The sequence below is a fragment of the Vibrio sp. 11-4(1) genome (assembly GCF_013048625.1).
In the GTDB taxonomy this organism is placed as follows: domain Bacteria; phylum Pseudomonadota; class Gammaproteobacteria; order Enterobacterales; family Vibrionaceae; genus Vibrio; species Vibrio diabolicus.
The window spans coordinates 343100-458442 of the sequence record NZ_VHSY01000003.1 but is presented as its reverse complement, the minus strand read 5'-3'; the positions used below and the strand labels follow the sequence as shown (position 1 = coordinate 458442).

The 115343-nt window shown below is 44.4% G+C and carries 110 protein-coding genes (2 of these 110 running past the window's edge); 65 read left to right on the top strand and 45 right to left on the bottom strand.

The window, feature by feature from the left end; translation table 11 throughout:
• Nucleotides 1-804: the 5' portion of a glutamate--ammonia ligase gene (glnA, locus tag FKN16_RS08515; RefSeq protein WP_145533315.1), read on the bottom strand. 606 nt of this gene lie to the left of the window's left edge; only the first 804 of its 1410 coding nucleotides appear in the window; its start codon is at nucleotides 802-804; its stop codon lies beyond the left edge, outside the window.
• 530 nt (nucleotides 805-1334) lie between these two features.
• Between glnA and typA the strand changes: the two genes are divergently transcribed.
• Nucleotides 1335-3164 carry a translational GTPase TypA gene (gene typA, locus FKN16_RS08510; RefSeq protein WP_046874152.1) on the top strand — a complete coding sequence of 610 codons (1830 nt, stop codon included), beginning with the start codon at nucleotides 1335-1337 and terminating at the stop codon, nucleotides 3162-3164.
• An 80-nt stretch (nucleotides 3165-3244) separates the two neighbouring features.
• Complete coding sequence (locus tag FKN16_RS08505; protein WP_170902476.1) at nucleotides 3245-3787, top strand: AAA family ATPase; 543 nt, start codon at nucleotides 3245-3247, stop codon at nucleotides 3785-3787.
• 31 nt (nucleotides 3788-3818) lie between these two features.
• Here FKN16_RS08505 and FKN16_RS08500 read toward each other — a convergent pair whose 3' ends face one another.
• Nucleotides 3819-4460: a DUF2959 domain-containing protein gene (locus tag FKN16_RS08500; RefSeq protein ID WP_170902475.1), complete on the bottom strand. Its 642-nt coding sequence runs from the start codon at nucleotides 4458-4460 to the stop codon at nucleotides 3819-3821.
• 302 nt (nucleotides 4461-4762) lie between these two features.
• On the opposite strand from FKN16_RS08500, the gene FKN16_RS08495 reads away from it, so the two are divergent.
• The 3 genes from FKN16_RS08495 to FKN16_RS08485 all read left to right on the top strand — a co-directional run bounded on the left by FKN16_RS08495 (nucleotide 4763) and on the right by FKN16_RS08485 (nucleotide 7137).
• A complete protein-coding gene (locus tag FKN16_RS08495; RefSeq protein WP_170902474.1) occupies nucleotides 4763-5707 on the top strand; it encodes a virulence factor BrkB family protein in 945 nt (314 codons plus the stop codon).
• Nucleotides 5679-6113 (top strand): D-aminoacyl-tRNA deacylase, encoded by a 435-nt coding sequence (dtd, locus tag FKN16_RS08490; RefSeq protein ID WP_170902473.1) that lies wholly within the window; start codon nucleotides 5679-5681, stop codon nucleotides 6111-6113. Before FKN16_RS08495 ends, dtd begins: the two co-directional genes overlap by 29 nt.
• Before the next feature lie 106 nt (nucleotides 6114-6219).
• Nucleotides 6220-7137: a bifunctional GNAT family N-acetyltransferase/hotdog fold thioesterase gene (locus FKN16_RS08485; RefSeq protein WP_005395003.1), complete on the top strand. Its 918-nt coding sequence runs from the start codon at nucleotides 6220-6222 to the stop codon at nucleotides 7135-7137.
• A gap of 13 nt (nucleotides 7138-7150) precedes the next feature.
• Here the strand turns inward: FKN16_RS08485 and FKN16_RS08480 are convergent, their stop codons facing one another.
• The 4 genes from FKN16_RS08480 to hslR form a co-directional block, all read right to left on the bottom strand.
• Nucleotides 7151-9244, bottom strand: a complete 2094-nt coding sequence (locus FKN16_RS08480) for an AsmA family protein (protein WP_170902472.1) — start codon at nucleotides 9242-9244, stop codon at nucleotides 7151-7153.
• Between the two features lie 192 nt (nucleotides 9245-9436).
• Nucleotides 9437-11065: a phosphoenolpyruvate carboxykinase (ATP) gene (pckA, locus tag FKN16_RS08475; RefSeq protein WP_170902471.1), complete on the bottom strand. Its 1629-nt coding sequence runs from the start codon at nucleotides 11063-11065 to the stop codon at nucleotides 9437-9439.
• 337 nt (nucleotides 11066-11402) lie between these two features.
• Nucleotides 11403-12278, bottom strand: a complete 876-nt coding sequence (gene hslO, locus FKN16_RS08470; protein WP_170902470.1) for an Hsp33 family molecular chaperone HslO — start codon at nucleotides 12276-12278, stop codon at nucleotides 11403-11405.
• Between the two features lie 31 nt (nucleotides 12279-12309).
• Entirely contained in the window at nucleotides 12310-12696 is a 387-nt protein-coding gene (gene hslR / locus FKN16_RS08465; RefSeq protein WP_031780440.1) for a ribosome-associated heat shock protein Hsp15, read from the bottom strand.
• 253 nt (nucleotides 12697-12949) lie between these two features.
• Here hslR and gspC point away from each other — a divergent pair, with 253 nt between their 5' ends.
• The 12 genes from gspC to FKN16_RS08405 are packed head-to-tail and all read left to right on the top strand — an operon-like array spanning nucleotide 12950 to nucleotide 24259.
• A complete protein-coding gene (gene gspC / locus FKN16_RS08460; protein ID WP_170902469.1) occupies nucleotides 12950-13873 on the top strand; it encodes a type II secretion system protein GspC in 924 nt (307 codons plus the stop codon).
• Nucleotides 13874-13909: 36 nt separating this feature from the next.
• On the top strand, nucleotides 13910-15928 hold the full coding sequence (gene gspD, locus FKN16_RS08455) for a type II secretion system secretin GspD (protein ID WP_005394995.1): 2019 nt from the start codon (nucleotides 13910-13912) through the stop codon (nucleotides 15926-15928).
• Nucleotides 15928-17430: a type II secretion system ATPase GspE gene (gene gspE / locus FKN16_RS08450; RefSeq protein WP_005394994.1), complete on the top strand. Its 1503-nt coding sequence runs from the start codon at nucleotides 15928-15930 to the stop codon at nucleotides 17428-17430. Before gspD ends, gspE begins: the two co-directional genes overlap by 1 nt.
• A complete protein-coding gene (gene gspF / locus FKN16_RS08445; protein WP_005394987.1) occupies nucleotides 17430-18647 on the top strand; it encodes a type II secretion system inner membrane protein GspF in 1218 nt (405 codons plus the stop codon). The genes gspE and gspF overlap by 1 nt, the downstream gene beginning before the upstream one ends.
• Before the next feature lie 59 nt (nucleotides 18648-18706).
• Nucleotides 18707-19150 carry a type II secretion system major pseudopilin GspG gene (gene gspG / locus FKN16_RS08440; protein WP_005394985.1) on the top strand — a complete coding sequence of 148 codons (444 nt, stop codon included), beginning with the start codon at nucleotides 18707-18709 and terminating at the stop codon, nucleotides 19148-19150.
• Between the two features lie 30 nt (nucleotides 19151-19180).
• The gene (gene gspH / locus FKN16_RS08435) at nucleotides 19181-19783 is read left to right on the top strand and encodes a type II secretion system minor pseudopilin GspH (protein ID WP_124007329.1); all 603 of its coding nucleotides are present in this window, start codon (nucleotides 19181-19183) and stop codon (nucleotides 19781-19783) included.
• Complete coding sequence (gene gspI / locus FKN16_RS08430; protein WP_170902468.1) at nucleotides 19770-20159, top strand: type II secretion system minor pseudopilin GspI; 390 nt, start codon at nucleotides 19770-19772, stop codon at nucleotides 20157-20159. The genes gspH and gspI overlap by 14 nt, the downstream gene beginning before the upstream one ends.
• Nucleotides 20146-20823, top strand: a complete 678-nt coding sequence (gene gspJ, locus FKN16_RS08425; protein WP_170902467.1) for a type II secretion system minor pseudopilin GspJ — start codon at nucleotides 20146-20148, stop codon at nucleotides 20821-20823. The genes gspI and gspJ overlap by 14 nt, the downstream gene beginning before the upstream one ends.
• Nucleotides 20816-21826, top strand: coding sequence for a type II secretion system minor pseudopilin GspK (gene gspK / locus FKN16_RS08420; protein WP_139060255.1), 1011 nt, complete (start codon nucleotides 20816-20818; stop codon nucleotides 21824-21826). The genes gspJ and gspK overlap by 8 nt, the downstream gene beginning before the upstream one ends.
• A complete protein-coding gene (gspL, locus tag FKN16_RS08415; RefSeq protein WP_170902466.1) occupies nucleotides 21795-22997 on the top strand; it encodes a type II secretion system protein GspL in 1203 nt (400 codons plus the stop codon). The genes gspK and gspL overlap by 32 nt, the downstream gene beginning before the upstream one ends.
• 7 nt (nucleotides 22998-23004) lie before the next feature.
• A complete protein-coding gene (locus FKN16_RS08410) occupies nucleotides 23005-23496 on the top strand; it encodes a type II secretion system protein M (protein ID WP_085343383.1) in 492 nt (163 codons plus the stop codon).
• A 1-nt stretch (nucleotide 23497) separates the two neighbouring features.
• Nucleotides 23498-24259: a type II secretion system protein N gene (locus FKN16_RS08405; protein ID WP_054867791.1), complete on the top strand. Its 762-nt coding sequence runs from the start codon at nucleotides 23498-23500 to the stop codon at nucleotides 24257-24259.
• A gap of 300 nt (nucleotides 24260-24559) precedes the next feature.
• Here FKN16_RS08405 and cysQ read toward each other — a convergent pair whose 3' ends face one another.
• The 4 genes from cysQ to FKN16_RS08385 form a co-directional block, all read right to left on the bottom strand.
• Nucleotides 24560-25387, bottom strand: a complete 828-nt coding sequence (cysQ, locus tag FKN16_RS08400) for a 3'(2'),5'-bisphosphate nucleotidase CysQ (protein ID WP_005394972.1) — start codon at nucleotides 25385-25387, stop codon at nucleotides 24560-24562.
• A 44-nt stretch (nucleotides 25388-25431) separates the two neighbouring features.
• Nucleotides 25432-26001 carry an ADP compounds hydrolase NudE gene (gene nudE / locus FKN16_RS08395; RefSeq protein WP_005394971.1) on the bottom strand — a complete coding sequence of 190 codons (570 nt, stop codon included), beginning with the start codon at nucleotides 25999-26001 and terminating at the stop codon, nucleotides 25432-25434.
• 176 nt (nucleotides 26002-26177) lie between these two features.
• On the bottom strand, nucleotides 26178-26762 hold the full coding sequence (nfuA, locus tag FKN16_RS08390) for a Fe-S biogenesis protein NfuA (protein WP_005394968.1): 585 nt from the start codon (nucleotides 26760-26762) through the stop codon (nucleotides 26178-26180).
• A 97-nt stretch (nucleotides 26763-26859) separates the two neighbouring features.
• Nucleotides 26860-27585, bottom strand: coding sequence for a phosphoribosyltransferase family protein (locus FKN16_RS08385; RefSeq protein WP_170902465.1), 726 nt, complete (start codon nucleotides 27583-27585; stop codon nucleotides 26860-26862).
• An 84-nt stretch (nucleotides 27586-27669) separates the two neighbouring features.
• On the opposite strand from FKN16_RS08385, the gene bioH reads away from it, so the two are divergent.
• Nucleotides 27670-28437 carry a pimeloyl-ACP methyl ester esterase BioH gene (gene bioH / locus FKN16_RS08380; protein WP_085343415.1) on the top strand — a complete coding sequence of 256 codons (768 nt, stop codon included), beginning with the start codon at nucleotides 27670-27672 and terminating at the stop codon, nucleotides 28435-28437.
• Between the two features lie 124 nt (nucleotides 28438-28561).
• Complete coding sequence (locus FKN16_RS08375) at nucleotides 28562-29026, top strand: hypothetical protein (protein WP_005379316.1); 465 nt, start codon at nucleotides 28562-28564, stop codon at nucleotides 29024-29026.
• An 88-nt stretch (nucleotides 29027-29114) separates the two neighbouring features.
• On the opposite strand, the gene FKN16_RS08370 is transcribed toward FKN16_RS08375, so the two are convergent.
• Nucleotides 29115-31436, bottom strand: a complete 2322-nt coding sequence (locus FKN16_RS08370; protein ID WP_170902464.1) for a Tex family protein — start codon at nucleotides 31434-31436, stop codon at nucleotides 29115-29117.
• Nucleotides 31437-31665: 229 nt separating this feature from the next.
• Here FKN16_RS08370 and FKN16_RS08365 point away from each other — a divergent pair, with 229 nt between their 5' ends.
• The 5 genes from FKN16_RS08365 (at nucleotide 31666) to envZ (ending at nucleotide 36900) form a co-directional block, all read left to right on the top strand.
• A complete protein-coding gene (locus FKN16_RS08365) occupies nucleotides 31666-33546 on the top strand; it encodes a RimK/LysX family protein (protein ID WP_124007334.1) in 1881 nt (626 codons plus the stop codon).
• A 117-nt stretch (nucleotides 33547-33663) separates the two neighbouring features.
• Nucleotides 33664-34155, top strand: coding sequence for a transcription elongation factor GreB (greB, locus tag FKN16_RS08360; RefSeq protein WP_104974605.1), 492 nt, complete (start codon nucleotides 33664-33666; stop codon nucleotides 34153-34155).
• A gap of 105 nt (nucleotides 34156-34260) precedes the next feature.
• Nucleotides 34261-34656, top strand: a complete 396-nt coding sequence (locus tag FKN16_RS08355) for a DUF1090 domain-containing protein (RefSeq protein WP_104968953.1) — start codon at nucleotides 34261-34263, stop codon at nucleotides 34654-34656.
• Nucleotides 34657-34785: 129 nt separating this feature from the next.
• The gene (ompR, locus tag FKN16_RS08350; protein WP_005394960.1) at nucleotides 34786-35505 is read left to right on the top strand and encodes a two-component system response regulator OmpR; all 720 of its coding nucleotides are present in this window, start codon (nucleotides 34786-34788) and stop codon (nucleotides 35503-35505) included.
• Nucleotides 35506-35607: 102 nt separating this feature from the next.
• Complete coding sequence (envZ, locus tag FKN16_RS08345) at nucleotides 35608-36900, top strand: two-component system sensor histidine kinase EnvZ (RefSeq protein WP_047009400.1); 1293 nt, start codon at nucleotides 35608-35610, stop codon at nucleotides 36898-36900.
• Nucleotides 36901-36973: 73 nt separating this feature from the next.
• Here the strand turns inward: envZ and FKN16_RS08340 are convergent, their stop codons facing one another.
• From FKN16_RS08340 to FKN16_RS08280, 13 genes are all read right to left on the bottom strand, one after another.
• Nucleotides 36974-38362, bottom strand: coding sequence for a nucleobase:cation symporter-2 family protein (locus FKN16_RS08340; protein ID WP_170902463.1), 1389 nt, complete (start codon nucleotides 38360-38362; stop codon nucleotides 36974-36976).
• A 233-nt stretch (nucleotides 38363-38595) separates the two neighbouring features.
• A complete protein-coding gene (gene recG / locus FKN16_RS08335) occupies nucleotides 38596-40677 on the bottom strand; it encodes an ATP-dependent DNA helicase RecG (protein ID WP_170902462.1) in 2082 nt (693 codons plus the stop codon).
• 252 nt (nucleotides 40678-40929) lie between these two features.
• Nucleotides 40930-41613, bottom strand: coding sequence for a tRNA (guanosine(18)-2'-O)-methyltransferase TrmH (trmH, locus tag FKN16_RS08330; protein ID WP_170902461.1), 684 nt, complete (start codon nucleotides 41611-41613; stop codon nucleotides 40930-40932).
• Nucleotides 41614-41665: 52 nt separating this feature from the next.
• Nucleotides 41666-43786: a bifunctional GTP diphosphokinase/guanosine-3',5'-bis pyrophosphate 3'-pyrophosphohydrolase gene (gene spoT / locus FKN16_RS08325; protein ID WP_005379340.1), complete on the bottom strand. Its 2121-nt coding sequence runs from the start codon at nucleotides 43784-43786 to the stop codon at nucleotides 41666-41668.
• Nucleotides 43787-43825: 39 nt separating this feature from the next.
• On the bottom strand, nucleotides 43826-44098 hold the full coding sequence (gene rpoZ, locus FKN16_RS08320; RefSeq protein ID WP_005379346.1) for a DNA-directed RNA polymerase subunit omega: 273 nt from the start codon (nucleotides 44096-44098) through the stop codon (nucleotides 43826-43828).
• A gap of 181 nt (nucleotides 44099-44279) precedes the next feature.
• Nucleotides 44280-44903 (bottom strand): guanylate kinase, encoded by a 624-nt coding sequence (gene gmk / locus FKN16_RS08315; protein ID WP_005394946.1) that lies wholly within the window; start codon nucleotides 44901-44903, stop codon nucleotides 44280-44282.
• A 285-nt stretch (nucleotides 44904-45188) separates the two neighbouring features.
• Nucleotides 45189-46412, bottom strand: coding sequence for a hypothetical protein (locus FKN16_RS08310; RefSeq protein WP_170892257.1), 1224 nt, complete (start codon nucleotides 46410-46412; stop codon nucleotides 45189-45191).
• Nucleotides 46413-46421: 9 nt separating this feature from the next.
• On the bottom strand, nucleotides 46422-47054 hold the full coding sequence (locus tag FKN16_RS08305; RefSeq protein ID WP_170902460.1) for an energy transducer TonB: 633 nt from the start codon (nucleotides 47052-47054) through the stop codon (nucleotides 46422-46424).
• A 4-nt stretch (nucleotides 47055-47058) separates the two neighbouring features.
• Entirely contained in the window at nucleotides 47059-47466 is a 408-nt protein-coding gene (locus FKN16_RS08300; RefSeq protein WP_005379359.1) for a biopolymer transporter ExbD, read from the bottom strand.
• A 25-nt stretch (nucleotides 47467-47491) separates the two neighbouring features.
• Nucleotides 47492-48019, bottom strand: coding sequence for a MotA/TolQ/ExbB proton channel family protein (locus FKN16_RS08295; RefSeq protein WP_005379363.1), 528 nt, complete (start codon nucleotides 48017-48019; stop codon nucleotides 47492-47494).
• A 9-nt stretch (nucleotides 48020-48028) separates the two neighbouring features.
• The gene (locus FKN16_RS08290; RefSeq protein WP_005394940.1) at nucleotides 48029-49390 is read right to left on the bottom strand and encodes a MotA/TolQ/ExbB proton channel family protein; all 1362 of its coding nucleotides are present in this window, start codon (nucleotides 49388-49390) and stop codon (nucleotides 48029-48031) included.
• Nucleotides 49391-49393: 3 nt separating this feature from the next.
• A complete protein-coding gene (locus FKN16_RS08285; protein WP_104971145.1) occupies nucleotides 49394-50158 on the bottom strand; it encodes a DUF3450 domain-containing protein in 765 nt (254 codons plus the stop codon).
• 65 nt (nucleotides 50159-50223) lie between these two features.
• Nucleotides 50224-52824 (bottom strand): TonB-dependent receptor, encoded by a 2601-nt coding sequence (locus FKN16_RS08280; RefSeq protein ID WP_048624621.1) that lies wholly within the window; start codon nucleotides 52822-52824, stop codon nucleotides 50224-50226.
• An 820-nt stretch (nucleotides 52825-53644) separates the two neighbouring features.
• On the opposite strand from FKN16_RS08280, the gene FKN16_RS08275 reads away from it, so the two are divergent.
• The 6 genes from FKN16_RS08275 (at nucleotide 53645) to FKN16_RS08250 (ending at nucleotide 59914) form a co-directional block, all read left to right on the top strand.
• Nucleotides 53645-54670, top strand: coding sequence for an ABC transporter permease subunit (locus FKN16_RS08275; protein WP_065646536.1), 1026 nt, complete (start codon nucleotides 53645-53647; stop codon nucleotides 54668-54670).
• Nucleotide 54671: 1 nt separating this feature from the next.
• Entirely contained in the window at nucleotides 54672-55715 is a 1044-nt protein-coding gene (locus FKN16_RS08270) for an ABC transporter permease subunit (RefSeq protein ID WP_006741815.1), read from the top strand.
• Nucleotides 55716-55753: 38 nt separating this feature from the next.
• Complete coding sequence (locus FKN16_RS08265) at nucleotides 55754-57580, top strand: extracellular solute-binding protein (protein ID WP_053808672.1); 1827 nt, start codon at nucleotides 55754-55756, stop codon at nucleotides 57578-57580.
• A gap of 9 nt (nucleotides 57581-57589) precedes the next feature.
• A complete protein-coding gene (locus FKN16_RS08260) occupies nucleotides 57590-58447 on the top strand; it encodes an ABC transporter ATP-binding protein (RefSeq protein ID WP_005394932.1) in 858 nt (285 codons plus the stop codon).
• A 35-nt stretch (nucleotides 58448-58482) separates the two neighbouring features.
• Nucleotides 58483-59322, top strand: a complete 840-nt coding sequence (locus tag FKN16_RS08255) for an ABC transporter ATP-binding protein (RefSeq protein ID WP_005394930.1) — start codon at nucleotides 58483-58485, stop codon at nucleotides 59320-59322.
• Nucleotides 59323-59488: 166 nt separating this feature from the next.
• A complete protein-coding gene (locus tag FKN16_RS08250; protein ID WP_012841209.1) occupies nucleotides 59489-59914 on the top strand; it encodes a phosphate-starvation-inducible PsiE family protein in 426 nt (141 codons plus the stop codon).
• A gap of 55 nt (nucleotides 59915-59969) precedes the next feature.
• On the opposite strand, the gene FKN16_RS08245 is transcribed toward FKN16_RS08250, so the two are convergent.
• Entirely contained in the window at nucleotides 59970-60836 is an 867-nt protein-coding gene (locus FKN16_RS08245) for a YicC/YloC family endoribonuclease (RefSeq protein ID WP_005395766.1), read from the bottom strand.
• 185 nt (nucleotides 60837-61021) lie between these two features.
• Here FKN16_RS08245 and rph point away from each other — a divergent pair, with 185 nt between their 5' ends.
• A complete protein-coding gene (rph, locus tag FKN16_RS08240) occupies nucleotides 61022-61738 on the top strand; it encodes a ribonuclease PH (RefSeq protein ID WP_005395768.1) in 717 nt (238 codons plus the stop codon).
• Between the two features lie 100 nt (nucleotides 61739-61838).
• On the top strand, nucleotides 61839-62480 hold the full coding sequence (gene pyrE, locus FKN16_RS08235) for an orotate phosphoribosyltransferase (RefSeq protein ID WP_124007343.1): 642 nt from the start codon (nucleotides 61839-61841) through the stop codon (nucleotides 62478-62480).
• Nucleotides 62481-62565: 85 nt separating this feature from the next.
• Here pyrE and FKN16_RS08230 read toward each other — a convergent pair whose 3' ends face one another.
• The 3 genes from FKN16_RS08230 to coaBC form a co-directional block, all read right to left on the bottom strand.
• A complete protein-coding gene (locus FKN16_RS08230) occupies nucleotides 62566-63516 on the bottom strand; it encodes a Kdo(2)-lipid IV(A) acyltransferase (protein WP_012841196.1) in 951 nt (316 codons plus the stop codon).
• Nucleotides 63517-63522: 6 nt separating this feature from the next.
• On the bottom strand, nucleotides 63523-64113 hold the full coding sequence (slmA, locus tag FKN16_RS08225; protein ID WP_005395778.1) for a nucleoid occlusion factor SlmA: 591 nt from the start codon (nucleotides 64111-64113) through the stop codon (nucleotides 63523-63525).
• A 171-nt stretch (nucleotides 64114-64284) separates the two neighbouring features.
• Entirely contained in the window at nucleotides 64285-65484 is a 1200-nt protein-coding gene (coaBC, locus tag FKN16_RS08220; RefSeq protein ID WP_164666575.1) for a bifunctional phosphopantothenoylcysteine decarboxylase/phosphopantothenate--cysteine ligase CoaBC, read from the bottom strand.
• 193 nt (nucleotides 65485-65677) lie between these two features.
• Here coaBC and FKN16_RS08215 point away from each other — a divergent pair, with 193 nt between their 5' ends.
• From FKN16_RS08215 to FKN16_RS08180, 8 genes are all read left to right on the top strand, one after another.
• Entirely contained in the window at nucleotides 65678-67351 is a 1674-nt protein-coding gene (locus tag FKN16_RS08215) for a methyl-accepting chemotaxis protein (protein ID WP_012841194.1), read from the top strand.
• A gap of 114 nt (nucleotides 67352-67465) precedes the next feature.
• Nucleotides 67466-68140 (top strand): DNA repair protein RadC, encoded by a 675-nt coding sequence (gene radC, locus FKN16_RS08210; protein ID WP_170902459.1) that lies wholly within the window; start codon nucleotides 67466-67468, stop codon nucleotides 68138-68140.
• A gap of 302 nt (nucleotides 68141-68442) precedes the next feature.
• The gene (rpmB, locus tag FKN16_RS08205; RefSeq protein ID WP_005384783.1) at nucleotides 68443-68679 is read left to right on the top strand and encodes a 50S ribosomal protein L28; all 237 of its coding nucleotides are present in this window, start codon (nucleotides 68443-68445) and stop codon (nucleotides 68677-68679) included.
• 13 nt (nucleotides 68680-68692) lie between these two features.
• Complete coding sequence (gene rpmG, locus FKN16_RS08200; protein ID WP_004410866.1) at nucleotides 68693-68863, top strand: 50S ribosomal protein L33; 171 nt, start codon at nucleotides 68693-68695, stop codon at nucleotides 68861-68863.
• Between the two features lie 279 nt (nucleotides 68864-69142).
• Complete coding sequence (locus tag FKN16_RS08195) at nucleotides 69143-69619, top strand: hypothetical protein (RefSeq protein ID WP_170902458.1); 477 nt, start codon at nucleotides 69143-69145, stop codon at nucleotides 69617-69619.
• Nucleotides 69620-69714: 95 nt separating this feature from the next.
• Nucleotides 69715-70524 carry a bifunctional DNA-formamidopyrimidine glycosylase/DNA-(apurinic or apyrimidinic site) lyase gene (mutM, locus tag FKN16_RS08190; protein WP_170902457.1) on the top strand — a complete coding sequence of 270 codons (810 nt, stop codon included), beginning with the start codon at nucleotides 69715-69717 and terminating at the stop codon, nucleotides 70522-70524.
• 86 nt (nucleotides 70525-70610) lie between these two features.
• Nucleotides 70611-71093: a pantetheine-phosphate adenylyltransferase gene (coaD, locus tag FKN16_RS08185; RefSeq protein ID WP_005395788.1), complete on the top strand. Its 483-nt coding sequence runs from the start codon at nucleotides 70611-70613 to the stop codon at nucleotides 71091-71093.
• On the top strand, nucleotides 71080-72015 hold the full coding sequence (locus tag FKN16_RS08180; RefSeq protein ID WP_170902456.1) for a glycosyl transferase family 90: 936 nt from the start codon (nucleotides 71080-71082) through the stop codon (nucleotides 72013-72015). The genes coaD and FKN16_RS08180 overlap by 14 nt, the downstream gene beginning before the upstream one ends.
• A 31-nt stretch (nucleotides 72016-72046) precedes the next feature.
• On the opposite strand, the gene FKN16_RS08175 is transcribed toward FKN16_RS08180, so the two are convergent.
• The 3 genes from FKN16_RS08175 to FKN16_RS08165 are packed head-to-tail and all read right to left on the bottom strand — an operon-like array spanning nucleotide 72047 to nucleotide 74690.
• On the bottom strand, nucleotides 72047-72835 hold the full coding sequence (locus tag FKN16_RS08175; protein ID WP_170902455.1) for a glycosyltransferase family 2 protein: 789 nt from the start codon (nucleotides 72833-72835) through the stop codon (nucleotides 72047-72049).
• Nucleotides 72832-73599, bottom strand: a complete 768-nt coding sequence (locus tag FKN16_RS08170; RefSeq protein ID WP_005395793.1) for a glycosyltransferase family 2 protein — start codon at nucleotides 73597-73599, stop codon at nucleotides 72832-72834. Before FKN16_RS08170 ends, FKN16_RS08175 begins: the two co-directional genes overlap by 4 nt.
• A gap of 35 nt (nucleotides 73600-73634) precedes the next feature.
• Entirely contained in the window at nucleotides 73635-74690 is a 1056-nt protein-coding gene (locus tag FKN16_RS08165; protein WP_130544845.1) for a glycosyltransferase family 9 protein, read from the bottom strand.
• Nucleotides 74691-74797: 107 nt separating this feature from the next.
• Here FKN16_RS08165 and FKN16_RS08160 point away from each other — a divergent pair, with 107 nt between their 5' ends.
• From FKN16_RS08160 to FKN16_RS08120, 9 genes are all read left to right on the top strand, one after another.
• Nucleotides 74798-75205 (top strand): diacylglycerol kinase, encoded by a 408-nt coding sequence (locus FKN16_RS08160; protein ID WP_164666568.1) that lies wholly within the window; start codon nucleotides 74798-74800, stop codon nucleotides 75203-75205.
• Nucleotides 75206-75216: 11 nt separating this feature from the next.
• Nucleotides 75217-75927, top strand: coding sequence for a 3-deoxy-D-manno-octulosonic acid kinase (locus FKN16_RS08155; protein ID WP_170902454.1), 711 nt, complete (start codon nucleotides 75217-75219; stop codon nucleotides 75925-75927).
• A 142-nt stretch (nucleotides 75928-76069) separates the two neighbouring features.
• Nucleotides 76070-77137 carry a dTDP-glucose 4,6-dehydratase gene (rfbB, locus tag FKN16_RS08150; RefSeq protein WP_170902453.1) on the top strand — a complete coding sequence of 356 codons (1068 nt, stop codon included), beginning with the start codon at nucleotides 76070-76072 and terminating at the stop codon, nucleotides 77135-77137.
• Nucleotides 77137-78003, top strand: a complete 867-nt coding sequence (gene rfbA / locus FKN16_RS08145) for a glucose-1-phosphate thymidylyltransferase RfbA (protein ID WP_170902452.1) — start codon at nucleotides 77137-77139, stop codon at nucleotides 78001-78003. The genes rfbB (FKN16_RS08150) and rfbA (FKN16_RS08145) overlap by 1 nt, the downstream gene beginning before the upstream one ends.
• The gene (locus FKN16_RS08140; RefSeq protein ID WP_064368912.1) at nucleotides 78004-78423 is read left to right on the top strand and encodes an FdtA/QdtA family cupin domain-containing protein; all 420 of its coding nucleotides are present in this window, start codon (nucleotides 78004-78006) and stop codon (nucleotides 78421-78423) included.
• A complete protein-coding gene (locus tag FKN16_RS08135) occupies nucleotides 78401-78871 on the top strand; it encodes an acyltransferase (protein ID WP_064368913.1) in 471 nt (156 codons plus the stop codon). Before FKN16_RS08140 ends, FKN16_RS08135 begins: the two co-directional genes overlap by 23 nt.
• Nucleotides 78864-79973, top strand: coding sequence for a DegT/DnrJ/EryC1/StrS family aminotransferase (locus FKN16_RS08130; protein ID WP_164666565.1), 1110 nt, complete (start codon nucleotides 78864-78866; stop codon nucleotides 79971-79973). Before FKN16_RS08135 ends, FKN16_RS08130 begins: the two co-directional genes overlap by 8 nt.
• A complete protein-coding gene (locus tag FKN16_RS08125) occupies nucleotides 79970-80902 on the top strand; it encodes a glycosyltransferase family 2 protein (RefSeq protein ID WP_170902451.1) in 933 nt (310 codons plus the stop codon). The genes FKN16_RS08130 and FKN16_RS08125 overlap by 4 nt, the downstream gene beginning before the upstream one ends.
• Nucleotides 80899-81762 (top strand): hypothetical protein, encoded by an 864-nt coding sequence (locus FKN16_RS08120; protein ID WP_086046452.1) that lies wholly within the window; start codon nucleotides 80899-80901, stop codon nucleotides 81760-81762. The genes FKN16_RS08125 and FKN16_RS08120 overlap by 4 nt, the downstream gene beginning before the upstream one ends.
• Nucleotides 81763-81814: 52 nt before the next feature.
• On the opposite strand, the gene FKN16_RS08115 is transcribed toward FKN16_RS08120, so the two are convergent.
• The 12 genes from FKN16_RS08115 to FKN16_RS08060 form a co-directional block, all read right to left on the bottom strand.
• A complete protein-coding gene (locus FKN16_RS08115) occupies nucleotides 81815-82495 on the bottom strand; it encodes an acylneuraminate cytidylyltransferase (protein WP_048626031.1) in 681 nt (226 codons plus the stop codon).
• 2 nt (nucleotides 82496-82497) lie between these two features.
• Nucleotides 82498-83133, bottom strand: a complete 636-nt coding sequence (locus tag FKN16_RS08110) for an HAD hydrolase-like protein (protein WP_170902450.1) — start codon at nucleotides 83131-83133, stop codon at nucleotides 82498-82500.
• A complete protein-coding gene (locus FKN16_RS08105) occupies nucleotides 83117-84727 on the bottom strand; it encodes an aldolase catalytic domain-containing protein (RefSeq protein WP_145473335.1) in 1611 nt (536 codons plus the stop codon). The genes FKN16_RS08110 and FKN16_RS08105 overlap by 17 nt, the downstream gene beginning before the upstream one ends.
• Before the next feature lie 103 nt (nucleotides 84728-84830).
• Entirely contained in the window at nucleotides 84831-86105 is a 1275-nt protein-coding gene (waaA, locus tag FKN16_RS08100) for a lipid IV(A) 3-deoxy-D-manno-octulosonic acid transferase (protein WP_145473334.1), read from the bottom strand.
• On the bottom strand, nucleotides 86099-87154 hold the full coding sequence (gene waaF / locus FKN16_RS08095; RefSeq protein WP_170902449.1) for a lipopolysaccharide heptosyltransferase II: 1056 nt from the start codon (nucleotides 87152-87154) through the stop codon (nucleotides 86099-86101). Before waaF ends, waaA begins: the two co-directional genes overlap by 7 nt.
• Nucleotides 87151-87873 (bottom strand): glycosyltransferase family 25 protein, encoded by a 723-nt coding sequence (locus FKN16_RS08090; RefSeq protein WP_170902448.1) that lies wholly within the window; start codon nucleotides 87871-87873, stop codon nucleotides 87151-87153. The genes waaF and FKN16_RS08090 overlap by 4 nt, the downstream gene beginning before the upstream one ends.
• Nucleotides 87870-88856: a lauroyl-Kdo(2)-lipid IV(A) myristoyltransferase gene (lpxM, locus tag FKN16_RS08085; RefSeq protein WP_170902447.1), complete on the bottom strand. Its 987-nt coding sequence runs from the start codon at nucleotides 88854-88856 to the stop codon at nucleotides 87870-87872. The genes FKN16_RS08090 and lpxM overlap by 4 nt, the downstream gene beginning before the upstream one ends.
• A 127-nt stretch (nucleotides 88857-88983) precedes the next feature.
• The gene (rfaD, locus tag FKN16_RS08080; protein ID WP_048626024.1) at nucleotides 88984-89925 is read right to left on the bottom strand and encodes an ADP-glyceromanno-heptose 6-epimerase; all 942 of its coding nucleotides are present in this window, start codon (nucleotides 89923-89925) and stop codon (nucleotides 88984-88986) included.
• 147 nt (nucleotides 89926-90072) lie between these two features.
• The gene (locus FKN16_RS08075) at nucleotides 90073-92265 is read right to left on the bottom strand and encodes a YjbH domain-containing protein (protein WP_170902446.1); all 2193 of its coding nucleotides are present in this window, start codon (nucleotides 92263-92265) and stop codon (nucleotides 90073-90075) included.
• Nucleotides 92262-93020 carry a capsule biosynthesis GfcC family protein gene (locus FKN16_RS08070; RefSeq protein ID WP_145473329.1) on the bottom strand — a complete coding sequence of 253 codons (759 nt, stop codon included), beginning with the start codon at nucleotides 93018-93020 and terminating at the stop codon, nucleotides 92262-92264. The genes FKN16_RS08075 and FKN16_RS08070 overlap by 4 nt, the downstream gene beginning before the upstream one ends.
• Nucleotides 93017-93697, bottom strand: coding sequence for a YjbF family lipoprotein (locus tag FKN16_RS08065; RefSeq protein ID WP_170902445.1), 681 nt, complete (start codon nucleotides 93695-93697; stop codon nucleotides 93017-93019). The genes FKN16_RS08070 and FKN16_RS08065 overlap by 4 nt, the downstream gene beginning before the upstream one ends.
• 69 nt (nucleotides 93698-93766) lie before the next feature.
• Nucleotides 93767-93985: a hypothetical protein gene (locus FKN16_RS08060; protein WP_005379468.1), complete on the bottom strand. Its 219-nt coding sequence runs from the start codon at nucleotides 93983-93985 to the stop codon at nucleotides 93767-93769.
• 403 nt (nucleotides 93986-94388) lie between these two features.
• Between FKN16_RS08060 and FKN16_RS08055 the strand changes: the two genes are divergently transcribed.
• From FKN16_RS08055 to FKN16_RS07985, 15 genes are all read left to right on the top strand, one after another.
• Nucleotides 94389-94907, top strand: coding sequence for an outer membrane beta-barrel protein (locus FKN16_RS08055; RefSeq protein ID WP_029823601.1), 519 nt, complete (start codon nucleotides 94389-94391; stop codon nucleotides 94905-94907).
• Between the two features lie 64 nt (nucleotides 94908-94971).
• Nucleotides 94972-97674 carry an SLBB domain-containing protein gene (locus FKN16_RS08050; protein WP_170902444.1) on the top strand — a complete coding sequence of 901 codons (2703 nt, stop codon included), beginning with the start codon at nucleotides 94972-94974 and terminating at the stop codon, nucleotides 97672-97674.
• 98 nt (nucleotides 97675-97772) lie between these two features.
• Entirely contained in the window at nucleotides 97773-98708 is a 936-nt protein-coding gene (locus tag FKN16_RS08045; RefSeq protein WP_212756479.1) for a Wzz/FepE/Etk N-terminal domain-containing protein, read from the top strand.
• 42 nt (nucleotides 98709-98750) lie between these two features.
• Complete coding sequence (gene rfbB, locus FKN16_RS08040; protein WP_170902443.1) at nucleotides 98751-99815, top strand: dTDP-glucose 4,6-dehydratase; 1065 nt, start codon at nucleotides 98751-98753, stop codon at nucleotides 99813-99815.
• The gene (rfbA, locus tag FKN16_RS08035) at nucleotides 99815-100681 is read left to right on the top strand and encodes a glucose-1-phosphate thymidylyltransferase RfbA (protein ID WP_170902442.1); all 867 of its coding nucleotides are present in this window, start codon (nucleotides 99815-99817) and stop codon (nucleotides 100679-100681) included. Before rfbB (FKN16_RS08040) ends, rfbA (FKN16_RS08035) begins: the two co-directional genes overlap by 1 nt.
• On the top strand, nucleotides 100682-101101 hold the full coding sequence (locus FKN16_RS08030) for an FdtA/QdtA family cupin domain-containing protein (RefSeq protein ID WP_047009429.1): 420 nt from the start codon (nucleotides 100682-100684) through the stop codon (nucleotides 101099-101101).
• The gene (locus tag FKN16_RS08025) at nucleotides 101079-101549 is read left to right on the top strand and encodes an acyltransferase (protein WP_047009430.1); all 471 of its coding nucleotides are present in this window, start codon (nucleotides 101079-101081) and stop codon (nucleotides 101547-101549) included. The genes FKN16_RS08030 and FKN16_RS08025 overlap by 23 nt, the downstream gene beginning before the upstream one ends.
• Complete coding sequence (locus FKN16_RS08020; protein ID WP_145473322.1) at nucleotides 101542-102645, top strand: DegT/DnrJ/EryC1/StrS family aminotransferase; 1104 nt, start codon at nucleotides 101542-101544, stop codon at nucleotides 102643-102645. The genes FKN16_RS08025 and FKN16_RS08020 overlap by 8 nt, the downstream gene beginning before the upstream one ends.
• A gap of 68 nt (nucleotides 102646-102713) precedes the next feature.
• Nucleotides 102714-103970, top strand: a complete 1257-nt coding sequence (locus FKN16_RS08015; protein WP_170902441.1) for an O-antigen translocase — start codon at nucleotides 102714-102716, stop codon at nucleotides 103968-103970.
• A gap of 21 nt (nucleotides 103971-103991) precedes the next feature.
• Nucleotides 103992-105050 carry a hypothetical protein gene (locus tag FKN16_RS08010; protein WP_145473320.1) on the top strand — a complete coding sequence of 353 codons (1059 nt, stop codon included), beginning with the start codon at nucleotides 103992-103994 and terminating at the stop codon, nucleotides 105048-105050.
• A complete protein-coding gene (locus tag FKN16_RS08005; RefSeq protein WP_170902440.1) occupies nucleotides 105037-105996 on the top strand; it encodes a glycosyltransferase family 2 protein in 960 nt (319 codons plus the stop codon). The genes FKN16_RS08010 and FKN16_RS08005 overlap by 14 nt, the downstream gene beginning before the upstream one ends.
• Nucleotides 105996-107279 carry a hypothetical protein gene (locus FKN16_RS08000; protein WP_064368930.1) on the top strand — a complete coding sequence of 428 codons (1284 nt, stop codon included), beginning with the start codon at nucleotides 105996-105998 and terminating at the stop codon, nucleotides 107277-107279. Before FKN16_RS08005 ends, FKN16_RS08000 begins: the two co-directional genes overlap by 1 nt.
• 5 nt (nucleotides 107280-107284) lie before the next feature.
• Nucleotides 107285-108370, top strand: coding sequence for a glycosyltransferase family 4 protein (locus FKN16_RS07995; RefSeq protein WP_145473318.1), 1086 nt, complete (start codon nucleotides 107285-107287; stop codon nucleotides 108368-108370).
• The gene (locus FKN16_RS07990; RefSeq protein WP_170902439.1) at nucleotides 108367-110148 is read left to right on the top strand and encodes an acyltransferase family protein; all 1782 of its coding nucleotides are present in this window, start codon (nucleotides 108367-108369) and stop codon (nucleotides 110146-110148) included. Before FKN16_RS07995 ends, FKN16_RS07990 begins: the two co-directional genes overlap by 4 nt.
• 67 nt (nucleotides 110149-110215) lie before the next feature.
• Nucleotides 110216-110971, top strand: a complete 756-nt coding sequence (locus FKN16_RS07985; protein WP_170902438.1) for a glycosyltransferase family 2 protein — start codon at nucleotides 110216-110218, stop codon at nucleotides 110969-110971.
• A gap of 116 nt (nucleotides 110972-111087) precedes the next feature.
• On the opposite strand, the gene FKN16_RS24785 is transcribed toward FKN16_RS07985, so the two are convergent.
• Nucleotides 111088-112095 carry a sugar transferase gene (locus FKN16_RS24785; protein WP_170902437.1) on the bottom strand — a complete coding sequence of 336 codons (1008 nt, stop codon included), beginning with the start codon at nucleotides 112093-112095 and terminating at the stop codon, nucleotides 111088-111090.
• Between the two features lie 239 nt (nucleotides 112096-112334).
• On the bottom strand, nucleotides 112335-113651 hold the full coding sequence (locus tag FKN16_RS07975) for an MBL fold metallo-hydrolase (protein WP_170902436.1): 1317 nt from the start codon (nucleotides 113649-113651) through the stop codon (nucleotides 112335-112337).
• A gap of 1147 nt (nucleotides 113652-114798) precedes the next feature.
• On the opposite strand from FKN16_RS07975, the gene wecA reads away from it, so the two are divergent.
• On the top strand, nucleotides 114799-115343 hold the 5' portion of the coding sequence (gene wecA, locus FKN16_RS07970; protein ID WP_170902435.1) for a UDP-N-acetylglucosamine--undecaprenyl-phosphate N-acetylglucosaminephosphotransferase. The gene runs 535 nt beyond the window's last position; only the first 545 of its 1080 coding nucleotides appear in the window; its start codon is at nucleotides 114799-114801; its stop codon lies off the right edge, out of view.

Sequence of the window (115343 nt, the reverse complement as noted above, 5' to 3'; positions counted from 1 at the left end):
ACCGCTACCGTTGTCACCAACAAGTGGTTTAGGCATGAATGTTGCCGTTTTACCAAACGCGTGAGCAACGTTGTGTACAACGTACTTGTAGATTTGGATTTCGTCAGCTTTGGTTGTTAGCGTGTTGAAACGAGTTGCGATTTCGTTTTGACCCGCTGTTGCCACTTCGTGGTGGTGAGCTTCAACAACAAGACCCATCTCTTCCATTACTAGACACATAGCAGAACGGATATCTTGAGATGAATCCACTGGAGCTACAGGGAAGTAACCACCTTTAACGCCTGGACGGTGACCTTTGTTACCTTCTTCGTAATCAGAACCCGTGTTCCATGCTGCTTCTACGTCATCAATTTTGAAGAAAGATCCTGACATGTCCGTCGAGAACTTCACGTCATCAAAAAGGAAGAATTCTGGCTCAGGACCGATAAGTACAGTATCTGCAACGCCAGTAGAGCGCATGAAGTCTTCAGCGCGTTTTGCGATAGAACGTGGGTCACGGTCGTAGCCTTGCATTGTTGCCGGCTCTAAGATGTCACAACGGATGTTTAGTGTTGCGTCTTCCGTGAATGGGTCAAGCACAGCAGAAGATGCGTCAGGCATCATTACCATGTCTGATTCGTTGATACCTTTCCAGCCAGCAACTGATGAACCATCGAACATTTTACCTTCTTCGAAGAAGTCTGCGTCGATTTGGTGAGCAGGGATCGAAATGTGCTGCTCTTTACCTTTTGTATCAGTGAAGCGTAGGTCAACAAACTTAACTTCGTTTTCTTGGATCAGCGATAGAACGTTTTCTACTGACATCTTGGATAACCTCCAGTGTTAATAAGCGGTAAAAGCTCGATTTATGAATTATTCATGAAACCTGGCATTGATTAATCAATTTGACTTTTCATTAATCGATGCTGTTTTAACTAAAGCCAAAACCGTGCCAAAAAAAATATTCCATTAATTTCAAGCAATTGTGTTTTTTGGCGCTAGCTTGGTGCAGATGATTGCACCAAAATGATCTTTACTTGCACTATTGTGGTGCGGAAAATAATTATTGCACCATAATGTGACAGGCGCATTGCTTATTCAGCCCAGTTTTTGAGCAAGAGTCAATTTGAATTATGCATCGATTGGAATAAAGTTGCGTTTAATCAATTCGTTCTGAGGAAGAAAATGGGCATTAAGCGTAAAAATCGCAGAAATGCTCGGGAGTAGATCACATATTTCTAGGCTTTTTGCTAAAATCTGGTACATTATGGCCGTTTTTTTAATCAGCAAATGTCGCCAGAGAGCACCCGTTCTCAGCGTGGGGGCATTTCATCTATCTAAGTGAATCAATATCCATGGCTACTCCACAGATTGATAAATTAAGAAATATCGCGATCATCGCGCACGTTGACCACGGTAAAACCACGTTGGTTGACAAGCTGCTACAACAATCAGGCACGCTTGAGTCTCGCGGTGAAGCTGAAGAGCGAGTCATGGACTCGAACGACATCGAGAAAGAGCGCGGTATTACCATTCTTGCTAAAAACACAGCAATCGACTGGAACGATTACCGTATCAACATCGTAGATACTCCGGGACACGCGGACTTCGGTGGCGAAGTTGAACGTATCATGTCGATGGTAGACTCTGTACTACTTATCGTTGACGCGGTTGATGGTCCAATGCCTCAAACGCGTTTCGTAACACAAAAAGCGTTTGCTCATGGTCTAAAACCAATCGTTGTTATCAACAAGATTGACCGCCCTGGTGCACGTCCTGATTGGGTTATGGACCAAGTGTTCGACCTATTCGACAACCTAGGTGCTTCTGACGAACAGTTAGACTTTAAAGTGGTTTACGCTTCTGCTCTTAACGGTTGGGCTTCTCTAGAAGAAGGCGAAACTGGCGAGAACATGGAACCGCTATTCGAAACTATCGTTGGCGAAGTAGCTGCACCAGAAGTTGACCTAGATGGTCCACTACAGATGCAAATCTCTCAGTTGGATTACAGCTCTTACGTTGGCGTTATCGGCGTTGGCCGTGTAACTCGTGGTAGCGTTAAGCCAAACCAGCAAGTAACGGTTGTTGGTGCAGACGGCAAAACTCGCAACGGTAAAGTGGGCACAGTAATGGGCTACCTAGGCCTAGAGCGTCACGAAGTTGAGCAAGCTAACGCGGGTGATATCATTGCAATCACTGGTCTTGGCGAGCTTAAAATCTCTGACACTATCTGTGCACAAAACGCAGTAGAAGCACTACCAGCACTGTCTGTTGATGAACCAACAGTAACCATGACGTTCCAAGTAAACACGTCTCCATTCGCTGGTAAAGAAGGTAAGTTCGTCACTTCACGTAACATCCTTGAGCGTCTAGAGAAGGAACTGGTACACAACGTTGCACTGCGCGTTGAACAAACAGACGATCCAGACAAATTCCGCGTATCAGGCCGTGGTGAGCTTCACCTGTCTATCCTGATCGAAAACATGCGTCGTGAAGGCTTCGAGCTTGCCGTATCTCGTCCAGAAGTAATCATCAAAGAAGAAGATGGTCAGCTAATGGAACCGTTTGAAACGGTAACTATCGACGTAATGGAAGAGCACCAAGGCGGTATCATGGAGAATATCGGCCTACGTAAAGGTGAGCTGAAAGATATGGCTCCAGACGGTAAAGGCCGTGTACGTATGGACTTCATCATGCCATCTCGTGGTCTGATCGGCTTCCAAACGGAATTCATGACACTGACTTCTGGTTCTGGTCTTCTATACCATACGTTTGACCACTACGGCCCACACAAAGGCGGTAACATCGGTCAGCGTATCAACGGTGTTCTGATTGCTAACGCTGCGGGTAAAGCGCTAACTAACGCACTGTTCAACCTTCAAGAACGTGGTCGTCTATTTATCGGTCACGGTGTGGAAGTTTACGAAGGCATGGTTATCGGTATTCACAGCCGCGACAACGACCTAACAGTAAACGCACTGAAAGGTAAGCAGCTAACCAACGTTCGTGCATCTGGTACAGATGACGCACAGGTTCTAACTCCGCCAATCATCATGACACTAGAGCAAGCGCTTGAGTTCATCGATGACGACGAGCTAGTAGAAGTAACACCTGAAAGCATCCGTATCCGTAAGAAATTCCTAACGGAAAGCGATCGTAAACGTGCTTCTCGTGGCGCGAAATAATTTTCGTTAAGCGATTCAATTAAGAAGAAGCCCTGAGTTATGCTCAGGGTTTTTTGTATCTAGAGAATGAACATATCAGCATGAAGCCAATTGTGATTACTGGTAGCCCAGGTGCGGGGAAAACCACCCTACTGAATGCATTAGAGCGGCAAGGGTATGCGACGTTTGCAGAGAGCTCTCGTACGCTAATTGAACAGCAAAACCAGTTAGACGACGGTATCTTGCCGTGGACGAACCTGCCTGAGTTTGCTCAATTGTGTCTCGACTTGATGAGCAAGCAAAAGAGTGATGCGCGTTGTCATGACGTTGCGTTTGTTGATCGCGCCATCCCTGACATCATTGCATACCTACAAGTGGGCGGCTGTAAGGTTGACCAAGCTTTCTTAACCGAAAGTGCTGGGTACCATAGTCAGGTGTTTACTTGTCGACCTGAAGCATCCATTTACGTGCAAGATGAAGTGCGTCCACACAGCTTTGAAGAAGCATTGGAGATTCATCAATCCTTAGTGGATATCTATGCTGAGTTGGGTTACGAAGTGGTCGAAGTGCCATGGGGCACTGTGCTAGAACGAGTAGGCTTTGTTCGAAGAGTCATCGGTTTAGTTGGTGAGGTCACAGACTAAAACCTCCTCGCTAGGAGGAGGTTTGAATCATTTACTTTTGATTGAGCTTTTGCAGGAATTTATCAGACTCTGCAATCGCTTCGTTCATCTGTTTGATGGCAAACTGAATGTCTTTCTCTAGACTAGAAAATTCACCTTGTAGAGAGCCAATCGCACTCGCGTTAAGGTTGTGTTTCAAGTACAACGTGTTGTCGCGCAGTGTATTTAGTACAGGAGTCATCTTTTTCTCCGCACGCTTCATTGCGCTAAGCATGGTTTTGTACGAAGCTTTGGTTTCACGTAGCTTTTTTTCGCTTGAACGGCGCAATTTCGCGCTCGAGTACAACTCTAGTTCGTCTTGCCATTCATTAAATAGTGCGCCGGAAACGTCTTCAATCGCAGCAATGCGGTCACGAACGTCTTGCGCCGCTTTTTCGCTGTCTTCGTACTTGTCATTGATTTTGTTGTAGACACTTTCTAGCTCACCACCATCAAAATTAGTGATCGCAGATAAGGCTTCGAGCGCACTGGTGAATTCTTCTTGTGCATCTTGTTGAGATTCTTTGGCATCTTTAACGCGGTCGACCATAATATCTCGTTTATGGTACCCAACTTGCTCCATCGCTGAGTAATAAGCAGATTGACACCCTGTTAAAGTGAAAATTGATAGTACAATTGCTAATAAATAAGGCATTCTTATGTCCTCGACAATAGGGTCTGCCGACCTTTTGTGGTTGTTTTTTTGTTCGATATAAAAGCGTTTTAATCGCGGCGAGAGGGTTGTAGCATAGTCATTCTAAGCAAAACGCCTCTCAACAAAGAGTAAAACGCTTCTAGACGAACCCTTCGGGCAGCGCTTGTGGTTTCTTTCTACTGCGTTATCGGCTTCTCTGGTAGGTTAACTACAATTCAAAGCCTCTGCCTTGTATAAAGAACCCACAAACTGCTGCAAAAATCAGCTCAAAAGGTCAACAGACCCTTATTATGGGATGAACTATGAACCAGTTATCAGAGAGTTACAAGGTAAGATTAATCAATCTACTGCCAAGTTGCGTCGCGTTTTTTAAGTATCTTCTTAAGCGATTAACGCATGATCGCGTCAATGTGAACGCGGGCTATCTTGCCTACATTACCTTGTTATCCATCGTGCCAATGCTGACGGTATTGTTATCAATATTGTCGAAATTTCCCGTTTTTGCGAACGTCGGTGAGGTGTTGCAAGGCTACATTATTGAGAATTTTGTTCCGGCATCTGGGGAAGCTGTACATACGGCATTGCAGGAATTTGTGGCGAATACGGGCAAAATGAGCGCGGTTGGCGGTGGGTTTTTATTCATTGCTGCAGTCATGCTGATTTCGAACATTGATAAGAACTTAAACTACATTTGGCGAGTTAAAGATAAGCGCCGTTTAGTCTTTTCATTCTCTATGTATTGGATGGTACTCACGTTAGGGCCGATCATGGTCGGTGCGAGTATCGCGGCGACATCGTACGTGACCTCACTGCAAATTTTAGAGAACGAGACATTATCTGGTGCGTTTAATCTGTTTTTACGTTGGTTACCGCTGTTGTTGTCTTTTTTCGCTTTCCTTGGCTTATATATTCTGGTGCCGAATAAAAAAGTGCACCTGGCTCATGGCGCGATGGGGGCAGCAGTCGCTGCGATACTGTTCGAATTAAGTAAAAAGGGCTTTGCACTCTACATCACGCAGTTCCCATCTTATCAGCTCATTTACGGCGCGTTAGCCGCGATTCCTATCTTGTTTGTTTGGGTGTATTTATGCTGGATGATCGTGTTATTGGGTGCGGAAGTCACAGCTGCGCTTGGTGAGCGAGAGCACTGGAGTGAAGATTTAGACATGATACACTCGACCGCTGAATCTCAGTTAACAGATGAAGGAAGCGAGAGTAGTGATAGCGCTAATTCAACGAGTCAGTGAAGCTGCCGTCCGTGTGGATGGTGAAGTCGTAGGGGAAATTGATCGTGGTCTGCTGGTCTTATTAGGAGTAGAGAAAGACGACGATGAGGCCAAAGCAAAACGCTTGATGGAGCGTGTTACGACCTACCGCGTGTTCGAAGATGATGAAGGTAAGATGAACCTGAACGTCAAACAGGTAGAAGGCAAAGTGCTGGTGGTTTCTCAATTTACGTTACCTGCGGATACAAAAAAAGGCACTCGTGCTGGCTTTTCTCGCGGCGCGCATCCTGATGATGCTGAGCGCTTGTATGATTACTTTTCTGATTTGTGTGAACAAGTTTTGCCCACACAGCGTGGCCGCTTCGCTGCCGATATGAAAGTGTCCTTGGTGAATGACGGTCCGGTGACGTTTTGGTTGCAGGTCTAGTCTGGTAACACCGGTGCCATAGTCTAAGCTTTAACTCCAAGCTCATGGAATTGGCTTGGAGTGATTTTTCCGACATTTATTAGTGTTGTGCTTTCAAAGGATTGATATGTTCAAACTCATTACTCCCAAAACCGATAATCAGATAAACAAGTATTATCAGTTTCGCTGGCAACTGCTTCGTGAGCCATGGCGTATGCCAATTGGCTCTGAACGCGATGAATACGATGAAATGAGCCATCACCGTATGATTGTTGATGGTCGAGGGCGTCCTATGGCGATCGGTCGTTTATACATTACGCCGGATAATGATGGCCAAATCCGCTATATGGCGGTTAAAAATAATCGCCGTAGTAAGGGGATGGGCTCGCTGGTTCTGGTCGCGCTAGAGTCGTTAGCACGCCAAGAAGGGGCGAAGCGCTTGGTGTGTAATGCCCGTGAAGATGCCATCGCATTTTACGAGAAAAATGGCTTTGAGCGTCGTGGTGAACTGACCGACGAGCGCGGCCCTGTGCGTCACCAGCAAATGGTGAAACCATTGGATCCGATGGCGAATGTGTTGCGTCGCCCAGAATGGTGCACTGAACTTCAGCAGCGCTGGGAGCAACAGATCCCAATTAGCGACAAAATGGGGATAAAAATTAACCAGTACACGGGTTACCAGTTTGAATGCTGCGCGCAACTTAATCCAAACCTTAATCCGCATAACACCATGTTTGCGGGGTCGGCTTTTACTTTAGCTACATTGACGGGGTGGGGTATGACGTGGCTGCTGCTTAAAGAGCGCGGTTTGCATGGTGATATTGTGTTGGCCGACAGCTCGATTCGTTATCGTCAACCAGTCGAACAAAACCCTGTGGCAAGTACTTCGTTGGATGGGATCAGTGGTGACCTAGATCGATTGGAGTCAGGGCGCAAAGCACGCATCGTCATTCACGTGGTGATTTATAGTGGCGACACGCCAGCCGTAGATTTTGTTGGTACCTATATGCTGATACCGAACTATTCGCAATTACTCAGTTGTTAATTGAGAGGGCGCCTTACTGATCTGTAGGGCGCTTATCTGTTTCTTTTTCTCGCTCTGTCGGTGGGAGGATTTGTTCCTCTGTGGTGGGATCAGTGACAGATGCTTCGTCTTCTTCGACAATTTCTTCGGAAAGCTCTTCCTCTTGAATCTCCACATTGACGTTATCGATCACAGTTGGCTGCTCAATGGATGATTCATGTGTTTGTGGAGTACTTTCAACATCAGCCGGTTCTTTTGGAGCTGGTGCTTTTAAACACTCATTATGATGGATTTCGCCACTGAGTAGATCGCCTTCAACGCTCCCGCACGAGTCCTTCCATTGATAAACAATGCCATTTAGCGGGTTGTTGGCCATATCAAACTCGCCCCAAACCCTACCACTCATAGCTTTCCCTGAAATGGTGACTGGTTCTATGGCGACTTTCCCTCGTTGCGCGCTTAAACGCAGCGGACTTAAGGTAATGGCTTTGAGCGAATGATTCGCTTGGGATTTAAAACGGGTATCTCGTAGGTTGGCTTCCACTTCACCCGATAAGCTGTAGGCCAGCATGTTGCGATCACCTGATAATCCTTGTAGAGCGAGGCTGAGATCGGAAAAACCATCAATAGCCAGTGTGTCGGGTAAATAATCGTGGAAGAGTGATAAGGGAATGCCATCGGCATTGAGGTTGAGTGCCCAAGGCTGGCTCGGAGTTCTTAGGTCTATCTGTCCGATGCCTTCTACGTAGCCTTGCTCGAGTGGTGCAAAAAGGCGTGTCAGTTTCCAAAAGCCATTCTCACTTTGCATGGCAAGTGCAGCATGAGACGTGAGCACTTGGTTATAACTGGCGTTGACAACGCTAGCTTCCAGATCGCCATGCCAAAGGCCCCAACGTTGATTGACCTGTTTAAGATCAAGCTGCTTCCCTTCGATGTTTAAACCGGAGAACTGCCAATAAGGTTCGTGAGATAGCTGAATGATTTGGCTGCGCTCGATGTCGAGTCGTTGGATTGTGACATGATCTAACTTACTGATGGCGGCGTGCCACCAGTTTTGGTTATCTTCAGGTTGTATTGCCCACTTGAGGCCTTGAATGGAGGCTTCTTCGAGTTGCCATTGCGTTCGAGTGAACACCCCAGAGACCTGCACTCGACCTTGCTGCCAATCTAAGCTGAGCTCGTTGAGTTGGATTTTTTCAGGCTTGATAACAGCACTTAAACGTGGCTCTATTGCGGTTTGCTGTTGGAATCGGACGCTATCCGCCTGCAATGAAACTTGAGCCGTTGTCTCCCAGAGAGACAGTGGCAGTGTGGCGTTTTCTACGGAGAGCTCTAAGTTTTGCCAGTGCCAATCGCCCCATTCAATATCGGCGTTCAGTAAGTCTAAGCTATTAATGTGATTAATCTTGAATGGTATTGCTTGCCAAGGCTTAGCAAGCAGTGATTGGAGCTGGGTATCATTGAGTTGCAACTTATTGATGGTCACATTCACTAAAGACCAGCCTTGTGGATACTGCTCGCCTTGCCCTGAAATTTGACTGTTACGCCAGTTAAATGAGGTGCCATAGAGCGTACTGTCTTGCGGTTTGTAGTCCATGTCGACCAAGACCTGATTAAAGGCTTCGCCATTCCAATAGATCTGGTCGGCTGCAAGTTGAACCTCGCCATATGGTATTAACTGGTCATTCCATTGTGGTGATTGAATTTGAAGGTCAATGCCATTACCAGAAAACTGCTCGTCGGCGTAATCAATATTTTTGAGCGCGATTTGATGGAATAAAACGTTATCTAAAGGCGGGAGCTTTGGCGCGCCATACTGCAAATTAAGTCCATCAATCAATAAGCTATCAACGATCCATTTACCATCGCGATAAACATCGGGATTCATCCATAAATCGACTTGCTCGATATAAGAAGCGTCGTCTACGTTTGTGTTCACACCCTGTAAAGTTAGGTGGTAGGGAAAATCGTAACGCACGCTTTCTGCTTGAAAGGGCAAGGAAATGCTGTTTGATAGCAGACGCCAAGTTGCATCGGCGTAAGATGTTGTTAACAGCGCAATCATAGTGGCCGGAATGGCAACTAAGATAACCAGTAACAGAATTAGAACTCGACGCGCTGTTTTCATCCCTGCTAGAACCTACGTTTGCAATTAAATAAAACTAGATAGGCTTTAGCTTGTATCAATATTCTGCGGTATTCAATAAAAAGCCCTTCAAAAGAGGGGCTTGAAGCGGTTTTTTGTAACTTGGTCTACGTAAAAGTGATAAGTGGCTGCCCACTTATCACTGTGGTTTACGCGACGTCGTTGTTACTCGACTTAATCAATCTGAGGGCCAGCGGCAACCAGAGATTTACCTTCCGCATTGTCCGTGTATTTATCAAAGTTATTGATAAAGCGTTCAGCCAAGTCTTTCGCTTTGCTTTCCCACTGAAGTGGATCAACGTACGTGTCACGAGGGTCTAGAATGCTTGGATCCACACCTGGTAGTGAAGTCGGTACTTCAAGATTGAAGATAGGAATGTGCTTAGTTGGTGCATCTTCAATCGAACCATCAAGAATCGCATCAATAATTCCGCGCGTATCTTGAATCGAGATACGTTTGCCAGTGCCGTTCCAACCTGTGTTCACTAGGTAAGCCTCAGCGCCTGCTGCTTCCATACGTTTAACCAGTACTTCTGCGTATTTAGTTGGGTGAAGCGTTAGGAACGCCGCGCCAAAACATGCAGAGAAGGTTGGCGTTGGCTCAGTAATACCACGCTCTGTTCCTGCCAGTTTTGCAGTAAAGCCAGATAGGAAGTGGTACTTCGTTTGCTCAGGTGTCAATTTAGACACTGGAGGTAGCACACCAAATGCGTCCGCCGATAGGAAGATCACTTTATTCGCGTGATCGCCTTTTGATACTGGCTTAACGATGTTGTCGATATGGTAGATAGGGTAAGAAACACGTGTGTTTTCTGTTTTCGAACCATCATCAAAGTCGATAGAACCATCGCTACGTACCGTTACGTTTTCTAGCAGTGCATCACGGCGAATTGCGTTGTAGATGTCTGGCTCCGCTTCTTTCGATAGCTTGATGGTTTTCGCGTAACAACCACCTTCGAAGTTGAAGACGCCGTCATCATCCCAACCGTGCTCATCATCACCAATTAGCGCACGTTTAGGGTCAGTTGATAGTGTGGTTTTACCGGTACCAGAGAGACCAAAGAATACCGCTACGTCGCCATCTTTGCCCATGTTAGCGCTACAGTGCATTGATGCGATGTCTTTTAGAGGAAGGAAGTAGTTCATCATCGCGAACATGCCTTTCTTCATCTCACCGCCGTACCAAGTACCACCGATAAGTTGCATGCGCTCGGTTAGGTTAAATACGGTGAAGTTTTCTGAGTTCAGACCTTGCTCTTCCCATTTTGGGTTAGTGCATTTTGCGCCATTCATTACCACGAAGTCTGGTTCAAATGTTGCCAATTCTTCTTCCGTTGGGCGGATAAACATGTTTTTAACGAAGTGCGCTTGCCATGCGACTTCCGTGATAACACGAATGCTCAAACGCGTATCTGGGTTTGCACCACAGTAACCGTCAACAACAAACAAACGTTTGTTAGAAAGCTGGTTTGTGACCAGTTCTTTCAGCTCGTCCCACACTTCTGGAGTGATTGGTTTGTTGTCATTTTTTACTTGATCAGACGTCCACCACATATGCTCTTCTGTCGTAGCGTCTTTGACGATGTATTTATCTTTTGGTGAGCGACCAGTAAAGATGCCAGTGTCAACGGCAACCGCACCTAGTTCAGTAACCACGCCACGCTCATAACCAGTTAGGTCTTCACGCGTTTCTTCCTCAAACAACATTTCGTAGCTAGGGTTGCGAATAACCTCTTTAACGTTATGCAGTCCGTGCTTGGTTAGATCAAGTGTTGCAGCCTTAGTATGTTCCATAACGGTCATAGGTGCTCCTTATAAGGATTTTTGTAGGGATTTTGTAAGAATGTTTTAATTTTAATCTGCTCACCATGCTAGCAACGGGGCGGGGAGAAAACAGGGAGATAGCTCAAAATTTATCCATGATTTCAATAAGGTTTTAGGTAACCCGTCACATATTGGTGGGAATAGTTTATCGTGCACGCAATCCTTTGCGCTAGGGCAAAATCATTATTAATTGTTTAAAATTAAGCAGTTGTTTTATTACGCTTGAAGCGAGGCATTACGAGGGGTAGATCACAAAAATGCCAGCATTAAGCTGGCATTTTGTAGGGTAAATTACGTGCTTGATAAGCTATGTAAATTAATGAAGGGTTTTCTTGTCCGCAGAAGCTTGTGCATATAGCTCGGTGACTTCTGCTTCGTCGAACGTATAGGTCGTGCCACAGTAATCACAATGTAAAGAAACGGATCCTACTTCAGCCAAAATGTCATAAATTTCAGCTTTCTCAACGGTGATGATAGCGGCACCACTACGATCACGAGAACAGCCACAATGGAATTCGACAGGTTGCGGTTCGTAAAGGCGCACTTTGTCTTGGTTATATAGGCGGTATAGTAGTTCGTTAGCTTCTAGACCAAATAGCTCTTCATCTTTTACCGTGTCAGTCAGTTGCTCTAGATGCTCGAAATCATCTGGTGAACCAGTGCCATCAGGGATTACTTGAATCAACATACCTGCTGCGTGGGCTTTACCTTCATGCTCGCCCGTGCGGATCCATAGGCGCGTTTTTAGCTGCTCTGAGTTTGCGAAGTAGCCTTCTAGTACGTCGGCTAGAGTATCACCTTCTAATCCAACAACACCTTGGTAACGCTCACCGTTTTTCGGTTCGATAGTGATAACGAGGTAACCTTTACCCATGAGATCGTGGAGGCTTGCATCATCGGCAATATCGCCTTCCCAGCGAGCCACGCCACGAACGCGTTGCTTGTGGTCACCGTTGATAACGGCAAGAGATACAGGGCCGTCGCCTTGTAGCTGAATGGTGATTGAGCCTTCGAACTTAAGAGTGGCAGTTAAAAGAGTGGTTGAAGCGAGTAGCTCACCCAGCAGTTTCTCTATTGCTGCCGGATATTCCTTGCTGGAGATAACACGTTGGTACGCTTCATCCAATTGTACCAACTCGCCACGTACTGAAAGATCTTCGAATAGGTAGCGGTTTAAAACATTATTTGCCATGGAGTGCTTTCCTCGTTGGTAATTCCGGCTTTTATTGGTGTTTGAACTTAATGATGTCTCTGCGCTGCTTTTTATCTGGGCGGCGTTCTGGACTTGGGTTGTGGGCATTAAGCTTACGTTGAGTCGCGTGTTCCTCACGTTTCGCTATACTTTCATTAGTTTCGCGATACAAGGTCTGTGCGATGGGAGCGCCTCGGCGTTGATCAGAAATTTTTTCGATGATCACCGTTTTTTCTTCGTTGCCTTGACGAAGTCTTACTTCGGCGCCCACTTCAACGATTTTACTCGGTTTGCTTCGTTGGCCATTATAGTGGACTTTACCACCATCGACCATGTTACGAGCGATAGAGCGGGTTTTATAAAATCTTGCGGCCCATAGCCATTTATCTAGCCTAACGGCTTCATTTAGGGAACTCATAGAACACTACGCTATCTAATCACTGCCCGAATATGGCAATGAGTGATGGATTATTCACCTACAGATGGAGTCAAGGCGTATTTTTTTCAAGGGAGTTGGCAAAAACTGCATAAGAAAAAGGTATGAAAGACAACTTGTGATATAGTTCACTGCTCTTTGTTGAGTAATAATTTTATTGCAAATTTAGCAATTTAAAGTCGATAGCTATTGTTATAGCTTACATGACGAACGTTAGAATAAAGGAATCCATTCAGTGAAACGTTTAGAGCTAAGTGCAGGATTATCAAGCAGACCGCTACTGGCTCAGATCAAGTCCAATAATTATACAATTCAAGCCAAACTTAGCTTGTTGCTCACCTGTCTGTTTATTGCGATAACCGGATGGGTACTTGGCAAAATTGTATGGTTAGCCATACCTCAATCGTCGGAAGTGCCGCAATGGCGTCCATCGACGAGCAGCGTTGTTGCGAGCAATAAAGGCGACGCGATAGATTTTAATGCCCTTCAGAATGCCAACCTATTCGGTAAATTCACTGAACAAAAGCCTGCAGTTGTAGAACAACCTGTTGTTAAAGACGCTCCTAAGACGCGCCTTAACCTTACACTGGTTGGCGCGGTTGCAAGCAGTGATGCGAATACCAGCCTTGCTGTCATTGCCAACCGTGGCAAGCAAGCAACGTATGGTTTAGGTGAAGAAATTGAAGGTACGCGTGCGACACTAAAAGCCGTATTAGTGGATCGCGTCATCATTGATAACCAAGGTCGAGACGAGACCTTAATGATGCAGGGTATAGAATATAAGAAGCTATCTGAATCGCCGCAGATAGCCAGAGCCCAATCTCAACGAGCAGAATCAACGTCTGACGTTGGAGAAAAATTAGAGCAAATCCGAGAGGAAATTGCGAAAAATCCACAAAGCGTTTTCAAATACATCACCATTTCACCCGTCAAAAGAGACGGGGGCATTGTTGGTTATCGAGTGTCACCTGGTCGTGATGCCGCGCTGTTTAATGATGTGGGTCTAGAACCTGGTGATATTGCGGTGCAACTTAACGGGATCGATTTAAGCGACCCGTCTTCTTCAGTACAACTGATGCAAGTGATGAGCGATCCGCAAGAATTAAATTTAACTGTTGAGCGCGACGGCCAACAGTACGATATCTATATCCAATTGTAAGACTTAGGCAACCGGCGTAAGTTCAGGGAGACATACGTGAAACATTGGTTCAGCAAAAGTGCCTGGCTACTAGCAGGAAGTTTACTCTGCGTCCCAGGTGCAATAGCAAACGAATTTAGTGCCAGCTTTAAAGGCACTGATATTCAAGAATTCATCAACATAGTGGGTCGTAATCTCGAAAAGACCATCATTGTTGACCCTTCAGTGCGCGGTAAAATCGATGTCCGCAGCTATGACGTGCTTAACGAAGAGCAATACTACAGCTTTTTCCTTAACGTACTCGAAGTATACGGCTACGCCGTCGTAGAAATGGACAACGGTGTACTTAAGGTTATCAAAGCGAAAGACTCAAAAACGTCAGCAATCCCTGTATTAGGTGATGGCAGCGCGCAAGGCGATAGCGTTATCACTCGAGTTGTTGCGGTGCGTAATGTGTCGGTTCGTGAGTTGTCTCCTCTACTTCGTCAACTGATTGATAATGCTGGTGCTGGTAACGTAGTTCACTACGATCCAGCGAACATCATCTTAATCACAGGTCGTGCGGCGGTCGTAAATCGCTTAGCAGAAATCATTAAGCGTGTTGACCAAGCGGGTGATAAAGAAATTGAGCTGGTGGAACTGCGCAATGCTTCTGCTGCTGAAATGGTGCGTATTGTTGAAGCACTGAATAAAAGCACCAATCAGAAGAGCACGCCTGAGTTCCTTGAGCCTAAAATTGTTGCCGATGAACGCACCAATGCGATTTTGATTTCTGGCGACCCTAAAGTACGTGCGCGTCTGAAGCGATTGATTCGTCAACTTGACGTTGAAATGGCGACCAAAGGTAATAACCGCGTGGTTTACCTGAAGAACGCGAAAGCTGAAGATTTGGTGGATGTATTAAAAGGTGTCTCCGATAACCTACAAGCTGAAAAGCAAGTCGGCCAGAAAGCCTCAGGTGCCCAGCGTGGTGAAGTGGTGATTGCTGCGCACGCAGCGACCAACGCCTTAGTATTAACGGCTCCACCAGATATCATGAATGCGCTACAAGATGTTATTGCTCAGCTTGATATTCGTCGTGCTCAAGTCTTGATTGAGGCGCTGATCGTTGAAATGTCAGAAGGTGACGGCATTAACTTAGGTGTTCAGTGGGGCTCACTGGAAACCGGTGCGGTGATTCAGTACGGTAACTCTGGTGCACCGATTGGTCAGGTAATGGTTGGTCTAGAAGAAGCAAAAGATCAAACTCGAACTGAATACTACACAAATGCGAATGGCGAACGAACGCCATATGATGTTACTGAATCTGGTGACTATTCTACTCTTGCATCAGCACTGAGCGGTGTTAACGGCGCTGCGATGAGCATCGTGATGGGTGACTGGACTGCTTTGGTCAGTGCAGTAGCGACCGACTCCAACTCAAACATTCTATCTTCTCCAAGTATCACTGTAATGGATAATGGTGAAGCATCATTTATTGTTGGTGAAGAAGTGCCTGTTATCACAGGCTCTACGGCTGGCTCAAACAACGACAATCCATTCCAAACGGTTGATCGTAAAGAAGTGGGCATCAAGCTTAAGGTTGTGCCACAAATTAACGAAGGTGACTCTGTTCAGTTAAATATCGAGCAAGAAGTGTCCAATGTGTTGGGTGCAAACGGTGCGGTTGACGTTCGATTTGCTAAGCGTCAGCTAAATACCTCAGTCATGATCCAAGATGGTCAGATGCTGGTTCTTGGTGGTTTGGTTGATGAACGTGCACTTGAAAGTGAGTCAAAAGTACCGCTACTGGGTGACATCCCAGTGCTTGGTCATTTGTTCAAATCAACCAGCACGCAAACAGAAAAGCGTAACTTGATGGTGTTCATCAAGCCGACGATTATTCGTGATGGTATGACCGCAGACGGCATTACACAGCGCAAATACAACTTTATTCGCGCAGAGCAACTCTACAAAGCGGATCAAGGATTGAAGTTGATGGCTGACGAGAAGATCCCAGTCATGCCAGCCTTTGGCCAGGAGCGTCAGCACCCAACCGAGATCCAAGCGTTTATTGATCAAATGGAAAACAACTAATGGTTGATATGTTAGACACAGCGCCAAGTATGCGTCGTCTGCCATTCAGTTTTGCCAATCGCTTTAAACTGGTGCTGGAGACAGAGCATCCTGAGCGTCCGCCCATTCTTTACTATGTCGAGCCGCTCAACCCAGCGGCTCTGGTCGAAGTCCGTCGTGTGCTGAAGAAAAGCTTCGTGCCGCAACCTATCGATAAAGAAGCCTTCGATAAAAAGTTAACCGAAGCTTATCAGCGTGACTCGTCTGAAGCGCGTCAATTGATGGAAGACATCGGTGCCGATAGCGACGACTTTTTCTCATTGGCTGAAGAGCTGCCGCATGATGAAGACTTACTAGAGTCAGAAGACGATGCACCAATCATTAAGTTGATCAATGCGATGTTGGGTGAAGCGATCAAAGAAGGGGCGTCGGATATTCACATCGAAACTTTCGAGAAAACCCTTTCGATTCGTTTCCGTGTCGATGGCGTATTGCGTGAAGTGCTCACTCCAAGTCGTAAGCTTGCACCACTGTTAGTGTCGCGAGTGAAGGTCATGGCGAAGCTGGATATTGCAGAAAAGCGTGTACCTCAAGATGGTCGTATCTCACTGCGTATTGGTGGTCGTGCGGTTGATGTGCGTGTTTCTACAATGCCGTCGTCACATGGTGAGCGAGTAGTTATGCGTCTGTTGGATAAAAACGCGACGCGCCTCGATTTGCATAGCTTAGGTATGACGCCTTCCGTGCACGACAATTTCCGTCATCTTATTCAGCGTCCTCACGGTATTATCTTGGTCACCGGCCCGACGGGTTCTGGTAAGTCGACGACTTTGTACGCTGGCTTGCAAGAGATCAACAGTAACGAACGCAATATCTTAACGGTTGAAGACCCGATCGAATTTGACATTGATGGCATCGGTCAGACTCAGGTGAACCCGAAGGTCGACATGACTTTTGCGCGTGGCTTGCGTGCTATTCTGCGTCAGGACCCTGACGTGGTGATGGTCGGTGAGATCCGTGACTTAGAAACCGCACAAATTGCAGTGCAAGCGTCCTTAACGGGTCACTTAGTAATGTCGACCCTTCACACCAACACCGCTGTTGGTGCGATCACGCGTCTACGCGATATGGGCATTGAACCATTCCTTATTTCTTCATCGTTATTGGGTGTGTTAGCACAGCGCTTGGTTCGTACGCTTTGCCCGAGTTGCAAAGAACCGTATGAAGCCGATGCTGAACAGAAGAAACTGTTTGGTATGGAAGCGCATGAACCACTAGAGCTACACCGTGCTAAAGGCTGTGAAGCGTGTAACCAAAAAGGCTACCGAGGTCGAACAGGTATCCACGAGCTCATTATGGTCGATGAGCAAGTGCAAGAATTGATTCACCGAGAATCTGGTGAGCAAGAAATTGAGAGAGCCGTTCGCGCCCATACGCCAAGTATTCGCAGTGATGGTCTAAGCAAAGTACGTCGTGGTATTACGTCACTTGAAGAAGTGATGCGAGTGACGAAGGAAACCTAATGGCGGCATTTGAGTACAAAGCGCTAGATGCAAAAGGCAAGCATAAAAAAGGCACGATAGAAGGGGACAACGCCCGACAAGTACGCCAGCGACTCAAAGAGCAAGGGATGATCCCGATTGAAGTGGTCGAGACGAAAGCTAAATCGGCTAAGTCTTCAGGCTCAGTCAGCTTTAAGCGCGGCATCTCAACATCTGAGCTGGCACTAATCACACGTCAATTGTCCACGTTAGTCCAATCAGGTATGCCTTTGGAAGAATGTTTGCGTGCTGTCTCTGAGCAGGCTGAAAAGCCGAGAATTCGTTCTATGCTGGCTGCGGTTCGCTCGAAAGTAACCGAGGGTTATCCGCTCGCCGACAGCTTTGCTGATTACCCCCACGTGTTTGATGAGCTCTATCGCTCCATGGTTGCGGCGGGTGAAAAGTCAGGCCATCTTGATACGGTATTAGAGCGTTTGGCGGACTACGTCGAAAACCGTCAGAAGATGCGTTCCAAACTGCTTCAAGCCATGATCTACCCGGTGGTTTTGGTGGTGTTTGCGGTTGTTATTGTTTCTTTCTTATTAGCGACAGTGGTACCCAAAATCATTGAGCCAATCATTCAGATGGGACAAGAGTTACCTCAGTCAACGCAGTTCTTACTGGCAGCCAGTGAGTTTGTGCAAGATTGGGGGCTTATCATCTTCGTCGTGCTGGTGGTGTTTTTCTATGGGCTCAAACTGGCGTTGCAAAAACCAGACTTTCGCTTAGCTTGGGATAGAAAAATCTTGAGTCTACCGCTATTGGGCAAAATCTCTCGAGGTTTGAATACCGCACGATTCGCACGAACACTTTCGATTTGTACTTCCAGTGCGATTCCAATTCTAGAAGGCATGCGTGTCGCGGTGGATGTTATGTCTAATCGCTATGTGAAGCAGCAAGTGTTACTTGCTGCAGATAACGTTCGAGAAGGTGCCAGCCTGCGTAAGGCGTTAGATCAAACTCGTCTGTTTCCACCAATGATGCTACACATGATCGCCAGTGGTGAGCAAAGTGGTGAATTGGAGAGCATGTTGACGCGTGCTGCCGATAACCAAGATCAAAACTTTGAATCTACAGTCAATATTGCGTTAGGCGTATTCACTCCGGCATTAATTGCCTTAATGGCTGGATTAGTGTTGTTCATTGTGATGGCGACCTTGATGCCAATGCTAGAAATGAATAACTTGATGAGCGGATAAATTCGAATTAAGACGTGTCTACTTACGGCATGGCTTGAATCTAACTTTCGGAGAAAAAAATGAAATTTAAACGTAGTAAACAACACGGTTTCACACTTTTAGAAGTGATGGTTGTTGTCGTTATCCTTGGTATTTTGGCAAGTTTCGTTGTTCCAAACCTATTGGGTAACAAAGAGAAGGCTGACCAACAAAAAGCGATTACGGACATCGTAGCGCTGGAAAATGCCCTAGATATGTACAAGTTGGATAACAGCGTTTACCCAACGACAGACCAAGGCCTGGAAGCATTAGTTAGCAAGCCTTCTAACCCAGAGCCTCGCAACTACCGTGATGGCGGTTACATCAAACGTCTTCCTAATGACCCTTGGGGTAACCAGTACCAGTACCTAAGCCCAGGCGATAACGGTACGATTGACATCTTCACTCTAGGCGCAGATGGCCAAGAGGGTGGAGAAGGTCCAGCTGCAGATATTGGCAACTGGAACATGCAAGATTTCCAATAAATAGAGCCTAAGCCAGCACTAATGAAGCAAATGCGAAAACACAACGGTTTTACATTGATAGAAATTCTATTGGTGCTGGTTTTGCTATCCCTCACGGCAGTGGCCGTGATCACGACATTACCGACCAGCCAAAAAGATCTTTCCAAACAGTATGCTCAAAGCTTTTTTCAGCGTTTACAGCTACTTAACGAAGAGGCCGTACTAAGCGGTAAAGACTTTGGCGTTCGAGTGGATGACGCTAAATCAACGTACGCTCTACTGAGTTTGACCGCGGAAGGTTGGCAGCCTCTGGAGTTAAAGCAGATTCCGAGCAAAACCAAGTTGGAAGATGACATTACGCTACTGCTCGAACTAGGTGGCGGTGCTTGGGATAATGATGATCGCTTATTCAAACCGGGCTCTCTTTTTGATGAAGACATGTTTGCTGAAGAAGAAGACGACGAAAAGAAAGTTAAGCCACCGCAAGTGTTTATCTTCTCCAGTGCAGAAGTTACGCCATTTACTCTGTCTTTTTTTCCGCAAAATGGTGACGCCTTTAATGACGGGTGGCGAGTCATCGGCAAAGAAAGTGGACAAATCTTGTTACTAGCGCCGGGCGAAGAAGTGAAAGAGGATGAGAATGCGCAATTCTAAGCAAGCTCGCCCACATTGGAGTCCTCGCCGGACGAGAGGCATGACACTACTGGAAGTATTGGTCGCACTGGCTATTTTCGCCACCGCTGCCATCAGCGTCATTCGCTCGGTGAGCCAGCATATTAATACGATCAGTTATTTAGAAGAAAAAATGTTTGCAGCCATGGTTGTGGATAATCAGATGGCCAACGTGATGTTGAGTACCAGTGAACTTAAAGTAAAGAACGGCACAGAAGAGCTGGCTGGGCGCACTTGGTACTGGAAAATCACGCCTGTTGCCACCACGCAGCCATTGCTGAAAGCATTTGATGTGAGCGTCGCGCTCGAGAAAAACGCGAGCCCAGTCGTGACGGTACGAAGTTATGTGGCGCAATAAGAATCCACGCGCAAGTAAGCGCCAACTGGTAAAAGGTTTTACACTTATTGAAGTGTTGGTCTCGATTGCCATCTTTGCCAGTTTAAGTGTCGCCGCGTATCAAGTGGTATCGCAAGTGCAGCGCAGCAATGCACTATCACAAGAGAGAACTCAGCGCTTAAATGAAATTCAGCGCGCCATGGTGATGATGGATAATGACTTTCGTCAAATGGCGATGCGCCAAACGCGGACAAATGGTGAAGAGCCCGCGAGCCAACTGATTTTTTGGTCAGATTACTTGCTCGACTCCGACACTAAAGGGCTAATGTTTGCTCGCTTAGGATGGCACAATCCTCAACAGCAGTTTCCCCGAGGGGAGATCACTAAGGTTGGCTATCGTTTAAAAGAAGAAACATTACAACGAGTATGGTGGCGCTACCCTGACACGCCAGTGGGTCAACAAGGCATCGTTACCCCATTGCTGACGCAGGTCGAATCGTTTGATATGCGTTTTTACGATGGTAAACAATGGAAAAAAGAGTGGGATGATGAAAAATCGCTACCGAAAGCGGTTTCTGTGATCCTTACTCTAAAAGATTATGGAGAGATTGCCCGCACCTATCTGACTCCTGATGGCACATTGAGTCAGAAAGAAGGAAGTTCAGGAGGCAGCAATAATGGTTAATCGTCAGCGTGGTGTCGCTTTGATTATTGTGCTGATGTTACTGGCGATTATGGCGACAGTTGCCGCCAGTATGTCGGAGCGTTTGTTTTTGCAGTTTCAGCGGGGCGCCAATCAAGTTAACTACCAGCAAGCGTATTGGTATAGCCTTGGGGTAGAGGCGTTGGCAAAAGTCGGTATCGAGCAAAGCTACAAAGACACCGATACGATCAATATGAGTCAGCCGTGGGCAATAAAAGAACAAGTCTATCCGCTAGATTATGGTCAAGCGGCGGGACGAATTAGAGACAAACAAGCGTGCTTTAACCTCAATGTATTGAGCCGTGTGCAACCGACGGGACAGCAAATCGCAAGACCGTATTTAGTCAATGTGCTGCAGCGTTTATTGGAAGAATCGGATGTTGAATCGTACCAGGCAGAAATCATTGCAGACTCTACCTGGGAATACATTGATGCTGATGACACCGTTCGCTCCACAACCGGGGTCGAAGACAGCACATATGAAGCGATGAAACCCGCGTATTTAGCGTCAAATGGCTGGATGGCAGATGCTTCCGAGTTACGGGCTGTCTATCAGGTGAGTGGTGAAATTTTCCAAAAATTGGAACCGCTGGTCTGTGCATTACCAAGTGATGACTGGCGTTTAAACGTAAATACGATTGAAGTCGAGCAAGCTCCGATTTTGGTGGCAATGTTCTCACCAAACTTAAGCAGTAGTGATGCGATTCAGCTAATTGAAAAACGCCCATTTGATGGGTGGGATAGCATTGATGAATTTTTAGCAGAGTCAGAAATGGCTGGCTTAAGTGAAGATGTAAAGAAAAACGCCAAAGGCTATTTGGGTGTGGATAGCGCCTTTTTTGAATTGGATGCACAAGTGTTGGTGGATGAATCACGTGTACGTATCCGAAGCCTTTTGCAAAGTACAAATAGAGAGACGGTGACCGTAGTTCGCCGTCGTTTTGGAGGGATCAGTGAGCGAGTTTCTGACCGTTCGGCTGAGTAGCGAACAACAAAGTACCATTCCTTGGGTGGTGTGGTCGACAGATCAACAGGAAGTGATTGCCAGCGGTGAAATCGCCGGATGGGAACACTTAGATGAGTTGATCTCTTATGCAGGTCAGCGCCAAGTTGTGGCGCTATTGGCGAGTAATGATGTGGTCTTGACGCAAGTGGATATACCGCCAGGCGCAACACGTCAGTTCGACGCGATGTTACCGTACCTCGTGGAAGATGAAGTCGCGCAGGACGTTGATGGCCTTCACTTTACCGTGTTAGGTAAACAAGCGGATAAAGCGCAAGTGTGCGCTGTTGAACGCGCTTGGATTCAGACCGTATTGCAGCGTTTTTCAAGCCAAGGCATCACCATCAAACGCATCTTGCCAGATGTGCTTGCGTTACCTGCTCAGGGAGAGCATAGCAGTGCCGCGATGCTTGGTGATCAATGGTTGATTCGTCACTCAGCGACAGAGGGTGCGGTTGTCGATGCTTCTTGGTTAGACCTTTACCTCTCTTCTTATCTACAAAATCATGAAGGTTGGAAGCTCGATTGCTATAGCTCAGTCCCTGAATCTGCGTTACCTGAAGTATGGGAGCCGCAGCCAGAGGAAATGACCATGGGGTTACTGGCGAAGGGGGTGACAGAAAGCAAAGTCAATTTGCTGACCGGGATCTTCAAGCCTAAATCTTCTTGGGGTAAATACTGGAAGCTCTGGCAAAAAGCCACCATTGCTGCGGGCGTGCTTATCGTCGTCATGGTTGCGCAGCAGTTGCTCGTGGTCCACAAGTACGAAGCACAAGCTCAAGCGTATCGTGAGGAGAGTGAGCGTATTTTTCGCCAGGTGTTCCCGAATAAACGACGAATTCCTACCGTTAGTTATCTCAAACGACAAATGGATGATGAAGAGCGCCGCTTATCTGGTGGTGGCGGTCAGCAGGCGATGTTGTCTTGGTTGGCGGCACTGCCCGCGACACTTGGTCAGGTCAGCGATTTGGAAATCACCAGCTTTAAATATGATGGTCAACGTGGCGAAGTGCGAATTCAAGCTCGCAGTTCAGACTTCCAACCTTTTGAGCAGGCTCGTGTGAAATTGGCAGAGAAGTTTAATGTTGAGCAAGGACAGCTGAACCGTAGCGATAACGTTGTGGTTGGCAGCTTTGTTTTGAAGCGTTTGTGAGGTGATGATGAAAAACTTAATTTCTCAAGCTCAGGTTTGGTGGAGCAGCATCTCACAGCGTGAGCAGCGTTTGGTCATGGGATGTGGCGCTATTGCCGTTATTGGCATTATTTATTGGGGGTTGCTACAGCCAATGAGCCAACGTGCGGAGCTAGCTCAATCACGTATTCAAAGTGAAAAACAGTTGCTGGCTTGGGTACAAGATAAAGCGGATGGCATCACTGCACTGCGCAAAAGCAGCGGTGTGAGCTACTCTAGTCAACCGTTGAATCAACTGGTTTCTTCTTCAGCCCGTCGTTATAAAGTTGAGTTGATTCGAGTACAACCTCGCAATGAGAGTGTTCAGGTGTGGATCAAACCACTCGCGTTTAATCAGCTGGTGGATTGGTTACGTTACTTGAAAGAGCAACAGGGTATTGAAGTCGAATTTTTAGATATCGACCGAACGGATCAAGCGGGCATGATTGATGTGAACCGCCTTCAGTTTAAGCGAGGTTAAGGTGAAGCGAGCAGTACTTTACGTTGTTATCTTTATCGTCTTTTTTTCAGTCAGTCTTTTAATGGGATTACCCGTTTCTTGGGTGTTACAGCAAGCACCAACCGTGAGAGGACTAGACATTCAGGGTGCCAATGGCTCTGTATGGCAAGGTCAAGCTTCTAGTGTTCGTTGGCAGCGCCAGAACCTTGGAGAAGTTAATTGGGATTTCCAATGGTCGAGTCTACTAACTGGTAAAGCTGAGTTTGCCGTACGCTTTGGTCGTGGTAGTGAAATGGACGTTCGTGGTCGCGGTTTTGTTGGTTATAGCTTGAGTGGTGGTCCTTATGCCAAAAACTTAGTTGCCTCGATTCCGGCAGTAAAAGTTGTAGAGCAAGCTCGTCTCCCTGTGCCTGTCGGCGTTGATGGGCAACTTGAGTTAAATATTCGTCATGCGACTTATGCCGCGCCTTGGTGTAAGAATGGTGAAGGCACTTTGGTATGGAATGCCAGTGGTATTCAAAGCCCTGTTGGTAGCCTTGAACTCGGCCCTGTGATTGCCGATCTAAACTGTCAGGACAGTGTGTTGACAGCGACTGGTGAGCAAAGCAGTAAACAAGTCTCAGCGGCGTTCTCAGCAGAGCTTATGCCTAATCAGCGATACTCAACCAAAGCCTGGTTTAAACCAGGAGCTGAGTTCCCATCCAGCATGAGTGAGCAACTGAAATGGTTGGGCAAGCCGAATCCCCAAGGTCAATACGAGTTTAATTACCAAGGTCGCTTCTAACCTATCGTGACAAAAACCAAAATTCTCAAAGAGCTGCGATTGTGCAGCTCTTTTTGCTTTTGGATCATAGTAGGCGAAACCCTCTATTCGCTGTACAAAGATCGTGGTGATAATAGGATGTAATTATAAGGTTATGATTCTAAGGGGTTTATTTTCTTGTGTTCAGCACTTTAAGCGATTGGAACATAGTAGGCCAAATGCTCCTAACGCTGTACAAACAGGTCAAAAAGAAAAGGCCACGAACATATTCGTGGCCTTTCAATTGCTAGTATTTAGGCGCTAACTTTACGGATAGAGCGCTTAATCTTTGCGTTGTAAAATCTCATTCCAAGGTAAATCCGCGTCACCAAGCACAATAAAGTTTGGGTTCTCTAGCGTTTCCCGCTCGTTATATGACAGCGGCTCCAATTGCGTGCTGAGAATGCGACCGCCCGCTTCTTCAACAATGCACTGTGTCGCGGCGGTGTCCCACTCACCTGTTGGGCCTAGTCTGAGATAGCAATCCACAGCGCCTTCTGCAACAAGACACGCTTTTAATGCCGCAGAGCCGAGCGGAATTAAATCGTAATTCCAAGCACTGCTCATGCGGCTAGTGATGCGATTGATATCTTGACGGCGGCTAATAGCAATCGCGATGCTTTGCCCTGGCTGCTCGTGTTTGTGCGTATGGATTTTTACGCTGTCCGACATGTCGGGAATTTTCCAAGCACCTTTGCCACTATAAGCGTAATAAGTCACGCCAGAGACAGGGCCATAAACGACCCCCATGGTTGGTTTGTTGTTGTCGACCAGTGCAATAATAGTCGCAAAGTCGCCGCTGCGAGCGATGAATTCTTGAGTACCATCGAGAGGGTCGACTAACCAATACCGTTCCCACTGAGCTCGTTGCTCGAGGCTGATGTCTGCGTCTTCTTCTGACAATACGGGAATGTCGGGTGTGAGTTCACTCAAGCGTTCTGTGATGAGCTTGTGAGCCGCGATATCTGCGCTCGTTACCGGAGTCTCGTCACTTTTGGTATAGGCCTCGTACTGTTTTTTTTCATATATTTCGAGGATCATTTGCCCGGCACTACGGGCAATTTCGATGACTTGAGGAAGCAGGTGAGATAGATCTTTTGTCATTGGCATAAGTGATAGTCCTTACTCACAGTATTATTCGGTTCTCATGACCGTTATTGGTTATGTTTGTGAGTGGTGTTTGGTAAGTGTTTCAGTGCCAACATTAGCGCGGTGATGCTTCGTGCTTCACAGAAATCCATGTGAGTTAATAACTCTTCGGCTTGCGCAAGTGGCCAACGCACAATTTCCAGTGGCTCAGGCTCATCGCCTTCTTGCTTCTCTGGATAAAGCGCCTGTCCTAAAAATAGAGTCATTTTGCTCGAAAAGTAAGACGGCGCGAGGATAACTTGTTTCAACGGAGTCAGCTGATTGCAGCCAAAGCCGATTTCTTCTTTTAACTCTCGATCCGCAGCTTGGTGTGGGGTTTCACCTGGGTCAATCAACCCCTTCGGGAAGCCCAACTCGTAGCGTTCAGTCCCAGCGGCGTATTCACGTACCAGTAATAAATCGCCTTGCTCAGTCACAGGAACCACCATCACCGCATCGCGCCCACTTGGCTTCATGCGTTCATAAGTACGGTGTTCACCATTGGAAAAACGAAGGTCGAGCGCTTCCACGGCAAACAGTTTGGATTTTGCGACCGTTTGGCATGAGAGTATCTCTGGTGGGGTCCGTTTCGACATGGCGCTGGCTCCTTGGTGTCGTTGGCGTTTACGAGATGCGTAAGATGCTTAATATATGAGAACTCCGCCTGAGTTTCTAGCGGATTTTGCGGGCAGCACTAAGCATCTCAAGGTTACCTCAGTATCGATACAAAAATGGGAGACCGAAGCCTCCCATTTTCTGACCGTATTTACTCTTAGTAGTAAGAGTGATCACCACGGTCATGTTCTGTTGCATCACGAACAGCGGTGAGTTCACCAACGAATTGGTTTAGCAGCTCTTTCTCGATGCCTTCTTTTAGTGTTACGTCAACCATAGAACAGCCATTACAGCCGCCACCAAATGCAACAATAGCAATGCCATCTTCAGTGATCTCAACCAAGTTTACGTGACCACCGTGGCCAGCAAGCTGTGGGTTGACTTGAGTTTGGATAACGTATTCAACGCGCTCAACCAGTGGCGCGTCGTCCGCAACTTTACGCATTTTAGCGTTCGGAGCTTTTAGCGTTAGCTGAGAGCCCATTTTATCGGTAACAAAATCGATTTCAGCGTCTTCAAGGAATGGCAGACTTAGCTCATCCACATAAGCTGAAAAACCGCTGTAAGGGATTTCAGTGTCGGTCGCTTCTACTGCTTCTGGTGGGCAGTAAGACACGCCACACTCAGCGTTTTGTGTACCTGGGTTCACAACGAAAATACGAATGTTAGTCCCTTCAGGCTGTTGACCTAAAAGGTTAGCGAAATGCGTTTGCGCAGTTTCTGTAATAGTAATATTTGACACGACGAATACCCGAGTAAATTTGTAGGTTACTGCTGCTATTCTACTCTTGTTGACGTATGGGTCTAGTCTTTTTGATGCTAAGGCATGGCGAAGCGATCTAGAGAGAACGAGGAGCAGGTGTTCTGCAGATGCAGTAAATATCGATGCTTTCTACGCCAACTTCAAGTAGTAAATGACATAATTGTCGGACGGTACTGCCTGTGGTGACCACATCATCGACGATGGCAACGTGGGAAGATGGCGGTCGCTTATTGAGAACAAACGCGCCTTTTAAGTTTTGTTCACGGCTTGCTTTGGTATTACCACGCTGTGATTGGGCGAGTCTGACTCGGCGAAAGACCTTCGCATCAAAATTGGTCTGCAATTGCTGGGCTAAATGTCGGGCTAAAACATCACTTTGATTAAACCCCCGGCGTAGGTAGCGCTGCCAGTGCAGTGGCACACTGGTAATGATTGGGGCTGGTGTTGTAATGCGCTGCGCCAGTTGCTGGGTTAGTGCTTTTACATGCCAAGACTCTCCATGATCTTTAAAGCGTTGTACTTCCCGTGAAAGGGGAAAGTCGTAATCGCCTAACGTATATAGTCTTTGCCATGGTGGTGGTTCTGAAAGGCATTCACCACAAATACTATCCGTACTCATTTCTTCTTTCTGTAACGTTAAACCGCAACGTTGGCATCGCTTGATTGGAGCTAGGTGTTGTAAACAGTGCTCACACCAACGCAGAGCATGCGTGTGGTTTGGTGTTTGAATCGGGAACCGACACAGACCGCATTGACTGCTCAACACGCGATGCATGATGTTTTGCCAGTGATGAGATAACATAGCGCTTATTCATGGTGATATTTTACTCAGCCTAACGCTTGGCTGATGGCGTAGGGAATAAAATAAGTGGGAGAGATTGAGAGCATGAGCACGAAATTACATTGGCAGTCGTTTGGTGAAGGACCTGATCTGGTGTTGTTACATGGTTGGGGTATGAATGGCGCGGTTTGGCAGCAAACCGTCGAATCACTTCAAACCGATTTCCGTGTTCATGTTGTTGACCTTCCGGGCTATGGACACAGTGCCGAGCATCATGGTGAAGATTTAGACCATATTGCTAACTTGGTCGCGCAAAGTGCGCCAAAGAAAGCGATTTGGCTTGGTTGGTCCCTCGGAGGTTTAGTGGCGACGCATGTGGCGTTAAATATGCCCGAGCGTGTGGCTAAGTTGATTACGGTTGCCAGTTCACCAAAATTTGCCGCAGAAAAACCGTGGCGCGGCATTCAACCGAATGTACTGAGCGCGTTCACCTCTCAGTTGCTAGAAGATTTTTCACTGACCATTGAGCGCTTTATGGCGCTGCAAGCGATGGGCAGTCCATCTGCACGTAAAGATGTGAAGCAGCTCAAGCAAGCGGTACTGTCGCGCCCTCAGCCAAACCCTGAGTCGCTGTTGGTTGGACTAAACATCCTTGCTGATGTGGATCTGCGCGATGCGTTGACGTCTCTTTCTGTACCAATGCTGCGTCTTTATGGCCGTTTGGATGGATTGGTGCCGATTAAAGTGGCGAATGATTTAAGTGAACTGTTACCTCATACCCAGCAGTTTGTTTTCAATCAGTCCTCTCATGCGCCCTTTATGACCGAACATGACGAGTTTTGTGCCCAAATTCGAGAGTTTGCTCACGATTAATCAAATACGAGCGGAAAAAGCTCAAGCTGTTTAAAAAGTGGTCGATATAAAGATTGGTGAGGTTTTATTAGCCAATAAAGCTAAGCCATATTGACGAGTTGGGCGACTCTGAGGAGGGTTCGCAATGATTGTGTCACCGACCAACGTAAGTGTGCCACTGATCGCCCCATCCGTGAATGTGCAGACGGAACAAGCAGCTCGCGACAATAAAGTCCGAGAGCCTGTGACGCCAACGGTCGCATTGGCCAAAACCAATGCAGAGCGAAAAGTAAAAGGCGATGACAAGCGCCGACGTCAGTCTTCTTGGGATCCTTCAGAGCATCCTGATTATGACATGGAAACAGAAGTCGACACGCGTTATCAAGAAGAGCCGGAAGATACACTAGAACGGCTTTTTAGTTTGCTTGCGCTCAAGTCGTACAGTGAAGACCAAGGTAAGGGCTACGCAATTCGTTTTCGCTTACCAAAGCGCATTTTGGATGCTGCGATCAATGAAGGATTAATGGAAAAGCGCAGGAAGGTGATCAAGTTTCATTATGGTCATGCAGTCGCTCCCCATACCCCGTCAGAAGTGATAGCAGTATTATGACGACTCAATATCCTACTCAAACAAAAACGCTCCAAGCAGATTGAACTGATTGGAGCGTTTTCTTTTTAGCAGTGAAACCTAGGTAAGGTTACTTTTTCGCTTTAGCAAACGCTGCCGCAAAAGCACCGCCGATTGCACTGTTCGATGAAGACTCATCGCGGCGAGGCTGACGACGTTGTGCTTGGTCATTACGACGTGGCGCGGCTGAAGAGCGTTGGCTACGGTTATCTTGACCCGGTTCGTCTTTCAAACGCATCGATAGACCAATACGCTTACGCTGTACGTCCACTTCCATCACTTTTACTTTGACGATGTCACCTGCTTTCACGACTTCACGTGGATCAGAAACATAGCGGTCAGTCAGCGCAGAAATGTGGACCAGACCATCTTGGTGAACACCGATATCGACGAAGGCACCAAAGTTGGCTACGTTCGAGACCACGCCTTCTAGGATCATGCCTGGTTCTAGATCAGAAACTGAGTTTACGCCTTCTGCAAACGTAGCGGTCTTGAATTCAGGACGTGGGTCACGACCCGGTTTATCCAGTTCTTTGATGATATCGGTAACCGTTGGGACACCAAAGTGTTCATCGGTATAGTCCACAGCGTGTAAGCCTTTGAGGAATGCTGAGTCACCAATCAGTGCCTTGATGTCTTTGCTGTTTTTCTCTGCAATTGCTTTGACTACTGGGTACGCTTCCGGGTGGACTGCTGAAGCATCAAGTGGGTTCTTGCCGTCCATAATACGTAGGAAGCCCGCACACTGTTCGAACGCTTTAGGACCCAAGCGAGGTACTTTCTTTAACGTCGTACGTGCTTCGAAGCGGCCATTTTCGTCGCGGAAGTCGACAATGTTCTGCGCGATGGTGCTTGATAAGCCTGCTACGCGCGTTAATAGTGCGGCAGAAGCCGTGTTCACATCAACGCCAACCGCGTTTACACAGTCTTCCACAATCGCATCTAGGCGTTTTGCCAACATAGATTGGCTTACGTCGTGCTGGTATTGACCCACACCGATCGATTTCGGATCGATTTTCACGAGCTCAGCCAATGGATCTTGCAAACGACGCGCAATCGACACTGCACCACGCAGTGATACATCCATATTCGGGAACTCTTTCGCTGCGAGTTCAGAGGCCGAGTACACCGATGCGCCTGCTTCGCTGACGATGATTTTCTGAACTTTTAGGTTGCCGCGTTTGATTACGTCTGCGACAAAGCTATCGGTTTCACGAGAAGCCGTGCCGTTACCAATCGCAATTAAATCCACGTTGTACTTACGCACTAACTGGTCAACGATTTGCGCTGATTTGTCGTATTGTTTTTGCGGAGGGTGAGGGTAGATGGTTTCCGTAGCCAGAACTTTACCCGTTGAATCGACAACCGCGATTTTTGAACCGGTACGCAGACCAGGATCGAGACCAAGTGTTGCGCGAGGACCTGCCGGCGCCGCCATCAACAAATCTTTTAGGTTGGTCGCAAAGACTTCAATCGCTTCAATTTCAGCACGCTCTTTCATTGCGCCCATCAATTCGGTTTCCATGTGCATCGATACTTTGATGCGCCATGCCCAGCTGATCACTTGTTTGCGCCATGCATCTGCTGGTGCGCTACTTAACGTCACACCATAATAGTCGGCAATGATGGTTTCACAATAAGATTGGCGAGCGCCTTCTTCCTGCTCTGGATCAGCGTTCATGGCTAAAGTCAGGAAGCCTTCATTGCGGCCGCGCAACATCGCAAGTGCACGGTGAGAAGGGACTTTGCTCAGCGGTTCGTTGTGATTGAAGTAATCTTTGAACTTCTCACCCTCTTGCTCTTTTCCTTCAACGACTCGTGAGACAAGTTCCGCATTACGATTTAAGTGGTTACGGATTTTTTCCAGTAAGTTTGCGTCTTCAGCAATGCGTTCCATGATGATCGCACGGGCACCGTCTAGGGCGGCTTTGGTATCTGTGATGCCTTTGTCGGCATCAAGATATTTGCTTGCTTCGCTTTCTGGCTCGGTTTGCGGATGATTCCACAGCATGTCAGCTAGCGGTTCTAGGCCGGCTTCAATGGCGATTTGGCCTTTAGTGCGGCGTTTAGGTTTATAAGGTAAGTAAAGGTCTTCAAGACGAGTCTTGCTATCGGCTTGAATAATTTCTTGCTCAAGCTCAGGCGTCAGTTTGCCTTGCTCTTGGATCGATTTGAGAATGGTTTGACGGCGGTCATCCATTTCACGAAGGTAAGACAGACGGCTGTCCAGAGTACGCAGTTGGGTATCATCAAGGCCACCCGTCACCTCTTTGCGGTAACGTGCAATAAAAGGGACGGTGTTACCGTCATCAATTAGGGTGACAGCGGCGTTGACTTGCTCAGGGCGAACATTCAGTTCTTGAGCAATCATACGACAGATAGCTTGGCTCATCCGTGTTTTCTCTTTCAATTCGGTTTGGGTTGTATAGAACATTGGGGTCGTTCGAAGAATTTGCAATGTTTTAAATTAACGAGACAAAAATTTACCGGGCGCTGGTGGACATCAGTCAGATTTGTGTCAAAACTGTAATTAAATTGAGAACTTATATCCGCAACTATCGACTAACCTATATCCACGGTTATTGATATAACTAAATGTACCTCGGCTTATACGGATAATCATGATGAAAAAAATGTCTTTGGCGTTAGCGCTTACGAGTGCCTTACTTGTCGCCCCGCTTAGTTGGGCACAATCCATATCAGCAACCACACAAGACCCTGTATATCAGCTTGATGACAAGTTGGTGCTTGGACGAGTGGAGAGCGTTTACTACAGTGATATTCCAGAGCTAAAAGCGGTACCATTTATTGGCAAGATTGATACTGGTGCTGACACCACGTCTATGCATGCAGAGAACATCCATGTCAGTAGCTCTCATCCTGACTACCAGAACTTGAAAGACAACGAGTTGTTGTGGGCGATTGTCGATGATTTAGGTGGGACGAAGGCGAAGTGGGATGCCGATACTTTTAAACCATATCAAGTGAAGGTGAGCTTTACGGTTCCTCATCCTTACACAGGAAAAGAAATACAGATTACCGATGATCTGGAGCGAGTGAGCGCCATTCGTAGTCGAACAAGCAAAAAGCCTATTTTACGCCCGACGATAAAAATGCCGATGACGATTGCAGGCCATACCGTTGATACAGAAGTGAATCTGACCAAGCGCACGCAATTCTCTTCTCCTATCTTGATTGGTAAAACCTATCTCGATAACAATGCGTGGGTATTCGCTGGCTACGACTATCTTCAAGAGCAACCAAGCGCAAAAATGATCGGCAAAAAAGAGACGGTTGAAGTCGAGGGCGTGCCATACAAGATCAGCATCTCAACCACCAGCCGCTACACCAACGTTCACGCACTGGATATCAAGGTTGATAAAAAGAACAATGAAGTTTCTTTCACGCTAGAAGGTGAAAACGGCAAGCGCCATCCAATGACGTTACCTTTGGTACGCATGCTGAAAACCACCAAAAGCGAGCGTCCGTTGGTCTACTTACCAGTGAAAATCGACGAAAACGAAACTCAACGTTGGTTAGTCTATTTGCGTGACCGCAGTAAGTTCAGTTCACAAATTCGTTTGGGTCAGGATGTCGCGAGCCAACACTTTGTGATTGATACCGACAGAGAAAACCTATTGGGCGGTGTTGAAAAAACGTTCAAGAGCGCACTCAAGTCAAAGCCCCTTGTGATTTCACCGGAAGAACAAGTCACCATTGATGGTTATACCGTTCCTGCTTACCCCACGTTTACGGTGAAAACGCCATTACTGCGTGTAAATGGCTTTGAAGTAACAGAAAAAGGTAAGGATGAATCCGTCACGTTTTATTTAATGAACGATGAGGGTAAAGAAGAAAAAATTACCAAGCCCGTGGTGAAAAAGCTCAAAGTGGGTAGCACTGTGCGTCCCGTTGTTGATGGCGATTTCCTTTTCGGTAGCAAAGAGACATCAATGGAATTTGCACTCGATGTGCTAGATGAAGACGAGACGCAACCATTTTTCGTTTTTGGTCATGACATCGCCAAAGGCGGTGTGCTGCTGAATACTCGCGCCGACCATTTACTAGATGCAAGGCCACTTTTCAAAGCTGGTCATATCGAAGTGGCTGAAGTGGAAGGGATGTCTTTCCCTGTTAAATTGGACACTGGTGCTGACGTGAGCTCGATTAATGCCAAGGACATCAAGCGCTTTCAAAAAGACGGTAAAGATATGGTGAGCTTTACTTATGAAAACGATCTAGGCATGACCAAGGCGTTTACCCGTGAGGTGGTGGATGTCATGCGTATAACGGCCAAAAAAGGAGAAAAGGCCAACGAACGGCCGGTAGTAGAAATGCACGTTAAACTTGGCGAGTTAGAGAAGAAGATCCGAGTCAATCTGCAAGACCGAGGTCGCTTCCATTACAGCATGATTTTAGGTAAAAACTTCCTAAAACATGGCGCGGTTGTTTCGAGTGATACGAATTACATCGTGACGCAAAAACCAGATTACGAAAAGTAGCACTCTGGCCGCCTTATTATCTTGATACCCAAAGCCCGAACGAAGCCAGTGCTTTGGGTATATCATCTCCTTAATGCTGCTCAAGAGCGGCATTTTTTAGTTGAGATAGGAGTTAACTTGAAAACTAAGCTGATTACCCGTGAAGGTTATAACAAACTCAAACAAGAGCATGATTACCTTTGGAATGAAAAGCGTCCTGAAATCACCAAAATTGTCACCTGGGCGGCGAGCCTGGGCGATCGCTCAGAAAATGCGGATTACACCTTCAATAAACGTCTGCTTCGTCAGATCGACCGTCGTGTTCGATTTCTTCGCAAGTTTCTGCCTGAAGTCACGATCGTTGACTATTCTCCGCAGCAAGAAGGCAAAGTCTTTTTTGGTGCTTGGGTTGAAATAGAAAATGAGGCAGGAGAGGTGAAGAAGTTCCGCATTGTTGGGCCTGAAGAGATTTATGGAGATGCGAAAGACTACATCTCTATCGATTCACCTATGGCGCGAGCGATGTTGAAAAAACAAGTGGATGAAGAGTTCACGGTGCGAACCCCAGAAGGTGAAAAAGAGTGGTTCATTAACTCGATTGAATACAACAAATCAGCCTTGGAAGACTGAGGCTTTATCACCGATTCAAGTCTCTTGAAGTTCGCTGGAAGTGACTTGAGTCTCAACGTCAGCTTATTGAATACAAAGGCATGGTGCCTTTCTCGGAGAAGTAAAATGAACAAAGCAGTCATGTGTAGCGCTGCACTAACAATAGGATTCTCACTCTCAGTTTTTGCTCAAGATGAAGTGAAAGGCTGTGACGCCAAAGAGTTAGCGGTAGAACAGCAGCTTGAGTATGCGAAAGCACAAGGTAATGAACATCGAATTAAAGGCTTAGAACAGGCACTTATCGCTATCCAGAATGAATGTTCGGAAGGTGAACTGCGTCAAGAACTGCAAGCGGAAGTGGACGAAAAGGCGCGAGACGTTGAGGAGCGTGAGCAAGAACTAGCGGAAGCGCAGCGCTCAGGGAAAGCAGACAAAATCGAGAAAAAACGTCACAAATTGGCTGAGGCACAGCAAGAGTTGCTTGAAGCCAAACGTGAACTGGAATGGAATTATGGCCAATAGTAGGTGCTGAAAATACCTGCTAGAGAGAAAATAAAGCGCTTAAGATAAAAAGAGTAACAATTTGCTTGAGCACGTTAGGAAAAACAGTGATACATTTTCGACAATAGATGCTTCTGAAAGGATGTTTCAATGCAAGAAAATCATAAAATTTTAGTGGTTGATGACGATGCTCGTTTACGTGCTCTATTGGAGCGTTACCTTTCTGAGCAAGGTTTTCAGGTCCGAAGTGTCGCTAATGGCGAACAGATGGATCGCCTACTAACGCGCGAAAACTTTCATTTAATGGTGCTGGACCTAATGTTGCCAGGTGAAGACGGTTTGTCGATTTGTCGTCGTCTACGCCACGCGAACAACATGCTGCCAATCTTAATGCTCACCGCGAAAGGTGATGAAGTGGACCGCATTGTGGGTCTGGAAGTGGGGGCGGATGATTATTTGCCAAAACCATTTAACCCACGTGAATTACTCGCTCGCATTAAAGCCGTACTACGCCGTCAAACCGTAGAGTTGCCGGGCGCGCCAAGCACCGAAGAAAAAGTAGTGGAGTTTGGCGAGTTCCGACTCAATCTAGGCACTCGCGAGATGTTCCGCGGTGACGAGGCAATGCCACTGACCTCAGGAGAGTTTGCTGTCCTGAAAGCGCTCGTGACGAATGCGCGAGAGCCGATGTCACGAGACAAATTGATGAACATGGCACGTGGCCGTGAATATTCTGCGATGGAACGTTCTATTGACGTGCAAATCTCACGTTTGCGTCGCATGTTAGAAGACGATCCAAGCAAGCCACGCTACATTCAAACCGTGTGGGGGTTAGGTTACGTTTTCGTCCCAGACGGCAAAGAGGTGTAATCTCCTCACTCCATAGCCAGCACTTGGCTATAGCAACTTCAGCCTTCAAGTCCTTCCCTTCGAAGGCTGAAATTTCGCGATTAGGACCACCAGGAACGTTTCATGCGCATCCGAAGTTCACTGACACAATCTATTCTGCTGTTCATCTCTTTGCTTCTCGCTAGCCAAGTTTTCTCTTACTACGCCGTTTTTAACTACGCGTTGATGCCGAGTTTGCAGCAGTTCAATAAAATTCTCGCCCATGAGCTCAATTTGGTGCTTGATGATGAAGGGCCATTAAAATCTGATGCACCGCTGAGACGTCAATTATTAGAAAGGCTGGGGGTGACGGTTCACAGCCTTGACAGCGATAAAGCGGTTGAATTTCATCACGCGATGTCGATTGATTTGATGTCTGAAGAAATGAGCCAAGAGCTAGGTTCGCCGACCGAAGTGCGCTTATTGCTTGGTGATGAAAGTTACATCTTGTGGATGCACATCGAAAAGTTGCCGAACTCCATCATTCGTATTCCTTTATCTGAGCTGCAAGAAGAAGATTTTGCACCGCTGTTTCGTAACAGCTTGATTATGGCGCTGCTGATCATTGCTGGTGGTTGGTTGTTTATTCGTTTACAAAACCGCCCACTTTTGGCTTTAGAGAGAGCCGCGAAAGACGTCGGTCGAGGTGAAATCCCGCCACCGTTGGCAGAAAAAGGCGCATCGGAAATTCGCTCTGTAACCCGAGCGTTTAATCAAATGTCCAAAGGCATTCAGGAGCTCGAAGAAGATCGCGCCCTATTAATGGCGGGGATTAGCCATGACTTGCGAACACCGCTGACGCGCATTCGCTTAGCGACAGAAATGATGTCTCCCGAGGACAGCTACCTTGCTGAAGGGATCATTAGCGATACGGAAGAGTGCAATGAGATCATTAGTCAGTTTATGGACTACCTCAAACCGGTGAACAAAGAATCGTTTGAACCTGTGGATATCAGTACGATTGCCAGTGATGTCGCCAGTTCGGAAGGTGGTTATGAGGCTGAAATTGAAACGGATCTTAATCCTAACCTGCCGCCAGCTAAAGGAAGCGCCATTGCGATTAAACGGGCGATCAGCAATTTAGTTGTCAATGCACTGCGTTACGGCAATGGCTGGGTCAAAATCAGTACTGGTGTGACGGCAGATAAGCAACTAGTGTGGATATCGGTAGAAGACAACGGACCGGGTATCGAGCATTCTCAAATCGCAAAATTATTTGAACCCTTTACGCGTGGTGATACAGCTCGCGGCAGTGAAGGTACAGGGCTTGGGCTGGCGATAGTGAAGCGTATAATCAGCCAGCACTCAGGCTCTGTGGTGATGCGTAATCGCAGTGAAGGCGGTTTAATCGCTCAAATCAGCTTTCCTACCAAGTAAGTCGGTGACTGTACCATTTAAAACAAAAAGCCCAACCTAAACAGGTTGGGCTTTGCTTTTCTCTACAATCTTATTAAGACTCTTTTACTTCTTGAGGAAGTTCATCTTCGTCTTCCAGTTTCTCTGGCAGAAGTAGGTTTAAAATGATCGCTGTGATACCACCTGCAGCAACGCCAGTGGAGAAAATACTCTTAATAAATTCTGGCATGAATTGCAGAATCTCTGGTTTTTGCGCGATACCAAGCCCCATTGAGAAGGATAAGGCCATGATCAGAATTGCGCGGCGATCGAGCTCAACACGAGAGATAATACGTACACCAGCGGCAGCAATCGTACCAAACATGACAATCGTTGCGCCACCAAGTACTGGCTCAGGAATCAGCTGAACAAAGCTAGCGACACCAGGAAACAAGCCAAGAATCACTAACATGCCAGAAATAAAGTAACCCACGTAACGGCTCGCAACCCCTGTTAGCATAATGATGCCGTTATTCTGGCTAAAGGTGGAGTTCGGGAAACTGTTAAACACGGCTGCGATTGCAGAGTTTAAGCCGTCTGCTAACACACCACCCTTAATGCGTTTCATGTACACTGGGCCTTTGACTGGCTCGCCAGACACTTCGGATGTGGCGGTAATATCGCCGATGGCTTCTAGTGCGGTAATAAAGAAAATCAGCACCAGCGGAATGAACAGAGACCAGTCAAACGATAAGCCATATTGCATTGGTACGGGCAGTGCTACGATCTCGGTTGTGCCTAGCTGAGAAGTATCTACCATCCCCATAAAATACGCCATGATGTAGCCTACTAGCATCGCAATCACAATCGAAGCCACACGGATGTATGGGTTTTTAGAGCGGTTTAATATCACAATTAAGCCAAGTACCGTTCCAGCGAGCGCCAGTTTGTCTAAGCTGCCGAATGTGCCTTCATTTAATGCTGCGTAGCCACCGCCCATTGATACTAAGCCGACCTGAATCAGTGTGAGGCCGATAAGAGTGACGACAATGCCTGAAACGAGCGGAGTGATAATGCGACGGGCATGCTCTAATACGCGAGATAGGAAAATCTCTGCAAATGATGCCACTAAAATCGTACCAAAAATGGCTGCCATCATGGTGCTGATGTCTGCTCCACCTGCTTTCAGCGATAGGCCTGCACCAATAATAGGACCTAAAAAGTTAAAGCTGGTGCCTTGAACAGAGAGTAAACCAGAGCCAATTGGGCCAAAGGTGCGAATTTGAATAAACGAAGACACGCCTGACGCAAATAAAGACATGCTGATGATGGTATTCGTTTGGTCTGCTGGTACACCCAAAGACTGACAGATGATCAGTGACGGAGTGATAACCGCGACGAACATCGCCAATAAGTGCTGAAGTGCGGCAAAAATGGTTTGAGGCAAAGGTGGTTGATCATTGAGTTGATAGACCAGTTCCGAAGATCGGTTTGAAGTTGTCATTGTTTGTCTCGCTAGTCGCAATATATTCCCAGATCTCGCTGAATGGGAGAGCAGGGTGGAGTTGACGTCGTTACCTGTGATTGCTGTTAATCAGAGTCAACTCAGGTTGGTGGAGTGTGATGCAACACACTTAAAAATTTGTGCGCGATTATAGAGAGATTTACCTAAAAAGCAAACGATTGCTTTGGTTTTTAGCGTATTAAAAAACGAGCCATTTGGCTCGCTTTTAATCACTATGCTTTGGAGTAAATATCCCGCTCACCCAACCAGCGATCAATAATTGCTGTTGCGTTAGTCGGGTAATTGTCATGAATATGACGCGCAATGCGCTGAACTTCGGGAATCAGACGTTGATCTCGAACTAAGTCTGCGATTTTGAAATCAGCAAGACCAGTCTGTTTTGTACCCAAGAGTTCGCCTGGGCCACGAATCTCTAAGTCTTTTTGTGCAATGACGAAACCATCGTTACTTTCACGTAGTACTCCGAGACGTTTTTGCGCGGTTTTCGACAGTGGAGAGTGGTACAGCAGCACACAATGGCTAGCAACGGAACCTCGGCCCACGCGACCTCTCAACTGGTGTAATTGTGCCAAACCAAGACGTTCAGGGTTTTCTATGATCATCAAGCTAGAGTTTGGCACATCCACGCCAACTTCAATCACTGTTGTTGCGACCAGCAAATGCAGTTTATTGTCTTTGAAATCTTGCATCACCGCTTGTTTCTCTGCCGGCTTCATTCGGCCGTGTACTAGACCAATTTTTACGTCCGGTAGCTTACGTTGAAGCTCTTCAGCGGTATCAGCCGCGGCTTGTGCTTCTAATACTTCCGACTCATCAATCAGAGTACACACCCAATATGCCTGCTTACCTTCGTTTAAACAGGCATTTCGGACACGCTCGACGATGTCGTCACGTTTTGTGTCAGGAATGGCGACGGTTTGAATCGGCGTTCGACCCGGAGGCAGTTCGTCAATCACGGAAGTTTCCAGGTCAGCGTATGCGGTCATCGCTAACGTGCGAGGAATAGGCGTTGCCGTCATGATCAACTGATGTGGGTAGGCGCCTTGTTTTGCGCCTTTTTCACGTAACTCTAATCGCTGATGGACACCGAAGCGGTGCTGTTCATCAATGATGACCAAAGCAAGGTGATGAAATTCAACGTGCTCTTGGAATAGCGCGTGAGTACCCACTACCATTTGTGCTTCACCACTGGCAATGCGAGCCAGCTCGGCTTCCTTTGCCTTACCTTTGAGTTTGCCCGCTAACCAACCGACTTGAATGCCCATGGTTTCAAACCAGTTGGCGAAGTTGATCGCGTGTTGCTCAGCCAATAGTTCGGTTGGTGCCATGAGTGCCACCTGATAGCCGTGCTCAATGGCACGAACGGCGGCCAGAGCGGCAACCAACGTCTTCCCCGATCCCACATCACCTTGCACTAATCGCATCATTGGGTGCGGTTTTTCTAGATCGGCTTCAATCTCTTGTACTACTCGGGTTTGAGCGTTCGTAGGAGAGAAAGGCAGTTGGGCTAAAAGCTGCGTTTTTAGTTTATTGCAAGGACCGAGAGGTAACGCTGAATCCTTCTGGCCTTTGCTACGAACCGCCAGCATCGATAAGTTTTGTGCGAGCAACTCTTCCATGATCAAGCGTATTTGGGCAGGATGTTTGCCTTCGTCAAATTCATCTAAATTAATGGTTGGTGGTGGGCGATGAATGGTGTGTAGCGCTTGCGACATCGTGATTTGATGGTCATACAACCCCGCTGGAAGTAATTCCTGAACTGCAGTTTTATCAAGCAGAGCTAAAGCTTGTTCGGTAAGGTTGCGTAATGTGATTTGGCGTAAACCATCGGTGGTGGGATAAACAGGGGTTAAGCTCTGTTCTACATCGGGCTTTTGATCGCTGACGTAAAACTTGTAGTCAGGATGAACAATTTCCAAGCCCATGCCACCGCGCTTAATTTCACCGTAAGCATGTACTAACTTACCTTGTGTGAAATTGTTCTTCATGGCCGCGGTAAAGTTGAAAAAGCGCAGCGTGATAGTGCCATTACCGTCGCTGATTTTTACCGTTAACATTTTGCGCTTACCGAAGATGGTATCGACTGCCATGACCTTGCCTTGCACGGCCGCCCAAAGGCCGGCATGCAGTTTAGCAATAGGATAAATACGGGTACGATCTTCGTAGCGCAGTGGAAGATGAAACAGCAAATCTTGAACGCTATGTAAGCCAACTTTGGCGAGTTTTTCTGCGACTTTCGCGCCAACCCCAGAAAGGGAGGTTAATGGGACGGCAGATAACATTTGGGCGGACATAGAGGGCTCAAGAAAATGGTTAACATAGCAGTATGTTAACCATGGAGCTGTGTTTTTGTACAGGAAAAAATAGTCATGCTTTAGTTAGTGTCATGATTTGACTGATAACCTGTCATTCCGAGGAGCCTAGCGACATCAGGAATCTATTTCCAACAAGTATGTCGTTGAAGTTAACACTATCAGCATCTGTATATTTGAGAATTAGATCCTGAATCACGCTCCTTCGTCGCTGTTCAGGATGACGAAAGTCTGTTACTTGCTTTGCATCTCTTGCCACCACGCATCATCGGCGATGATTTGGCCTTCGTCATCGAGTGGCGGGTAAGCGAGCCTTTTGCGTTTCGCGACTTTTGCCAGCACTGGGTGACCACGTTCAAAGAGAATACGGTTGATTGTCTCTTTAGGTAGAGCGCTTTCTTCTCGGTCGTACATGCCTGCGGCTTCACGTTGACGTTGCGCTTCATACAAAATTACGGCACTGGCAACCGATACGTTTAGTGACTGCACCATGCCTACCATCGGGATAATTATGTCTTGATCGGCAAGCTGTTTGGCTTGCTCTGAAGCGCCAACTTTTTCGCTGCCTAAAATAATGGCCGTTGGTTTGGTGTAGTCGATCTCGCGAAAATCGACGGCGGTGTCCGAAAGATTGGTCACCAAAACCTGCATACCTTGCGCTTTCAGTTCGGTAATCGCAGTTTCAATGGAATCGTGAGTATCCACTTCAACCCAGTTACGTGCGCCAGCTGATGTATGGCTCAGCGTACGCATTTTGTCAGGCCAAATGGCATGAACTTTGTGTAGGCCTGTCGCGTCAGCGGTGCGGATCACGGCAGAGACGTTGTTTGGCTTATGCACTTCTTCGAGACAAAGTGTCAGATCAGTTTGGCGATTTTTTAGGACTTGGTGAATGCGGTTGTAACGTTCTAGGTTCATATTTATTGAGGTATAAAAAATCGCCACCTAACAGGGTAGGTGGCGATAGAGGTTAGTTCTTTCTGCGTCTGACTCGGGTTGCTTGAGGCATTGCCTTAATCTTACGCATGATGCCAGCAAGGTGGACGCGATCTTTCGTCGTCAACAGCACAGTCACAGTGTACAAACGACCATCACGTTCTTCCGTTGAAAGACCATGAATGTTTGACCCTGTTTTCGAGATCACGTTGGTCAGTTCTGCAAGAGCACCTTGGTTGTTAAGCATGTCGACTTTAAGTTCAGCAATGAACTCTTTATCGTAGTCTTCAGACCAAGCGACAGCCATATAACGATCTGGCTCTTTCTGATAACCACGAACGTTCGGACATGTTTCTCGGTGAACCACTAAACCACGACCAGGCGATACGTGAGCAATAATGTGATCATCTGGGATAGGATGACAACAATTTGCAAACGTCAGCAATAAGCCTTCTGCGCCACGAATCGGAAGCTTCTTCTTCGAGTCCGTTGGGATTGAGCTTGTTGTCGTGAGCTCTTCGGTATCACCAAGGAGACGACGTGCAATCACAATACTCATCAACTCACCCAAACCAATAGCTGCCAATAAATCATCGATGCTTTCTAGGCGAAGATCATTCAAGACTTCTTGGATATTTTCTGGATAAATTGAATCAATCGAGTGGCGGCCAAGTGCGTGATTAAGTAGGCGACGACCTAAAGTAATCGACTCTTCACGACGCATCGTTTTCAGTACTTGACGAATCTTAGTGCGGGCACGAGAAGTCACGACATAGTTCAGCCATGCCGCATTCGGACGCGCACCAGGGGCACTGATAATTTCCACCGTCTGACCGTTTTTCAATGCCTTACTCAATGGGTAAGGGTTACGGTCAACACGAGCACCAACACAAGAGTTGCCTACATCGGTATGTACGGCATAGGCAAAGTCGACGGCCGTTGCGCCTAAAGGTAATTCAACGATACGACCTTTTGGTGTGAAGACGTAAATCTCATCTGGGAAAAGATCGGATTTTACGTTTTCAATGAATTCGAATGAGTTACCCGCGCTTTGTTGTAGCTCTAACAGGCTTTGCATCCAACGCTGAGCTTTCACTTGCGCAGTGGTGCCAGATTTGTCGCCTTTGTCTTTATAAGACCAGTGCGCCGCGACACCTTTGTCCGCCATTTGATCCATATCTTCAGTACGGATCTGTACTTCAACAGGTACGCCGTGTGGGCCAACCATGGAAGTGTGTAGCGATTGATAGCCGTTTGCCTTTGGTACCGCGATGTAATCTTTCATGCGACCAGGACGTGGCTTATACAAGCTGTGTACTTGGCCTAAAACGCGATAACAAGTATCAGCGGTATCAACAACGACTCGGAACGCATAGATATCCATGATGGTGTGAAAGCGCTGTTCTTTGGTTTTCATCTTGTTGTAGATAGAGAACAGGTTTTTCTCACGACCAACGACGCGAGCATTCAAGCCGAAGTCTTGCAGACGGCCTTCTATTTCGCTGTGAATGCGTTGGATCATCTCTTTACGATTGCCGCGTGCCGCTTTTACCACTTCTTTTAGTACGCGGTAGCGGTTGGGATATAGCGCTTCAAAGCCCAGCTCTTCGAGTTCGGTTTTGATATTGTGAATACCAAGACGATGAGCGAGTGGCGCGTAAATCTCTAACGTTTCACGAGCAATACGACGTTTTTTATCTGGTCGAAGCGCGCCAAGCGTACGCATGTTGTGCGTGCGGTCAGCCAGTTTGATCAGAATGACGCGGATATCTTGCACCATGGCCAGAACCATCTTACGAAAGTTCTCAGCCTGAGCCTCTTTCCTATCGCGGAATTTGAGTTTGTCCAGTTTAGATACACCATCAACCAATTCTGCGACAGTGTTGCCGAATTTCTCTTCGAGATCTTCTTTAGTTACATCACAGTCTTCAATGACGTCATGCAGCAAAGCAGCTTGGAGGGTTTCGATATCAAGGCGCATTTCGGCCAAGATACGAGCCACAGCGACAGGGTGGATGATGTATGGTTCACCGCTAGAGCGGGTTTGCCCTTCATGGGCATCTCTCGCTACCACATAAGATTGACGCAGAGCCTCAATCTGAGGCTCTGTTAGGTATTCTTGGGCAACGTCTTTGAGGCTATCGAATAGATACAAATTATAGGCCCGGGAGGTTGTTGAATTCTAAAGTCAGAATTAACGGTTGTGAGCGATGCTGCTTACTGCCGCTAGCTCTGCCGCTTCTTGCTCTTGCTGTTCTTGACGTTCACGAGCGTCTAGAACTTCTTTAGTAATTAAACCTTCTTCGATTTCGCGTAGAGCGATAACCGTTGGCTTATCGTTCTCTTCTGGCACTAGTGCATCTTTACCGCCAGTTTGCATTTGACGAGCGCGGCGAGCCGCAATCAGTACTAGGTCGAAACGGTTGCCAACTTTTTCAACAGCGTCTTGAACAGTTACGCGTGCCATGAGGACTCCAAATAGTTAACTAAAATTTTAGAATGACGAGAAAGTATACAACCTAACTACTTTATTTACTAGCAATTAGACAAGCCACCGTTTGTGGACTTTCTCAGGTAGTTTATTGTGTTTTTCGCACTGAGCAAAAAACGAAAAATTCTTTATGTTTTACAGCGTGACTTTTTTGAAGTTACTCTGCTAACAACGCGTCAAGCATACCTTTATATTTAGCAGCTTGCTTTTCTTCCTTCAATCTCTCTGCACGCAAGATGGCTTTAAAGTCCATCAAAGCGGTATCAAAATCGTCGTTTACGATCACGTAGTCGTATTCGCTGTAATGAGAGATTTCTGACTTGGCTTCAGCCATACGTTTTGCGATCACTTCATCGCTATCTTGACCACGAGTGTTCAAGCGACGCTCTAGCTCACCGTTTGATGGTGGCAGGATGAAGATGCTTTTGGCTTCAGGCATTTGCTCACGGATTTGGCGTGCGCCTTGCCAGTCGATATCAAGAAAAACGTCGATACCTTTATTTAGCGTTTCTTCAATCCACACACGAGAGGTGCCGTAATAATTACCAAACACTTCAGCGTATTCTAGGAAGTCACCTTTAGCGATCAGGGCTTCAAACTCATCTTTCGCTACAAAATGGTAGTGGACACCATTTTCTTCACCAGGTCGCATGTTACGCGTGGTATGAGACACAGACACTTTCATTGCGTAGGTTGGATTGCGTTCCAACATCGCTGAGATCAAGCTAGATTTACCTGCGCCGCTAGGTGCAGATACGATATAGAGAGTACCTTTGCCCATTGTACTGTTCCACTTTTGATTGGATTGATTGAGTGCCGAAGGAAAGTCCGACATTCTTATAACGATAGCACTGGCAATGATAAATCAACCACCAAAGGGATGGATATTGGTGATAATCCCGCCAGAAAAATGGAGGCGAAGAGTATCATGATCTCTATTTTGTTACCAGTTGATCTTTTCGTCTTACTTAAATGTTGAAAAGAGCTCGCGTGCGCACAAACAAACGAAAAAAGGGGAAGCTTTCACTTCCCCAGGCGTGCGACTGACTCACACTTAATCTTCGAATTATCCTTGAGACTCTAGGAAATTTATCCAAGGGCTAACGGTAGACCTAAATTTTGGCGATTGAGCCGCGCCTTTCATTGCCTGTAAGGCCTTTTGTGGCTGCTTAAGCTCGAAATAGGCCATTCCGCGAATGTATTCAAGTTCTGCCTTTTGCTCTTTAGAGGCATTCGATGCTGCGTTTTCTACAAAGCGAGTCGCTTCAGAATACTGCTTGTCTTGTACCATTAAGCGAGCAATCTGAATTTGCGTTTTAGCAGAAGGAGCGATGTTATATGACTTTTTATAAGCGAGAATCGATTTATCTAGCTCTTTAGCTTGCTGCCAGAAGCTGGCCAAGCGATCATAGTTTTCCTTCGTCTTTTCAATGTTTCCAGATGCCATCTCCTTCTCAAGAGTTTTGGCCGCTTTATATGGAATACCTTGGTAAGCTAAGAAGTTTACAAAACGTAAGTACTCTTTCTCTCCTTCCAGTTTCCCCATTTTGTAAACCATTTCTAAGGTTGCTAAAGAGTTTTGCTCTTGACCCAACTCCATATAAACGCCAGAAAGTTGCATCCAATAACGCTTTTTCTGAGGGTACTTTGAAGTAAGGGTTTTAAGCACACTGGCAACGCTTTTCAGCTGGCCTAACTCGTAGTGAGAGGCAACGAGAATTAAGTACCAAGACTCACTTGGGTTCTTGCTCATCGCAATTGCTTTTTTGGTTGGTGGGATTGCATTTCTGTAATCTTCCAACTGGACATAAGCGCTTGCTAACGTGATATAAGCATGAGCTTGAGGCTTCTCTTTGGTTGTTTCTGCAACTTTGAACCATTCCTTCATCGTTTTCACAGACAACGTGTACTTCTCTTCAGCTAGGTAAAGTTGAGCCAAGCTGTAGCGAACTTGTTGAGCGACTGGAACGGGAAGCGCATCGAGCTTTAATGCCTCGGCAAAGTATTTCGCGGCTTGCACATAATTGTCTTGTAGCGAATACAAAAAGCCCGTTTGCTGAAGTAAAACTGCTCGGTCGTATTTTTTCGAACTTGTGCTTTCTAAAGCGCTTGCTAGTTTTTCTTTCGCTGCTGAATATTTTTCAGTTGCGATCAACTCTTGCACTTTGTTGACGGTTCGAAATGTCCGATCTGATAACTGAGGAGCTTCTTTTGCCATCGTAGGAGCGGCCATTGCCACTCCTGCGAAGAGAATTAAAGAAGCCACTTTGCTTTTCCATAAACTTTTCATCGTGACTCCTTAATTGGTTGAGAACTCTATTTCTTGCGATAGGCGCGAGCTAACAGGTTTCCCGTCAACCAATTTTGGTTTAAATGTCCATTTAGAGACTGTTTTTCTTGCCGCTCGACCGAGGCCTAAGCGTCGTGGTTGCTCTTTAAGAACTTTGATGTCCTCTACGGCACCACGTGCATTTACAGTAAACTCTAGTAAGACAACCCCTTTTTCAATTCCTGCTTTCGCAGCCTTTCTAGGCATTTGAGGCTGGAATGTTGCAAGAGGGGTCGGACCTCCGCTACCCGCTAATTGTGCACCTCCACCCTGGCTATAATGTCCAAGCACCGAGCCACCTGTAACATTTACGGGTAGGTCAAGTTTTGGCATGTCCATTGGGGTCTGCTCCGTCACCGGTTTTACTGTCGCTGTCACTTTCATTTCTGGCGGCGGCGGCGGACGCTTAGGTGGTGGTGGTTTTGGAAGTTCGCGTTTTTTCTCCTGTATTTTTTCTTCTGGTTTAATGCGAATAAACTCGACCATACGTAGGTCATCATTCGACACTAACTCGTGGCGCTCTTTGTTTACTAGCTTGTCCATCCCCCAGAACAACCCGAGGGAGACAATGAGCGCCAGTGCAATTGAGGCCAGATACCGCATAAGCTTAATCCTTATTGGTTGCGGCAATGGAGATGCTTTCTACACCTGCCATTTTGATCTGGTCCATAACCTTCACGACTACGCCAGCATTTGCTTCAGTGTCGGCTTGGATAACAACTGCGCCATCAGGACTTTCTGCACGAAGACGTTCAATATTCGCGCGAACCGCGTCCACTTCGATGCGGCGTTTATCAACCCAAACATCACCCGCCGCACCAACTGCGACCATGATGTTACCTTTCTTAACGGTTTGCGCTGAGCTTGCCGTCGGACGGTTTACTTCTAGACCTGCTTCTTTTACGAACGATGTTGTTACGATAAAGAAGATCAACATGATAAATACGATGTCGAGCATCGGTGTCATATCGATAGCGGTTTCATCACTGCTATCACTGCTATAGCGTCTTTTCATGACCTATACCTCTAATTCCATTTACTCAGGCAATATGCTTTAGCTTATCTTCCAGCTTTTGCGTTGTGACTTTGGCTAAATGATCAAGACGTGAACTAAAGAACAGTCCTGATAGAGAAGCCACCATCCCGGCTAAAGTTGGGATTGTTGCCTTTGAGATCCCCGAGGCCATTGCTCGAGGGCTTCCTGTTCCTGTTACCGCTAAGATGTCGAATACTTGGATCATGCCGACAACGGTGCCGAGTAGACCCAGTAGGGGACAAAGTGCAATCAATACTTTCACGATTGGTAGTCCCTTTTTATTCTCAATATCCTGACGAGAAACGATTTCTTGTCGGATCATCTTAGCGTTCCAACTTTGATGCTCTGAGCGCCCTTGCCATGAGCCAACGGCTTTTTTCATGGCTTTTGGAGCGACGGCAGCAAAATAGAACCAACGTTCTAACAATACTGCCCACAGCATAAAGCTGAGGATGAAGATGGCGACGAGTACATCGCCACCCATTCCCAAGAAGCGCCTAATTGATTCAAGTTCTCCAACTAACCACCACATAACGCCTCCTTAGCTTTCGGCTTTATGCAGTTTTTCCTGATAGCGAGCGATGAAGCCTGCACTCTGTTCTTCAAGAGTTTGAACCAAACGACGACCTTTGCTGTGTACGATGGTGTAAAGGAACAGCAATGGAATTGCGACAACCAGACCTAGCATAGTGGTAACAAGAGCTTCAGAAATACCGCCAGCCATCAGTTTAGGGTCGCCGGTACCGAACAGAGTAATGGCTTGGAATGTGCCGATCATACCCATTACCGTACCCAGTAGACCAAGTAGAGGAGCTACAGAAGCAAAAAGCTTGATTGAGCTGATGAAGCGCTCAATGCTTGGAGCATTACGTAGAATGATTTCGTCCAGCTTCGCTTCCAGATCTTCAAGGTTGTCACCTTTGTGCTCTTGGTAAGCTTGGATAACTTCACCCAATGGGTTGCCAGGAATCACGGTTTCTGATTTCGCTTGCTTACGCATTTTGCCGCCAATCACTTGAAGGCGTAGGAAGCAAATTAGAGCAATGATAGCGCCAACTGCACCCATACCAAGGATGACGTAACCTACAATGCCACCTTGATCAATTCGTTCTTGAACGGTTGGGCTTTGTACAAGTAGAGACAAAATGACACCACGGGATGGGTCAATAAACAGTGGCTCATAGCTGTTTGACGCTGACTCAAAGCCTGCAACATGACGTGTAATATTGGTGCGAGGCTGTCGAGAGAGTTCTTCGAACTTACCTGTTTGAGGTACATAAGTGACGTACTTACCATCGGCAATCGCGTTAAACTCACCGACGAGAGTGACATCGCGAACCGCTTCTTTACCTTCGCCATAAACAACCGTTGCTTGGGTTGTTGCAGTTTCGCCAGAAGCAACCACTTGTTGAAGAATGGTATGCCAGAAAGCTTCTAGCTCTTGTGTTGACGGCAGTTCTTTACTTTCAGCCAGTTTCGTTAGTAGAGCGTCACGCTCTGGGAACTGAACAGCGTTTTGAGAGGCTGCAAATAAGCCCTTAAACTCGCCCGCATACTGGCGGACCACACCAAACATTTCGCCCAAAGTACCAGAGCGAACACGTAGGGTTTCTGTTAGTTCAGTCAGCTGCTTATCGTTTTCATCAAAGGTTGCTTTAAGTTGATCGCCCAGTGCTTGCTGTGCAGCTAGCTCTTCACGAGCCTGTTGCAATAATGCTGCTTGCTTATCTCGGTTGTTCTTGAACTCAGCTTCACGGGCTTTGTTCTCTTTCGACTCAACGATGCTTTCTGATTTTACGTTTTTAAGTAGTTCAGATAAGTTTTTAGGCGCTTCTGCTTGTACGCCAGAAACCATAAATAAGCTCGCTAGTAGGCCAGCGGCTAGAGTTTTGAATCCTTTCATCTCTTATTCCTCCCCAGCAAATACAGGCAGTTTGATTAGCGCTGGTGGCGCTTGCTTCTTCGCGATACGAAGGCCTTGCTGTACCGCGATGCGGTAGCTTTCTGGTAATGTTTCCCATTGACGTGTTTGTTGGTTCCACATACCTGTCTCACCACCGTCTGGAGATTGGAATAGAAGTGCTGTGCGACCAATACGTAGGAAATCGTAAGTCACGGTTTCACCATTTCGGTCTAGGCTAGCTTTGTAAGATTCGATTGAGCGAGAGAAGCCTTCTTCAATTTGGTACGCTTCCATCACTTTACGGAATTTCTCTGAAGTTGTTACGTCGGCGCGATCCATGAGACGACGCAGTTCTTGGACACGTTTATTACGCTCTTTTTTCTGGAAAGGCAGATCGAGAGTCACAAATTCGTCGAGTGCATCGATCATTTTTAATGTAAGTGGCACCACTTCTGTTGCCGTTTGATCGATTTGAGCAATTTGGTTATTTAATGAGTCCAACTCGCCTTGCTGCGATTGAACCATACGGTTAATTTGCTCGTTGTAGACTTTCATACTGTCGATTTGACGAAGTAAGCCTTTGTATTCTGCCAACATGCCTTCAGTGCTTTCGGCATAGTTGTCGATTTTTTGTTGTGAAGCTTCTGAAGATTGATTTGCTTTTGCTTGTGTGGAAACGACAGCACCAGAGTTGGCCGCTACAGAGCTACTACTGATAGTAAGCAATGCTGCAGCTATGGCACTGAGACCAAATTCCTTGAATTTCATGGTTGCATCCTTGTCAGTGTTTTAGTCAGTCGAAAAGGGCGCGGAAAACCCGCGCCAAATATTTTTTAGAAGTCGTATGATGCCTCGATGTAAAGCTGACGGCCGATTGGATCGTCATATCCAGTTGCATAGAATGGAGAGGTATCATTTAGAGGATCGGCAGGCGGTACCTTGTCAAACATGTTGATAGCACCAAGAGTTACACGGCCACTCTCGTTGAATTGGTAAGAAGCCGTTAGGTTCCATGTTGTCATGCTCGCGATTTCTGCTTTGTAACCAGCTTTCTTAGCAGAGTCACAGTCATCAAAGTAGTAACGGTTCGCATAGCTTGAACACATACGGTCACGGTATTTACCAAATAGGTTGATAGCGACATCTTCGTATGCCCAGCCAAGGTTTAACGTTGCGGTGTATTCAGGCATGAAATCTCTTTCATCCGTTACTGGCTCACTGTCGTTTTCTTGATATTCAGCAATCAAGATCTTAGTTACAGCTACGCGCGTATTGAATGAACCGAACTCATTAGTGTCGTAAGCATATTTCACAGCAAGGTCAACACCAGAACGCTCTTCATATGACTGGTTGACTGGGCCGTAAGATACGGACTTGATTGTACCGTCTGTATTACGAACTACTTCTGTGCCTGGGTATTTACCTGGATCGTTAATTACGTCTTGGTAAGTTGGTGCTGTTACGACGTCTTCCATCTTGATGTGGTACCAGTCAACAGTTACGCCAAGGTCATCCACAGGTTCCCAAGCTAGACCCAAGTTAATGTTTGTACTTGTTTCTTCTTTCAGCTCAGAGTTAGGGCCGTTAAGCGTATCGAAGTATTGAGTATCACACTCTGGGTACTTATCTTTATCTTGTGGGCCGCTACCACCAGCGTTGGCACAAAGCACAGGGTCAAAACCAGAACCAAAGCCTCGAGTTTGATCACCAAATAGTCGCTTCAAGTCTGGAGCTCGGAAGCCTAGACCGTAGCTACCACGTAGCAATAGGGTGTCAGTAGGACGGTATGCTAGGGCTACTTTAGGAGTGAATGCGCCGCCAGTTGCCGAGTCGTCGAAGTAGTGGTCGTAACGACCAGCGACAGTCATTTCTAAATCTTCAATGATAGGAATAAGAGCTTCAACACCAAGACCAATCTGATCGCGGTCACCGCCGCCTGATGTTCCACCTAGACCAGAGAAACCACCAGCTGCTGTTGTAGCATCAATCGTTTCGTTGTAGTCAGTACGGTTCCATTCACCATAAACAGCAAAGCCAGACATACCTGCAGGAAGTTCAACCAAATCACCAGCCAGTGAGCCGTTAACAGAGTAAAGCTTTGAGTAAGCTTCTTTGCTTGATGTGCCGCTGTATTTGTTTACAACGTCTTGAGAGATAGGCCCTAGAAGATCGACATCGCCATTTTGTACGGCTTGATCAAGAGTTAGGAAGATTGCTGGGTTGCTTGTTTCAACGCTTTGCTCAGAGTAACCAGCTGATAGGTCCCAATCATACGCATCAGCAAGCAGGCCGTTCAAGCCTAAGGTTAAGCCAAAAGAATCGGCTTCAGTGTTACTTTCGCGTGGGCCAAATTCGACCATACGGCGAGTGTATTCACCTTCGCCGCGGAAGTGAGTGGCATCAACTTCTACGCTGTAAGGGTTAGGTTCGAATTCAGATTCTGTAGACTTGTAGCCAAAACGGGCTTCTGCCATGGCAGTGACATTGTCGTTAATGTCCATTTCACCACGTAAAAGCAGGTCTACTTGTTTATTTTCTGGTTTCAACGTTCGGTATGCAGAGCGGTTAACACCACACTTGCCATCCGCTCGTTCAATAGCGGCATCACCAACGACTTCTTTACATGAAGAACCAGCATCAGCTGGTGTTAGAAGTGTTCCGTTTGCGCCTTCAAAGTTTGCACCGTAGCTAGAGTAACCACTTAGCTGAGAACGGCTAGAACCGTCATCGCCAGCCCAATCATCTCGGTCAGATTGCTTAAGCATTTCGTTGCCCGCAAATTGGCCAACGAAGAGAATACGTTTATCGTCAAAATCTTTACCGGCAACAACGTCTAAACGGCCATTTTGGTAGCCACCATCTGTTGCGTCACCCGCACGTACTTTTACAGAAACGCCATCAAAGTCTTTCTTTAAAATGAAGTTTACGACACCGCCGATCGCGTCGGAGCCGTAGATAGCGGAACCTGAATCAGTCATTACTTCAACACGCTCGATAGCGGCAACAGGGATTTGACCAATGTCTTGGAAGTTAGATGTGCCATCTTGAGCCAGTGGGTATTGAGGAAGGCGACGACCATCGATAAGAATCAATGTGCGTGAAGCGCCAAGACCACGTAAGTTGACTGACTGTGCTGCAGGTGTGAATGAGAAAGAGTTCGTTTGAGCCATTACACCACCGGTGTTTTGAGTCAAACTGTTCAACACGTCTTGCGCGCTGTTAAAACCTTTAGATTCAATATCTTTACTATTAATAACAGTAACTGGTGAAGGACCTTCCATATCCGTCGTGGAGATACGCGAACCAGTAACTTTCATCTTTTGAAGTTTTTCAACTTGTTGCTCTTCTGCCAGTGCTGTTGCTGGGGCTACGACTGCTGCTGTCCCCAACGCAAGGCTTATCGCAACAGATAAAGCGGTTGTGTTTTTATACATCCTTGTTGCTCCGATTATTATTATTTCCTATGTCTGGCCGCATAGCGGCCAATTGTGACGTTAATATTTCGTTAACGTTCGGCCAATGTATAACCGAGATGAAAAAAGGAAGTCAAACCAGTGGTAAACGGGGATGCTTAAATGTAAAAAAGATGTAAATAACCAGGGTTAGTTTAAAACGCGGAATAAAAAACTAAATAGCCTTACCAAGGCGACATCAAATTTCAATAAAACACCGTATTTTGTGTTTCTTATAAACTTTAATGACTTATCTTGCCTATGGTTTTTTAGTGGGTAATTGAATCTGAAAAAAGATATTTTTCCAGTGAATTGTTCTGAGATGAGTTTTATATCGAATCCATACTTTGGTGACTCGAACTTATAGGGTGGTATCAAAATATGATACCCATTGCTGTAAAAGGGCTCACTCGTATTTTTAGGTCAAATATACATGTGGTGGATATGTCTATTTATTCCATGTATTTGCATTTTTATGTAGGGTTTTGGCTCTAAACAGCCTAGATTGATATTCTGTGTGAATTATTTTTGTGGTTTTTTATAATTTTTTACAAAAACATTTCTGTTTTTCGACTTCGGAGGAAGTTTGTCATGTTTTGGTTTCAAACACTTGAAGCTGATGTGGATTCAAGATAAATATGACGCTGAAATTATTGCAGTAGTAGAAAAGTCTGGTTCTTGAAACGCAGGGAGTGTGTTTCAACAGTTTTAGTTACTACGAGATAAATATGCACCACTTTGGGCGGGGAACTTCCTCTTTCACTCCGCCTGAACTGGACAGTAGACAAGGAGCAAGTTGTATATGCTGTCGTACTTTTTACGCCGTTTGGCGTTGGTGATACCAACGTTTCTCGGGATAACTATTCTTATCTTTGCTATCACTCGTTTCGTGCCGGGCGGACCTGTTGAACGCATGTTGTCACAAATGCAGTCTCAAGGGGATGGTGCCGCATCAATGACGTCTGCTGGTGGCAATACCGCCCTTTCTGATGATCAAATCGCTGAGCTAAATGCGTTTTACGGTCTGGATAAGCCAGTGACAGAAGCGTATGTGGAGTGGCTAAGCCGCTTGATCGTGCTAGACCTTGGTGAGTCAACACGTTACTACGAACCTGTCTCTGACATGATTGCAGAGCGTTTACCTGTGTCGTTATTTTATGGCGGCATGACCTTTTTTATCAGTTATTTTATCTCGATCCCTCTTGGTTATTACAAGGCGCTCAAGCACGGCTCTGTGTTTGATTCCGCTTCTTCAATACTCATCTTTGTGGGCTATGCCTTGCCTGGCTATGTGGTGGGTGTATTGCTCATCACGCTATTTAGTTATCACTTGGAATGGTTTCCGATGGGAGGCTTTGTCGGCGATGACTTCGACGATTACGAAACTTTCTTTGAACGCGCCAAGGACATCATGTGGCACGCGGTGTTGCCTTTAATCTGTTACCTCATTGGCGACTTTGCAACACTGACAATGACGATGAAAAACAACCTGATGGAAAACCTTTCTTCAGACTATATCCGTACAGCTATCGCGAAGGGCTTACCTTTCAAAAAGGCGGTTCGTAAGCACGCGTTGCGTAACAGCTTAATCCCAATCGCGAGTCACTTTGGTAACTCTTTGTTGTTCTTCATGACTGGTGCCTTCCTGATTGAAGTTATCTTCAATATTGATGGCATTGGTTTATTGGGTTACGAATCAATCATGGAGCGTGATTACCCTGTTGTTATGGGTATTGTCGCCATTAATGCGCTGTTGCTGCTCATTGGTAACATTATTTCAGATATTTGTGTTGCTTTAGTCGACCCACGTGTGAAGTTTGGAGCGTAACATGATTAAAGTTAGTCCATTAACTCAAAAGAAAATTCGCCACTTTAAAGAGATCAAACGAGGTTATTGGTCGTTTGTCATTCTCTCAATCATGTTGATCCTGTCGCTCTTTGCTGAACTTCTGATTAATAGTAAAGCGCTAGTCGTCAAGTACGATGGTAGCTACTATTTTCCTGTTGTCAGTGATGTCCGTTTAGGCAGTGAATTCGGCCAAGAGTCATCCAGCGAAGCGGATTATCGCGTGCTGCAAAAAGCGTTTGAGGCCGAAGGGGGCGACAACTTTGTTATTTTGCCGCTTGTGCCATGGAACCCATATGAACAAGATTTTAGTGGTGATTTCCCGCCAACAGCACCTAGTGCCGAAAACAAGCATTATTTAGGTACAGATGTGATAGGTCGCGATATTTTGGCGCGACTTGTCTACGGATTCAGAACGGCAATGGGATTTGCTTTGCTCACCATGGCAATTTCCTACGCGATCGGCACGGCTGTCGGTTGTGCTATGGGCTTTTGGGGCGGTAAATTTGACTTGTTTGTGCAGAGACTTATCGAAATCTGGTCAATGGTGCCGTTTTTGTACGTCATTATGATTCTTGTCTCAATCGTTCAGCCGACGTTCGCTCTCTTTGTCGCTATTAACGTGCTTTTCACTTGGATGGGGATGACATGGTACATGCGAACCATGACCTATAAAGAAGCGGCACGAGAATACGTAATGGCGGCACGTGCTCTGGGGGCATCGACGGGACGTATTTTGTTTAATCACATCCTACCGAATACGATGGTAATGATTGTGACATTGGCTCCGTTCACTATTGCAGCAAACATCACTGCGCTGACCGCTTTGGATTATCTAGGTTTAGGTCTGATGCCACCAACGCCAAGTTGGGGGGAACTGCTACAACAAGGTAAGTCAAACTTAGACTCGCCATGGATTGTTGCTTCAGTGGTGACGTCAATTGTACTCGTGTTGGTAATGGTGACCTTTATTGGTGAAGCCATTCGAGCGGCCTTCGACCCGAAAAAATTCACACGCTATGTTTAAGCGAGCATTGTGAGCAAAACATAAAAAAGGGAAGTTTTATGAAGAAATTATTTTTAGCGTCCACGCTGAGCGCCCTGAGTTTTGGTGCAATGTCAGCAACGCTTCCGACTGACTTAAACTGGCAAACAAACTGGGATGAGCCTCAATATGGTTCGCCTGAAGCGAAACGTGGAGGGACCTATCGCACCTTCATGTCAAGTTTTCCACAGACGTTACGTAGTGTTGGTCCAGACGCCAATGCGGGGTTGCGTTCCTTTATCTTGGATGAAACCCCTGGATTGGTGGTTCGCCACCCAGACACTTTAGAGTTCATCCCTGAACTTGCTAATGAGTGGGCGTTAGCTGGCGACAATAAAACCGTCTATTTCAAACTCAATCCAGAAGCCAAATGGTCGGACGGCAAGCCTGTGACTGCCGACGATTTTGTATTCATGCTTAAGTTTTATCGTTCTAAGGATATCCTAGAACCTTGGTACAACGATTATTACAACAAAACCATTGCGGAGGTTATTAAGTACGACGCTCATACGTTTGCTGTTAAGGCCGCGAAAGAGTTCAATCCGGAAGAATTATTGCTAAGAATGGGGGCTTTACGCCCACGTCCCGCACACTTTTATGCCAATCCTTCAAAGGACGAAAATGGTGATGGTATTCACGATAATTTTGTCCGTTACTACAACTTTAAAAGTGAACCAACGACCAGTGCGTATTACCTAGATGATATCAAAAAAGGTAGAAGTGTGACTTTCAAACATGTTGGTGAAGATTGGTGGGGTTACAGCAATAAGTACTACCAAAATCGCTACAATGTCGACAAGATTCGCATCACGGTGATCCGCGATAGCGATATTGCGATGAAGCATTTTGAAAAGGGTAAGTTGGATGCATTTGGTCTGGTTCTGCCAAGTCTATGGCACGATAAATCGAACACAGAACCGTACCAAAAAGGCTACATTCAAAAGTTCTGGGGTTACAACCAATTTCCAGTCGGTGCGGGCGGCGTATGGATGAACACCGCGATGCCTTTACTGGATGATTTAAACGTTCGCAAGGGCATTACTTACGCAATTGATTTTGATGGCATGATTGAGAACATCATGCGTGGTGACTACTCCCGTAAGCCAAACCCGACCGGTTATGGCCATGGTAAATATACCCTACCAGACGCGAAAGCACCGAAATTTGACCCAGCAAAAGCGGCCGAGGCATTCGAAGCCGCAGGCTTTAACAAAATTGGTTCCGATGGTATTCGTGTCAATGACAAAGGTGAGCGTTTAAGCTTCGAGCTGACCTACGGAACACCTGTTCATACTCCTCGTATTGCTTTTTTGCGTGAGCAAGCCAAGCTAGCAGGGTTGGATATTGAGCTCAAGTTGGTTGATGGCTCATCCATGTTCAAATACGTCCGTGAGAAAAAGCACGATTTGGCTTTCTTAGATATGGGGACGTCCGAGATCCCAACGTATTGGGAGTACTTCCATTCAGTCAATGCGAACAAGCCGCAAACTAACTCTTTCACAAACTACAGCACGCCAGAGCTGGATGAAAAGATCATCGAGTATCGTTTTAGCATGGATATGGATAAAAAGATCCAGCTAGGTCATGAGATTCAGCGTGACATCATTGATGCGCACGTTATCGTAACAGGCTACATGATTCCTTATGTCCGCTACGGTCACTGGCGCTGGCTAAAGTTTCCTGATAAGCCAATGAATCGCATGACAGAGGCGTTGTTCAGTGGTGGCATCATAGGGGATGGCACTTACTGGATTGATAGCGATATCAAGAAAGAAACCAAACAAGCGATGAAATCAGGCAAAGCTTTTGAACCTGTCGTCGTCGTAGATGACACTTATAAGCTGTAAGGATTGGTTATGGAAAACGATGTAATCCTAAGTGTTAAAGATCTCGAAGTTGAATTCACCACCGATGATGGACCAGTGAAGGTGCTGCATGGTGTGAACTTTGATGTGAGAGCTGGACGTACACTCGGTCTGGTGGGAGAGTCAGGCAGTGGTAAGAGCGTAACCTCAATGTCGATCATGGGTCTTTTACCTAAGCCATATGGCAACATCATCAAAGGTGAAGTGAATTATCGCGGCACCAACCTAGTTGATTTGCCTGCGGAAGAGATGTACGCCATGCGTGGCGATCGCATTTCGATCATCTTCCAAGATCCGATGACGGCGCTAAATCCAGTACACACCATTGGTCGCCAAATATGTGAAGTGCTTGAACTTCATCGACCTGAGCTCGACAAAAAGGAGCGGGAGGCTTTCTCGATCGAGATGCTGGCAAAAGTCAAAATCCCAATGCCAGAGAAACGATTGAATGAGTATCCCCATAACCTATCTGGCGGTATGCGCCAGCGTGTAATGATCGCGATGGCGTTGGCCTGTAAGCCGGATATTCTGATTTGTGATGAACCGACTACGGCGTTGGATGTTACGGTTCAGGCGTCTATCCTTGAACTGATGAACGAGCTTCAGGAAGAAACGGGCATGGCGATGATCTTCATTACTCACGACCTCGGGGTTGTGGCAGAAGTGTGTGATGATGTTGCCGTGATGTATGGTGGGCGTATTGTCGAAAAAGCAGAAATTTTTGAGTTGTTTGATAACCCGCAGCACCCATATACAGAGCGTTTGATGGGGTTGATGCCGAGCTTAGATAATGAGCCGAAGCAGATGATCGATATCAAGCCTATTGATGCCAGTATGTTTGCCAGTTAACTGGGCAAAGTGAACGAGTCATAAAAGAGGATGTTATGGCAAAAGAAGTATTAAGAATTGAAAATCTTAAGCAGCACTTTGTTTCTGGTAAAGGGCTGTTCAAGAAAGGCTACACCATCAAAGCGGTAGACGGGGTTTCACTGTCTGTTTCTGAAGGTGAAACACTGGGACTAGTTGGTGAGTCAGGTTGTGGTAAAAGCACCCTTGGGCGCACGATCTTAAAGTTATACGAGCCAACGGAAGGTAAGATTTTCTTTGAAGGTAAAGACATCACTAAACTGTCTGTCAAAGAGATGCGATCGCTGCGTAAAGACATGCAAATCGTCTTTCAAGACCCAATGGAATCACTCAATCAGCGTCATACCATCGGTATGATTCTAGAAGAACCGTTTGTTATTCATAAAATCGGTACGCCAGCCGAGCGCAAACAGTGGGTAAAAGAGCTTTTAATCAAAGTGGGCTTGCCAGAAACGGCAGTCAACCGCTATCCACATGAGTTTTCAGGCGGCCAACGTCAGCGTATCGGTATTGCTCGCGCGATAGCATTGAAGCCTAAATTACTGATTTGTGATGAATCGGTATCTGCGTTAGATGTGTCGGTACAGGCACAAATCTTGAACCTATTACTACAACTGCAACAAGAGATGAACTTGGCGATCATCTTTATCTCTCACGATCTCTCTGTGGTGAAACACGTCTCTGACAAAGTTGCCGTGATGTATTTTGGTAAAGTGGTAGAAGCAGGCAGCGCGAAAGAAATTTATGCAAACCCGCAAAACGAGTACACCAAGAAACTCCTATCTGCGATTCCGATCACCCACCCTAAATATCGGAAGAAAAAGCGCCTGGCTGAAAAAAAGCAGCAAGTGGCGTAAGTGATGCCACAGGTCCTATAACACAAAAACGCTCCGCCAAATAAGCGGAGCATTTTTATAGGTCTATGTTAGGTCTTGGTGTTGATTGACGCCTGAGTATTATGATTGATTGAAGATCGTTGCATGCTAAACTCAAGGCCTATCTTCTTTGTCTGGATAATGGACCATGCCGTCGAATTTACCGAAATCCTTTAGTCGACCGTTCCTGAAAATCTTCCATATTTTGGAGGCGGTATTATTAGTCTCTATTACCTTGGCGACGCTGTACGCCATGATGCAAGAGTTTGTACACGTATTTGTCGAGAAGCGTGTCTTACTCACGGATATTCTTTTGATGTTTATCTATCTGGAAGTGCTCGCCATGGTGCAGCAGTTCGTGATGAACGGAAAAATTCCGGTACGCTATCCTATCTATATCGCGATGATGGCGATCGCCCGCTATATCACACTCGGAATGAAAGAACTGGATGCGGTTTTGGTTGTGTGGTTATCTCTGGCAGCGTTTATCTTAGCTGCGGCAACGTTGCTCATCAGAGTCGGGCATCATTATTGGCCCTACGTTGATAACAGAACCTTGGAAAAAGATGAATAAAAAAAAGCCCCGCACTAGCGGGGCTTTTTTGTTTCAATACTCGATGACTTTTAGATCATTCAATATTTTGGATCTGCTCACGCATCTGTTCAATCAGAACTTTCAGTTCAACGCCCGATGCGGTGATGTCTGTGCTGATGGATTTCGACGCTAGCGTGTTCGATTCACGGTTGAACTCTTGCATCATGAAGTCCAGACGACGACCCACTGCGCCACCTTTTTTCAGAATGTTTGTGGTTTCTTTTACGTGAGAGTCCAAGCGATCGAGCTCTTCAGCAACATCCGATTTTTGCGCTAGCAAAATCAACTCTTGCTCGATACGAGACGGATCCAGTTCCACTTTAGCGTCTTCGAACTTCGAGAATAGTCGTTCACGTTGCCATTCTAAAATTTCTGGCATGCGCGCACGCACTTTTACGACTTCTGCAGAGATGGCGTCTAAACGCTGTTCAATCAGCGCCTTCATGTTCTCGCCTTCACGAGCGCGCGCTTCAATAAATTCATCCATTGCGCCATCAAACGCTTCTAGTAGCACTTTATTTACCGCATCCATGTCTTGCTCTGGCGTTTCCATTACCCCCGGCCATTGCATGACTTGAAATGGATTGATTCGGCTCAGTTCACCAGTCATGTGCATGACTTGTTCTGCGGCCTTAATTACCTGGCTAGCAAGCGCTTCGTTGATGCTAAGCTCACCTTTTGCGGCAGGGTTTGCTTCAAAACGCAGATTACATTCCACTTTGCCTCGCGCTAAGCGCTTACGAAAACGCTCGCGTAAAACGGGCTCTAATCCACGAAATTGTTCTGGCATGCGGAAGTATGTTTCTAAATAACGCTGGTTCACGCTGCGGATTTCCCATACCGCAGAACCCCAGTCGCCTTTTACTTCTTTGCGTGCATACGCTGTCATACTGTAAATCATCGAATTTTCCTGTCTTCATTTTTTTGAAAATTACTTCAAGAGTGTATCACGCTGCGTCGATAGGTGCGCGGGATGTATGGATTGTTTATGTTGTGCCCGCGGCGTAACCTATGAATCCGTAATCGATTCCGTTATAATCTTCGCCCAACCAAATCGTCTTCTCCTCATATTTAAGGTAGATGCCCATGCGTCCAAACGATCGCAAGGCGGATCAAGTTCGCCCTATCAAAATTACTCGTAACTACACAGCTTACGCTGAAGGGTCAGTGCTAGTTGAGTTCGGTAACACCAAAGTGTTGTGTAATGCGACCGTCGAAGAATCTGTGCCACGTTGGCTAAAAGGTCAAGGTAAAGGCTGGGTTACAGCTGAATACGGCATGCTACCTCGAGCAACACATTCTCGTACTCGTCGTGAAGCGGCAAGTGGCAAACAAGGCGGCCGTACGATGGAAATTCAGCGTCTTATCGCGCGAAGCCTACGTGCCGTTGTCGATCTAAAAGCCATGGGTGAGTTCATGATCACCGTTGACTGTGACGTTATCCAAGCTGACGGTGGTACGCGTACTGCATCGATCAGCGGCGCAAGTGTTGCAATGGCCGATGCATTCCAACACCTAGTGGATAGCGGTAAGCTAAAAGCGAATCCAATGAAAGGCCACGTAGCGGCAGTTTCTGTCGGCTTGCTAGGCGATGAAGTATTGTGTGATCTTGAATACGTTGAAGATTCAGCGGCAGACACAGACATGAACGTGGTAATGACCGAAGAAGGTAAGATGATTGAAATTCAGGGCACCGCAGAAGGTGAACCGTTCAGTCACGAACAGTTGATGGCATTGCTCGAGTCGGCGAAAATCGGCATTACGGAAATTGTCGCAGCGCAGAAGGCAGCGTTAGAAAATTAATGATTTATTTAAATAGCTTCCCCGAAAGGAAGCTTTTTTTTTGCATATTACTAGGTCCTAGGACCTGATCCCCACACGAAAAGAAAATTGAGAGAAATCCATGAAAGCATACCAGCGTGAGTTTATTGAGTTTGCACTTGAGAAAGAAGTTCTTAAGTTTGGTGAGTTTACTTTGAAATCTGGCCGTAAAAGCCCGTACTTCTTTAACGCTGGTCTTTTCAATACTGGTCGTGATCTCGCACGTCTAGGCCGTTTTTACGCAGCCGCGCTCGCTGATTCTGGCATTGAATTCGATGTACTGTTTGGCCCTGCGTACAAAGGTATTCCTATTGCAACGACAACGGCGGTCGCACTGGCAGATCATCATGACGTCGACACGCCTTACTGTTTCAACCGTAAAGAAGCAAAAGATCATGGCGAAGGTGGCAACCTTGTTGGTTCTGCGTTAGAAGGTCGCATCATGCTGGTGGATGATGTGATTACGGCGGGTACGGCAATCCGTGAATCGATGGAAATTATTAAAGCAAATGGCGCTGACCTTGCGGGTGTGTTGGTTGCTATCGACCGCCAAGAGAAGGGCAAGGGCGAGCTTTCTGCGATTCAAGAAGTTGAACGTGACTTTGGTTGTGCCGTGATTTCAATTGTAAGTTTGGGTGATCTTGTGACTTACTTAGAAGAGAAAGGTGACGCTGCTGAGCACTTGGAAGCAGTTAAAGCCTATCGCTCGGAATACGGCATTTAATTTGTTACTTTTTCTGAAAAAGTAAAAAGGGCAGATGGATATCCATCTGCCCTTTTTTTGTTTTTGGATTTATCGCCTTGACCACTTACTTATAGCGAATGCCTTTCTCGACATGCTCATCTTGCATGGTTTTGTAGCGTTTATGGAGCCACATCCATTGCTCTGGAGCGCGTAGAATGACCTCTTCCACATACTTGTTCATATAAGCAGCAGCGGCGACTTCGTCTTTTTGTGGATAGTCGGCTTCAATGCACTTATCGGCGATGATGTCGTATTTCCCTTCACCATTGCGAAACCCTGAGCCTGGGATGATCGCACATTTTGAGGTATACGCCAGAATGCTTGTACCAGTTGTCGTACACGCATCGTCTACGGCAAAGAAGGGCACAAATACAGATTTTTTTCGACCGTAATCGTGATCCGGCAGATAGAACAGACGCTCACCACTGCGTAATACACGAATCATCTTTTTCACATCTTTACGATCAATCAATTTATTGCCGTTATGTGTCCGTCCCCAATACTGGATAAAGTTATAAGCAGGATTATTATGCGGACGAAACGCGCCGTACCCGGCCACGCCGAGCACGGCGAAAGCACGTGCAGTGATCTCTAGATTAAGAGCATGGACACAACAAAGTAGGACGCCTTTACCTTCTTTGGCTTTTTCACGCAGTGCGCCGAGATCTTTCTCGACGATAAGTTTTTTAAAGCGCCAAGTCGGCCAGAACCAAGTGATTCCGGTTTCTATGAGTGCCATACCGGTATTTTTGAAGTTCTCTTCAACAATATGTTGAATCTCTTCAGGTGTTTTGTCTGGAAAGGCCAATTCTAAGTTACGTTGAGCAACGTGGACACGCTTTTTACCGTAGCGCATGCCAAGTTTACCGAGTGAACGACCTAATGAAAGCAGCAGCCGATAAGGAAGAATATTGACGAGGATGGCCAACAGACCAAACCCAAGCCATACGCCCCAGTTACGAGGGTGAAGAAGTGAAAGAGAAAACTCGGGCTGCGTGTATTTGTCTTTACTCATAGTCTTTTACTTTATTTGTGCACTCAAAAGCGCCCAGTACTCGTCAAAGTTTGCAGTCGGCTGGTATTTAAAGTCGCTACGCACAAAGCGGTTTAGGCTACCCTCAACTTGTCCCAGAATTTGCGCGGCTAGGATGCGCTCTTCGACAGGGAAAGACTTCCCTTCACGAATCTTACGTTCACGCAGGATCTGGCGCAATTGTGTTTCTATGCGCTCAAAGAGTTGATTGATGCGTTCACGTAGGCGTTCATTTTCAAACATTAGAGCATGGCCCGACAAAATGCGTGTCAGACCAGGGTTACGTTCAGAGAACGCCAAAATAAGGTGCATCACCATACGAATACGCTCTAGTGTATCTTTTTCGTCGTCTAGAATACGGTTGATACGTGTCATCAAGGCTTCTTCAATGAACTCAATCAACCCTTCGAACATGCGCGCTTTACTTGGGAAATGACGATACAGCGCGGCTTCTGAAACGCCGACTTGCTTGGCCAGTTTTGCCGTAGTAATGCGTGAAGCGCCTTCTGTTGATTCAAGCATTTCTGCTAATGCTTGTAAGATCTCTTCACGACGGTTGGATTTTTTACTGCCGGCCATTAGTTACTTCCTTTCAAAATACAAAGTTGAGCGGAGGGGATTATAAGACGCTATTTCGCCTCAAACTAGACCACTAAGGGTGGAATGGGAGATTTAACACCCTTAGTTGTCATGTTTGTACCAAATTTATGCCAGCTTTTGTGAAAAGTTGGCAGGGTTTTCAAACGTTAGTTACATCAATTGATGCATTTTTTCGAGAATTTTAAAGCTCAATGCTTCTTTTGATTCTAAATCGAGCGCAAGTTCACCCTCAGGCCAGTACAGGGTAATCGCGTTGTCGTTGCTGTTAAATCCTTGCCCTGCAACCGAAACGTCGTTTGCACAGATCATATCGAGGTTTTTCTTTGTTAACTTGCCTCGAGCGTAGGTCTCTACGTCATTGGTTTCAGCCGCAAAGCCGACGGTAAACGGACGCTTCTCCGTCATTGCTGCTACAGATGCAACAATATCAGGATTTTTAACCATATTAATGACCATTTCGTCGTTGTCTTCTGTCTTTTTCAACTTTTGAGACGCGATCGTTTGTGGGCGGTAGTCCGCAACGGCAGCGCAGCTAATAAACGCATCATGCTTGTTTGCGTGTGCAATAACGGCTTCGTGCATCTCTTGTGCACTGGAAACATTAATGCGCTCAGCACCTACGGGCGTATTTAAACTGACAGGACCGCTCACGAGGGTGACTTTGGCTCCCATCTGCGCTGCGGCGCTCGCCAATGCATAGCCCATTTTCCCGGAGCTATGATTCGTAATGTAACGCACTGGGTCAATCGCTTCGCGAGTTGGGCCTGCGGTGATGAGTATCGACTTACCTTCTAGCAATTTTGGCTGAAAGAACTGTTCACATAGATGCACTAGCTGCATTGGTTCCAGCATTCGACCTGGGCCCACATCGCCACAGGCTTGCTCTCCTGCAGCGGGGCCCCAGATGTGCATACCGCGACGCGCTAACGTTGCGATGTTCTCTTGGGTTGCGATATTGCGATACATCTGTTGATTCATCGCAGGAGATACAGCAACAGGGGAATCCGTCGCGAGCACAAGCGTGGTAAGCAAATCGTTCCCCATACCTGCAGACATGCGCGCGATTAAGTCCGCGGTCGCTGGCGCTAATAGTACTAAATCTGCCCATTTGGCCAATTCAATATGGCCCATAGAGGCTTCCGCCGCTGGGTCTAATAAACTGTCCGAGACAGGACGGCCCGAAACGGCTTGCATGGTTAAAGGGGTAATGAACTCTTTTGCTGCTTTCGTCATTACCACTTGAACTTGCGCTCCTCTCTCTATGAGGCGACGGGTTAGCTCCGCACATTTATACGCAGCAATACCGCCACTGATGCCGAGTAGAATTTTCTTTCCTGCTAGTGTTTGCATGTGAGATCTCCAATTTGATGACCGGATTTTAACACAATTCAAAGTCTGACCGCCCGAGCATATATAACGAGAAGATAATTCACATCAAACTCCAGAGTATTAATCTGACCGAGGAAGGGAAAATTCTCGCCTACCTCACAGACAAGTTGCGCGGAGTTTGCAAGTCTGAAAAGAAAAAGAGGTACTGGAAACCATGGTGTTGAAAAGTCGAAATAAATTGCTGCTGATAACCCTAATTCCGCTGTTGTTGATCACCACGTTGATCTCAGTGGTGTATTACATCAACAGCAGTAAAAGTTTGGAAGCGGAGCTGGCAAGAGATAGGCAAGAGCTCATCGAAACGAAAAAGAAAGAGTTACAAGCCTACATGATGATGGGTGTGACGGCGATAAAACCGTTATACGACACGGATGTAAATGGAAGTAATAAAGAGGCAGCAAAAGAAATTCTGAAAGCCATGCGCTTTGAAAGCGATGGTTACTTTTTTGCCTACGACTCTCAAGGTGTGAATACGTTACATGCCATCAAACCTTCTTTAGAGGGTAAAAACCTTTACGACTTAAAAGATGAAAATGGGGTCGCAGTTATCGCGGGCTTGATTGATGCTTCTCAAAAAGGGGATGGGTTCCTCTATTTCTCGTGGCACAAACCGACCATTGACGCACAAGCGCCTAAGCTAGGCTATGCAGAATATTTATCGAAATGGGACTGGGTTTTAGGCACTGGTGTTTATATTGATGACATCGACCAGCAAGTTGCGATGCACAGAGAGTTAAAGACTCAAGAGCTAAAAGAGCATACGTTATCTGCCGTGTTGATTTCCGTTATTGGGTTGATCATTACCAGTGTTCTCACCAGTATCGTGGTGTCGAAAGGCATTCAGCCATTACAACATGTCGCGGCATCATTGAAAGATGTAGCCGCAGGCGGCGGTGACTTAACGGCTCGTTTAAAAGTCGAAAGTCAGGATGAAGTCGGTGAAGTGGCGGCCGCGTTTAATGAGTTTATGGATAAGCTGCACCCACTGATGCAGGATATCCACCGCTCTGCGACGACAGTACAGACCGTCTCTCAAAGCCTGAACACTCAGACCAGCCAAGCGAGCGGTCAAATGCAGGATCACTGTTTAGAGACGGACAAAGTCGTGACGGCAGTGACGCAAATGAGCATGACAGCCAAAGAAGTAGCCAGCAATACCAATGCGACAGCACAGGCGATTGAGGATGCCAACAGTCAAGTTACCGAAGCTCAGCGTGAAGTGGAACAAGCAATAGAAGGTATTACCGAGCTAGTAATGGAGATAGACAGTACGTCAGATGCAATTTCTGAGTTGAGTTTACAAACCGAGAAAATAACCAAAGTACTGGATGTGATTGGTGAGATAGCCGAGCAAACGAATTTGTTGGCCCTAAATGCGGCGATTGAAGCGGCTAGAGCCGGTGAGCAAGGTCGAGGGTTTGCCGTCGTTGCGGATGAAGTTCGCTCGTTAGCCAGTCGTACACAAAATAGTACTCATGAAATTGGCGACATGCTCAAGCAGCTACAAAATGGTGTATCAAGAGCGGTCAGTACGATGTCGGTGAGCCAAAAACGAGGTGTAAAAACGGCGGAAGAATCGGCGCTCATTCAGCAATCTCTTTCTGGTGTTCATCATTCTATCGGAACAATTCGAGATATGGGTATTCAAACCGCGTCTGCCGCCGAAGAGCAAAGTGCGGTTGCAGAAGACATCAACCAAAACTTAGTGGCTATTCAACAGATCGTGAACAACATTAATGAGACGTTGCAGCATGCCGAGTCAATCAGCACGCAGCTATCACAATCTGGAACAGAAATTCACGGCTTGGTTGGCAACTTTAAACTCTGATGAACTGTTAAGTTGCATGGAAAGCACTGATGGTACGAAGAAAGCGAAAGTCATACTCGACTTTCGCTTTTTGTTTTGTGGAATAGGGGCACTTTCCATATAAAGAGACATCAGATGATACTGAAAGCTATGCCAACTGAGTCCATGCCCAGAGAGAAGTTGTTGCAACGAGGACCGCAAGCATTGACCGATGCTGAGCTACTGGCCATTTTCTTGCGCACGGGCACCCACGGAATGAACGTTATTGAGCTTGCAGACTTCCTTATTCAAGACTTTGGTTCGCTCAGACAACTATTTTCAGCATCAGAAGAAGAGTTTTGTCGTCACAAAGGATTGGGGCAAGCCAAGTATGTTCAGTTGCAAGCGGTACTAGAAATGACACAACGCTATTTGGCGGAGACGCTAAAGCGCGGTGATGCCTTAACCAGCCCCGACCAAACTAAGTTATATCTTTCTTCTATTTTAAGGGATCGGCAAAGAGAGGCTTTTTATATTCTTTTTCTCGATAACCAGCACCGAGTGATAAAAGATGAAATTTTATTTGAAGGAACGTTGGATGCCGCGTCGGTGTATCCGAGAGAAGTCGTCAAGCGTGCTCTGCATCATAACGCGGCGGCTTTGATTCTAGCGCACAATCATCCTTCAGGCGTCGCTGAGCCGAGCCAAGCTGACAGAAGGATTACAAGGCGTCTCACCGACGCATTAGCATTGGTGGATATTCGTATTTTGGACCATTTCGTCATCGGAGATGGGGAAAGTGTCTCTTTTGCTGAAAGAGGCTGGATATAACTGTGCGTTTTTTAGGTTGTTAGTTGCTAAAAATCTGCTATCATCCACGCCACTAAATTTTTAACTGAATTCAGCTTGGACTGCTAAAAAAATCTGCTGTCTAAAAAAAGATCACGAAAACCTGTAAAAAGGATCTGTTCGGGTCTTGAGCAATGCATATCAAGTTAGTATAATGCGCGACCTTTGATAGCCTTGTATGGATTTTCCATAGCGGTTCTTAACCTCTAACTTCTTTTCGAGAGATAGAGAGGTTCGGCCACCAAGGTTGATATCGAGCTGAAACGATTTTGGAGAAGACATTCATGTCACGAGTATGCCAAGTAACTGGTAAGCGTCCAGTAACGGGTAACAACCGTTCACACGCACGAAATGCTACTAAGCGTCGTTTTCTGCCGAACCTACAAACTCATCGTTTCTGGGTAGAGAGCGAAAAACGTTTTGTTAAACTACGTCTATCTGCTAAAGGTATGCGCATCATCGACAAGAAAGGTATTGATACTGTTCTTGCAGACATGCGTGCACGTGGCGAAAACGTTTAAGAGGAAATAAGCAATGGCAAAGAAAGGCGTTCGTGAGAAAATCCGTCTAGTATCTTCTGCAGGTACAGGCCACTTCTACACAACTGATAAGAACAAGCGTAACATGCCAGGCAAATTTGAGATCAAAAAGTTTGATCCAGTAGTTCGCCAGCACGTTATGTACAAAGAAGCAAAAATCAAATAAATAATTGGTTTCAGTCTCTTTGATGAATTGAAAAACCCAACTTTCGAGTTGGGTTTTTTATTACCTAAAGAAAAGTGCTGAAGAAAAGTGTTCAGTACGTCATCGGATTATAAAGCACTGCTGAAGTCATTTTACTGGTCCGACTCTATACTTGAATTTTTGATTGTTCGCTCTCTGTCGCCTAGTCACCACTTCTCTACACACTTGCACACCGTTGTTCTAGTCAAGATCAATAGTCTTTGGTAGTTTACTCATAACTATAAGAGAGTAGAGATGGTTATGCGTGTGAGTCCGGCTCGTCGCCGCCGATGGAACAATATTCTTATTCTGGGCATTATCGCGTTTATAGTGATCTTAAATGCGCCGATGTGGATCAAAACTTACCTATTAACAGACCAAGCAGACCCTTACCCAAATGTACTTCGCTCCGACTATACGGTTGAGTCTTTGTACTATAGTGGCTGGGAGTTCGAACTGCATGATGGACGATGGCAATCCAATATCAAAGTCGATGCACCGATCAGTGAGCTTGTATCACGCTGGCAGTCATTGGAAGGGACCGAGCTTACCTCGGAACAGTTCGATCATTTAAAACCTAACCTGACGGCACCTGAAACGGTAGAAGTCTGGTATCAGGATCTCGAAGAGCCGCAGCGGGTGACTTTCTTTCGTTTACCTGATTTCTGGCTATTTAAAACCTGGCAAGACAAATGGGTCGCTATCTCCGTCGATGAAAACTACCTTATGCCAGAGTAGAGCCTTTTTGCGCCTATACCCCTTTCCCTATTTATCGTTTTTCTTTTCGATTATGCTAGCAGCGAGAACTATTAGCCGGTGAATTGGAGAATCTAATGCCTGAGTTGCCAGAAGTTGAAGTCAGTCGTATGGGGATTAGCCCCCACATGGTTGGACAAACGATCCAGTCGTTTACTTTTCGAACGCCTAAATTGCGCTGGGATATTCCTATAGAGCTTAAAAAATTGGAAGGGCAGGTGATCCGTGCGATTAGCCGTCGTGCGAAATACTTACTGATCGAGACAAACACAGGTACAGCCATTGTTCACTTGGGCATGTCGGGGTCTTTACGTGTCCTAGATGCCGACTTTCCGCCAGCAAAGCACGATCATGTAGATCTCAAACTAAGCAGTGGAAAAATACTGCGTTATAACGATCCGCGTCGTTTTGGGGCATGGCTGTGGTGTGCTCCTGGCGAGTCACATGCTGTACTAGCAAACATGGGGCCTGAGCCTTTAACTGAAGAGTTCAATGCGGAATATGTAGTGGAGAAAGCTAAAAATAAGCGTGTCGCCGTCAAGCAGTTCATCATGGACAACAAAGTCGTGGTTGGTGTCGGGAACATCTACGCGAATGAGTCGTTGTTTAAATCTCGAATTCACCCTTCAAGGCCTGCAGGTAAGCTGACTTCTCAAGAGTGGGGGGTACTTGTTGAAAATATCAAAATGACACTTGAGATTGCCATTACGCAAGGTGGGACTACGCTGAAAGATTTTGCGCAAGCCGATGGAAAGCCGGGTTACTTTGCACAAGAGTTACTAGTTTACGGAAAAGCCGGAGAGCCATGCCCAGAGTGCGGCGAACGACTTCAAGAGCTAAAAATAGGGCAGCGTAATACCTTCTTTTGTGGTGAGTGTCAGAAGTAAGACGAGCTAATATCGAGCTTAAGTTGTTGTAATCTTGCGCTCGAGCCTCAATAATTCAATCAGTTTCGAATAACTTAGTAAATTATATGAAAGTCATTTATCCGGGCACTTTTGATCCAGTGACTAATGGTCACCTCAATCTAATAGAACGTACTCACGAAATGTTTGATGAGGTTGTGATTGGCGTAGCCGCAAGCCCATCGAAGAACACCATGTTTTCATTGGAAGAGCGCGTTGCACTGATGCAGGACGTTGTAGCGCATTTACCTGGTGTGACGGTAAAGGGGTTCTCTGGGTTATTAGTGGATTTCGCGAGAGATGAGCAAGCTAAGGTTCTTATTCGTGGTTTGCGAACAACGGTAGACTTTGAATACGAGTTTGGACTGACCAACATGTACCGAAAGCTATTACCAGGTATCGAAAGTGTATTTTTGACACCTGAAGAAGAGTTTGCGTTTCTATCGTCGACTATCGTGAGAGAAGTGGCCATTCATGGCGGAAGTATCGATCAGTTCGTTCCCAAGCCAGTAGCCATCGCGATTGGGGAAAAACTGAATGAAAGACAGTAAGTTCCCTTATTATTTCTCAAACGCTCTCTCGATACTTATCCCTCGTTTTGTATATCGAGCACAAGCAAAGCGTTTACTTTCGAATTTAACTGAAGCCGAGAAGCACCTCTGCCTTGAGCGGGTGAACTATTACAACAAGTGTGAAACGCCGTTTTCAGTCGATAGCCGAGAACAAAGTTACGCGACTGTCGATACATTCAAAAAAACGAAAGGTTGGACGTATTTTTTCGATCTTCGCCAAGTTGTACGCTATTTCCCTTCCAGTTTTGCGTTTAACTACATCAACGGTGATGTTACACACATTCCCAATGTACCGAGCTTTATAAAAAGCCGCCCTATTTTTGGTAGCAACCAAAATTCAGTGGTATTGAAACTCAACCAAGTTCGCCATTTTAAATTTGTTGATGATCCTGTTCGCTATCAAGATAAAAAGGACATGGTCGCTTGGCGTGGTGTGGGTTTTCAGCCTCATCGTCAAAAGGTGATTCATGCGTTCTACAACCATCCGCAATGCAACATTGGCCAGACCCGCCCGGTAGAAGGGAAACCATGGGAAAAGGGCTTTATGAGTATTGAAGAGCAACTGCAGTATAAGTTTTTGCTCTGTATAGAAGGCAATGATGTGGCCACCAACCTTAAGTGGGCTATGTCGTCTAACTCCTTGGTTATTATGTCAAAGCCAAAATATGAGACTTGGTTTATGGAAGGTAAGTTAGAGGCTGGTGTCCACTATGTTGAAGTGAAGGATGACTATTCGGATTTGCCCGAAAAGATGGACTATTATCTAGCGAATGAGCAAGAAGCATTAGCGATCATTGAAAATGCGCACCAGTGGGTTGAGCAGTTCAAAGATAAACGTAAAGAGCGTTTGATCTCATTGATGGTTGCCGATAAGTACTTCGCTTTATCTCAGCAACAATAAAAAAGGGGCGTTTCGCCCCTTTTTTATAACCTTAAGCTTCTAGAAATTGTTCAACACCATTCTCACAGCGTTTAAGCTTGTTTTTAATGGTGTTCTCTAAAATCTCGTCATTTTGTCCGAGTGACGCACGAGAGTTTTCTACGTGGTACAAGTGGTAGCCTACACCTGCGAATTTTAGGTAAAGACGTGACTTACCCGCATTCAACATGCGATGAACAAACTCGCTGTCTTCGCGTCCCCATCCAACAAAATCTTGGTTGAAGCCATTCACCTCGATGACATCTTGTCGCCAAAACGCCATGTTGCAACCGCGAGTGGCTTTATCGTTATTGCGCTCGTAAGAGAACCATTTCGATAGCAAAGCGTTGGTGATGCAGTTTTTACGATTGCGAATGCCTTTGCTGAAGATAGAAGGCACTAAGCCGTTTTCCATGATGGCCTTGCTGCAGTTTTCATCCGTTAACACACGTCCACCCTGCACAAACCAATTTGGCTTTGCGACTTGTTTATGTGATTCAATAAACGTTTGAGACAACACCATATCGCCATCAATCATGATGAGGTAGTCACCTGATGCTTTTGCGATAGCACGGTTGCGGCTCATTGAAAGTTGAAAGCCATTATCTTCGTGCCAGCTATGAATAAGTGGTACGGGAAAGCCGTCACGCAGTTGGTCGATCATTGCTTTGGTCTCGTCTCGAGAACCGTCATCTGCAACGATGACTTCATCAGGCAAAACGGTTTGACGTTTCACGCTTTCTAACACCGCTTTTAATGCTTCTTTCCAGTTGTAAGTGGTGATAATTAAAGTCGTTTTCATGATTTTTTTGCCTGTTCACGTAAGTAGAGATCGATATATTTTACAAAAGTAGAGTGCATGCTTAGCCAAGCTAGAATGAAACCATGTTTGCCATCAAGGAAGCCTCGTTTGAGCACATACATCTTCAAAAAGCTAGCAAGAGCGTGAACGATAGCGGTCGTTAAACCCGCTTTCTTTTTACCTTCACGTTCATCCGTCCAGGCCTTGAGGTAGCCAGTGGTTTTATTGATGTAATGATGAAGGTGCTCGTAAGTGTAGTGATGCAGTCGACCATCCAGTTTTTCAGTTTGATAGTTTTTCTCATCAACTTTTTCATGAACGAGCGAATCATTATATTGCGTATATTCGGTGCGATATAAGCGCACAATCCAGTCTGGAGACCAGCCAGAATGGTAGATGAACTTACCAAACGCTGAGCTTAGTCGATTAAGTTTGTATAAAACGTTCGGCTTATTGGCTGATACCGCGTGTAAGATACTTTCTTTTAGCTCTGGAGTGACTTGTTCGTCCGCATCAAGCCATAAAACGTAGTCTGCCGTAACGTATTGCTGCGCAAGTTGGCGTTGTTTACCGAAACCTGGCCAATCTAGGTTGGTGTAAAACTTATCTGTGTATTGTCGGGCGATTTCTTCGGTGCGATCGGTGCTGCCCGAGTCTAGAAGGACAATCTCATCGACCCAATCTTTTACTGTGTCTAGACAAGCTTGTAAGTGCTTCTCTTCATTTTTTACAATTAAGGCAACGGCTAAGGTTGGTTTGGACAAGGTCATTTCCTTCTTAACAAATCAAGACAGTAAGTTTACTGGTATTGAGGATACAAATCTTCTAAGACTTGATCGAACATGCTCATTACTTGAGTGCTGGTAATGCGGTTCATTGCCGTTTCATCTTTAGCGCGAGTTCGCCAGCTTAACTCGTGACTGTTTTTACCTGTTTCCGCAAAGATCGTTTCTTCATACACTGAGACAACGTATTTTAGATAACGGTAAGGCCCTACTCGCAGCGGATTATGGTGTGCATAGAGCCCGATGATTGGCGTTTTCATTGCATTCGCCATGTGTGCTGGTCCGGTATCGGGAGCGATGACCATTTCGACCTTATCTATCAACGCAAGCATTTGCAGAATTGAACTTTGTCCAACTAAATTTAGACACGGTTCTTCCAAGCGAGATTGAATGGCCTCTGCCAGGTCCAATTCTACCTGAGCAGGGCTGCCTGCCAGAATCACGTTCCAGCCTTTTGCTCTGGCGTGATGAATCACATCCACATAACCTTCCGCGTTCCAGTTTTTATAAGCTTTGCTCGCACCAGGCACAATCAGCAGGTTAGGTTTACTACGAGAAATATGAGACTCTGCCCAAGCTTGGTCGTGGTCTGAATAAGAAAGTACCCAGTCTAGTTCTGCCTTTGGTACCCCAATTTGATGGGCAAAGGCCATTAAGCCATCTGCGACATGAAGAGATTGCGGGGAAGGCACTTTGACATTGGTAAATAGCGTCTGAAAATCTTGGCTTCTATCAGAAGAGAAACCAAGTTTGTATTTTGCTTTAATGCCTAACGTCGCGACACTCGCTCGAATCGCGTACTGCATATGCAATAGCGCATCAAACTCTCTGCCTTTCAGCTGTCGCCAAAGCGATTTGTAGCCATCAAGTCCCGCTTTTTTATCAAAAACAATCACTTCTACACCATCGATGGCGGCTAATAACTGGGCTTCAAGTTTACCCGTTATCCAAGTAATCTGGGTCGAAGGCCAGTGTTTCTGAATAGCTTGAATGGTGGCGATAGTATTGCAAACGTCTCCAATAGCGGACAAACGCAAGACGCATAGTGACGATGGGGCAGAAGTGAACATAATTATTGTCTGATTCGATGAATAGAGGCAGGTAAATTATGCAGACATCCCCAATAAATGTAAAATACACGGCTCGAATATAGCTAAGTACTGATAAGTGTTCTGCAATGTCAAAGACAACACCGCATCAATCGCAAGAATCTGGCAAACCGGGTAATACCGGGCTAAAGCGCATCGTTAAAGCGACGGGTTATTCGATCCAAGGATTAAAAGCGGCTTTTAAGCATGAAGCTGCCATTCGACAAGAGTTGGCTCTGTTGAGTATCGCTGTGATTTTGGCTTGGCTAGTGGATGTCGGCATGATTGAGCGTATCTTAATGATCGGGGTCGTGGTGTTAGTCTTGATTGTAGAGCTTGTGAATTCAGCTATTGAGGCTGTGGTTGATCGTATCGGTATTGAGCGGCATGAACTCAGTGGTCGAGCTAAAGACATAGGTTCTGCTGCCGTTATGGTTGCATTGGCGTTCGCCGGATTTACTTGGTTGTATATATTAGCCAGCCGATATTTAGGCTAGAGGGTAAGCGCGTGACTCAACAGTATCAAAACAACAACCAAATGATCTGGTTTGATGACGAGATCATGACAGACCCTAGCCAACCGATATTTGATGCGAAATACTGGCAGTCCTTAGACAAGGTGGTTGGCAGTGCGACGGGTAGAGGCACGACTTGGTTTATCCAACTAGAGAACATGCAAGCAGCACTGCGTCATTACCGTCGTGGTGGTTTGTTTGGGAAGTTAGTTAACGATCATTATCGGTTCTCTGGCTGGGATAACACCCGTTGTGCGCAAGAGTTTCAGCTTTTGTTGGCGCTAATCGAGGCTGGGGTGCACGTTCCTCGCCCAATTGCAGCAAGAGCCGTAAAGTCAGGACTCTTCTATCAAGCTGATTTATTAAGTGAGCGAATCCCGAACGCCAGAGATCTGGTTAGTATCTTGCAAGAACAGTCTTTATCGGCAGAAATGTATCAAAAAATAGGGCAAGAAATTGCCAAGATGCATCAGGTTGGCGTTAACCATACCGACTTGAATATCCATAATATCTTGATCGACGACAAAGATAAGGTATGGATTATCGATTTTGATAAGTGCCGTTTTGAAGCTTCTGGTGACTGGAAGGCTCAAAATCTAAATAGACTCCTGCGTTCATTTAATAAAGAGCGTTTAAAGCGACAGATTATTTGGCAAGAATCCGATTTTGAGCATTTGCAGGACGGTTACGCTTCTCAAATTTAATTGGGTTTTTTATCATTTTATAATTGATTGCCCTAAGTAAGCCTTCTTGAGTCTAACGATGCTCGAGTGAGTCTATAAACTACAATAATCATAAAGTATTCATGTGTATCTGATGACACACAAATTAACGTAGGTAACATTCGTGAAGAAAATATTAGTAACCGGTGGAGCTGGTTTTATCGGCTCAGCTGTTGTCAGACATATCATTCGTGACACTCAAGATACTGTTATCAATTTAGATAAACTGACCTACGCAGGGAATCTAGAGTCACTGGTTGATGTCTCAGAGAGTGAACGTTACTACTTCGAGCAAGTGGATATCTGTGACCGAGCTGAACTAGACCGCGTTTTTTCAGAGCATCAACCCGATAGGGTGATGCATTTGGCCGCTGAGTCTCATGTCGATCGCTCTATTGATGGTCCTGCTGCTTTTATTGAGACCAACGTGATGGGCACTTACCATCTGCTCGAAGCGGCCCGACAATATTGGTCGAACCTAGATGAAGCGCGCCAATCGGCATTCCGTTTTCATCATATTTCTACGGATGAAGTGTATGGTGACCTTGAGAGAACGGATGATTTGTTCACCGAAACCACTTCATACGCGCCGAGTAGCCCATATTCAGCGTCAAAAGCCTCGAGCGATCATCTGGTTCGCGCTTGGCAACGTACTTATGGCTTACCGACACTTGTCACCAATTGCTCCAACAACTATGGCCCGTACCACTTCCCAGAGAAGTTGATCCCTCTGATGATTTTAAATGCCCTCGACGGCAAGCCGTTGCCTGTGTATGGCGATGGTATGCAAATCCGAGATTGGCTGTTTGTGGAAGATCATGCACGCGCGCTGTACAAAGTGGTCAACGAAGGTGAAGTCGGTGAAACCTACAACATTGGTGGCCATAACGAAAAAGCAAACATCGAAGTGGTGAAAACCATTTGTGCTTTGCTTGAAGAGTTGCGACCAGACAAGCCGGCCGGGGTCGAGTATTATGAATCTTTGATCACTTATGTCAAAGATCGACCTGGTCATGATGTGCGTTACGCAATTGATGCCACCAAGATCGCTCAAGAGCTTGGCTGGACGCCAGAAGAAACCTTTGAAAGCGGCATTCGCAAAACCGTCGAATGGTACCTAAGCAACCCACAATGGTGGCAACGTGTGCTTGATGGTTCATACAGTTTAGAGCGACTAGGAGCGGGCGAATAATGAAAGGCATTATTTTAGCAGGCGGCTCGGGCACTCGCCTTTACCCTATTACACGCGGTGTCTCTAAGCAGTTACTGCCGGTTTATGACAAACCAATGATTTACTACCCGTTGTCGGTACTCATGCTTGCTGGCATTCGTGAAATCTTGATCATCACCACGCCAGAAGACCAGGAAGGATTTCAGCGCCTATTGGGTGATGGCTCAGAGTTTGGCATTGAGTTGCAATACGCGATTCAACCAAGCCCAGACGGCTTAGCTCAAGCGTTCATCATTGGCGAAGAATTCATTGGCGATGATTCAGTATGTTTAGTGCTGGGTGACAACATCTTTTATGGGCAAGGGTTTTCGCCGAAGTTGCAGCAAGCTGCAGCCTTAACAGAAGGTGCGACGGTCTTTGGCTATAAAGTGAAAGACCCAGAGCGCTTTGGTGTGGTGGAATTTGACGACGAGATGCGAGCGCTATCGATTGAAGAGAAGCCAGTCGAGCCAAAATCCAATTACGCCGTGACCGGCCTGTATTTCTACGATAATCGCGTCGTGGAGATTGCCAAAACTATCCAACCGTCCCACCGTGGCGAGCTAGAAATTACGAGTATTAACCAAGCTTACTTAGAGCAAGGGAAGTTGACGGTTGACGTACTAGGGCGCGGCTTTGCGTGGTTAGACACGGGGACACATGGCAGCTTGCTTGAAGCGGCGCATTTTGTCGAAACGATCGAGAAACGACAAGGTTATAAAGTGGCTTGCTTAGAAGAGATTGCTTATCGCCGAGGCTGGTTAACGCGAGAGCACATTCAAGCCGCAGGAAAAGCCTTATCTAAAAACGATTATGGCCGCTATCTTCTAGAGTTATTGGAAGAATAAATGTCGAATATACCGCTAATATCTTTTCAGAAAATGGGTGATGAGCGAGGTTCACTAATCTCGTTAGAGCAACACAAAAACATTCCGTTTGATATCAAACGTATTTACTACATCTTTGATACACAAAGCGGTTTAGCGAGGGGCTTTCATGCACACTACGACTTAGAGCAAGTCGCTATCTGCATGAAAGGTAGCGTGACTTTCGTCATTGATGATGGTACCACGAAAGAGACAGTGACGCTTTCCTCTCCCGATGTAGGACTGCATATCAAAGGCTTAAAATGGCGTGAGATGCACGACTTTTCTGAAGATTGTGTACTAATGGTTGTCGCTAGTGAATTGTATGATGAAGCCGATTATATCCGTGACTATGACACATTTCTTAAAGAGGTAGGCCATGCGAATTCATGCACTCAGTGATGTTGCTTCATCGACAATTGGCGAGGGGACGTCTATTTGGCAATTTGCCGTGGTCCTTGCTGGGGCTAAAATTGGTCGTGACTGTAATATCTGTGCGCATACCTTCATCGAGAATGATGTGGTCCTAGGAGATAGAGTCACCGTAAAGTGTGGCGTTTACCTCTGGGATGGCATTGAAATTGAAGATGATGTGTTCATTGGTCCAGCAGCCGCTTTCACGAACGACAAGTTCCCACGTTCAAAAGTATGGCCAGAGGCATTTCCAAAAACAAAAATCCTATCAGGCGCCTCCATTGGCGCCAATGCCACAATTTTGCCCGGCATAACCATCGGAAAAAATGCGATGGTTGGTGCAGGCAGTGTGGTCACCCGTTCAGTGCCAGACTATGCGGTTGTGGTTGGAAGCCCAGCCAAGATAGTACGTTATGTAGAGAAAAATAATGGTTAATTTTTTAGAGCTAAAGCGCTTAAATTCCGAGTACGAAGACGAATTGAAACAAGCCTGTGCACGCGTGATTGAATCTGGCTGGTATATTCTTGGCAAGGAAACTGAAAAGTTTGAACAAGCATTTGCTGACTACTGTGGTGTTAAACACTGTATAGGCGTTGCGAACGGCCTAGATGCTTTAACACTGACGTTAAAGGCTTGGCGAGAGCTAGGCAAAATCAACAAGGGTGATGAAGTTATCGTACCGGGTAATACCTATATCGCATCGGTATTGGCGGTCACCGAAGCGGACTTGGTACCGGTGTTTGTGGAGCCGGATGAGCAGACTCACAATATCAGTCCTGAAGCGATTGAAGCGGCGATTACAGAAAAGACCAAAGTGATTTTGCCGGTGCATTTGTATGGTCAGTTAGCCGATATGCCAGCGATTATGGCGTTGGCGACAAAACACAATCTTCTCGTGTTGGAAGACAGCGCTCAGTCTCATGGTGCGACACTTGCTGGTAAGAAATCTGGCGCATGGGGGGATGCCTCAGGTTTTAGCTTCTATCCGGGTAAAAACCTAGGTGCGTTAGGTGATGGTGGTGCTATTACGACTAGCGATGATGAGCTGGCAGAAACTTTGCGTGCCCTTCGTAACTACGGCTCTCATGTTAAATACCAGAATCTTTATCAAGGATTGAACAGTCGTTTGGATGAAATTCAGTCGGCGATGTTGTCAGTGAAACTGAACTACCTTCCAGCGCAGACGAAAGCGCGTCAGGAGTTGGCGGAATTTTACTTACGTGAAATCAACAACCCGAATATTATCTTACCGGAAGTAGCTGAGCCTGATGCCCATGTATGGCATTTGTTTGTGGTGCGAACTTTACACCGAGATGCATTGGTTAAGCATTTATCAGAGCATGGTATTCAGACACAAGTACATTACCCGATAGCGCCGCATAAACAGCAGGCTTATAAAGAGTTCAGTCATCTGTTATTGCCGCTGACGGAGCAGTTGCAAAATGAAGTGCTGTCATTGCCGATGTCGCCCTACTTGAGTGAAGACGAGAGTCAAAAAGTAGTCGATGCAATCAACTCTTTTAAGGTTGAGCAATGACACAAGAGCATGTGCAAGTATTAGAAGATGTGGTTTATGTCTTCTTTTGCTACAAACAATCAAGTTATCTCGATAAAACGCTTCCGGCGGCATTACATCAAACAGCATGGCCGAGCCAGCTGTTAGTATTGGACGATTGCTCTCCAGATGATAGCCATGAAAAGATTCTATCCCTTTTAGAGTTTGCGCCTAAAGGATTAAATATTGAATATCGCCACAATACGCAAAATGTTGGTTTAGTTAGCCAAATCAACTCCTTGCGGGGGCAATACCAAAATAAGCTCATTATTGTACAAGCTGGCGATGATATAGCGATGCCGAACCGAGTTGAGGAAACTTATGAAACTTGGTTGAAAAATGGTAAACCAAGCTTAATTATTGGTAGCTACGACAAAATTTCTGAGCAAGGCGATATCATTGAGCCATTTGAGTCGATCAAGCAAAATAAAAAGCCTTACACACTCGAAAATATTATTAATAGAAAGTGTGCAGTAGATGGCTGTTGCGCCGCTTTTACCTCTGATGTACTGAACGAGTTTGCTCCTTACAACAAAGACATCATCAATGAAGATCGCATCAATGTCCTCCGAGCCTTTTTGTTAAATGGTATTCATCATGAAAACAAAAAATGGATTCAATATCGACTAGGTGGCATATCAACGTTCGCAAAAGAAACACGCGAAGAAAAATATAACAACACAGTTATCAATGCTCAGCGTGAGCTGCAAGATCTTAAAATGAATTTACGAGATGCGCAGAGTAAAAATGCCAATGAAGCTGTGAGTGCGATTAAAAAACGGATGCGTTCCGCTGAGTTTATGGCATCACTTCCACAATCAAATTTTGCTTTGTACAGCGAAGCGATTTGTTATCTTGTTAAAACATTGGATTATCGAACGGTTTTAAAAGTTTTGCGTAGGTTAAAATGAGTACAATTAGAAATATAAAGCAATCGATAAGTATGAAGAGGCATTTTGCTTCAACTTTCCGTTCATTCAAAAAACGAAGTGATAAAAGTACTGACTCACCTAAAGACTTTTATCGTACATATGAGAAATGTACAGTTTTAGGTAATGGACCATCCTTAAAATCAGATATTAATAATATCAGTACAGATACTGATGTGATTGCTGTGAATCACTTTTCGGAGTCTGAGCACTTTACGACTTTGAAGCCCAATAAATATATTTTGATTGATAGCTATTTCTGGGATGAAGCCACTCATAGTTCGTTGGTGGAAAAAAGAGATAAATTGTTTAAAGATCTAAACGAACTTGTGTCTTGGAAAATGCAATTGATTATTCCTGACTTTGCAGACATAGCGTTCATTCAGGGAAATATCAAAAATAGCAACATAGCTGTAAAAGTGCTTCGAGCAATTCCTAGTAATGTAACCAATATTAAATATGGGCCAATAGCATTATCTTCAGGTATTGTTGCACCTCCAGCTGTAAATGTTCTTATCTTTGCTGTGTATGTAGCAATTTTATGTGAATATGATTCAGTGGAAATATTTGGGGCAGATATGAGCTTCCATAATGATGTCCATGTCGATCAAGAAAATAACCAGCTTTATATGGTCTACAAGCATTTCTATGGAAAAGAAGAGAAGTTGCCACTTCTAGAAAACCCTCAAAAGATCAAACCTTTTAACATGACGGACTTGATGCGATTAACTTTTCTGACGTTTTATGCACATCAACTGCTGAATAAATGGGCAGAGCTAAAAGGGGTAAAAGTCATAAATAGGTCTAATTTTTCTATGATCGATGCTTACCCTCGGCGGTGAAATTACAGGTAAGTAGACGCTACAATGGTAATGCCCACTTACCTATGATTATTTATCTATTTTTCTGTAACCAAACGGACTCTGCGAAAGTAAAGTCTTCTGGCCAATCTATATCAATTGAGCTCTCTGCATCCTGTATGTACATCGAAGGCTTTAGTCCAATTCGGTCATTTAGTTTTTTGTAGTTTTCGACGCTATTTAAAAAGACTGAGCTATCGATTTCATACAAAGGTTCAATCGTCTGAGTTCTTGGCCATTTTTCTATATTACGATCGTAGCTAATCGGTCTGTCTTTATTCCAAATAAAACCGCGTAGCTCTTTGACTGTCATTAATGAATCATATCCTTCAGAGAGGCTCGCGAGATATTGTTTTAGAATTGCACGGTAACCGGATTCATCGAGGAAAGGCGAGGTTACATGAGTCCAAAGTACGTGACCTGTAGTAATAATCGAAGGAACGTATCTAATAAGATCATCAGTGCTTGTTGAACTTGAGCCTAAGTGCTCTGGGCGTTCATCTATTCGTATGCGAGAATCTTTATATGTTGAAGCAAACTCTAGAACAACGTCGTCGTTTGAAGATACGACTATCGAATCTAGATCATTTATATTGATTAACTGATCCAGTTTGATTTTTAGCAACCCACCTTTTACACCAGCAAAGTCTTTGGTATTTTTGTTTGGGATACGCTCACTGCCTTTTCGGCATGGTAAAAAGACATGGACACTCATGCTTACCAACTCCTTAGAATATTGAAACCTTCACTTTTTGATAAGCTTTCAAGCTCTTCTTTTACATTTGAAAAAGGAAGATAGCCAAGAAAATCAATATTATTCTCTTTGGCTGCGTGAAAGTCTGATAATGCGTCACCGATCATTAGAGTCGCGCCTGAAGACTCCTTTAGGATGGTTGCAACGTTATCTGCTTTCGCGGTAGGTGATCCTAGAATTAACGTAAAATATTGCCCCAGCTTTCTTTTAACAAATACTTCTCGTAATTCGTCTTGAGCAGATCCACTCGCTACATAGAGTTTGGCTGGGCAATCTGTAATTGCTGCAATAAAATTAGGCGTTAGTTGAGCTTCCATGTATAGCTCTTCACACTGCTTTGAGTAGAAGCTTAGTATATGTTCGTACAATGCTTCATCTGTATTTAGGATGAAATGTTCAACAAAGTAACTCACATGATGAAAACGCGATTTGCCAAAATTAGCTTTAAAGTAATTGCAACAATTGTCTATTTCGAGCTCTGATACTTGGGCCATGCGTAAAGCATTACGCATGGCATCAATTTTGAGGTTATTTGAGTCTAAGATCACGCCATCGCAGTCAAAAATAACAGTATCATAGCCATTAAATAGCGGGTGCATAAATAGACCCTGCTTTTACTGGATAAGTGGTTGGGGTTAACGCTTGAATTGATGTACTTCCAAACTGCTGACTAACCATGCTAAAGATCTCATTCATTTCCATTTGGCGTCGGTCAGTCACATCATAACCATCAAAACCAACGAGAGATATCTTCTGCGCTTGACCTATAAAAGCGATACATAACGCATATGCAGCGGTATTGTCATACGGTAGTGTACAGTAGTTTTTATGGGCGGTGAGAGTATCCTTCTCTATGGTGCTACTGTAATCAATCATAGAAATATTACTAAATTTACTTAGCTCGTCTTCGTCAAAGCGGTTCTTTGGCAAAAATACGGGTTTGGCTACCTCTGAGTAATGGCTGCTTTCTGACAAGTATTTAGAGTTATGAGATACAGCAAAGTAATCGAAAAGCTCAGTGTTAATCTCATGCTTTGTATTGATGCCAATTACGATAGGCTTTCGAGTCTTAATGTATGTCTCGATCGCGACTCTATGTGTTGCCGTATTGGGCGTATTAGTGACCAGTAAAATTTCTTTTCCTGAAAAGATCCCTGATAGGTCTGATTGGCTTTCAGTTGGTTGGCTTATTTTCCCTACAGTAAGCGCTTCTTCTAAGACATCACCATTATAGCTTGTCGTACCTTCTAGCTTTTTTAAATGCTCGATAGCACCAACAATTTCTTCTGTTCCGTAATTAGGATTAGAAAGCATATTCTGAATATAAGTTGGGTGAATATCGTTTTTGGCTCCCAAGTAATATAGAAGGCTTGAGCCCCAACCGTATCTTCTTTGCATTGGCTCAAAATGGCGAATAACTAGTTCATATATTGCTGTTGGCAAGTATTTATCTAGTCCATCAAGCTCGGCGAGCAGGTTTTCGGTCTGGGCGTTCCCAGCGCCTCGTCCCATTCCGGTAACCGTCACATCCAACCATGTAACACCATTCGAACGAGCTGTCATCGTATTAGACATTGCTTGACCCATGTTGTTATGGGTGTGGATGCCAATGTCGCCATCCCAGTTTTGCTTTACAATTTCGGCAATGCGAGTGACTTCTGCACTATCCATATTACCGAGAGAGTCAGCAAAATAGATGACGTCAGGGTTTGCTTTTGCTACCGCCTGTACTTTTTCCGCTATAACCTCGGATGGTTTTCCGCCCGCTTGCATCAGATTTAAACCAACGATATACCCCATTTCTTTGAAAGCTTTAATCATGCTTTCACACTGCTCTGCTTCATTGAAATGTGCCGCGATACGAACGAGATCAACTTTACTTTCTTGTGCTGGTACAAAAAGATCATTGATGGCAGCGACAACAGGTTTACCCGCATCTAGCAAAGTTTTTGCGTCAACCATTACGCCGTATGTCGGACCTTTCGGTAGGTGTAGCGTGTTTAGAAACTCTTCAGTCGTATAAGCAAAAGGACCACTGTAAACAGACTTAGGATAGTTACGAAGCCCTAACTCAACATAATCAATTTTAGCTTTTGCAACTGCTGTGAGGTAAGCGTCAACGACTTCTGGTGAAAAGTCCCAGTGGTTATAGTAGCCACCATCGCGAAGAGTACAGTCTAAAATTTTTTGCATAATGGATATTCTTTTTAAGTTAAACAGGTAAAGTGCTTAGTACAGTAAAACATACAAGCTTAATAGTAAAAGTGAGGTATTTATCAAACTAATTATTAAGTTATTACTTATCACTTTGGGGGAGTAAGCTCATTGTTCGGTTTAGAGCGCCTTGATTGGATGAGGCCCATTTATTAGCATGCAAAGCTCGGAGTAAATATTTATCTTGTTGAGAAATGATCTCTGTAGTCCTTAGGGCAAGGGTCGTTGAGTCTGGCACAATTAAGATACCATCCACAGCTAGTAAGTTTTCAACAATCTCCTTAAAGTTGAAATAGCTAGGGCCAGTAATGATGACTTTTTCTAACATGGCAGGCTCTAGTACATTGTGCCCACCAACCTTATCTCCAATTAGGCTTCCACCCATAAAGCAGATGTCCGCTGCGCCCATCAACGTTAGCATCTCACCCATTGTATCGCCGAGATATACTTGAGTATTCGTCTCTACTGCATGCGTTGAAGTGCGACGAACAGTGTTAAAGCCTTGCTGTTGGCAAAGCGTGAATACATCATCAAATCGTTCTGGATGGCGAGGAACCAAAACGAGTAAAGCATCTGGATGAGATTTTAAAACTTGTCTATGTGCATCTAATACCTGTTCGTCCTCGCCTTTGTGGGTGCTAGCGGCAATCCAAATTGGACGATCGTCTCCAAGCTGGGCTCGAAGCTGCTGTCCTTGCTGTTTCACTTGCTCTGATATTTGAATATCAAACTTAATAGAGCCAGTTACGGCTAATTTGTCTTTATCAACACCCAGTCGTTCAAACCGGTTTGCGTCTGACTCCGTCTGACAAAGGATTTGAGCTAGGCATGGCAACATAACGTTAAACAAAGGTTGAACTTTGGCGTAGTTACAGCATGATTTTTCAGATAGGCGCGCATTCACGACAGTTATAGGGATACCCGCTTTGTGAACATTGTGAAGCGTGTTTGGCCACAGCTCAGTCTCAATGATCAACATCTGTTTTGGTTGCACTGCTTTAAGAAAACCTTTGATAGCGAACCCAAAGTCAATTGGCATATAGCGGTGTTCAACTAAATCACCCAACTTAGCAATCTGTTCAGCTCCGGTACTTGTTGTTGTGGTAACTAGAATAGATTGTTTGGGGTTTTGTTCCTTAATGGCTTTGATTAAAGGTGTTGCCGCGATGCTTTCACCGACAGAGACGGCATGTATCCAAATAGGTTTGTCGTTGCTTTTTATCTTGGGAGTAATACCAAAGTGCTCTTTCCAGCGAGAGCCGAACTTAGGCTTATTTGGTTTGCTCTTGTACAAACCAAATAAAAACAGCGGTGACGCTAGAGCGAGTAGTAAGGTATAAACAATACGAACTAACATGAGCTTATCGTAATGGCGTCAAGTTTTTGGATGCTATCTAGCACTTGCTTAGACGAAAGTTCTGTCAAGCACTTAAGGTGTTTGTATTGACATTCACGCTGGAAACAAGGGCGACAATCAATATCGGTATGAACAATCTCCACTTTTTCTGCTAGTGGGGGTGTGTACTTCGGTGAAGTTGAGCCATACACGGCAACAACATTACAACCAACCGCAGCTGCCACATGCATTAAGCCTGAGTCATTCGCGACAACAGTCTTACATGCAGCAAGCAGATCGACCGCTTCAATTAAGCTAGTTTGGCCTGCTAGAACATGAATGTTCTCATGGAATTGCGTCGGGACAAGTGCGCGGATATTGTTACAAGTCTCTAAGTCTTTTTGAGAACCAAACAACCAGATTTGATGCCCAGATCGAGCCATTTGCGTCGCAACTTCAGCGTAGTGTGTTTCGGGCCATTTTTTGGCAGGACCAAACTCTGCTCCTGGGCACAGTCCAATGGTTGGTTGGTCTTGCGTTAAGTTGAACTTTTTGAGCGTGGCTTGTTGCTCTGCCGCGTTGATTGCAAGGCGTGGGCGAGGTAAGGTTTCAAGCCCGCCAAGAGAATTAGAGTCCACCATTTCTGCTTTTGGATAAGCTAACGCTACATAGCGCTCTACCATGTACTGAAAAGACTTCATGTTAGGGCGTAAGTCATTCAATAAACCATAGCGCATTTCTCCCTTCCAGCCAGTACGAAGAGGAATGTTGGCAAACCATGGGATCAGTGCTGATTTCGCTGACTTAGGCAAGATATAAGCGTGGTCATATTGCTTTTCGCGTAATGATTTACCAATTTCCCTGCGGCCTAATAAGTTAAATTCACCATGACCGATAGGCATTTCAATAGCTTGGTGGATTTCTGGCATACGCTCAAGAATCGGTTTACACCATCCTGGAGCGATAACGTCAATTTGGCTATCTGGATGACGTTGCTTTAATACGATATATAACGATTGCGACATTACCATATCGCCGACCCACGCAGGGCCAATGACTAAAATCTTCATGCTTTGTTTTTCCAGTATAGGAATTTCAAAATTGACTCATAAGTTCTAAAAAGTTCAGCGTATATTTTATTCGCAAGAGTCATTTTGGATTTATCTTTTCTTTTACCACCAATCGTCGAAGCAATCTCAGCTCTAGTAAAAAGATCTGGAGACACGCTGTAAACTTGAACACCATGTCTCCATGGTTTTTCCATGTAGTCATCGACTGGTTCAATAAACTCTTGAGCATGCATAACAAACTTTGAGGCTGCTTTAGGTGTGACAATATATGCGGTGGTACCACAAGTTCCAGCAGAGTAGCCCCCTAACATATGATTATCATCAATCGGTACGATAGGGGTGAATGCACACTTCTGAGTGGCAGACAACTTGATGTAGTCATAAGTAGAAGTCAATGGAAGGGTATGTTTGAGTACTCGCTTCAGCCCTTCTACGGGGTCGACGTTGTCTTCTAAGATGACGATCGGTTCATCAAGCTCAACACAGCGAACCCACAACTCGTAATGGCTTGCAAAGCAGGCGACTTCACTGGTTTTTAATTGATACCCTTTGCGGCGTAGAGTAATGGTTGGACGACTTTTTTCTGAATGAAGAAAACTGTCAACAGAGCCATCTACGGCATCAAAAAATTCAAACGTAATGCCTTGTTGTTTTAACTTTTCTTCAATGCGTTCTCGGCGATCTAGCGATCGATCCAAGCTTACGACAAATACTTTCACTGCACTTTCCAGTCGCTGTTATATCTTGGTTTAAACAAATTGTAATAGTTATTACCGTCTTCTTGAGAGTGCAGCAACTGCAGTACCCACATATATTGTTCGGGTTTATCACCGACAAAATATTCAATGGCTTCATTACAGGTACGAGCGTCATGCTCTTCGCCTTTATCCAGCTCAAACGCCGGTAAAATCTCAATATCAAACGTACCATCTTCAGTGTTCATCGACGCAAATAGAGGCAGTACTTTTGAGCGTGATAGTTTCGCAATTTTGCCTAAACCAGGTAGAGTTGCTTTACGTGTGGCAAAAAAATCGACAAACACGCTATGCTCTGGGCCGTGATCTTGATCGGGTAGATAATACCCTACATAGCCATCTCGAATGGATTTCAGAAAAGGTTTAATGCCACCTGAGCGTTCATAAACGCGACCACCGTATTGAACTCTTTGCTTGTGCATCAGCCAGTCAGCAACATCATTCTTTTGTTTCTTCGCCATTGCAGAAACTGGCATTCCCATTGAAGCGAGCAAGATAGCAGGCACATCAATAGCCCAAGAGTGGGGAACCATTAAAATCACATTTTCGTTGTTATCAATGTGCTGTCGTAAAATGTCTAGGCCGCGAATTTGGCAACGGTTCTGAAGCCATTTTGGTGAGCGTAAACTTAGTAACCCGAAGCGAAAAAAGAACATGGCTGCTGTGTAGAGTGTTTTTTCTATCAAAGCTTCACGTTCTTGGAACGACTTTTCTGGAAAACACAGCTCAAAGTTAACCCTCGCTCGGTGAGCTGGCCCTTTGTGGGATTTCGACAGTTTTTTGGCTATGGTTTTCGCCAACCACTTTTGTAAACTCAGTGGCATTAATGATAAAGGTAAAAATAAGATAACACCTAACCACGTGCCCCAGTACTTAGGCGACAGAAAGTGGCGCTTAAACTCAGGGTTATATGCTTTAGGGTCGAAGTCATCACGTTTTATGGTCATGGCGTGTCTAGTTACCTATTCGTGTACTGGCGAAGTGGTTTAAATGAGAAAAAAGATATTAAGGAATGATACAGGCTATTGCACTTGAGTAAAGGTGGCAGGTTATGGTTCTGCCACCTCGTGGTGCTTAACGGTTTTGGATAGTTAAGTATTCGGCAACGCCTTCTGCAACCGTCTTGAACTCAACATCACAGCCTGCGGCGCGCAGTTTGGTCAGATCGGCTTGTGTGAATTCTTGGTAAGCGCCTTTTAGATGCTCAGGGAATGGGATGGTTTCAATTTGGCCTTTGCCATGATGCTTGATAACCGCTTTTGCTACCTCTTCAAAAGATTCAGCACGGCCAGTACCGCAGTTAAAAATGCCTGATACGCCGTTTTCTAAGAACCATAGGTTCACTTTGCATACATCACCAACGTAAACGAAGTCGCGTTTAAATGATTCGCTGCCCGCGAACAACTTAGGATTTTCACCTGCGTTAAGTTGGTTGTTGAGGTGGAACGCAACTGATGCCATGCTACCTTTGTGGTCTTCACGTGGGCCATATACGTTGAAGTAGCGGAAGCCGGTGATTTGAGAAAGGGTCTCACCATGTTCTTCAGCGTCTTGCCATAGACGACGAACGTAGTTATCAAACTGCTGTTTCGAGTAACCGTATACATTCAGTGCGCCTTCGTATTCGCGTTCTTCAACGAAAGTATCTGTATCGCCGTAAGTGGCTGCTGAAGAGGCGTAAAGGAATGGAATTTCACGATCTAGACAGTAATGAAGCAACTCTTTTGAGTACTCATAGTTGTTTAGCATCATGTACTTGCCGTCCCACTCAGTCGTTGCAGAACAAGCACCTTCATGGAAAATTGCCTCAATCGGACCAAAATCATCGCCCGCCATAATTTGGGTCAGAAAGTCGTCACGATCCATGTAATCTGTGATGTCCAGATCAACTAAGTTCTTAAACTTTTTGCCATTTTTTAGGTTGTCGACAACCAGGATATCGTTAATACCAGCTTCGTTTAGTGCTTTAACAATGTTGCTGCCGATCATGCCAGCGCCACCAGTTACGATGATCATAGAACTTCCACCATAGATTAAAATTTTCTCAGGAATTCTAGCAAGAAACGAAAAGTAGCGCTATTGGAAGCAGGAAGATAGGTTTTAGTCTTCTATGACTCAGTATCTGGATATGAAAAGGGAGCCGCAGCTCCCTTGATTACTTTATTATTCCACATCCGAACGGTTAGGTCTTTGGTACCAAGGGTTTCGTTCGTCGGTTAATTCAATTAAGCTGTATTTGCGGCCGAGCTTCTGCCCTCCGTCACGAGTAAGAGGCTGCCAACTAAAGTTCGCACGATTGTTACTTGGCTTAACGGTCATGATGTCAAACGGAATCGACAAGTAGAAACCTTTAGTAAAGCTACCTTCACCAAATTCGTCTGCAGACAAGTCTGTAAATGAGGCAAAGGCGCCAGCAATTACGCCACTCTTGAACTGCTTAGAAACATTGATTTGTGTACCAACATCGCCAGCTAAGAACTGACCAACATCGACTTGGATCATCAAATCTTGTAGGAATTCCCATTGAGGGTAGTAGTAACCAGATACAAAACCAGTGAATCCTTTATCAATAACTTGGAATGGACGTCCATATTCTGGAACGTTCTGCCATTTCTCATCGTAAACACCGAAGTAACTTTGTGGATCACGTTGAGAAATTACGTTGACGTCAGCGCCAATCGCCCAGTTAGCTCCTTGTGGACGGTAAAGAAACTCGGTACCGACTCCAGCAAACATACTCTCCAGATAGCCCGCGTAGAATTGCTGATCCATCGTATCGGAATACTCTTGGAACCAAGTCAATTGTAAGTTTGACATGGTTACAGCATGTTCATTTTGGTAAGCTCGGAACATGGTGCGAACACGAGGAACAGTAGTGCCATCAGGTGGAGTGACATAAATAAACTTATCGTAGTTGTTATACCAATCCCAGTATAACGAACCGCCAATTTCAAGGTTGTCCGTCAGCCAATATGAGGCATTACCGCTTAGCCCTACACTAAAGAGATAGAAATCTTCAGCGTTTCCGAGAGTTTGAACTAGTTTAGGTGCAAAGCCCCAATCAAAACGTTCAAAACCATCGTAGACAGATTCTCCCATTGGTTTAGTAGTAGCCCTTGAGGTTGCATCTTCTATTTTCGGATTGATGTAATTAACTTGGGCAAAGTCGCGATATTTCTCTTTGGAAATAATCGTTTGTTCGCCGACTAAGCCTCGGCTACGTTCATTGATCGCATAGGTATCAATATCGTCAGGCATTTCATTATGGAGTACAGCTGCCGCTTTCTCGTGTGCCTCTGTACGGTCACGATATTTTTTCTGCTCACCAACGACAGTTACTGTATTGTTATCAACATAAACACGCGTGTTTCGATAGCCAGCAATTTTGTCTAAATCTTCTGTTACACGTTCCCAATCAACATCAGACAGTTCTTTGGGTTGGTTATCTTCCACTTCTGGGGTTGGTGTGTCTCGCCAGAATGATGGCATGTCATTGAAATTAGTGTTTAGCGTTAAGCCTGCTACTAAAGTATCGCCGCGTTCATAACTTAAACGAAAATCGGCCATGCCTAGACGGTAGAGAACACCAAAGTTCCATGGTGTGTGGGGCTTCATATCAACATCTGCCCCCACAACTGCATAGTCTGTAGAATAATCATTGCTGTCGTACTCAACTTTAAATCGTAAAGGAGCGTGCAACGTCTGGAACTCTATACCACCAAATAAAGCCGCAGGCCCTTTGAAAGCTCTGTCAAAATTAGTTGTTCCTCCAGAATCAAGAAACTCTTCAGAACGTTCACAGAATTTGTCTGATGCTTTGCAAAATGGATTGGTTATATTGTCTCTGGTTCCCAAGTAGCCCCAACCCATACCCAAAGTAAAATCAAAAGTACCTAATTTCGAATTAGAATATCGTTTTGTCGCTGCAATAAACTCAGCATCAAAAAGGCCGGTACCAGCAAAGTCTCTCACACCTAGGGCAATTTCTGGCATGTATTCAGATTCTTCCCATAATCTAAATTTAAAATCTATCCCTTTGTCTGTGTATTCATTATCAACATCGGGGAAGGATGATGAGTAAGGCAGGTCCTTAACTTGAGTGTAACGGATGGTTGTTTCTAACCAAGGCATGAGTTGCAGAGTTACATTGTAAAAAAGGTACTCATCACTACCTGTTACCGAAAAGTTGAATTCCCCTTCAGGAGCCATACGTCCGGTTGGCATCTGCATTAAGCCAACACCACCAAAGTTAGATTGAGAAGGTTGTAAAGAGGGAGCCTCAAAGGGCATGTCTTGAGCCCAAACCAATGCTGGGCCCATTAAAGAAAGGGTTAAGCTTTTTCTAATTGGCATCATTGTGGTCTCTTTGTGGAATTTGGTATCAATTGAGTGAGTAGACGGACAATATCTTGGTCCATTTCGGAGTATTCAAGATCACCAAACGGAATATATACCAATGTCAGAGGTGGTAAGTAGTATTGTGTCGTTAACCAAGCTCCGTGATGCGGCTTAACTACGTGACCATCTGGGTAGATCAACACTGGCTGTGTTGATAACGCACCAATGTTATTTTTCAAATTCTCTATTTGTCTTTGCAAAGGGATGCCTGCTTGCGCCTTAACGGAATACACGCTACTTAGGTTTCCTAAGTAATACACTTTTTCTTCGCGTAGAGGGCTAGCGAGCAGGTAATCGCCGCTCAACAGTGGGTTGTCGATTTTATCTAGTCGAATTTTATCAACATCGATCGCAGACAGTAAGCGTGGTGCAAAGCTTTGCTTCTGAATGAACTTGTAGAATGGATGTGCGACCAAATTGTGTTGAATCATTTGATTGAGCACCGAGTTCTTTAAAGCGGTAGAGGTTTTCTCGGCGTGTTCCGATTTATCAAACAAAGTGGTACCAAGAGAATATTGCAGAGAGACGCTTTGCTCCCTAGCAAGTGCTAACACACTTTCTAAACGAGCCGTCCCTTGAAATTGTAGCCGTTTGCCTGCTTCTAGCAATTCAACATTTAATGGTTGCATAGCAGAGGTTTCTGTTTGAGCGAAGCTAGGCATGCTCAAAAGCGGCATGACCAAACCGAATAATGTGAGTAGTTGCTTGCTCATGATTTGCTATATTCCTTCAAAATAGTTAACTCAACCGGAATCATATTTGGCCCTAGGTGTTGTAAGGTTTTAACGACCTGACCCTGTTCATTGACCCAATAGTAGTTTTCGACCGATTGAGAAAGACTTCTAAACTCAACAACTTCTTTATATACGTTGGTCATAGTGCTAGAAATAGGTGTTGTTAACGTTTCTTGGCCTGAGTAAGAACGCGTTATATTTGCAGGAAAGCCATAACGGTATTGTGTTGCCCAATCGTATGAGAGTGCGTAGTTGACGGAGGTTGAGTCTAAAGAAAAATCTGGAACGTCACCGTAAACACCTGCTAAGTCCCCACTCTGTAGACCAATCGTTTTGACGATATGCCCATTCTCTGTAACGATCATCGCTTTATCGGAGCTTACCCATTTTAGCTGTTTTTTACCGCTGAGTCGGTTTCGTTCCGCAAAAGCTAACACAACAAACACCTGTTTTTGATTTCCAAGTTTCAAATAGGCGCTAGCATATGGAATAGCATTGATTTCTTCTGGTGTCATCTCGACATCGATGTAGTTACCGTAGGCTTCTTGGACGGTTGCTGAAACATCATTGAATTTCTGTGTGCAGCCAAAGAGTACAAGGAGTAGTGGAAGAATGAGAAGTTGGCGTATCCATTTAGGTATTCGGAAGATATTCATTGTTCCCTCTTACAAATAAAATCGCCCTGACTTAATCAGGGCGATTGGCTTCTGTTCTACAAAACGAAATTAGTTAGAAGTAGAAGTAGAAGTAGATGTTGAAGTAGATGTTGAGTCGCTATCTGACGCTGCAACTGCTACTACAGTTACCGCTGCTGCTGCGCCTACACCTACAGCTGTAGTGCCAGTTGCTGACGCAGAAGCTGCGCCTGTTGAGCCTGCTTCTTCTGCTGCAAATGCAGTTGTTGCGCTTAGAGCCATAAGAATAGCTAGAGCTGTATTCTTCATTATTAATCCTTGTGTATCCGGTATAAAACATCGATGTTTGGTAGCATAAAAAATGCTCCAAATTATATTCTAGATAAAAAAGCCTTAGCATGTAAATAGTTTCTTATTTTGCCATGGCTTTCGATCTCATTTCTAACACCAGCGTGACATTGTGCGGTTATCTTGCTCCCTTGCTTGCTGATAAACTATCAAGAGTGCATAATTTGTCGGCCTATTTCCTTCAGCACTAGAGGTTTGATGTCAATAGGTCGTTTTTACTTACACCATATAGAAAGCGATACAGTGGCTTACGCTCAACGCCTCAGGGCGGTAGCGTGCCAGCTCTTCAGTATTTATTGGCCTGCATAGCACGCTTAACTTTGTCTTAGCAGTCCATATTATTACCAGTACTAGGAACTTTTACGTGATAAAAAAGCAGCATTGTTTGGGAATACTTAGTGCACTGGGCTTGAGCCTGAGTTCTTTTTCAGCGTCAGCAGATTTTTATGCTGGTGCGTTAGTGAGCTACTCAAATGCAGAATTGAAAAGCTCGTCTTCTGAGTCCGTGAAAGAGGGGAGCCCTTTCCTTCTTAGTGCGCAAGCTGGTTATTTCTTTAATGACTATATTGGCTTAGAAGGGCGTTACGGGACATCAGTTCAACGTGACAGTGGTCTTGCTGTTGATAGCGTTTTGAGTGGCTTTGTTAAGTTGAATATGCCAGTTTCAGAGCGAGTTGCACTTTATGGTTTAGCTGGATATTCAAGCGTTCAGCTTGATCTACAAAATGTAGGTTCTCACAAAGAACAAGGATTTAGTTTTGGGTTAGGTATGCACTACGCTTTAAATAACCAAAGCGCGGTGATATTTGAGTTCGTTGATAACGTCTCTGAAGACCAAGTTCGCCTTAACTCGATTACACTGGGTTTTCAGCACCGATTCTAATTTAAATACCTAGAGCTCAAACTTGGGGCTAGGGTCTTTTATTCAATTATTATAGTGACATACCATGTTTAAAGGATATTTCTCTATTGCCGCTTTTATATTGGCAAGTACGTTTGCGTCTTATTCGATGGCACAAACACCCACTTCAGAACAAATAAAAATGTTTCAAAATCTGCCCGCCGATCAACAACAGGCCTTGGCGAGTAAATATGGTTTCTCCATTCCTTCTAGTTCATCTTCAAACAAGTCTCCTTACGAAAATCCGCAAGTGATCAAACCTAGGGCTGAATCCAGTGGCGCTGTCTCTTCTGACGTAGAAGAGCAATGGCTAAAAAAAGGCAAACAGGAAGAGTTAAAACGTTTTGGTTTAGAGCTTTTTGCCGGTTCTCCAAGTACTTTTGCTCCGATCAGTGATGTACCTGTACCAGCCAATTATACCGTGGGAGCAGGCGATGAAATCATTGTACAGTTGTTTGGGAAGGAGAATGAAACACATCGCTTACGTGTAAATCGTGCAGGTACAATCAACTTTCCTTCTCTTGGGCCGGTAAATGTTGCAGGTATGCACTTTTCCGATGTTAGAGACTCTCTAACACAACGTGTAAAAGAACAAATGATAGGTGTTCGTAGTGATATCTCATTAGGTGAACTACGTACTATGCAAGTGTTTGTCATGGGAGATGCTTATAAGCCGGGAGCCTACACGGTTAGCGCATTAACGACAATATCACAAGCCATCTATTACAGTGGTGGTTTTGGTGAAAGTGGAGCGCTGAGAGATATCCAGTTAAAGCGTGATGGTAAAATCATTCGTAAGTTGGATATGTATGATCTGTTACTAAAAGGTGATGCAAGTAATGATGTGCGTTTACTTCCGGATGATGTTGTTTTAATCGGTTCTGTTAACGATACAGTGTCTATAGAAGGCGAAATCAACCGCCCTGCAATTTATGAAGTCAAGGCCGGTGAAACTTACCAACAACTTATTCAGATGGCAGGTGGTTTTACTGCGAATGCTCATGTCGAGCAGTTGGAGATAAAACGCTACGCTTCACATGGCGCTCGTGAGGCTTTGACGCTTGATTTCAATAAAATGCAAGATCGACAGAGTAAAGTTAAAAATGGCGATGCCATCAAGATCTTGAAAAAAAGCGAAGAGCTTACTCGTTACGTACAGATAGGGGGGGATGTTCGTCATCCTGGCTATGTGGAATGGCACAATGGCCTTCGTGTTGCCGATCTTTTCAAATCTGTTGACTCAGCTTTTAACTCAACAGCTGATGTTAACTATGCCGTTGTGGTAAGAGAGATTAATCCGCAACGTGATATTGAAGTGTTCCAACTAAGCTTAGCCAACGCGATTCTATCACCAGGTAGCCAAGACAACCTCCAGTTACAATCACGGGACCGTATATTGGTTTTCAACCGCTTTAATAACGAAGACTTGGATACATTGGCAACACAAGAGGCTGTTTCAAAAGCAAAAACATTGGAGCAAGCGCAAGAGCAAGCTGAGCTCGAACAACAGAAAGAGCAAGAAGTGATGAGCTCTTCTGTTGCCGTTTCGCATTCAGAAAACGGTATGCTGAACAACCAGAACGCCCAAGAGAAGGCGAAACCAGCTAAAATCATTTTCCGTGGTAAAGAGATTACAGAGGAAGACTTTGAAAAGCTGAAGCAAAATACTCGTCGCACTTTACTTGCCCCTGTGTTGTTACAACTTCAGCAACAGTCTCGTTTGGGGCTAGCCCCTCAAGTTGCTGAAGTCTTTGGTGAAGTGAAGCACCCAGGACGCTACCCGATCACCCCAAGAATGACGGTATCAACGCTTATTGAAGCAGCAGGTGGTTTGACTTACAACGCATTTACAATTAATGCAGAACTAGCACGAACCACGATTAATAGTGCGGATGAGCGTGCGTATATTGATGTTGAACGTATTGATTTGCGTAAAGCAATCCAAGGCAGCGCTTCGGACGATGCAATTATTGTTGGCCGAGATCGTTTGAACATCCTAGAAAAGCCAAATGTGAAGCTACAAAGCACAGTCACTTTACAGGGTGAAGTTCGTTTCCCTGGAACCTATACCGTGCGTCAAGGTGAAACCTTAAGTGAGTTATTGGATCGAGCTGGCGGTCTGACAGAGTTTGCTCACCCTCAAGGAGCAATATTTACGCGTGAAGCATTGCGTTTACAAGAGCAGAAGCTTTTAAACCAATACGCCGCAGATATGCGAAAAGAAACAGCGAAGAAGACGTTCCGAGCCGATAGTAATATAGGTTCTGTAATTTCAGACCCAGAAAAAACACTAGCATTTGTTGAGGAAGCAAGTCGCAGCAAAGCACTTGGCCGTATGGTGGTACAGTTAAACCGTATCTTAAAGGGTGAACGCTCAGCAGACTTTATGTTAGAAGATGGAGACTTCCTCTTTGTTCCGACTTTCCGAAACACCGTTTCGATAATGGGTGAAGTTCAGGTTCCAATTACCTACTTGTTGGACAACAAACTTGACGTCGATGATTACCTGAATAAAGCGGGTGGTGCTAAAAAGCAAGCCGACGAAGACCGCATTTTTGTAGTACGTGCGGATGGTTCTGTTTACAAGCCTTCATCAGGTTATTGGTTCGGAAACAATAAAGAAGGGTTAAAAGCTGGCGATACAATTGTTGTGCCAATTGACACCGATTACCGTGATGCATTGAGCACTTGGACTGCGGCAACGCAGATCCTTTACCAAACGGGTGTAGCGATAAACGCTCTTAAATAGTAGGTGAATAGTAAAGGTTACCATAGTAACCTTTGTTTTTTTATTTGAGTGAATTTGAACGTTAGGTATTACATTTCACTTTTAATGGAGTATGTATTTTGTCAAAAAATATATTTGACGATGATATTAACCTCAAAGAAATCTTTGACGTTCTTTGGAGCAAGAAATTATTTATCTGTCTGACAACGCTTGCATTTGCTATAGCTTCTGTTATCTACGCATTGAGTGTTCCTAACATATATAAAGCAGATACGTTACTTGCTCCTGCAGAAAGCTCTGGAGGGAACCACTTATCCCAAATGGCAGCTCAATTTGGCGGCTTAGCAGCTTTAGCTGGAGTAAATTTGGGTGGTCATGATTCGAATCAAACAGAATTAGCCGTCCAGGTAATGAAGTCTCGTAGTTTTGTTGATGGGTTTATTAAAAAGCATGATCTTTTAGTACCTCTTATGGCGGCTAAAGGTTGGGATCTAGGAACGAACATGCTTTTAATTGATGATGGGATTTACAACGAAAGCTCTGCAACTTGGCTAAGAGAACCAAGTGGATTGCGAGGCTCTAAACCTTCACCTCAGGAAGCATATGAAACCTTCATTAAAAATGTTCTAAAAGTAAAACAAGATAAAGAAAGTGGGCTGTATTCTGTATCCATAATGCACTATTCACCATATATTGCAAAGGAGTGGGTCAATTGGATAGTTCAAGATATAAATAAAGTAATGCGAGAGCGAACTATTTCCGAAACCTCACAGAATCTTGAATATTTGAATCAACAGCTTTCAAAAACTGCGATTGCAGATATGCAAAGTACTTTCTATAAGCTAATTGAGGAGCAAACAAAAAGTTTAATGTTAGCTGAAGTCCAAGAAGAATTTGTATTTAAAGTGATTGATCCCGCTGTCGTACCAGAAGAAAAAACACAACCAAGTCGGGCTATTATATGCATTTTGGGAACATTTTTGGGTGGATTCCTTAGTTGTATTATTGTTTTAGTTCTGCATGTTTATAGAAAGCAAAAACAACTTACAAATTGATATGCCTAACCCCAAAGTACTCAAAGGAATAATATAGTAATTATGAAAATATTAGTAACTGGAGGAGCAGGCTTCATTGGGTCCGCTGTTGTCCGACATATCATTCGTGACACCCAAGATACCGTCATCAATTTAGATAAACTGACCTACGCAGGGAATCTAGAATCATTGGTTGATGTCTCAGATAGTGAACGTTACTACTTCGAGCAAGTGGATATCTGTGACCGAGCTGAACTAGACCGCGTTTTTTCAGAGCATCAACCTGATAGGGTGATGCATTTGGCCGCCGAATCTCATGTCGATCGCTCTATTGATGGTCCTGCTGCTTTTATTGAGACCAACGTGATGGGCACTTACCATCTGCTCGAAGCGGCCCGTCAATATTGGTCGAGCCTAGATGAAGCGCGCCAATCGGCATTCCGTTTTCATCATATTTCTACGGACGAAGTGTACGGCGATTTAGAGGGAACGGATGATTTGTTCACCGAAACCACCTCATACGCGCCGAGCAGCCCATATTCAGCGTCAAAAGCCTCGAGCGATCACCTTGTACGCGCTTGGCAACGTACTTATGGCTTACCGACACTTGTCACCAATTGCTCCAACAACTATGGCCCGTACCACTTCCCAGAGAAGTTGATCCCTCTGATGATTTTAAATGCCCTCGATGGCAAGCCGTTGCCTGTGTATGGCGATGGTATGCAAATCCGAGATTGGCTGTTTGTGGAAGACCATGCTCGCGCGCTTTACAAAGTGGTCAACGAAGGTGAAGTCGGTGAGACCTACAACATCGGTGGTCATAACGAAAAAGCCAACATCGAAGTGGTGAAAACCATTTGTGCTTTGCTTGAAGAGTTGCGACCAGACAAGCCGGCCGGGGTCGAGTCTTATGAATCTTTGATCACTTATGTCAAAGATCGACCTGGTCATGATGTGCGTTACGCAATTGATGCCACCAAGATCGCTCAAGAGCTTGGCTGGACGCCAGAAGAAACGTTTGAAAGCGGTATTCGCAAAACCGTCGAATGGTACCTAAGCAACCCACAATGGTGGCAACGTGTGCTTGATGGCTCATACAGTCTTGAGCGATTAGGAGCGGGCGAATAATGAAAGGCATTATTTTAGCAGGTGGCTCGGGCACTCGCCTTTACCCTATTACACGCGGTGTCTCTAAGCAGTTACTGCCGGTTTATGACAAACCAATGATTTACTACCCGTTGTCGGTACTCATGCTTGCTGGTATTCGTGAAATCTTGATCATCACCACGCCAGAAGACCTGGAAGGATTTCAGCGCCTCTTAGGTGATGGCTCAGAGTTTGGCATTGAGTTGCAATACGCGATTCAGCCAAGCCCAGACGGCTTAGCTCAAGCCTTCATCATTGGTGAAGAATTTATTGGCGATGATTCAGTATGTTTGGTGTTGGGTGACAACATCTTTTATGGGCAAGGGTTTTCGCCGAAGTTGCAGCAAGCTGCAGCATTAACAGAAGGTGCGACGGTCTTTGGCTATAAAGTGAAAGACCCAGAGCGCTTTGGTGTGGTGGAATTTGACGACGAGATGCGAGCGCTATCGATTGAAGAGAAGCCAGTCGAGCCAAAATCCAATTACGCCGTGACAGGGCTGTATTTCTACGATAATCGCGTCGTGGAAATTGCCAAAACCATCCAACCGTCCCATCGTGGCGAGCTAGAAATTACGAGTATTAACCAAGCTTATTTAGAGCAAGGGAAGTTGACGGTTGACGTACTAGGGCGCGGCTTTGCGTGGCTAGACACGGGGACACACGGCAGCTTGCTTGAAGCGGCGCATTTTGTCGAAACGATCGAGAAGCGCCAGGGCTACAAAGTGGCTTGCTTAGAAGAGATTGCGTATCGCCGAGGGTGGTTAACACGAGAGCACATTCAAGCAGCAGGAAAAGCCTTATCTAAAAACGATTATGGCCGCTATCTTCTAGAGTTATTGGAAGAATAAATGTCGAATATATCGCTAATATCTTTTCAGAAAATGGGTGATGAGCGAGGCTCATTAATCTCGTTAGAGCAACATAAAAACATTCCTTTTGATATCAAACGCATTTACTACATCTTTGATACACAAAGCGGTTTAGCAAGAGGCTTTCATGCGCACTACGACTTAGAGCAAGTCGCTATCTGTATGAAAGGTAGCGTGACTTTCGTCATTGATGATGGCACCACGAAAGAGACAGTGACGCTTTCCTCTCCCGATGTAGGACTGCACATCAAAGGGTTAAAATGGCGTGAGATGCACGACTTTTCTGAAGATTGTGTACTGATGGTCGTAGCCAGTGAGTTATACGATGAAGCCGACTATATCCGTGACTATGACACATTTCTTAAAGAGGTAGCCCATGCGAATTCATGCACTCAGTGATGTTGCTTCATCGGCGATTGGCGAGGGGACATCTATTTGGCAATTTGCCGTGGTCCTTGCTGGGGCTAAAATTGGTCGTGACTGTAATATCTGTGCGCATACCTTCATCGAGAATGATGTGGTCCTAGGAGATAGAGTCACCGTAAAGTGTGGCGTTTACCTCTGGGATGGCATTGAAATTGAAGATGATGTGTTCATTGGTCCAGCAGCGGCTTTCACGAACGACAAGTTCCCACGTTCAAAAGTATGGCCAGAGGCATTTCCAAAAACAAAAATCCTGTCAGGCGCCTCCATTGGCGCCAATGCCACAATTTTGCCAGGCATAACCATCGGAAAAAATGCGATGGTTGGTGCAGGCAGTGTGGTCACCCGTTCAGTGCCAGACTATGCGGTTGTGGTTGGAAGCCCAGCCAAGATAGTACGTTATGTAGAGAAAAATAATGGTTAATTTTTTAGAGCTAAAGCGCTTAAATTCCGAGTACGAAGACGAATTGAAACAAGCCTGTGCACGCGTGATTGAATCTGGCTGGTATATTCTTGGCAAGGAAACTGAAAAGTTTGAACAAGCATTTGCTGACTACTGTGGTGTTAAACACTGTATAGGCGTTGCGAACGGTCTAGATGCTTTAACACTGACGTTAAAGGCTTGGCGAGAGCTAGGAAAAATCAACAAAGGTGATGAAGTTATCGTACCGGGTAATACCTATATCGCATCGGTATTGGCGGTCACCGAAGCGGACTTGTTACCGGTGTTTGTGGAGCCGGATGAGCAGACTCACAATATCAGTCCTGAAGCGATTGAAGCGGCGATTACAGAAAAGACTAAAGTGATTTTGCCGGTGCATTTGTATGGTCAGTTAGCCGATATGCCAGCGATTATGGCGTTGGCGACAAAACACAATCTTCTCGTGCTGGAAGACAGCGCTCAGTCTCATGGTGCGACACTTGCTGGTAAGAAATCTGGCGCATGGGGGGATGCCTCAGGTTTTAGCTTCTATCCGGGTAAAAACCTAGGTGCGTTAGGTGATGGTGGTGCTATTACGACCAGCGATGATGAGCTGGCAGAAACTTTGCGTGCCCTTCGTAACTACGGCTCTCATGTTAAATACCAGAATCTTTATCAAGGATTGAACAGTCGTTTGGATGAAATTCAGTCGGCGATGTTGTCAGTGAAACTGAACTACCTTCCAGCGCAGACGAAAGCGCGTCAGGAGTTGGCGGAATTTTACTTACGTGAAATCAACAACCCGAATATTATCTTACCGGAAGTAGCTGAGCCTGAGGCACATGTATGGCATTTGTTTGTGGTGCGAACTTCACACCGAGATGCATTGGTTAAGCATTTATCAGAGCATGGTATTCAGACACAAGTACATTACCCGATAGCGCCGCATAAACAGCAGGCTTATAAAGAGTTCAGTCATCTGTTATTGCCGCTGACGGAGCAGTTGCAAAATGAAGTGCTGTCATTGCCGATGTCGCCTTACTTGAGTGAGCAAGAGAGAACAGCTGTTGTCGAGGCAATAAATAACTTTAAAAGTTAGTTTATTCTGAGCTTATATAAAGAAGACGTGAACACGTCTTCTTTTTCTTTTATTGAAAGAATAGAACATTGAACTTAATAAAAACATCATTCTTAACTCTAATAGCTACTGCAATACGACTAATTTCTGGCTTAGTTATTAATAAAGCTATATCTGTGTTTATCGGCCCTTCTGGTTTGGCATTAATAGGGCAATTTCAGAATTCACTTACTGTTGTACAAACAATAGCCAAGGGTGGTATAAATACAGGCGTAACGAAGTATACTGCAGAATACAAAGAAGAGAAAGATAGAAAAGTACTCTGGAGTACCGCTTTTTCGATAACACTATTATCGAGTGTGACGGTTAGCTTTTTCTTGTTTATATTTTCTGAAAAATTATCGGAATATATATTTTCAACCAAAAATCATTCCTATGTTATAAGTGTTTTAGCATTTACATTAATTCTATTTACAATCAATCAACTGTTCCTTTCGATACTAAATGGCAAGAAAGAAATAAAGAAATACATATCTATAAATATTAGCCAAAGTTTATATGGGTTATTTTCTACAACTTTGCTAATTTACTTTTTTGCTCTTGATGGAGCACTTTTAGCGTTAGTTACCAATCAGTCGATTGTGTTTGTGATAATGATTTCCAAATATAACAAGGCTAGTTTGATAAATAGAGACATATTAAGGCTAAACTTCAGTAAGTTGTATACTAATAAACTGCTGAAATATTCTCTAATGACATTAGTTACTGCTTTCACCATTCCGGTTTCATCATTAATTATTCGGAATTATATTGGAGATAACTTATCTTGGGATGATGCTGGGTATTGGCAAGCAATAACATATATATCGACCATGTATTTGATGGTCATCACAACAGCATTGAGTACTTACTACCTTCCAAGATTGTCTGAACTAAATTCTGCAAGAGAACTTAAATTAGAATTAATTCAAGGTTATAAAATTATTATTCCGTTAGTCATATGCCTGTCGGTAATCATTTTTATATTAAAAGATTTTATTGTTTGGTTATTATTCTCTGAAGAATTTAAACCAATGCTAGTTCTGTTTAAATGGCAACTTGTTGGTGATGTGTTAAAAATAGCGTCTTGGCTGTTATCATACCTGATTGTAGCAAAAGCTATGATGAAGCAATATATAATAAGTGAGATATTTTTTGCCTTGTCACTTACAGTGTTATCAATGATTTTTGTAGAAAAGTTCGGTCTTGTTGGTGTTACATATGCTTATGCCATAAACTATGTCATATATTACTTTATGATGTTTATCATAGTTAAAACAACGATTTTTTCTAAAAGAGAAATTTAAATTTTATAATGTGGTAGGTTTATGAAAATACTAATTTGGGGTGAGTACAGTGGATTCGGGCGCTCTTTGAAAAAAGGATTTAGAGAAATTGGTTTAGATTGTGATGTTTTTAGTCCAACAGGCGATAACTGGAAAGATATTTCAGTAGATATATCATTGAAGAAGAAAAATAAAATTGGAAAGATATTTGAACTATTAAGATTAATCCCGACTTTCTTAAAGTATGACCGAATAATGTATATGAACCCAAGCTTTTTGGGTTTTGCAAATGCTGGGCCTTTTTTTATATTGATATTCTTTCTATTTAGAAAAAAAACATATTTATTAGCATGTGGAGCAGACAGGGCTTATATAAAAGCTGGTGAGAAGGGAATTTTAAAAAGGTGGGTTTATACAGGAGTATCGTATCCAAGACCTAACTTTTATTCTACTTGGAAAGATAAGCTAGCACACCATCTGTGCGCGATGAGCGTTAAGAAAATTGTTCCAGTAATGTATGATTATGAACTCGCTTGGAAAAGCACATATTATGCGAGAAAGTTAACTAAAGTCATACCTCTCGCATGTGAAGTTCCTGAAGTTCGTATTAATCCAAAGGTTACAGATTATAATCGTATTGTAATATTGCATGGGCGCACTCGGCCTGAAATCAAAGGTAGCGATAAAATTCTAAAAGCGCTACAAAAAGTGCAAGACACTTATAATAATGTGGAAATAATTTCACCATATCAACTGCCTCAAAAGGAGTATCTAGATTTAATGTTAAATGTAGATATTGCTGTAGACCAGTGCAAATCAAATTCATATGGAATGAATGGTGTCTACTCTATGCTAAGAGGTCATATATTAGTTTCCTCATTTGACGAAAAGGCAAGGGATAAAATTACAAATGGTGAAGAAGCACCTGTTTATGACATAGTTGAAGACGAGGATGTTATTTTTGATGTTGTTTCTGCGCTCATCAAAAGAACAGATCTTGATGAATTAAAAGAGATGAGTATAAATTACGCTTACAATTATCATGATCCTAGTTTAATTGCAAAAAAATATGTAGAGAATGTTTTTGATGAAAGCTACTAATGGTCTAGTGTCAGTAATTGTTCCTTATTACAATGACTCTAAATTTATTGCAGAGTGCTTAAGTAGTATTACAAGTCAGAGTATACCACCAAAGGAAATAATTGTTATTGATGATTGTTCCGATGATAGTGAAAAGTTAAACGCAATTGTTGAAGAAATTGCGTTATCCTCTAGCGTGAATATTAGAGTTTTTCGTAACAAAAATAATATGAATGGTGCCTATAGTCGAAATAAGGGAATGCAAAAAGCTGAGGGTGATTTTATTGCGCTGATTGATGGAGATGATTGTTGGAAGAAAAATCACATAGAAGAGAACTTGACATTTTTAACAGAAGCCAAGTGTGATTTTGTATATTCTAATGTGCTTTATAAATATGAATCGAAATTTATAGAAAGAAAAGTTGTTGACGCTAATGGGCTGACTAATAAATTTGACGCGTTACTCATCTCTCCCCCTCAAACAGGATCATTCTTCTTTAGAAAAAAACTATCAGATAAAGTTAAATTTGATGAGAGATTAAAAAGACATCAGGATTATCAATTTTTTTGTGATGTCCTTTCAAGTCAATTCATTGCTTTATACAATAATAAAACAACATCTGTTTATCGTGTTCCAGTAAAAGTAGTAAACGGAAGAAAGAAAGTTGATTATGAATCAATATTAAATTTTTGGGAAGATAGGAAATACCTTTTCAGTTCTAATAGATTATCTAAGTTTATAACCAAAACAACAAAGTTTATTATAATTGATGATTATGATTTCTTCAGTAGTAACTTCAATAAGTTTACTTTGACAAAGAAACTACAAGATAGTAAAAGATTAAGATTTCTTATTGGTACTAAATTATATAGGAAGAAAGCTCTTTTTGTCATATTGTATATGTTGGTGCTTGAGTCTTCAGAAATAAAAGATAAGATAATTAACTACTTAAAGAAAGCTGTATAATGCTCTGGATTGTAATTTTTATATTCATATTGGTTATGCTTGCCTTTAAATATGCTAATACCAAGCTAGTTGGTAAAGGTGCTCACCCAATAGGTTTCGTTTTCATAATTCAAATTTTTGTTTTCTCTTTACCTGGCGTCTTGCTCATATCATTTTTTGATTTTTCTTCTTATCGGTATCGAGGTATTGACTACTTTGTTCTAGAGCGCATTGGTTTTTGGTATCTTTATTCAATAGCAGTGATATTTCTTGTAAATATAGCGCTAGTCTATATATCACCCCCCAGGAACTATCAAAAAGCTATATTGTTAGATTATGATGAAGTAAAAGCGAAGCAAAAGTGTAATATATTACTTTTACTATCAGCACTTACAGTGTTTTATTACCTTTTTGTATTACCAGAAAGCCCTTTATTGCTCGCTCTTAAGGGTAAGGTCGCTGAAGCGTATTTACTGAGGGTTGAATATCAAAATAACTTTGGTAAGTATAACCCTAAATATATAACGCCAGTTATAAATTTTCTGATGACATTTCAGTTCTTTTACATATTCTATTGTTTTTTAAAGCATAAAGTCGTGGGTAAAAAGACGCTTGTTATATCGTTTGTTTTTTCTGCAGTATTTCTGTCCTTAAATATAATTAAAAGTAAAGTGCTTTTTTTAATCCTTATCGCTGCGTTTATGTATCTAGCTTTCACTGGGAGATATAAAAACTTTCTATATCTAATTTTATTTTTTACTGTAGTTCTTGTGTTGTCATATGTATTCACAATGGAATCTGATATTGATGGGTTGTTAAGTATTATATACGAACGCGTTTTTATAGCCCAAAATCAAGGATTTTACCATATGATAAATTCAATTGAACCGAGTTCAAAATATCAATGGGAAGGGATGTTTTTTATTAATAGGTTCGGTATTTACCCTGAACACGCGGATGTTGATGTGCTTCCTTATATATATAATAACTATACAAACATAGTCAACTCTAATTCTTACTTCTTAGGTCAAGCTTGGTCAATGTTTGGAGTGGTTGGATTGATTATCTCACCTTTCTGTGTTGGTTTTTTTATATACACTGTTGTTAAGATAATAGATAAAATAATTGGCTATGCTCCAGGTTTTGGTATTGCATATTTATTTACTTTTCTTCCTACATTAAGAATAAATCAGAAATTTTCAGATTTTTTATTTGGTCGGGAGTTTATTATTAGCCTTGTTTGCTTTGCCATTTTAACATGTGTGGTTTCTATTTTATCAAGAATAACTTATAAAGATGAATAATTAAGATGAAAAAAGTTTTATGTTATGCACCTGTATCATCAGGTCATCTTCAAAAGTGGATCTCGAAGTTTGATAATGAATTTGAGATAGTTGTTATTACACTACACAACGAAAATACCTCATTTGCTAGAAATGAAGCGATACGAGTAGTTTCTTTGCCTAGGTTTATTAATAATCGTTTAGACTTTTTTTTAAACCTTCCATTATTGCAATGGATATTTTTAAAGGAAAAGCCAGACTTAATATATGCAAGCTACTTCTCATCTTATGGTCTCGGCTCTGCATTTTTATTTTCTAGATGTAAGAAAATACTATCGGTATGGGGAACAGATGTTAATTCTATCCCAACGCGCCCTAATTGGTTTAAAAAGCTTGCCCAATTAGCATTAAAAAGGTTCTCTTGGATTAATGCACCAGCAGAACATATCAAAGATAAGCTAATTCAACTAGGGGCAGAGCCTAATAAGATTGATGTTTTTCAGTATGGGGTATTGACCGAAAAATATAAGCTAGATTTTCAGAGCAAATTTAGGGAAGATGAAGAGCTTAGATTTCTTTCCATAAGAAATTGGGACGAACTGTATAATATAGATCTAATCATCAATGCATACTCAGCATATACACTACAAACTAATAGAGCTTCAACTTTGACCATAATCGGTCGAGGTAGACCTGTTGAAGAGTTAGAATCTATAGTATCTAAATTAAATTTTGGTAATGGACGTGTTAATATCGTAGGTTATGTTGATGAGCCATCATTGTTGGAACTTTTCAGTAGTCATCAGTTTGTTATTAGCATTCCTGCTATGGATGGTTGCCCATTATCATTGTTGGAATCAATGTGTGCAGGATTAATTCCTATAGTATCTGATTTGGACGCAAACAGAGAATGGCTCGATGAGGAACATGCAATATATGTTGATACAGCTAATATACATACTATTATTGATGCTCTCTCTAAATGCTCGCTTAAATTTGAAGAACAACGTGAAGTTTTAGAACATAACCGTAACTTAGTACTTAAGAATGGTTGTAGAGAAGTAAATACAAAGAAACTAAAAGATTCCTTTTATAGGTTTACATCGGAATGAAGTATAGATCAGATATCCAAATATTACGTGGTATAGCTGTAGCTCTGGTTGTTCTTTATCATTTGAATATTTCTACCATTAAAAGCGGCTTTCTTGGCGTTGATATGTTCTTTGTTATTAGTGGATTCCTGATGGGGGTTCTATACCAAGGCAAGGATACGGTGATTTTTTTTCAGAGAAGAGCTAAAAGATTACTACCTGCTTATGGAGTCACTCTCATTGCGACAGTGTTTGCTTCATGTATATTAGTGTTGCCCTCTGAACTGGATGGCATATTAACTCAGGCTACCGCATCATTACTTTTAGTTCCCAACATTTATTTTTGGACACAAAATTCCTATTTTTCTGCTGAAAACTTTAATCCCTTACTTCACTTTTGGTCTTTGGGAGTAGAGATTCAGTACTACTTGGTTTTTCCTATCCTTGTTTATGTGTTTTCTCGATGTAAGCCATCAAAAGTAATTATAATTATATTATCAATGATTGCTTGCTTTGCTCTTGTAAAGATATCTACCAAGTCAGCATTCTTTATTATGCCATTTAGGGTATGGGAGTTTTTGATTGGTTACGTTGCAGCCGTTTCATTCACAACAAACGGTCAAGTAAATAAGAGTAACGTTACGCTCTCTATAATAGCAATTTGTCTATTACTTTCTTCAATATTTTTCCCAGTCTCAGGTGGAGAAAAAAGCATTTTATGGGGACACCCAGGATTAGGTGCTTTGTTTGTATGTATACTTACATTCATAATCATAGTTAATGGTATTCCCAAGCATTTAGTTGAAAGTAAAATAGGGAAAATTTTGATTTGGCTGGGAGACCGCTCTTATTCAATTTATTTAGTGCATTTCCCCTTAATCTTGTTGTACACATACACTCCATTTGAGGTCAATGCAAATTTCTCTCTTTCCTATTTAGAAATATTCACATTATTGGCCGCAACTCTTCTTCTATCAGTGTTGCAGTATGAATTGATAGAAAAACAAAAGATGTTTAAAGCTTCAAGAAAAACAGCAATTATCCTTTATACTTCTGTCGCTTTGAGTATCGTGATTGGTAGTCAAGTTCCAAGCTTAATGTCTATTAATGAAGAGGCTAAGGTTTTCTTTGCACTAAAGGACCGAAGTAACTATCGCTGTGGGACGTTGAACCGATTAACTTCACCGACAAGCCCTGTTTGTGAACTAACAGAGCTTGATGAGAAAGATAAAATAGAGAATGTTCTATTGGTTGGTAATAGTCATGCAGATGCAATTAAGAAAGAGTTTACAGAAGTTGCAACAAGTCAGAATAATAGAGTTTACTTTATGGTTTCTAACCGTCCTTTAATGGCTCGATCTGACATAGATGTAAGCAGTGTAATGAACATAGTTGAAGAGTACAACATCAATAAAATAGTTCTCCATTATAAGTTTCATGATATAAAAGTAGAAACTATTGAAGAGTTACTAACAAAGACGAAACAAGAAAATATTAAAGTTGCACTTATTGAGCCTGTACCTATATGGGATGAAAGCATCCCTAAGGCAGTTTATTATAATCATGAACTTTCACAAAGTATTGATGATTATAACCAAGTTCATAAAGACTACTTAAAGGCTTTATCTTTGTTAACCGATGATTATTTTAAACTATTCCCAGTCAGTGGTTTTTTCTGTGATGAAGAATGTAGCTTTAAAGATGAATATGGCAACCTTTTGTACTTTGATAGCAATCACTTGACTTTAAGTGGAGCAAAAAAGTTAAAAAGAGTTATAGAGAATACATTGCATTGGTGATACGTATAATTCAATATCTTGGGCTCGGTTTATAACCCTGTTTGTTAGAAAAAATTAAGGCTATGAGATGAGTTTGTTAGTTTCGGTAATAATGCCAACATATAATTCAACAGGTACTGTAGTAGAAAGCATTCAAAGTGTACTATCCCAAACATATAAAAACTGGGAGCTTATAATAGTAGATGACAGATCTACCGATAATACTTGGAAAGTCATTCAAACATACGCTGATAAGTACGACAATATTCATGCATATCAGAATAAAGAAAATCTAGGTGCAGGAGCGAGCCGAAATTTTGCGATAAAAAAAGCAAAAGGTCGCTTTATTGCATTTTTAGATTCTGATGACTTATGGATGGAAAACAAACTAGCAGAGCAGATCCCATTCATGCTTGAGAATAACTATCCACTCACATACACCCACTATAGCCGTTTTAATAATGAAGAAGAGCTAAGTGTTGTAACTGCACCCGAATATACAACGTATAAAAAACTTATCTACAGTAACGTTATCGGATGCCTAACTGCAGTTTATGACACACAGGCACTAGGTAAGCGCTATATGCCGCTTATTCGTAAACGTCAGGATATGGGATTGTGGTTAGATATACTGAAAGATACTCCCAAAGCTTACTGTCTACCTAAGCCATTAGCAAAGTATCGGATGGATAGTGGTATGACAGCTAACAAATTTAGCGTTTTGTCATATCAATGGAAGTTCTATAGAGACGTAGTAGGTTTGAGTTTGCCAAGAAGTCTATTTACATTTTCTGTCTATGCCGTTAAAGGTACGATGAAACACCGAACTAAGCGCAAGTCTTAGTCTCGCTAATCTTCGGTAGAACCTAGTAACACAAAATACGCATACAAAAAGAGCAGCTACCGTAAGGCGCTGCTCTTTTTTATACCTATGATCCGTTCGGTTGAATTCGCCGTTTTCTAGCGCCCCATCCCAAACAACACTGTTTTAATCGTAAGGAAAAGAATCTTCACTTCCATCATCCAGTTTTGGTGTTTGATGTAGTAAATATCGTATTTATGCTTCCAGATAGCGTCTTCTACCGATGCGCCATAAGGGTATTTTACTTGGGCTAGACCAGTTACCCCTGGTTTAACGGCGTGACGAAAGCGGTAGTAAGGAATGGCTTTTTCCAATTCAGAAATGAACACCTCGCGTTCTGGGCGAGGACCAACCATCGACATCTCTCCCTTTAGTACATTGATTAACTGAGGGAGCTCATCTATTCGAGTTTTACGAATAAAACAGCCGACTTTCGTTACGCGAGCGTCGTTCTTGGTCGCCCATTGGGCACCGTTCTTTTCCGCATCGTTTCGCATCGAGCGAAACTTGATCACTTCAAACTCTTCATTATATTGGCCAGTACGACGCTGCTTAAAGAATACCGGGCCTGGTGACTCAAGCTTAATGAGCAGTGCCGTCATAAGCCCTACTGGGATAGCAACCCACGACAGCATAAAAACAAACAAGAGATCGATGAAGCGCTTTTGCCAGCTGTTCTTACGATTAGAGAGGATAGAAAAAGCTTTTTGGTGTAAGAAGTAGCCGCTATGCAAGAGCTCAGTTTCAGTGTAGCCAAGTGAACGATCAAAGTAGCTCACTAGAGGCTCAACCCAAGCACCTAGTTCTGTCGCAGCTACAAGAAACGCTTGCTGCTCAGGGTTTAGATGTGAGCTTTTGAAGTGGCAAAGCGTTTTACTCTTGAAATCCCTAAGGGCATAGTTATTAACTTGTGCGTTAATTTCAGGGTGTCTCTTAAGTACTTGAGCAATCTTTGCTTCGTCTTCTTTCGGACAGTAGATATAAAGGCAAGCGTCTGCTTCACTTGCGGATAACTCGTCCAATGCTGATGTTATGCTGATAGAATTATTTTTAGTTAATTCAGAAGCTTCTCGTTCTTGAAGCGTGTCGCTCATACTGTCTGTCATAGGAATGGAATAAGTTGTTTTCGACTAGCCAATTGCTTACAAGTCGGCGATTATAATTTAATTCGTATAGAAATTATATCCCTTAATCCAGAACATGCTTGTAACTTTGTTAATTTTCTTGAACCTGAGCCCTTACTTATGGCTTGTTTTTGAATCTTGACGTAACTATATCAATGAATTCGACAAACTATGTTTGCGATATATTATGTCGCCTCGAAATTAAATGATTGTCTAATTCACTATATTACGCAGTTATATCCGAGGTTGATTAGTTTTTGATAAAGCGCTTTTTTCGAATCTTCCTCACCATGTATAAGGTGAACCTCTTTAGGATGAGTAGGAATTGCAGTTACAAATTGTATTAAGTCGTTCATATCGGCATGCGCAGAGTAGCCTGACATCGTATGAACTTGAGCTTTCACTTTCACGCGCTTACCTTCAATCAATACACTTTCTTCTCCATCCTGGATACGCCGACCTAAAGTCCCTTCCGCTTGATAGCCAGCAAATAGAACATCATTTCTTTCATCAGGTAGTAAGGCTTCCAAATAATTGACGACACGGCCACCTTCACACATTCCGGAGGCTGCAACCACGATAGCGGCTTCTGATGTACTTACGAGACGGTTAACGAGCTGTAAATGGTCTGCGTGGCTTTCGATTGTAATGCATTGGTCAAACGCGAGAGGGTGTCGATGATGATCGAGTCGCTCTTTCGCTTCAGATCCCCAAAGTTTTTTAAATTGGCGATAGGTATTGGTCACCTTTTTAGCCAAAGGAGAGTCGAGAATAATAGGCAGTGAATCTTGCAAAGCGTGCTCATGTATAAGCTGCTCTATATCAAAGAGTAACTCTTGGGTTCTCCCGACACTAAAAGCTGGTATCACAATTACGCCACCATCCCTAAGTGCGTGATCAATAATAGAAAGTAATCTCCTGCTGCGAGACTCTACATCCTCGTGAATTTTATTGCCGTAAGTCGACTCGATAAACAGGTAGTCAGCTTTTTCCGGTGATAATGGATCCGGTAGGAGAGGTGTGTTGCGAGGTCCCAAATCCCCAGAGAAAACAACAACCTCTTGGTTTGATAAATGAAACTCAACATATGCTGAGCCTAAAATGTGCCCAGCAGGTTGAAAGCGAAGAGAAGTGCTATCTTCTATTTCTATCCACACTGAGTAAGGACAAGGACGAATAAGCGCTCGAATAAAATCGAGCACTTTCTCTCTTTGATGACGTCGCATACCCAATTGGAGCTTTAAACCATCTTCTAACATAAGCGGCACGAGCTCAGCGGTGGCTTCCGTACAGTAGATAGGGCCCTTATAGCCAGCTGCTAATAGCCAAGGCAGCCTACCAATATGATCGATATGAGAATGGGTCAGCACTACCGCTTTGAGATGAGCTATAGAAAAATCGATACCCCAACTCTGCTGCTGAGCATTGTCTTGGCCTTGTAGCAAACCACAGTCGATCAGCACACTTCCATTTTGTAACACGAGCTCGTGACAAGAGCCAGTAACCGTATTTTTCCCACCGTGGTGCAGTACTTTCATAACAAAACGACGCTTTTACCTTTGCTAGCTTACACTTGTGAGTATCTATTTTACACATAGTCAAACCTCACTATTTGGCAGCGATTCGGTAAATCGCTCAGTAGCTAGGGTAAGCGGGCAGATAGTGAATAAGTGAGCGTATTGTAGGCAAGCAAAATAGGAGAAAGAAAATGGCAAAACTGAAAGTTTAGAGAGACTTAGATATTCGTCATAAATTTGACTACGTTTCATTGCAACCGCTTGTGATGCAATTCATATTATTGCAACTATTTTCATTTAAGCTTTTGGAATCAGAGTCACTGGCTGTTTAGTGCTCGCTGCGTAAAATGGGTGTCTGATAATTATAATTTTATAAAACACGCCACATTTATGACGGCATAAGTGTCAGAAAAAAGACATTTTTTTGTAAGCTTTTTACACGTTCTACTTTTAGTTGCAACGTGTTTACTATACAATTCGTCTCCTGTTTGGAAATGCAACCGTTCACATTACGTGCAAAAACTTGCTTCTAGGAGCCAGACCTAGGGGCGGTAGCGTGCCCAAATCACCGTTGAAGCCTCCTTCCTAATAAAAGAAAGAGGTCAAACTAAAGAATGTTCAATAATAATAAGCACCTAAGTGCATTTCTGGCAAGATTGATTTATAAAAAACGAGAACTATTACAAATTTATGTAATTCCCTTTTGTCAGAGGGACGCTCAAAGCTAACAAAGTGGCGAGCGAATGTTGGTTAGGCATAGGTTACAATTTAAATCTCCATTTCTCATACCTATCAAAACCAAGCACTAAGCGTGTAGAAGTAGTTAACTGTCGGCTCAAACCGTCAGTTAGCATATACAAGCTTTGTATTTGGCCTGCCTATAAAAAGCTGTGAACCCGTGACCGTCATGAGCGAGTATCGGGGCGATTCAGTTACTTACATATTCAATATTAAAAATTAGCGTTTGCTGTGCGTTACAACCCATGTTGTCTAATGTGGTTTTGTCACGCCAAAAAATCACCTGCTTGTTCTTAGGTTCGGCTTATTCAGATATGAGCGAAAAAGAATCAGCAGTATCGGACCTGTGATGCAATGGAATCCGTAAAGGGAATCAGTCGGATGCGTTATAGATTTACCTCAAACTTATTTAATAACACAGTTGGCTATCATGAATAATGCATATTTATTTGTATTTATTTTGTCGTTCGTTCTACTTTTTGTTATGCGCAAGATCGCTAAGCGCGTAGGTCTAGTAGATAAACCCAATGCAAGAAAGCTTCACCAAGGTGTGGTGCCACTTGTAGGAGGGATCTCCATTTTCTCTACTATACTGGTGGGGTTCCTTCTATTCTTACCAATGAATGACAACCTATCACTCTACTTATCTTGTTCGGCTGTACTCATCGTGCTCGGTGCATTAGATGACTACTACGATGTAAGTTTCAAAATTCGCCTTATTATCCAAGCAGGAATATCCCTTGCGATGATTTACATCGGGGGCCACAGCTTACACGATTTAGGCTACTTAATGGGGAGCGAAACCATTGCCCTGAATGAAGTTGCTGGTGCAGTGATCACCGTTATTGCGGTAATAGGCGCAATTAACGCATTTAATATGGTTGATGGCATAGACGGCTTGCTGGGCGGGTTAGCCTCGGTAACCTTTACAGCATTAGGTATTGTGTTTGCCTACAACGGAAACGAATATTTAGC

Coding starts and splice junctions, on each gene's coding strand:
- typA (WP_046874152.1), top strand. CDS start 1,335: ATGGCTACTCCACAGATTGATAAATTAAGAAATATCGCGATCATCGCG.
- FKN16_RS08505 (WP_170902476.1), top strand. CDS start 3,245: ATGAAGCCAATTGTGATTACTGGTAGCCCAGGTGCGGGGAAAACCACC.
- FKN16_RS08500 (WP_170902475.1), bottom strand. CDS start 4,460: ATGCCTTATTTATTAGCAATTGTACTATCAATTTTCACTTTAACAGGG.
- FKN16_RS08495 (WP_170902474.1), top strand. CDS start 4,763: ATGAACCAGTTATCAGAGAGTTACAAGGTAAGATTAATCAATCTACTG.
- FKN16_RS08485 (WP_005395003.1), top strand. CDS start 6,220: ATGTTCAAACTCATTACTCCCAAAACCGATAATCAGATAAACAAGTAT.
- FKN16_RS08480 (WP_170902472.1), bottom strand. CDS start 9,244: ATGAAAACAGCGCGTCGAGTTCTAATTCTGTTACTGGTTATCTTAGTT.
- pckA (WP_170902471.1), bottom strand. CDS start 11,065: ATGACCGTTATGGAACATACTAAGGCTGCAACACTTGATCTAACCAAG.
- hslO (WP_170902470.1), bottom strand. CDS start 12,278: ATGGCAAATAATGTTTTAAACCGCTACCTATTCGAAGATCTTTCAGTA.
- hslR (WP_031780440.1), bottom strand. CDS start 12,696: ATGAGTTCCCTAAATGAAGCCGTTAGGCTAGATAAATGGCTATGGGCC.
- gspE (WP_005394994.1), top strand. CDS start 15,928: ATGGTTGATATGTTAGACACAGCGCCAAGTATGCGTCGTCTGCCATTC.
- gspF (WP_005394987.1), top strand. CDS start 17,430: ATGGCGGCATTTGAGTACAAAGCGCTAGATGCAAAAGGCAAGCATAAA.
- gspG (WP_005394985.1), top strand. CDS start 18,707: ATGAAATTTAAACGTAGTAAACAACACGGTTTCACACTTTTAGAAGTG.
- gspH (WP_124007329.1), top strand. CDS start 19,181: ATGCGAAAACACAACGGTTTTACATTGATAGAAATTCTATTGGTGCTG.
- gspI (WP_170902468.1), top strand. CDS start 19,770: ATGCGCAATTCTAAGCAAGCTCGCCCACATTGGAGTCCTCGCCGGACG.
- gspJ (WP_170902467.1), top strand. CDS start 20,146: ATGTGGCGCAATAAGAATCCACGCGCAAGTAAGCGCCAACTGGTAAAA.
- gspK (WP_139060255.1), top strand. CDS start 20,816: ATGGTTAATCGTCAGCGTGGTGTCGCTTTGATTATTGTGCTGATGTTA.
- FKN16_RS08410 (WP_085343383.1), top strand. CDS start 23,005: ATGAAAAACTTAATTTCTCAAGCTCAGGTTTGGTGGAGCAGCATCTCA.
- cysQ (WP_005394972.1), bottom strand. CDS start 25,387: ATGCCAATGACAAAAGATCTATCTCACCTGCTTCCTCAAGTCATCGAA.
- nudE (WP_005394971.1), bottom strand. CDS start 26,001: ATGTCGAAACGGACCCCACCAGAGATACTCTCATGCCAAACGGTCGCA.
- FKN16_RS08385 (WP_170902465.1), bottom strand. CDS start 27,585: ATGTTATCTCATCACTGGCAAAACATCATGCATCGCGTGTTGAGCAGT.
- bioH (WP_085343415.1), top strand. CDS start 27,670: ATGAGCACGAAATTACATTGGCAGTCGTTTGGTGAAGGACCTGATCTG.
- FKN16_RS08375 (WP_005379316.1), top strand. CDS start 28,562: ATGATTGTGTCACCGACCAACGTAAGTGTGCCACTGATCGCCCCATCC.
- FKN16_RS08370 (WP_170902464.1), bottom strand. CDS start 31,436: ATGAGCCAAGCTATCTGTCGTATGATTGCTCAAGAACTGAATGTTCGC.
- FKN16_RS08365 (WP_124007334.1), top strand. CDS start 31,666: ATGATGAAAAAAATGTCTTTGGCGTTAGCGCTTACGAGTGCCTTACTT.
- FKN16_RS08355 (WP_104968953.1), top strand. CDS start 34,261: ATGAACAAAGCAGTCATGTGTAGCGCTGCACTAACAATAGGATTCTCA.
- ompR (WP_005394960.1), top strand. CDS start 34,786: ATGCAAGAAAATCATAAAATTTTAGTGGTTGATGACGATGCTCGTTTA.
- envZ (WP_047009400.1), top strand. CDS start 35,608: ATGCGCATCCGAAGTTCACTGACACAATCTATTCTGCTGTTCATCTCT.
- FKN16_RS08340 (WP_170902463.1), bottom strand. CDS start 38,362: ATGACAACTTCAAACCGATCTTCGGAACTGGTCTATCAACTCAATGAT.
- recG (WP_170902462.1), bottom strand. CDS start 40,677: ATGTCCGCCCAAATGTTATCTGCCGTCCCATTAACCTCCCTTTCTGGG.
- trmH (WP_170902461.1), bottom strand. CDS start 41,613: ATGAACCTAGAACGTTACAACCGCATTCACCAAGTCCTAAAAAATCGC.
- rpoZ (WP_005379346.1), bottom strand. CDS start 44,098: ATGGCACGCGTAACTGTTCAAGACGCTGTTGAAAAAGTTGGCAACCGT.
- gmk (WP_005394946.1), bottom strand. CDS start 44,903: ATGGGCAAAGGTACTCTCTATATCGTATCTGCACCTAGCGGCGCAGGT.
- FKN16_RS08310 (WP_170892257.1), bottom strand. CDS start 46,412: ATGAAAAGTTTATGGAAAAGCAAAGTGGCTTCTTTAATTCTCTTCGCA.
- FKN16_RS08305 (WP_170902460.1), bottom strand. CDS start 47,054: ATGCGGTATCTGGCCTCAATTGCACTGGCGCTCATTGTCTCCCTCGGG.
- FKN16_RS08300 (WP_005379359.1), bottom strand. CDS start 47,466: ATGAAAAGACGCTATAGCAGTGATAGCAGTGATGAAACCGCTATCGAT.
- FKN16_RS08295 (WP_005379363.1), bottom strand. CDS start 48,019: ATGTGGTGGTTAGTTGGAGAACTTGAATCAATTAGGCGCTTCTTGGGA.
- FKN16_RS08290 (WP_005394940.1), bottom strand. CDS start 49,390: ATGAAAGGATTCAAAACTCTAGCCGCTGGCCTACTAGCGAGCTTATTT.
- FKN16_RS08285 (WP_104971145.1), bottom strand. CDS start 50,158: ATGAAATTCAAGGAATTTGGTCTCAGTGCCATAGCTGCAGCATTGCTT.
- FKN16_RS08280 (WP_048624621.1), bottom strand. CDS start 52,824: ATGTATAAAAACACAACCGCTTTATCTGTTGCGATAAGCCTTGCGTTG.
- FKN16_RS08275 (WP_065646536.1), top strand. CDS start 53,645: ATGCTGTCGTACTTTTTACGCCGTTTGGCGTTGGTGATACCAACGTTT.
- FKN16_RS08270 (WP_006741815.1), top strand. CDS start 54,672: ATGATTAAAGTTAGTCCATTAACTCAAAAGAAAATTCGCCACTTTAAA.
- FKN16_RS08265 (WP_053808672.1), top strand. CDS start 55,754: ATGAAGAAATTATTTTTAGCGTCCACGCTGAGCGCCCTGAGTTTTGGT.
- FKN16_RS08260 (WP_005394932.1), top strand. CDS start 57,590: ATGGAAAACGATGTAATCCTAAGTGTTAAAGATCTCGAAGTTGAATTC.
- FKN16_RS08255 (WP_005394930.1), top strand. CDS start 58,483: ATGGCAAAAGAAGTATTAAGAATTGAAAATCTTAAGCAGCACTTTGTT.
- FKN16_RS08250 (WP_012841209.1), top strand. CDS start 59,489: ATGCCGTCGAATTTACCGAAATCCTTTAGTCGACCGTTCCTGAAAATC.
- FKN16_RS08245 (WP_005395766.1), bottom strand. CDS start 60,836: ATGATTTACAGTATGACAGCGTATGCACGCAAAGAAGTAAAAGGCGAC.
- rph (WP_005395768.1), top strand. CDS start 61,022: ATGCGTCCAAACGATCGCAAGGCGGATCAAGTTCGCCCTATCAAAATT.
- pyrE (WP_124007343.1), top strand. CDS start 61,839: ATGAAAGCATACCAGCGTGAGTTTATTGAGTTTGCACTTGAGAAAGAA.
- FKN16_RS08230 (WP_012841196.1), bottom strand. CDS start 63,516: ATGAGTAAAGACAAATACACGCAGCCCGAGTTTTCTCTTTCACTTCTT.
- slmA (WP_005395778.1), bottom strand. CDS start 64,113: ATGGCCGGCAGTAAAAAATCCAACCGTCGTGAAGAGATCTTACAAGCA.
- coaBC (WP_164666575.1), bottom strand. CDS start 65,484: ATGCAAACACTAGCAGGAAAGAAAATTCTACTCGGCATCAGTGGCGGT.
- FKN16_RS08215 (WP_012841194.1), top strand. CDS start 65,678: ATGGTGTTGAAAAGTCGAAATAAATTGCTGCTGATAACCCTAATTCCG.
- radC (WP_170902459.1), top strand. CDS start 67,466: ATGATACTGAAAGCTATGCCAACTGAGTCCATGCCCAGAGAGAAGTTG.
- rpmB (WP_005384783.1), top strand. CDS start 68,443: ATGTCACGAGTATGCCAAGTAACTGGTAAGCGTCCAGTAACGGGTAAC.
- rpmG (WP_004410866.1), top strand. CDS start 68,693: ATGGCAAAGAAAGGCGTTCGTGAGAAAATCCGTCTAGTATCTTCTGCA.
- FKN16_RS08195 (WP_170902458.1), top strand. CDS start 69,143: ATGCGTGTGAGTCCGGCTCGTCGCCGCCGATGGAACAATATTCTTATT.
- mutM (WP_170902457.1), top strand. CDS start 69,715: ATGCCTGAGTTGCCAGAAGTTGAAGTCAGTCGTATGGGGATTAGCCCC.
- coaD (WP_005395788.1), top strand. CDS start 70,611: ATGAAAGTCATTTATCCGGGCACTTTTGATCCAGTGACTAATGGTCAC.
- FKN16_RS08180 (WP_170902456.1), top strand. CDS start 71,080: ATGAAAGACAGTAAGTTCCCTTATTATTTCTCAAACGCTCTCTCGATA.
- FKN16_RS08175 (WP_170902455.1), bottom strand. CDS start 72,835: ATGAAAACGACTTTAATTATCACCACTTACAACTGGAAAGAAGCATTA.
- FKN16_RS08165 (WP_130544845.1), bottom strand. CDS start 74,690: ATGTTCACTTCTGCCCCATCGTCACTATGCGTCTTGCGTTTGTCCGCT.
- FKN16_RS08160 (WP_164666568.1), top strand. CDS start 74,798: ATGTCAAAGACAACACCGCATCAATCGCAAGAATCTGGCAAACCGGGT.
- rfbA (WP_170902452.1), top strand. CDS start 77,137: ATGAAAGGCATTATTTTAGCAGGCGGCTCGGGCACTCGCCTTTACCCT.
- FKN16_RS08140 (WP_064368912.1), top strand. CDS start 78,004: ATGTCGAATATACCGCTAATATCTTTTCAGAAAATGGGTGATGAGCGA.
- FKN16_RS08135 (WP_064368913.1), top strand. CDS start 78,401: ATGCGAATTCATGCACTCAGTGATGTTGCTTCATCGACAATTGGCGAG.
- FKN16_RS08130 (WP_164666565.1), top strand. CDS start 78,864: ATGGTTAATTTTTTAGAGCTAAAGCGCTTAAATTCCGAGTACGAAGAC.
- FKN16_RS08125 (WP_170902451.1), top strand. CDS start 79,970: ATGACACAAGAGCATGTGCAAGTATTAGAAGATGTGGTTTATGTCTTC.
- FKN16_RS08120 (WP_086046452.1), top strand. CDS start 80,899: ATGAGTACAATTAGAAATATAAAGCAATCGATAAGTATGAAGAGGCAT.
- FKN16_RS08115 (WP_048626031.1), bottom strand. CDS start 82,495: ATGAGTGTCCATGTCTTTTTACCATGCCGAAAAGGCAGTGAGCGTATC.
- FKN16_RS08110 (WP_170902450.1), bottom strand. CDS start 83,133: ATGCACCCGCTATTTAATGGCTATGATACTGTTATTTTTGACTGCGAT.
- FKN16_RS08105 (WP_145473335.1), bottom strand. CDS start 84,727: ATGCAAAAAATTTTAGACTGTACTCTTCGCGATGGTGGCTACTATAAC.
- waaA (WP_145473334.1), bottom strand. CDS start 86,105: ATGTTAGTTCGTATTGTTTATACCTTACTACTCGCTCTAGCGTCACCG.
- waaF (WP_170902449.1), bottom strand. CDS start 87,154: ATGAAGATTTTAGTCATTGGCCCTGCGTGGGTCGGCGATATGGTAATG.
- lpxM (WP_170902447.1), bottom strand. CDS start 88,856: ATGACCATAAAACGTGATGACTTCGACCCTAAAGCATATAACCCTGAG.
- rfaD (WP_048626024.1), bottom strand. CDS start 89,925: ATGATCATCGTAACTGGTGGCGCTGGCATGATCGGCAGCAACATTGTT.
- FKN16_RS08075 (WP_170902446.1), bottom strand. CDS start 92,265: ATGATGCCAATTAGAAAAAGCTTAACCCTTTCTTTAATGGGCCCAGCA.
- FKN16_RS08070 (WP_145473329.1), bottom strand. CDS start 93,020: ATGAGCAAGCAACTACTCACATTATTCGGTTTGGTCATGCCGCTTTTG.
- FKN16_RS08065 (WP_170902445.1), bottom strand. CDS start 93,697: ATGAATATCTTCCGAATACCTAAATGGATACGCCAACTTCTCATTCTT.
- FKN16_RS08060 (WP_005379468.1), bottom strand. CDS start 93,985: ATGAAGAATACAGCTCTAGCTATTCTTATGGCTCTAAGCGCAACAACT.
- FKN16_RS08050 (WP_170902444.1), top strand. CDS start 94,972: ATGTTTAAAGGATATTTCTCTATTGCCGCTTTTATATTGGCAAGTACG.
- rfbB (WP_170902443.1), top strand. CDS start 98,751: ATGAAAATATTAGTAACTGGAGGAGCAGGCTTCATTGGGTCCGCTGTT.
- rfbA (WP_170902442.1), top strand. CDS start 99,815: ATGAAAGGCATTATTTTAGCAGGTGGCTCGGGCACTCGCCTTTACCCT.
- FKN16_RS08030 (WP_047009429.1), top strand. CDS start 100,682: ATGTCGAATATATCGCTAATATCTTTTCAGAAAATGGGTGATGAGCGA.
- FKN16_RS08025 (WP_047009430.1), top strand. CDS start 101,079: ATGCGAATTCATGCACTCAGTGATGTTGCTTCATCGGCGATTGGCGAG.
- FKN16_RS08020 (WP_145473322.1), top strand. CDS start 101,542: ATGGTTAATTTTTTAGAGCTAAAGCGCTTAAATTCCGAGTACGAAGAC.
- FKN16_RS08010 (WP_145473320.1), top strand. CDS start 103,992: ATGAAAATACTAATTTGGGGTGAGTACAGTGGATTCGGGCGCTCTTTG.
- FKN16_RS08005 (WP_170902440.1), top strand. CDS start 105,037: ATGAAAGCTACTAATGGTCTAGTGTCAGTAATTGTTCCTTATTACAAT.
- FKN16_RS08000 (WP_064368930.1), top strand. CDS start 105,996: ATGCTCTGGATTGTAATTTTTATATTCATATTGGTTATGCTTGCCTTT.
- FKN16_RS07995 (WP_145473318.1), top strand. CDS start 107,285: ATGAAAAAAGTTTTATGTTATGCACCTGTATCATCAGGTCATCTTCAA.
- FKN16_RS07990 (WP_170902439.1), top strand. CDS start 108,367: ATGAAGTATAGATCAGATATCCAAATATTACGTGGTATAGCTGTAGCT.
- FKN16_RS07985 (WP_170902438.1), top strand. CDS start 110,216: ATGAGTTTGTTAGTTTCGGTAATAATGCCAACATATAATTCAACAGGT.
- FKN16_RS24785 (WP_170902437.1), bottom strand. CDS start 112,095: ATGACAGACAGTATGAGCGACACGCTTCAAGAACGAGAAGCTTCTGAA.
- FKN16_RS07975 (WP_170902436.1), bottom strand. CDS start 113,651: ATGAAAGTACTGCACCACGGTGGGAAAAATACGGTTACTGGCTCTTGT.